117 protein-coding genes and 2 tRNA genes (1 of these 119 only partly in view) are annotated in these 111,206 nt (G+C 61.6%); 42 read left to right on the top strand and 77 right to left on the bottom strand.

The features are described from left to right. Positions 1-81 precede the first annotated feature (81 nt). Positions 82-618, top strand: coding sequence for a hypothetical protein (locus tag RAS12_RS00760; protein ID WP_306944516.1), 537 nt, complete (start codon positions 82-84; stop codon positions 616-618). Next, positions 615-1,379 (top strand): DUF1828 domain-containing protein, encoded by a 765-nt coding sequence (locus RAS12_RS00755; protein WP_306944514.1) that lies wholly within the window; start codon positions 615-617, stop codon positions 1,377-1,379. The genes RAS12_RS00760 and RAS12_RS00755 overlap by 4 nt, the downstream gene beginning before the upstream one ends. Here the strand turns inward: RAS12_RS00755 and RAS12_RS00750 are convergent. The 3 genes from RAS12_RS00750 to RAS12_RS00740 form a co-directional block, all read right to left on the bottom strand. Then, entirely contained in the window at positions 1,376-1,648 is a 273-nt protein-coding gene (locus tag RAS12_RS00750; RefSeq protein ID WP_306944513.1) for a hypothetical protein, read from the bottom strand. The two genes, RAS12_RS00755 and RAS12_RS00750, sit on opposite strands and share 4 nt — an antisense overlap. Before the next feature lie 230 nt (positions 1,649-1,878). Continuing rightward, entirely contained in the window at positions 1,879-2,535 is a 657-nt protein-coding gene (locus RAS12_RS00745; protein WP_306944511.1) for an N-acetyltransferase, read from the bottom strand. Between the two features lie 135 nt (positions 2,536-2,670). Further along, positions 2,671-3,405: an ArsR/SmtB family transcription factor gene (locus RAS12_RS00740; RefSeq protein ID WP_306944509.1), complete on the bottom strand. Its 735-nt coding sequence runs from the start codon at positions 3,403-3,405 to the stop codon at positions 2,671-2,673. An 86-nt stretch (positions 3,406-3,491) separates the two neighbouring features. On the opposite strand from RAS12_RS00740, the gene RAS12_RS00735 reads away from it, so the two are divergent. After that, a complete protein-coding gene (locus RAS12_RS00735; protein WP_306944506.1) occupies positions 3,492-4,814 on the top strand; it encodes an MFS transporter in 1,323 nt (440 codons plus the stop codon). Positions 4,815-4,868: 54 nt separating this feature from the next. Here the strand turns inward: RAS12_RS00735 and RAS12_RS00730 are convergent, their stop codons facing one another. Beyond that, a complete protein-coding gene (locus RAS12_RS00730; RefSeq protein WP_306944504.1) occupies positions 4,869-5,501 on the bottom strand; it encodes an FMN-binding negative transcriptional regulator in 633 nt (210 codons plus the stop codon). A 125-nt stretch (positions 5,502-5,626) separates the two neighbouring features. Further along, the gene (locus RAS12_RS00725) at positions 5,627-5,821 is read right to left on the bottom strand and encodes a hypothetical protein (protein WP_306944503.1); all 195 of its coding nucleotides are present in this window, start codon (positions 5,819-5,821) and stop codon (positions 5,627-5,629) included. A gap of 239 nt (positions 5,822-6,060) precedes the next feature. Between RAS12_RS00725 and RAS12_RS00720 the strand changes: the two genes are divergently transcribed. Next, complete coding sequence (locus tag RAS12_RS00720) at positions 6,061-6,756, top strand: DUF3313 domain-containing protein (RefSeq protein ID WP_306944501.1); 696 nt, start codon at positions 6,061-6,063, stop codon at positions 6,754-6,756. Between the two features lie 51 nt (positions 6,757-6,807). On the opposite strand, the gene RAS12_RS00715 is transcribed toward RAS12_RS00720, so the two are convergent. After that, positions 6,808-7,272, bottom strand: coding sequence for a hypothetical protein (locus RAS12_RS00715; RefSeq protein WP_306944499.1), 465 nt, complete (start codon positions 7,270-7,272; stop codon positions 6,808-6,810). A 22-nt stretch (positions 7,273-7,294) separates the two neighbouring features. On the opposite strand from RAS12_RS00715, the gene RAS12_RS00710 reads away from it, so the two are divergent. From RAS12_RS00710 to RAS12_RS00695, 4 genes are all read left to right on the top strand, one after another. Then, positions 7,295-7,726, top strand: coding sequence for a hypothetical protein (locus tag RAS12_RS00710; RefSeq protein ID WP_306944498.1), 432 nt, complete (start codon positions 7,295-7,297; stop codon positions 7,724-7,726). Continuing rightward, on the top strand, positions 7,723-8,340 hold the full coding sequence (locus tag RAS12_RS00705) for a YiiX family permuted papain-like enzyme (RefSeq protein ID WP_306944497.1): 618 nt from the start codon (positions 7,723-7,725) through the stop codon (positions 8,338-8,340). Before RAS12_RS00710 ends, RAS12_RS00705 begins: the two co-directional genes overlap by 4 nt. Positions 8,341-8,474: 134 nt before the next feature. Beyond that, on the top strand, positions 8,475-9,482 hold the full coding sequence (locus RAS12_RS00700) for an Lnb N-terminal periplasmic domain-containing protein (RefSeq protein WP_306944495.1): 1,008 nt from the start codon (positions 8,475-8,477) through the stop codon (positions 9,480-9,482). Continuing rightward, complete coding sequence (locus tag RAS12_RS00695) at positions 9,479-11,140, top strand: hypothetical protein (RefSeq protein WP_306944493.1); 1,662 nt, start codon at positions 9,479-9,481, stop codon at positions 11,138-11,140. The genes RAS12_RS00700 and RAS12_RS00695 overlap by 4 nt, the downstream gene beginning before the upstream one ends. A gap of 72 nt (positions 11,141-11,212) precedes the next feature. On the opposite strand, the gene RAS12_RS00690 is transcribed toward RAS12_RS00695, so the two are convergent. From RAS12_RS00690 to RAS12_RS00670, 5 genes are all read right to left on the bottom strand, one after another. Then, positions 11,213-11,533: a DMT family transporter gene (locus RAS12_RS00690; RefSeq protein WP_306944491.1), complete on the bottom strand. Its 321-nt coding sequence runs from the start codon at positions 11,531-11,533 to the stop codon at positions 11,213-11,215. A gap of 7 nt (positions 11,534-11,540) precedes the next feature. After that, entirely contained in the window at positions 11,541-12,005 is a 465-nt protein-coding gene (locus tag RAS12_RS00685) for a carboxymuconolactone decarboxylase family protein (protein ID WP_306944489.1), read from the bottom strand. Positions 12,006-12,268: 263 nt separating this feature from the next. Then, a complete protein-coding gene (locus tag RAS12_RS00680; RefSeq protein ID WP_306944487.1) occupies positions 12,269-12,535 on the bottom strand; it encodes a hypothetical protein in 267 nt (88 codons plus the stop codon). Further along, positions 12,519-13,013, bottom strand: a complete 495-nt coding sequence (locus tag RAS12_RS00675) for a hypothetical protein (protein ID WP_306944485.1) — start codon at positions 13,011-13,013, stop codon at positions 12,519-12,521. Before RAS12_RS00675 ends, RAS12_RS00680 begins: the two co-directional genes overlap by 17 nt. Further along, positions 13,003-13,455, bottom strand: a complete 453-nt coding sequence (locus tag RAS12_RS00670; RefSeq protein ID WP_306944483.1) for a hypothetical protein — start codon at positions 13,453-13,455, stop codon at positions 13,003-13,005. The genes RAS12_RS00675 and RAS12_RS00670 overlap by 11 nt, the downstream gene beginning before the upstream one ends. 125 nt (positions 13,456-13,580) lie before the next feature. Between RAS12_RS00670 and RAS12_RS00665 the strand changes: the two genes are divergently transcribed. Then, positions 13,581-14,603 (top strand): tyrosine-type recombinase/integrase, encoded by a 1,023-nt coding sequence (locus tag RAS12_RS00665; protein ID WP_306944481.1) that lies wholly within the window; start codon positions 13,581-13,583, stop codon positions 14,601-14,603. 9 nt (positions 14,604-14,612) lie between these two features. On the opposite strand, the gene RAS12_RS00660 is transcribed toward RAS12_RS00665, so the two are convergent. From RAS12_RS00660 to RAS12_RS00565, 20 genes are all read right to left on the bottom strand, one after another. Further along, complete coding sequence (locus RAS12_RS00660; RefSeq protein WP_306944479.1) at positions 14,613-14,969, bottom strand: phage tail protein; 357 nt, start codon at positions 14,967-14,969, stop codon at positions 14,613-14,615. 1,052 nt (positions 14,970-16,021) lie between these two features. Next, complete coding sequence (locus RAS12_RS00655) at positions 16,022-17,131, bottom strand: hypothetical protein (protein ID WP_306944477.1); 1,110 nt, start codon at positions 17,129-17,131, stop codon at positions 16,022-16,024. 2 nt (positions 17,132-17,133) lie between these two features. Continuing rightward, positions 17,134-17,796 carry a baseplate wedge 1 family protein gene (locus RAS12_RS00650; protein WP_306944476.1) on the bottom strand — a complete coding sequence of 221 codons (663 nt, stop codon included), beginning with the start codon at positions 17,794-17,796 and terminating at the stop codon, positions 17,134-17,136. Beyond that, complete coding sequence (locus RAS12_RS00645) at positions 17,796-19,247, bottom strand: hypothetical protein (protein ID WP_306944473.1); 1,452 nt, start codon at positions 19,245-19,247, stop codon at positions 17,796-17,798. The genes RAS12_RS00650 and RAS12_RS00645 overlap by 1 nt, the downstream gene beginning before the upstream one ends. Before the next feature lie 21 nt (positions 19,248-19,268). Continuing rightward, on the bottom strand, positions 19,269-19,637 hold the full coding sequence (locus RAS12_RS00640; RefSeq protein WP_306944471.1) for a contractile injection system sheath initiator: 369 nt from the start codon (positions 19,635-19,637) through the stop codon (positions 19,269-19,271). Beyond that, entirely contained in the window at positions 19,637-20,332 is a 696-nt protein-coding gene (locus RAS12_RS00635) for a Gp138 family membrane-puncturing spike protein (RefSeq protein ID WP_306944469.1), read from the bottom strand. The genes RAS12_RS00640 and RAS12_RS00635 overlap by 1 nt, the downstream gene beginning before the upstream one ends. A 3-nt stretch (positions 20,333-20,335) precedes the next feature. Then, positions 20,336-21,247: a phage protein gene (locus RAS12_RS00630; protein ID WP_306944468.1), complete on the bottom strand. Its 912-nt coding sequence runs from the start codon at positions 21,245-21,247 to the stop codon at positions 20,336-20,338. Next, positions 21,240-21,566, bottom strand: coding sequence for a phage baseplate plug family protein (locus RAS12_RS00625; RefSeq protein WP_306944466.1), 327 nt, complete (start codon positions 21,564-21,566; stop codon positions 21,240-21,242). Before RAS12_RS00625 ends, RAS12_RS00630 begins: the two co-directional genes overlap by 8 nt. A gap of 27 nt (positions 21,567-21,593) precedes the next feature. Beyond that, the gene (locus RAS12_RS00620; RefSeq protein WP_306944465.1) at positions 21,594-22,151 is read right to left on the bottom strand and encodes a phage baseplate protein; all 558 of its coding nucleotides are present in this window, start codon (positions 22,149-22,151) and stop codon (positions 21,594-21,596) included. An 8-nt stretch (positions 22,152-22,159) separates the two neighbouring features. Beyond that, the gene (locus RAS12_RS00615; RefSeq protein ID WP_306944463.1) at positions 22,160-24,430 is read right to left on the bottom strand and encodes a tape measure protein; all 2,271 of its coding nucleotides are present in this window, start codon (positions 24,428-24,430) and stop codon (positions 22,160-22,162) included. Between the two features lie 148 nt (positions 24,431-24,578). After that, a complete protein-coding gene (locus tag RAS12_RS00610; protein WP_306944461.1) occupies positions 24,579-25,064 on the bottom strand; it encodes a phage tail assembly chaperone in 486 nt (161 codons plus the stop codon). Then, positions 25,064-25,492, bottom strand: a complete 429-nt coding sequence (locus RAS12_RS00605) for a phage structural protein (RefSeq protein ID WP_306944458.1) — start codon at positions 25,490-25,492, stop codon at positions 25,064-25,066. Before RAS12_RS00605 ends, RAS12_RS00610 begins: the two co-directional genes overlap by 1 nt. Positions 25,493-25,505: 13 nt before the next feature. Next, positions 25,506-26,864, bottom strand: a complete 1,359-nt coding sequence (locus RAS12_RS00600; protein ID WP_306944456.1) for a DUF3383 family protein — start codon at positions 26,862-26,864, stop codon at positions 25,506-25,508. 60 nt (positions 26,865-26,924) lie between these two features. Beyond that, a complete protein-coding gene (locus RAS12_RS00595; protein WP_306944454.1) occupies positions 26,925-27,473 on the bottom strand; it encodes a phage neck terminator protein in 549 nt (182 codons plus the stop codon). 89 nt (positions 27,474-27,562) lie between these two features. Beyond that, positions 27,563-27,844: a hypothetical protein gene (locus tag RAS12_RS00590; protein WP_306944453.1), complete on the bottom strand. Its 282-nt coding sequence runs from the start codon at positions 27,842-27,844 to the stop codon at positions 27,563-27,565. Then, a complete protein-coding gene (locus tag RAS12_RS00585) occupies positions 27,841-28,233 on the bottom strand; it encodes a hypothetical protein (RefSeq protein WP_306944451.1) in 393 nt (130 codons plus the stop codon). The genes RAS12_RS00590 and RAS12_RS00585 overlap by 4 nt, the downstream gene beginning before the upstream one ends. Then, positions 28,226-28,438, bottom strand: coding sequence for a hypothetical protein (locus RAS12_RS00580; protein WP_306944449.1), 213 nt, complete (start codon positions 28,436-28,438; stop codon positions 28,226-28,228). The genes RAS12_RS00585 and RAS12_RS00580 overlap by 8 nt, the downstream gene beginning before the upstream one ends. Next, a complete protein-coding gene (locus RAS12_RS00575) occupies positions 28,438-29,154 on the bottom strand; it encodes a hypothetical protein (RefSeq protein WP_306944447.1) in 717 nt (238 codons plus the stop codon). Before RAS12_RS00575 ends, RAS12_RS00580 begins: the two co-directional genes overlap by 1 nt. Beyond that, the gene (locus tag RAS12_RS00570; RefSeq protein WP_306944445.1) at positions 29,141-29,950 is read right to left on the bottom strand and encodes a YdaU family protein; all 810 of its coding nucleotides are present in this window, start codon (positions 29,948-29,950) and stop codon (positions 29,141-29,143) included. The genes RAS12_RS00575 and RAS12_RS00570 overlap by 14 nt, the downstream gene beginning before the upstream one ends. Continuing rightward, positions 29,947-30,186, bottom strand: coding sequence for a transcriptional regulator (locus RAS12_RS00565; RefSeq protein ID WP_306944444.1), 240 nt, complete (start codon positions 30,184-30,186; stop codon positions 29,947-29,949). The genes RAS12_RS00570 and RAS12_RS00565 overlap by 4 nt, the downstream gene beginning before the upstream one ends. A gap of 71 nt (positions 30,187-30,257) precedes the next feature. Between RAS12_RS00565 and RAS12_RS00560 the strand changes: the two genes are divergently transcribed. Together RAS12_RS00560 and RAS12_RS00555 are read left to right on the top strand one after the other, a co-directional pair. Next, positions 30,258-31,322: a S24 family peptidase gene (locus RAS12_RS00560; protein ID WP_306944442.1), complete on the top strand. Its 1,065-nt coding sequence runs from the start codon at positions 30,258-30,260 to the stop codon at positions 31,320-31,322. A gap of 154 nt (positions 31,323-31,476) precedes the next feature. Beyond that, positions 31,477-31,941: a Rap1a/Tai family immunity protein gene (locus RAS12_RS00555; protein ID WP_306944440.1), complete on the top strand. Its 465-nt coding sequence runs from the start codon at positions 31,477-31,479 to the stop codon at positions 31,939-31,941. 352 nt (positions 31,942-32,293) lie between these two features. Here the strand turns inward: RAS12_RS00555 and RAS12_RS00550 are convergent, their stop codons facing one another. Both RAS12_RS00550 and RAS12_RS00545 read right to left on the bottom strand, forming a co-directional pair. Then, on the bottom strand, positions 32,294-32,557 hold the full coding sequence (locus RAS12_RS00550; protein WP_306944438.1) for a hypothetical protein: 264 nt from the start codon (positions 32,555-32,557) through the stop codon (positions 32,294-32,296). A gap of 86 nt (positions 32,558-32,643) precedes the next feature. After that, entirely contained in the window at positions 32,644-35,907 is a 3,264-nt protein-coding gene (locus RAS12_RS00545) for an autotransporter family protein (RefSeq protein ID WP_306944436.1), read from the bottom strand. Between the two features lie 363 nt (positions 35,908-36,270). Here RAS12_RS00545 and RAS12_RS00540 point away from each other — a divergent pair, with 363 nt between their 5' ends. Both RAS12_RS00540 and RAS12_RS00535 read left to right on the top strand, forming a co-directional pair. Beyond that, positions 36,271-37,317: an acyltransferase family protein gene (locus RAS12_RS00540; RefSeq protein ID WP_306944434.1), complete on the top strand. Its 1,047-nt coding sequence runs from the start codon at positions 36,271-36,273 to the stop codon at positions 37,315-37,317. Positions 37,318-37,537: 220 nt separating this feature from the next. After that, positions 37,538-39,529 carry an acid phosphatase gene (locus RAS12_RS00535; protein WP_306944431.1) on the top strand — a complete coding sequence of 664 codons (1,992 nt, stop codon included), beginning with the start codon at positions 37,538-37,540 and terminating at the stop codon, positions 39,527-39,529. A gap of 110 nt (positions 39,530-39,639) precedes the next feature. On the opposite strand, the gene RAS12_RS00530 is transcribed toward RAS12_RS00535, so the two are convergent. From RAS12_RS00530 to RAS12_RS00520, 3 genes are read right to left on the bottom strand one after another with little or no spacing between them, the layout of a single operon-like run. Continuing rightward, positions 39,640-41,070 (bottom strand): cytochrome c, encoded by a 1,431-nt coding sequence (locus RAS12_RS00530; RefSeq protein ID WP_306944430.1) that lies wholly within the window; start codon positions 41,068-41,070, stop codon positions 39,640-39,642. Positions 41,071-41,072: 2 nt separating this feature from the next. Continuing rightward, on the bottom strand, positions 41,073-42,680 hold the full coding sequence (locus RAS12_RS00525) for a GMC family oxidoreductase (RefSeq protein WP_306944428.1): 1,608 nt from the start codon (positions 42,678-42,680) through the stop codon (positions 41,073-41,075). An 8-nt stretch (positions 42,681-42,688) separates the two neighbouring features. Next, a complete protein-coding gene (locus tag RAS12_RS00520) occupies positions 42,689-43,261 on the bottom strand; it encodes a sugar dehydrogenase complex small subunit (RefSeq protein WP_306944426.1) in 573 nt (190 codons plus the stop codon). A gap of 1,035 nt (positions 43,262-44,296) precedes the next feature. Here RAS12_RS00520 and RAS12_RS00515 point away from each other — a divergent pair. Both RAS12_RS00515 and RAS12_RS00510 read left to right on the top strand, forming a co-directional pair. Continuing rightward, positions 44,297-44,530, top strand: coding sequence for a hypothetical protein (locus tag RAS12_RS00515; RefSeq protein WP_306944423.1), 234 nt, complete (start codon positions 44,297-44,299; stop codon positions 44,528-44,530). Further along, positions 44,506-44,751 carry a hypothetical protein gene (locus RAS12_RS00510; protein ID WP_306944421.1) on the top strand — a complete coding sequence of 82 codons (246 nt, stop codon included), beginning with the start codon at positions 44,506-44,508 and terminating at the stop codon, positions 44,749-44,751. Before RAS12_RS00515 ends, RAS12_RS00510 begins: the two co-directional genes overlap by 25 nt. On the opposite strand, the gene RAS12_RS00505 is transcribed toward RAS12_RS00510, so the two are convergent. Continuing rightward, a complete protein-coding gene (locus tag RAS12_RS00505; protein WP_306944418.1) occupies positions 44,748-45,425 on the bottom strand; it encodes a hypothetical protein in 678 nt (225 codons plus the stop codon). The genes RAS12_RS00510 and RAS12_RS00505 overlap by 4 nt on opposite strands. Before the next feature lie 57 nt (positions 45,426-45,482). On the opposite strand from RAS12_RS00505, the gene RAS12_RS00500 reads away from it, so the two are divergent. The 4 genes from RAS12_RS00500 to RAS12_RS00485 are packed head-to-tail and all read left to right on the top strand — an operon-like array spanning position 45,483 to position 46,874. Beyond that, positions 45,483-46,265 (top strand): ParB/RepB/Spo0J family partition protein, encoded by a 783-nt coding sequence (locus RAS12_RS00500; protein ID WP_306944416.1) that lies wholly within the window; start codon positions 45,483-45,485, stop codon positions 46,263-46,265. Then, on the top strand, positions 46,238-46,447 hold the full coding sequence (locus RAS12_RS00495; RefSeq protein ID WP_306944414.1) for a hypothetical protein: 210 nt from the start codon (positions 46,238-46,240) through the stop codon (positions 46,445-46,447). The genes RAS12_RS00500 and RAS12_RS00495 overlap by 28 nt, the downstream gene beginning before the upstream one ends. Then, positions 46,444-46,650 carry a hypothetical protein gene (locus RAS12_RS00490; protein WP_306944411.1) on the top strand — a complete coding sequence of 69 codons (207 nt, stop codon included), beginning with the start codon at positions 46,444-46,446 and terminating at the stop codon, positions 46,648-46,650. The genes RAS12_RS00495 and RAS12_RS00490 overlap by 4 nt, the downstream gene beginning before the upstream one ends. Further along, positions 46,647-46,874 (top strand): hypothetical protein, encoded by a 228-nt coding sequence (locus RAS12_RS00485; protein ID WP_306944409.1) that lies wholly within the window; start codon positions 46,647-46,649, stop codon positions 46,872-46,874. Before RAS12_RS00490 ends, RAS12_RS00485 begins: the two co-directional genes overlap by 4 nt. 12 nt (positions 46,875-46,886) lie before the next feature. On the opposite strand, the gene RAS12_RS00480 is transcribed toward RAS12_RS00485, so the two are convergent. Both RAS12_RS00480 and RAS12_RS00475 read right to left on the bottom strand, forming a co-directional pair. Beyond that, positions 46,887-47,327, bottom strand: a complete 441-nt coding sequence (locus RAS12_RS00480; protein ID WP_306944407.1) for a lysozyme inhibitor LprI family protein — start codon at positions 47,325-47,327, stop codon at positions 46,887-46,889. Beyond that, positions 47,315-48,058: a LysM peptidoglycan-binding domain-containing protein gene (locus tag RAS12_RS00475; RefSeq protein ID WP_306944405.1), complete on the bottom strand. Its 744-nt coding sequence runs from the start codon at positions 48,056-48,058 to the stop codon at positions 47,315-47,317. Before RAS12_RS00475 ends, RAS12_RS00480 begins: the two co-directional genes overlap by 13 nt. A gap of 155 nt (positions 48,059-48,213) precedes the next feature. On the opposite strand from RAS12_RS00475, the gene RAS12_RS00470 reads away from it, so the two are divergent. Together RAS12_RS00470 and RAS12_RS00465 are read left to right on the top strand one after the other, a co-directional pair. Next, on the top strand, positions 48,214-48,792 hold the full coding sequence (locus RAS12_RS00470; RefSeq protein ID WP_371321323.1) for a DNA cytosine methyltransferase: 579 nt from the start codon (positions 48,214-48,216) through the stop codon (positions 48,790-48,792). Then, positions 48,789-49,592 carry a tyrosine-type recombinase/integrase gene (locus tag RAS12_RS00465; protein ID WP_306944400.1) on the top strand — a complete coding sequence of 268 codons (804 nt, stop codon included), beginning with the start codon at positions 48,789-48,791 and terminating at the stop codon, positions 49,590-49,592. Before RAS12_RS00470 ends, RAS12_RS00465 begins: the two co-directional genes overlap by 4 nt. A gap of 88 nt (positions 49,593-49,680) precedes the next feature. On the opposite strand, the gene RAS12_RS00460 is transcribed toward RAS12_RS00465, so the two are convergent. Then, a tRNA-His gene (locus tag RAS12_RS00460) sits at positions 49,681-49,756 on the bottom strand. A 182-nt stretch (positions 49,757-49,938) separates the two neighbouring features. Here RAS12_RS00460 and RAS12_RS00455 point away from each other — a divergent pair. Further along, positions 49,939-51,396 (top strand): phospholipase D-like domain-containing protein, encoded by a 1,458-nt coding sequence (locus RAS12_RS00455; protein ID WP_306944398.1) that lies wholly within the window; start codon positions 49,939-49,941, stop codon positions 51,394-51,396. Positions 51,397-51,408: 12 nt separating this feature from the next. Here RAS12_RS00455 and RAS12_RS00450 read toward each other — a convergent pair whose 3' ends face one another. Then, entirely contained in the window at positions 51,409-51,837 is a 429-nt protein-coding gene (locus RAS12_RS00450) for a PaaI family thioesterase (protein ID WP_306944394.1), read from the bottom strand. A 179-nt stretch (positions 51,838-52,016) separates the two neighbouring features. Between RAS12_RS00450 and RAS12_RS00445 the strand changes: the two genes are divergently transcribed. Continuing rightward, positions 52,017-52,889 (top strand): NAD(P)-dependent oxidoreductase, encoded by an 873-nt coding sequence (locus RAS12_RS00445; protein ID WP_306944392.1) that lies wholly within the window; start codon positions 52,017-52,019, stop codon positions 52,887-52,889. Between the two features lie 79 nt (positions 52,890-52,968). Here the strand turns inward: RAS12_RS00445 and RAS12_RS00440 are convergent, their stop codons facing one another. After that, on the bottom strand, positions 52,969-54,237 hold the full coding sequence (locus tag RAS12_RS00440) for an MFS transporter (RefSeq protein ID WP_306951700.1): 1,269 nt from the start codon (positions 54,235-54,237) through the stop codon (positions 52,969-52,971). Positions 54,238-54,564: 327 nt separating this feature from the next. On the opposite strand from RAS12_RS00440, the gene RAS12_RS00435 reads away from it, so the two are divergent. The 3 genes from RAS12_RS00435 (at position 54,565) to RAS12_RS00425 (ending at position 58,584) form a co-directional block, all read left to right on the top strand. Then, positions 54,565-55,083 (top strand): sigma-70 family RNA polymerase sigma factor, encoded by a 519-nt coding sequence (locus tag RAS12_RS00435; RefSeq protein WP_306944391.1) that lies wholly within the window; start codon positions 54,565-54,567, stop codon positions 55,081-55,083. Next, complete coding sequence (locus RAS12_RS00430; protein ID WP_306944389.1) at positions 55,080-56,096, top strand: FecR family protein; 1,017 nt, start codon at positions 55,080-55,082, stop codon at positions 56,094-56,096. The genes RAS12_RS00435 and RAS12_RS00430 overlap by 4 nt, the downstream gene beginning before the upstream one ends. A 79-nt stretch (positions 56,097-56,175) precedes the next feature. Further along, positions 56,176-58,584, top strand: coding sequence for a TonB-dependent siderophore receptor (locus RAS12_RS00425; protein ID WP_306944387.1), 2,409 nt, complete (start codon positions 56,176-56,178; stop codon positions 58,582-58,584). Between the two features lie 49 nt (positions 58,585-58,633). Here the strand turns inward: RAS12_RS00425 and RAS12_RS00420 are convergent, their stop codons facing one another. The 4 genes from RAS12_RS00420 to RAS12_RS00405 form a co-directional block, all read right to left on the bottom strand. Continuing rightward, complete coding sequence (locus RAS12_RS00420; RefSeq protein ID WP_306944385.1) at positions 58,634-60,973, bottom strand: TonB-dependent siderophore receptor; 2,340 nt, start codon at positions 60,971-60,973, stop codon at positions 58,634-58,636. 205 nt (positions 60,974-61,178) lie between these two features. Next, complete coding sequence (locus tag RAS12_RS00415) at positions 61,179-62,120, bottom strand: FecR domain-containing protein (RefSeq protein ID WP_306944383.1); 942 nt, start codon at positions 62,118-62,120, stop codon at positions 61,179-61,181. Between the two features lie 8 nt (positions 62,121-62,128). After that, on the bottom strand, positions 62,129-62,632 hold the full coding sequence (locus RAS12_RS00410) for a sigma-70 family RNA polymerase sigma factor (RefSeq protein WP_306944381.1): 504 nt from the start codon (positions 62,630-62,632) through the stop codon (positions 62,129-62,131). 131 nt (positions 62,633-62,763) lie between these two features. After that, the gene (locus RAS12_RS00405; protein ID WP_306944379.1) at positions 62,764-63,333 is read right to left on the bottom strand and encodes a helix-turn-helix domain-containing protein; all 570 of its coding nucleotides are present in this window, start codon (positions 63,331-63,333) and stop codon (positions 62,764-62,766) included. 43 nt (positions 63,334-63,376) lie between these two features. On the opposite strand from RAS12_RS00405, the gene RAS12_RS00400 reads away from it, so the two are divergent. Next, positions 63,377-64,264: a DMT family transporter gene (locus tag RAS12_RS00400; protein ID WP_306944377.1), complete on the top strand. Its 888-nt coding sequence runs from the start codon at positions 63,377-63,379 to the stop codon at positions 64,262-64,264. A 22-nt stretch (positions 64,265-64,286) separates the two neighbouring features. Here the strand turns inward: RAS12_RS00400 and RAS12_RS00395 are convergent, their stop codons facing one another. Further along, entirely contained in the window at positions 64,287-64,943 is a 657-nt protein-coding gene (locus RAS12_RS00395) for a GntR family transcriptional regulator (protein WP_306944375.1), read from the bottom strand. Between the two features lie 211 nt (positions 64,944-65,154). Between RAS12_RS00395 and RAS12_RS00390 the strand changes: the two genes are divergently transcribed. Further along, positions 65,155-66,141, top strand: coding sequence for a Bug family tripartite tricarboxylate transporter substrate binding protein (locus tag RAS12_RS00390; RefSeq protein WP_306944373.1), 987 nt, complete (start codon positions 65,155-65,157; stop codon positions 66,139-66,141). A gap of 27 nt (positions 66,142-66,168) precedes the next feature. Next, positions 66,169-67,764, top strand: a complete 1,596-nt coding sequence (gene ggt / locus RAS12_RS00385; RefSeq protein ID WP_306944372.1) for a gamma-glutamyltransferase — start codon at positions 66,169-66,171, stop codon at positions 67,762-67,764. Positions 67,765-67,789: 25 nt separating this feature from the next. Here ggt and RAS12_RS00380 read toward each other — a convergent pair whose 3' ends face one another. Then, complete coding sequence (locus tag RAS12_RS00380; protein WP_306944370.1) at positions 67,790-68,491, bottom strand: response regulator; 702 nt, start codon at positions 68,489-68,491, stop codon at positions 67,790-67,792. Between the two features lie 309 nt (positions 68,492-68,800). Between RAS12_RS00380 and RAS12_RS00375 the strand changes: the two genes are divergently transcribed. The 3 genes from RAS12_RS00375 (at position 68,801) to RAS12_RS00365 (ending at position 72,647) form a co-directional block, all read left to right on the top strand. Next, positions 68,801-70,213, top strand: a complete 1,413-nt coding sequence (locus RAS12_RS00375) for a trypsin-like peptidase domain-containing protein (RefSeq protein ID WP_306944368.1) — start codon at positions 68,801-68,803, stop codon at positions 70,211-70,213. 131 nt (positions 70,214-70,344) lie between these two features. Then, entirely contained in the window at positions 70,345-71,397 is a 1,053-nt protein-coding gene (locus RAS12_RS00370; RefSeq protein ID WP_306944366.1) for an Ldh family oxidoreductase, read from the top strand. Beyond that, a complete protein-coding gene (locus tag RAS12_RS00365; protein ID WP_306944364.1) occupies positions 71,394-72,647 on the top strand; it encodes an NAD(P)/FAD-dependent oxidoreductase in 1,254 nt (417 codons plus the stop codon). Before RAS12_RS00370 ends, RAS12_RS00365 begins: the two co-directional genes overlap by 4 nt. A 127-nt stretch (positions 72,648-72,774) precedes the next feature. Here RAS12_RS00365 and RAS12_RS00360 read toward each other — a convergent pair whose 3' ends face one another. Both RAS12_RS00360 and RAS12_RS00355 read right to left on the bottom strand, forming a co-directional pair. Then, a complete protein-coding gene (locus RAS12_RS00360) occupies positions 72,775-73,710 on the bottom strand; it encodes a dihydrodipicolinate synthase family protein (protein WP_306951698.1) in 936 nt (311 codons plus the stop codon). Positions 73,711-73,749: 39 nt separating this feature from the next. Beyond that, a complete protein-coding gene (locus tag RAS12_RS00355) occupies positions 73,750-74,535 on the bottom strand; it encodes an SDR family oxidoreductase (protein ID WP_306951696.1) in 786 nt (261 codons plus the stop codon). Between the two features lie 160 nt (positions 74,536-74,695). Here RAS12_RS00355 and RAS12_RS00350 point away from each other — a divergent pair, with 160 nt between their 5' ends. Continuing rightward, positions 74,696-75,616 carry a LysR substrate-binding domain-containing protein gene (locus RAS12_RS00350; RefSeq protein ID WP_306944361.1) on the top strand — a complete coding sequence of 307 codons (921 nt, stop codon included), beginning with the start codon at positions 74,696-74,698 and terminating at the stop codon, positions 75,614-75,616. On the opposite strand, the gene RAS12_RS00345 is transcribed toward RAS12_RS00350, so the two are convergent. After that, on the bottom strand, positions 75,613-77,001 hold the full coding sequence (locus RAS12_RS00345; protein WP_306944360.1) for an aminotransferase-like domain-containing protein: 1,389 nt from the start codon (positions 76,999-77,001) through the stop codon (positions 75,613-75,615). The genes RAS12_RS00350 and RAS12_RS00345 overlap by 4 nt on opposite strands. 190 nt (positions 77,002-77,191) lie before the next feature. Between RAS12_RS00345 and cyoA the strand changes: the two genes are divergently transcribed. The 5 genes from cyoA to RAS12_RS00320 are packed head-to-tail and all read left to right on the top strand — an operon-like array spanning position 77,192 to position 82,296. Then, the gene (cyoA, locus tag RAS12_RS00340; RefSeq protein ID WP_306944358.1) at positions 77,192-78,163 is read left to right on the top strand and encodes a ubiquinol oxidase subunit II; all 972 of its coding nucleotides are present in this window, start codon (positions 77,192-77,194) and stop codon (positions 78,161-78,163) included. Further along, positions 78,148-80,124: a cytochrome o ubiquinol oxidase subunit I gene (cyoB, locus tag RAS12_RS00335; protein ID WP_306944356.1), complete on the top strand. Its 1,977-nt coding sequence runs from the start codon at positions 78,148-78,150 to the stop codon at positions 80,122-80,124. Before cyoA ends, cyoB begins: the two co-directional genes overlap by 16 nt. Before the next feature lie 3 nt (positions 80,125-80,127). Next, on the top strand, positions 80,128-80,745 hold the full coding sequence (cyoC, locus tag RAS12_RS00330; RefSeq protein WP_306944354.1) for a cytochrome o ubiquinol oxidase subunit III: 618 nt from the start codon (positions 80,128-80,130) through the stop codon (positions 80,743-80,745). Further along, entirely contained in the window at positions 80,742-81,140 is a 399-nt protein-coding gene (gene cyoD / locus RAS12_RS00325) for a cytochrome o ubiquinol oxidase subunit IV (protein ID WP_306944351.1), read from the top strand. Before cyoC ends, cyoD begins: the two co-directional genes overlap by 4 nt. 10 nt (positions 81,141-81,150) lie before the next feature. Beyond that, positions 81,151-82,296: an aminotransferase class I/II-fold pyridoxal phosphate-dependent enzyme gene (locus tag RAS12_RS00320; RefSeq protein ID WP_306944350.1), complete on the top strand. Its 1,146-nt coding sequence runs from the start codon at positions 81,151-81,153 to the stop codon at positions 82,294-82,296. Positions 82,297-82,336: 40 nt separating this feature from the next. On the opposite strand, the gene RAS12_RS00315 is transcribed toward RAS12_RS00320, so the two are convergent. The 6 genes from RAS12_RS00315 to RAS12_RS00290 form a co-directional block, all read right to left on the bottom strand. Then, positions 82,337-82,540, bottom strand: a complete 204-nt coding sequence (locus RAS12_RS00315) for a hypothetical protein (protein WP_306944347.1) — start codon at positions 82,538-82,540, stop codon at positions 82,337-82,339. Between the two features lie 228 nt (positions 82,541-82,768). Further along, the gene (locus tag RAS12_RS00310) at positions 82,769-84,250 is read right to left on the bottom strand and encodes a metal-dependent hydrolase family protein (RefSeq protein ID WP_306944345.1); all 1,482 of its coding nucleotides are present in this window, start codon (positions 84,248-84,250) and stop codon (positions 82,769-82,771) included. A gap of 103 nt (positions 84,251-84,353) precedes the next feature. After that, entirely contained in the window at positions 84,354-85,964 is a 1,611-nt protein-coding gene (locus tag RAS12_RS00305) for an MFS transporter (RefSeq protein WP_306944343.1), read from the bottom strand. A gap of 2 nt (positions 85,965-85,966) precedes the next feature. Continuing rightward, positions 85,967-87,211 carry an HlyD family secretion protein gene (locus RAS12_RS00300; protein ID WP_306944341.1) on the bottom strand — a complete coding sequence of 415 codons (1,245 nt, stop codon included), beginning with the start codon at positions 87,209-87,211 and terminating at the stop codon, positions 85,967-85,969. Between the two features lie 19 nt (positions 87,212-87,230). Next, entirely contained in the window at positions 87,231-88,688 is a 1,458-nt protein-coding gene (locus tag RAS12_RS00295; RefSeq protein ID WP_306944339.1) for an efflux transporter outer membrane subunit, read from the bottom strand. A gap of 17 nt (positions 88,689-88,705) precedes the next feature. Further along, complete coding sequence (locus RAS12_RS00290) at positions 88,706-89,005, bottom strand: hypothetical protein (protein WP_306944337.1); 300 nt, start codon at positions 89,003-89,005, stop codon at positions 88,706-88,708. A 77-nt stretch (positions 89,006-89,082) separates the two neighbouring features. Here RAS12_RS00290 and RAS12_RS00285 point away from each other — a divergent pair, with 77 nt between their 5' ends. Continuing rightward, positions 89,083-90,033, top strand: a complete 951-nt coding sequence (locus RAS12_RS00285; RefSeq protein ID WP_306944335.1) for a glycosyltransferase family 9 protein — start codon at positions 89,083-89,085, stop codon at positions 90,031-90,033. Positions 90,034-90,075: 42 nt separating this feature from the next. Continuing rightward, entirely contained in the window at positions 90,076-91,206 is a 1,131-nt protein-coding gene (locus RAS12_RS00280) for a glycosyltransferase family 4 protein (RefSeq protein WP_306944333.1), read from the top strand. Positions 91,207-91,662: 456 nt separating this feature from the next. On the opposite strand, the gene RAS12_RS00275 is transcribed toward RAS12_RS00280, so the two are convergent. From RAS12_RS00275 to RAS12_RS00235, 9 genes are all read right to left on the bottom strand, one after another. Then, on the bottom strand, positions 91,663-92,103 hold the full coding sequence (locus RAS12_RS00275; RefSeq protein WP_306944331.1) for a hypothetical protein: 441 nt from the start codon (positions 92,101-92,103) through the stop codon (positions 91,663-91,665). A 237-nt stretch (positions 92,104-92,340) separates the two neighbouring features. Beyond that, positions 92,341-92,544 carry a cold-shock protein gene (locus RAS12_RS00270; RefSeq protein ID WP_172616244.1) on the bottom strand — a complete coding sequence of 68 codons (204 nt, stop codon included), beginning with the start codon at positions 92,542-92,544 and terminating at the stop codon, positions 92,341-92,343. A 200-nt stretch (positions 92,545-92,744) separates the two neighbouring features. Continuing rightward, positions 92,745-92,821: transfer RNA gene (locus RAS12_RS00265), tRNA-Arg, on the bottom strand. Between the two features lie 73 nt (positions 92,822-92,894). Further along, a complete protein-coding gene (locus RAS12_RS00260) occupies positions 92,895-93,479 on the bottom strand; it encodes a helix-turn-helix domain-containing protein (RefSeq protein ID WP_306944329.1) in 585 nt (194 codons plus the stop codon). Positions 93,480-93,491: 12 nt separating this feature from the next. Next, a complete protein-coding gene (locus RAS12_RS00255) occupies positions 93,492-94,784 on the bottom strand; it encodes an NAD(P)/FAD-dependent oxidoreductase (protein ID WP_306944327.1) in 1,293 nt (430 codons plus the stop codon). A 16-nt stretch (positions 94,785-94,800) separates the two neighbouring features. Next, on the bottom strand, positions 94,801-95,490 hold the full coding sequence (locus RAS12_RS00250) for an amino acid ABC transporter permease (RefSeq protein ID WP_306944324.1): 690 nt from the start codon (positions 95,488-95,490) through the stop codon (positions 94,801-94,803). 2 nt (positions 95,491-95,492) lie between these two features. Beyond that, the gene (locus RAS12_RS00245; protein ID WP_306944322.1) at positions 95,493-96,185 is read right to left on the bottom strand and encodes an amino acid ABC transporter permease; all 693 of its coding nucleotides are present in this window, start codon (positions 96,183-96,185) and stop codon (positions 95,493-95,495) included. 15 nt (positions 96,186-96,200) lie between these two features. Beyond that, on the bottom strand, positions 96,201-96,992 hold the full coding sequence (locus RAS12_RS00240; protein ID WP_306944320.1) for an ABC transporter substrate-binding protein: 792 nt from the start codon (positions 96,990-96,992) through the stop codon (positions 96,201-96,203). 171 nt (positions 96,993-97,163) lie between these two features. After that, a complete protein-coding gene (locus RAS12_RS00235) occupies positions 97,164-97,913 on the bottom strand; it encodes an amino acid ABC transporter ATP-binding protein (RefSeq protein ID WP_306944317.1) in 750 nt (249 codons plus the stop codon). Positions 97,914-98,117: 204 nt separating this feature from the next. On the opposite strand from RAS12_RS00235, the gene amaB reads away from it, so the two are divergent. Then, entirely contained in the window at positions 98,118-99,620 is a 1,503-nt protein-coding gene (gene amaB, locus RAS12_RS00230; RefSeq protein WP_306944316.1) for an L-piperidine-6-carboxylate dehydrogenase, read from the top strand. A 192-nt stretch (positions 99,621-99,812) separates the two neighbouring features. After that, on the top strand, positions 99,813-101,105 hold the full coding sequence (locus RAS12_RS00225) for a phospholipase A (protein WP_306944313.1): 1,293 nt from the start codon (positions 99,813-99,815) through the stop codon (positions 101,103-101,105). Positions 101,106-101,130: 25 nt separating this feature from the next. Here RAS12_RS00225 and pdxK read toward each other — a convergent pair whose 3' ends face one another. From pdxK to RAS12_RS00170, 11 genes are all read right to left on the bottom strand, one after another. Then, positions 101,131-101,994 (bottom strand): pyridoxine/pyridoxal/pyridoxamine kinase, encoded by an 864-nt coding sequence (pdxK, locus tag RAS12_RS00220; protein WP_306944311.1) that lies wholly within the window; start codon positions 101,992-101,994, stop codon positions 101,131-101,133. Between the two features lie 79 nt (positions 101,995-102,073). Continuing rightward, positions 102,074-102,565, bottom strand: coding sequence for an RES family NAD+ phosphorylase (locus RAS12_RS00215; protein ID WP_306944310.1), 492 nt, complete (start codon positions 102,563-102,565; stop codon positions 102,074-102,076). After that, positions 102,562-103,071, bottom strand: coding sequence for an MbcA/ParS/Xre antitoxin family protein (locus RAS12_RS00210; RefSeq protein WP_306944308.1), 510 nt, complete (start codon positions 103,069-103,071; stop codon positions 102,562-102,564). Before RAS12_RS00210 ends, RAS12_RS00215 begins: the two co-directional genes overlap by 4 nt. Then, a complete protein-coding gene (locus RAS12_RS00205) occupies positions 103,007-104,059 on the bottom strand; it encodes a peptidylprolyl isomerase (RefSeq protein WP_306944306.1) in 1,053 nt (350 codons plus the stop codon). The genes RAS12_RS00210 and RAS12_RS00205 overlap by 65 nt, the downstream gene beginning before the upstream one ends. A gap of 69 nt (positions 104,060-104,128) precedes the next feature. Next, positions 104,129-104,632, bottom strand: coding sequence for a YbjN domain-containing protein (locus RAS12_RS00200; RefSeq protein WP_306944304.1), 504 nt, complete (start codon positions 104,630-104,632; stop codon positions 104,129-104,131). Positions 104,633-104,674: 42 nt separating this feature from the next. Continuing rightward, a complete protein-coding gene (locus tag RAS12_RS00195; RefSeq protein ID WP_306944303.1) occupies positions 104,675-105,373 on the bottom strand; it encodes a DNA repair protein in 699 nt (232 codons plus the stop codon). Positions 105,374-105,377: 4 nt separating this feature from the next. After that, a complete protein-coding gene (locus tag RAS12_RS00190; RefSeq protein ID WP_306944301.1) occupies positions 105,378-107,072 on the bottom strand; it encodes a putative porin in 1,695 nt (564 codons plus the stop codon). A 36-nt stretch (positions 107,073-107,108) separates the two neighbouring features. Then, positions 107,109-107,822: a TonB C-terminal domain-containing protein gene (locus RAS12_RS00185; protein ID WP_306944299.1), complete on the bottom strand. Its 714-nt coding sequence runs from the start codon at positions 107,820-107,822 to the stop codon at positions 107,109-107,111. A gap of 17 nt (positions 107,823-107,839) precedes the next feature. After that, entirely contained in the window at positions 107,840-108,259 is a 420-nt protein-coding gene (locus RAS12_RS00180; protein ID WP_006222018.1) for an ExbD/TolR family protein, read from the bottom strand. 9 nt (positions 108,260-108,268) lie between these two features. Next, entirely contained in the window at positions 108,269-110,185 is a 1,917-nt protein-coding gene (locus RAS12_RS00175) for a DUF2341 domain-containing protein (RefSeq protein WP_306944293.1), read from the bottom strand. Between the two features lie 37 nt (positions 110,186-110,222). Then, positions 110,223-111,206, bottom strand: partial view of a ShlB/FhaC/HecB family hemolysin secretion/activation protein gene (locus RAS12_RS00170; RefSeq protein ID WP_306944291.1) — the 3' portion only. The gene runs 672 nt beyond the window's last position; only the last 984 of its 1,656 coding nucleotides appear in the window; its start codon lies off the right edge, out of view; the stop codon is at positions 110,223-110,225.

Raw genomic sequence — 111,206 nt, 5'->3', positions numbered from 1 at the left:
TTGCGCGCATGAGTTCCCTGCGCCAAGTCGCGAGCGGCGCAGCGCATTCGTAGCGCAATTCCAAGACCCTAGATCAGTGCCATGGCCAACAAGTTCGAACCGTTAATCACCGTTGATGAGGTGCAAGAAATCCTTGCCGAACCCAAGGAAACCGTAAAGCCGATCTCCTGGATTCCGAAGCCCGCGGCAAACAACATCCAATGGATGGAATTCGCCAGCGCATGCCGGATCAAGGGTGAAGTACGCGAAGACGTGATCTTTCGCGTGATGTACCGCGGTGCGCGCACCGCCGTGCATGGCCAGGCCACGATCTTCCTGACGGAAGCGTTCTGTGCCAGCCTTTTTGTGGGTCCGCACCGCGTGTTCGGCGTGGATACCGATGACTCCTTCCATACCAGTCTGGTAGGCGCGGGCCGGCCGCAGTTCCGCAAACCGCTTGCGGATCGCAGCCACGAACATATCTGGGTGGACGAAGGCGAAGGTTATGCCGAACCCATCGTGCCCGCCCTGCACAACATCAGCGCGCTGATGCAGTATTTCCTGCCGCGAGCCAATCTTGCGCTTGCCGGCGGTTTTGCGCATCCCCTCAAAGGCCGCCAAATCGAATTGATCCTATGAGCAACTTTCTGGAAGCCTCCGGCTGGACCGTTCTGCCGGCCGGTGAACACGCCATCCGCGCCATATCGCCCATGACGCTTGGGCTGGACGGGCAGCACGCCGCCTTCTTCATTGCGCATCCCGATGACGCATCGTTTTACTTGACGGACGCCTGTGAGACCACGATGCACGCGTCCAGCTACGGTATTGACGTGGCGGCCAAGCGCATCGACATGCTGAACGAAACGCCCGGCGTCAGCCTGGCGCACTTTGACCGCGACGGCGCCATCGTTGCGTCCGGCCCGAACGAGCAATTGCAGGAAGCCCTGTGGGATGCAGTCAAGCTGGCAATGGCCCTGTCATTCCAGTGCGCCAAATGGATGCCCAAATTCAGCCAGCTGCGATTCCGCGCTCAGGTGGGCCGCGCGCTGGCCGAAGGCGTGGGCGTTAACCGCATGGTCAAGGGCGCGCGCGCCAAAGGCAGCAGCGGCCACATGGCGGACTTCGCATTCGGAGTCCGAGCCGCAGGCAGCACCGCACTGACCTACATCGAGCCGATTGCGCTGAAAGCCGGCAAGAAGATGGACTGGACGCAGGTTTATCAAACCCACGGCAAGATGTCTGACGTCAAGATGGCAGACGCCCGCAACTCTCGCATGGTTATTTTGGAGGACGGCGCATCCGCCGAGGAATTCAAGAAGGCCGTGACCATTCTTGAGCAGTCGGCAACGGTGCAGACGCTGGCCAAGACCCGCGATTGGCGCGAGGTCTTTGCCGGCTAGGACGGCATGTTGGTCAGGCCATCGACGATCTCGCGGCCATGCACAATGGCTGCGTGCACGGCTTCCCGTGGGCTGTAGACAAAACCGCCATCTGCAAATTGGGGAACGGGGTATTCGTCGCCGCCTTCCAGCACGGAACCCGCCTGAACCACCATTACCGATGCGATGAAAACGGGGCCACTGGCTAGCGCCACAACTTCAGCGCCCGCGCCCCGGGACACCTTGGCTGTCAGCCGGTATCCCTTGTAGATCAAGTTGTTCTGATGCACTTTCGGATGCCCTCTTTCTGCGATCGAGCATACCCCGCCTGTCATGACAGTTCAGATATGTTTTGTAACGCAGGCATGGAATAGAAACATTGTTGCGCCGCAAGAATTGCGTCCCCCTTTGTTCAGGGAAGGCAATGCAATGACGCGGGCCAGCGTGCGATCAAGCCTGACGCGGCTCGCAGGGCGACTCAGGCACGTACGCCTGAACGCCTGCGAGCCAATCCCGGGGATTACCCTAGGCCGTGTTGCGAAATCGCATCTTTGAGCCGAGCCATACCGGTCGCCTGCTTGTATGCGGCCAAGGTCCAACCCTGCCCGAGCAGGATCATGCGCGTGTGCAGGTCTTCCAGCACCTGGGGCTGCACTTCCGGCCCCAGATAGCTCAGTTGCTTACGCCGCACCTCTACGTAACCCAGCTCGTAGTCCCGCGCCAGCCCCATCCAAAGCCGGTGCGCGCCGGTCGACTGGCGTGCACCGCTGATGATGCACAGACCAGCCTCAAGCGCCCATCGGTAGACCGCCGTCGCCAGACCCATGCCCTGGTAAGGCGCCGAGTACTTCGAATGCGGTGCGCGGACATAGGGGTCGGCGCGCTTGCCCACTTCGATCAGCCGGTTGAACACGGTATAGCCCGCCACCCGGTCACGCTGCACGTCCACGACATACACGTAGTACTCGCCGTCGGCTTCGCGATAGCGAAGCACGATGCCAGGGATGTCGGTCTTGACCTCCGGCAATCCATGTAAGCGATCTGAAGGACGATTCATCCGATTGTGTATGGCATCGAGCTCCTTCTCCACCTCGTGGGGAGCATGATTGACGTCGATGCGCAATTCCGTCACGAAACGCGAGATATGACGAACTGCGTGCAGTGCCAACGTAGGCAAGGCCACCTCCTGTACAGAGTTAATAAATAGTCAGTCAAGCTGACGAAAAAAAAGCCGCATTCGCGGCTGGAATGGTTGTGTGCGGATCACCGCCAAGTGGCGGAGCAGATGGCGCGGGGAGCGGACAAGAGACGATTACGCAGCAGCATGCGCCGCTCCTTGCCAGCCATCGGCCGGCTGCGCTTCGGGTTTACCGAAGAAGGCTGGAAACTGCTGCGCGCCCTTGCGCGTGACGGTCAACGCACGCGAATCCAAATCTTTGGTGATCCAGTCCCGCTGCACCAGCGCGGCCAGCAACGCCGCACCCAGGGCGCCCCCCAGATGCGAGCGGCGTTCGCTCCAGTCCAGGCAGGCACAGGCAAAGCGCCGGCGGCGTTGGCGCGCTTGGCCAACATCCACGCCCACTTGCGCCAATGAGGCCTCGCCCAATGGAGTCAGAGCATAATCGCGGCCATCAGCGGTCAGCCACTGGCGTGCCAGCATGGCGTCATGAATGCGCACGGCAAGCGTGCCCGCCATATGGTCATAACAAGTTCGGGCTTCCCGCAACGCGGACGGCGTGTTGGGTTTGAATGGCACACGTTCAGCACCCGCCACCACCAACAGGGCTTCCAGCGCTTGGCCCACTTCGCTATTGGCCAAACGGTAGTAGCGATGTTTACCTTGCACGGCCAGTTCGACCAGCCCCTGTTCGCGCAGGCGCTGAAAATGACTGCTGGCGGTGGATGCCCCGATGTCGGCGGCTGCGGCCAGCTCGGTCGCTGTGCGCGCCCGGCCATCGAGCAGCAGGCACAGCATGCGCGCGCGGGCCGGATCGGCGATCGCGCCCGCCACGGCGGAAAGACTGATGTCGGCGAACTCGGAATCCATGATTCGCTGTAGACCAAAGTGTTGTGTGCAAGTCGTAAGCATACTGCGAGTCATCTCAACAAGACACCCGGCGCTGCCGGCACGCCATGACCCCTGCTCAATCCTTCTTCGGCTGGAAAGTTGTCACCGCCACCTTTGTCCTGGCCATTTTCGGCTGGGGTGTAGGGTTTTATGGCCCGCCCGTGTTTTTGCACGCGGTTGTGCAACGGACCGGCTGGAGCGTTGCGCTGGTCTCTGGCGCCGTCACGCTGCACTTTCTGAGCGGTACGGTAGTGGTGGCGAATCTGCCGCGCCTGTACCGGCGCATTGGCGTTGCTAATGCGACTGTGGGCGGCGCCGTGTTGCTGGCACTGGGCTTGGCGGGCTGGTCATTGGCGCAGTCGCCGTGGCAGCTATATGCCGGCGCGCTACTGAGCGGCATGGGCTGGGTGACCTTGGGCGCTGCGGCCGTCAATGCCTTGATCGCGCCCTGGTTCGTGCGGCGCCGCCCGGCCGCGCTGGGCATGGCTTATAACGGCGCCAGTGTGGGCGGCATCGTGTTCTCGCCGCTGTGGGTGTTGCTGATCGCCCAAGCGGGATTCGCGCAGGCTGCCTTGTGGGTAGGGGTAGTGATGGTCGCGGTGATTGTCGTGCTATCGCGGAAAGTGTTTGCTGTGACGCCGCAGCACCTGGGTCAGCAGCCAGATGGAGATCTGGCGTCCGCGCCGGCCGCGCAAACCAAGGCTACGCAGCGGCGAGTGGACAATCTATGGCGCGACCGCGCGTTCGTGACGCTGGCCGCTGGCATGGCGCTTGGGCTGTTTGCGCAGATTGGTCTGATTGCGCATCTGCTGTCCCTGCTGGCTCCCATACTTGGCGCTCAAACGGCTGGTATAGCAATGGGCTTGGCCACTGCCGCCGCTATTGCGGGCCGCACGCTGGTGGGCTGGCTGATGCCGGCTGGCGCAGACCGCCGCAAGGTGGCGTGCCTGGCCTATGCCATCCAAATCTGCGGTTCACTCGTGCTGATGCTGGCTGCCGAGCACGGCTGGGCGTTGTGGGTGGGTGTGCTCTTGTTTGGTTCGGGTATTGGCAACGCGACGTCGCTGCCGCCGCTGATCGCACAAACGGAATTCGCCCGGGAAGACGCGGCCCGCGTCGTACCGCTCATTGTTGCGCTGTCTCAAGGCGCCTATGCGTTTGCGCCCGCCGCATTCGGTTTATTGCGCACTGCCTTAGATGGCACCGGGCAGTCGATGGTGGGATTTTTAACCGTCGCGGCTGTCGTGCAAGCGGCGGCCATCCTGTGCTTTGCTGCTGGACGCGGCGCGGCCGCGGCACGTTTTCAAGATGTGCCTGACGCCGTTGTTGCGGCAGCATCCCATCCTGCAGCATCTATTCCAGATTCCAACCCGCCACGCGGTTCGTAATGACGGCATTGCGCCGCGCGGGCAGGCAGGCTAGCTGGCCTGGCCGATTTTGCTTCAGTCCAGTCCGCCCCGGCGCGCCACCAAGCCCGCCATGACCGCGTCGCCGCGTTCGTTCGACAGGCCTTCGACCACGCCCTGGCGATCTGCCACGCCGCGGTTCTGGCTCACTTTCCATTTGCCTTCAATGCGCGATATCGGGATCTCCACCCCGACAATCGCGCGCATCTGCGCCGCAATGAAATCCGCCGGCGCCTGGTCCACGCTCCAAGGTTCGGCGCGCGCTTTTTCCTGGCTGTCGGTCAGCGCATCAAGTTGAGCGCGCAGCCAGGCAGGATCATCCTGGATGACCGGCGTTCCCCACACATGAACGGCGACAAAGTTCCAGGTCGGCACGACCTTGTGCGTTTCGGCCTTGGTGGCGTACCAGGATGGCGAAATATAAGCCTGCGCGCCATGGAAAACGATCAAGGTTTCATGCCCAGCTGCTAACTGCGCCAGTTGCGGATTGGCGCGAGCAACATGCAGGCGCAGCACGCCATGAGCGCCTTCGGGATACAGCAGACAGGGGATGTGATTAGCCATCAGTCCGCCCTCTCCGGCGGTCATGATGACGCCCAGCGGATGGGCCCGGATGAAGTCGTGCTGAATGTCGAGAGAGTCTTCGCGAAAAGCGGACGGCAGATACATGATGACGGTGGCGGCTACGAAAAAAATACAACATACCGCCGTCGTGGCTCTGTGAACAGGGCCAACGCAATTATGTTTCATGGAGCCAAGAAAAATGCCCCCCGCTGAGGCAGGCGAGCGGCGACTTATCGTCGGACGCGATCGTAGGCCTGATTCATCAGATCTCTTGCCTGGGTTTCGAGCGCATAGGCGCGGTCGTAACTCTCCATACATCCCTGTGTGGGACTAGGCCATTTGATCGCAGCGACTGCTGCCGTCAGTTCATCACGGGCGCGCTGCCACTCTTTGACAGCGGCATACCATTCCTTGGCGGTGTCCATAGTTTCCTCCCTATGTGCACCGCCCTATCGTAGCGCTTGAGTCAGCCGCGGGAACGGCTAATTTCGCACGCCGAAAGGATGATCTCCAATTCCTGACAGGGTTTACCCAGTGCCGCCAACAAAGGAAATCGGCGTGCCGCCATAGTCCAACATGGCAGATAATTAAATGCGAATCGGCGCAAGCGTTCCTAGGCTGATCGAAGTTGGGAACGAGCGGTCCAACTGTACAAGGAAAGCACATGAGATCCCCTCTGGCCATAGCTGCCTGCTGCGCCGCCATCGCCCTGGCTGGCTGCTCCAACCTGCCGAAGGCGCAGGACTATTCCACTTCGCTGGGTGAAAGCCAGTCACAGCTTCAACAAGATCCCAACTGGAGCGCTGGCCGCATCTGGGTCAAGCCCGGCCCGCCCGTCGGCAGCTTGTACGAGAAAAAGATCATTCTGGAACCCATGCAGTACATCGCTGGCGACCGGCCCGACGAGCTCGACATGAAGGGCGACACGGCGCTGCGCGACCGCGCGCTCGCCTACATGAACGAAGCGCTTCGACGGGAGTTCTCACAAGCAGGCTATCAATTGCTGACCAAACCCGCGCCGCGTTCGCTACGGGTGCGGGCAGCCATCACCGGCACGTTCAAGAACGACCGAGATCCCAGAGTGATGGAGTACGTCCCCATCGGATACGTAATTGGGCAGACGGCCAATGCCGCAGGCTACCGCGACCTGTCGGCGCGCCTGCTGATCGAGGCCTCCGTGCGCGATGCCAATACGAATGAACTGCTGATTGCCTCACTGGGCACGGTCACCGGCAGCAACTTGCCGCAAGGCCAGAAACCCACGGCGGACGACGTCCGTTCTGCCATCGATGATTGGGCTCGGCAGGTGCGCCAGCAATTCGACCGTATTTGGTCAAACGCCGCTGCCAAACCGGGCTGACATGTGGGCAAGCCGGGGGCCGCCGCAATATGGCGGGCCCCCGCGCCACCGTTATGCCGCCAAACTTGCGCGTTTGATTCGCGTCAGCATGCGGCGCCGGATCAGTCCGCTAACCGGACGCACCAGATACCAATAAGGCGTGAAGCGCTTGCGCGCCGCCTCGTCTGGGCAAAAGACGCGCGTCTCGGTAGACAAGATCACCTCGCCGCCCGCTCGCTGTGTGACCAGAAAATTGAAGGCCAGCTTGGCAACTCCCGGCTCGCCATAGGTCTTGAATGCCGTGCCATCCGGCACCGCAACCAGACCATATCCCGGTTTCCAGAACTGCCCGATCAATCCGTAAACAATCTCAGTCTCGCTCTGCGCGGCGCGGGTGAAGTCATCCAGGCCAAACGCGGCGCGCGGGACCGCATTGCGCCCGAGCGCCATCAGCAAGCGCATCGGCGCTTCCCGCAGCGCAATCATGTTGCGAAAAAAGGGATCTTGGTCTGGCCGGTAGGCAATTGCCGCAGCCATAACGCTCTGCGCTGGCGCATTGATGCGCAAAGAATGGCGCTCGGAAAAACCGTGTTTCGGCAGGCATTGGTCAATCAGGGAACCGTCGGAACGCATCAAAAAAACCTCTACTTCGTCCCATAGGGCAAAATTCGGATCGAAAACCGGGAACATAGTAGCTGCCGGCCCTGTCGAAATGGACGATTTTTTCCTCAGATATCACGTTGTGATGAATATTGACGTCAACCCTCACTTACTCCCAGGCACGGCTAATGCTACTGTTCCGCCTGTGCAAGGAGTACATGCAATGGATCAGAAAACTAAGCCCTGGGCTTTTCCCAAACCCCATCCGGAAAACACCCCACGTGGTGAGCGCAACAAACAGGAGTTTGATGCTCCGCCCGAAGTCGAAAAACCTGCCGTGAAAACGCGCAGCAAAAAAGAGCCGCCCGCCGCCAGCCGGGCACGTTCATGAAGCAATCCGCCTGGACACGCGTCGCCCTTGTGGCGGCGCTGTCCACGCTTTCCCTAGCCGCATGCGCGGCGTCCGACTTGCAGACGGGCGACCTGGTTTTCCAGCAATCCCGTTCTGCACAAAGCCTGGCCATCCAGCAAGCCACGCATTCGCCCTATAGCCATATGGGCATGATTGTCACGCGCCAGGGTCGCCCATACGTCCTGGAAGCCGCCGCACGCGTCAGCTACACCCCATTGGATCAATGGGTGGCGCAAGGCGAAGGTGGCCAGTACGTTGCCAAACGGCTGCGTGACGCATCCATGCTGACGCCTGAAGTCCGCGAACAACTGGCCGCGGCCGGCGCGAGCTACGTAGGCAAGCCGTATGACCTGGTCTTTGCCTGGTCGGACGACAAGATCTATTGCTCGGAGCTGGTCTGGAAGATTTACCAGCGTACGCTGGGCATACAGATCGGTGAGCTTGCGCCGTTAAAGCGTTTCGACTTGAGCTCGCCCGCCGTGCAAGCCAAGATGCAGGAGCGCTACGGCAAGAACATCCCCTGGGATGAACCGATCATCTCGCCGGCAGCGATGTATGAGTCCGATCTGCTGGCCACCGTCGACGAACAGTAGGTCATCTTGCGGCAGCGGCTGGCCGCCAGTCATCTCGCAGAATCCGGCAAGCGCCTGCTGACGCCCTGCACAGCCCATTGACGGTTTAAATCGCCCCCGGCCATACTCAGGCGGCCCGACCGACATAAGGCCTCATGACCACTTCCATCCTGCTTGGGATCGCTATCGCTCTGACTGCGGCCTGGGGCGCCCTGGCGCTATGGTTGCGTGCCCCCGCGCCCCGCAGTGTGCGTATCGCGCTGACGCTGCTCTGGCTTTTCGCAGCGTTCGCAGGCATTGCTGCACTGGCTTGGCCCGAGTGGCGCTCAGGCGCCTATGTGTTCGGCGCCTTGCTGCTCGGCCTGCTGTTTTGGTGGCACACCATTCGCGCCTCGAACGAGCGGCCTTGGATCCCCGAGGTTGCGCGCCAAACGCATGGCGACATCAACGGCGACCACATCACATTGCACAACGTGCGCAATTTCGACTGGCGCACTCGCACCGACTTCACCCCGCGTTGGGAGACGCGCCACTACGCCCTGTCCGACCTGCAAAGCGTGGATGTCGCACTGTCCTACTGGGGGCACGCTGCCATCGCGCATGCCTTGGTGTCGTTTGGCTTCGGCGATGATCGCTATGTGGTTTTCTCTGTAGAGATACGGAGGAAACAGGGCGACTCATTTTCAGAAATCGGCGGCTTCTTCAAGCAATATGAACTGAGCGTCATCGCTTCCACCGAAGAAGACAGCCTGCGCGTACGCACCAATGTCCGCGGTGAAGACAGCTACCTGTATCGCGTTCACATGCCGATGGACGATGCGCGTTCGCTATTCCTGGCATATGTGACCGCGGCCAACCGCCTGCGCCACAAGCCGCGCTTCTACCACACCCTGACCGCCAACTGCACCACCATCGTGTTCCAGATGGCGCGCCGTATCGTGCCGGGACTGCCGCTGGATTACCGCCAACTGGTGTCCGGCTACCTGCCTGAATATCTGTACGACCTGGGCGTGTTGCAGGGCGCGGGCAGCGCCGCCCAGTACCGCCAACTGGGCAGATATACGGACCGGGCGCGCGAGACCGATGCGCCCGTATGGTTTTCACGCAATATCCGGCGCGGCGTGCCGGGCATCGACGAATCACAAAGACAAGACCTTCAATGACCACCATCATGAATCCGTCCGTACGCGGCAGCGGAAAAATCACCGGCGTATTTTTCAACGCTGCCGCAGACGTGGCGGCTGTCGCCTCGGAATTCCCGTTGCTGGCCAATCCCAGGGCGCGCGCGTCGTACGGAGGCCGGGCCTTGCGCTACCGGGTCGCGCTATACCGCCGCGATTCGCGCATTCCTTTTGCTGCCTTCGATGACCTGCTTCATCCGGTCCATGACGTGGACTTTCACCCAACCGGGAGCAGCATTGCAATCGGCGCAGGCAGCTACGACGGCGGCTACTGCTTTGAAGGCGATCTGCTTGTATGGAATTGGCTGGAAAAGCATGGCAACCGCCCTTTCAACCACGTGCCCGAAGTGTTGCGCTGCCGCTTCAATGCAGCAGGAGACGAGCTCGAAGCCTGGGTGCGCCCTTGGGACGAAGAATGGGGCTTGCCGGCCGATGCCGAGGATGCTTCTGACGCCGCATTCAACACCTTGTTCGCAGTGCGTGCAAAATCACCAGGAGCCTCAACGGGCTCGGTGGATCTGGTGATAGACCCCGCCAATATCGCTCCCTGCGATGTTGCGCCGAAAACCTCGCACCCGCCGGAATCCCGCCTTGCCGAATGGTTCGGCGAAACGCACTGGATAAGCCGGGGCGCCATCAATGACATCGCCTGGTTGGATTCCTGCCGGATCGCCGTCGCTCACGCCGGATGCCAGCTCGAAATCTACGCCACAACCGGCGAACGGATCGCCGCCTATGCCGGAGCCGGCGGTCATGGGTCCGAAATCCTACGCGCCCAGGGCTTGCATGTGCACGTGGTGGAAAGCTCGCAGCCGAGATCGTGGGAGCAACATTCCCGACTCTGCGCGCTGACCAGCGAAGGCCTGCGGCAGACTCATGCGTGGAACGGGGAATACACGTTTTCTGTGTCGGCCACAGGCGTCGCGCTGGGCCGTCAGAACCGCAGCCATCATGCCCGAAAGCGCGCGCACGACCTGCTGGTTGATCTGAACACGGGCGCGGAACGCCGCGTGGACCTGGGCCACTACGATTGCTTTAACCATTACGTCGGCATCCGCGGCGCACCCTTCCTGTTCCTGCTGCAAGGCACGCCAGCCAGCTCGCATGAAAGAAAAGTGCTGTGCATCGTGCAGCCGGACGGCCAGGTGCAGCGGCTTTGGCCCGTGCTGAAAGCAGACGACACGCCAGCCAGTCATGCCATGGAGCTTTGCGGCAGCTACGTTGAAGATACCGAAGGCGCTGGCGTGGTCATCAGTGGCCAGCATTACTCTCCGACGGTGGACGGAAACTATGCGGGGTTCATCTACCGCAAGCCATTGAATCGCGACAGCGAGCAATGGCGGCATCAGACCCGCGCGTCCGCGAGCGCCATCGTGTATCTGCCCGCATCCGGCCTGATCGCCGCTGCCTTCCTGGACGGCGGATTGCTGCTGATCGAAGCGCGCACGGGCGCGGTGGTGTTGGACGCCCAAGTGCATGTCGATGGCTTGCCGACGGTCATCTACGCTATGGACGCGCATGATGACAAGCTGGCGGTTGGCACGCTGGACGGCAGAATAGCCATCTTGGCGGCCGACGCGCTGCGCACCGCTCCTGCGGCGGGCAATAAAACGGAGCGGCACGTGGTGAATCTGGATTGATGCACCGGCGTGGAACGCGGCCCGGAATGTATGCCACGCAGACCCAGCCTGGGCGGCGTCAATTCAATTGAATCAAGTTGCCGAAACCAGCTTGAGCCCGATGACACCCGCAAGTATCAGAACAATGCAAAGTACGCGCAGGGGCGCGGCGGAGTCACCCAGCACCAAGATCCCCACAACGGCCGTCCCGGCCGCGCCTATGCCTGTCCAGACGGCATAGGCGGTCCCTACGGGCAGCGTGCGCAGCGACATAGAGAGCAGGAAGAGACTGGACAAGCCCGTGGCCGCCGCGAACAGTCCCGGCGTCAATCGCGTAAATCCTTCGGACAATTTCAGCCCGTAGGCAAACGCAATTTCAAGAACGCCGGCAATGCCAAGAAGAGTCCATGCCATAGATGCCCTACGCCTTGGCAGCCGCAACCGCTGCCGCGGGCTGCGCGCGGAAGCTGATACCCAGGCGATTGAACGCGCCCATCAATCCGATCGCATACGTCAGGTCGGCCAGCTCTTTGGCACTGAATTGCGCTGCGGCGGCTTCATAGTCCGCATCGGGCGCGCCGGTTTCGGCAATACGCGTCACGGTTTCGGTCCATGCGAACGCTGCGCGCTCCCGCGGCGTGAATACGGCGCCGGCCTCGCGCCATACTGGCACCAGCACCAGCTTATCCACGGCGACGCCCGCTTTGAGCAGGTCACGGGAATGCATGTCGATGCAGTAGGCGCATCCGTTGATCTGCGACACGCGCAGATACACCAGATCGATCAGTTCTTTGGATAGTCCGCATTTTTGAAGATAGACGTAGACGGCGCCGAAGGCTTTGTAGCCGTCAGGCGATGCGGTGGCGTAGTCGATGCGTTGGCTCATGATTGGTCCGGTGTTGGTGGGTTCAGAAACGCTATCTTGCGCCAACATGGCCCAGCATTCCAGAGCCATAGAATGCATTCCAGACTGGGCCATAACGCTAACTACGCGGCGCCGTCCGGACCTGTCCATGCCGCCCGCCTTATCCGCCGCAGAGCGTCCGCCAGGTCGCGTTGCCATCCCGGATCTGCCGCCGGACGGGCGCCGGGGTGGCATCCACCTGCCCCGCGTCATCGAAGTAAATTGGCCTTGCATGCTCGCAGAATTCAACGCCGACCTTGGCCGGCGCCGCGCACCCAGTCACGCCTGAGCTCATCAGCAATAGCGCCATCATCCATGCGCGCCGTTTGATCCTGTACATCTCTGACCTCCTTGCGGGCCTGTTCAGCCTGCTCATTGATCTGCGCCGCATTCCCCTCGCGCTCGACCGCGCGCCCGGCGCTACGACCCCGCAGGTAGGTGGCAAACAGTACGGCCGCTGCGGCCGCAGCGGCCACGGCAACGCTCTTGAAGCGCTCAAGCCAGGCCCACATAACTGCCCCCAGCCGAAGCTGCTGCCTCGGCATAAAGCGCCGGCCAGGTGTGCAGGTGCGGCTTGCCCGGACGCCACGTACGGGCGTAGAGATTCCAGCCGCCTTGCGCATCGCCCACGGCAGGCAGGCGTGCGAGATCCGTCCAGAGCAGCAACCTTGCGAACGCCGCAGCCAGCACATCGTCCGATTCCAATGCGTCATAGACGGCGGAGGCTATAGGGTCGACCCGCCGCATTCCGCAAATGTGCTTGGCCTGATCGCGGCTCGCCGCATGCGTCAGCACGCCCCGCACGCCTCCACCCCGCTCAAACTGCCAGAACCCGCGGGCGGGTCCGCCAATCTGGCGGCGGTGCACAAAGCGGCTTTCTTGCAAACCAATGGCCAACAGCATGACGCGGGCCGCGGCCGAGTCCATCTTGGCGGGCAGCAAGGCCAGCGCAGGGTCGATGGCGGTTTTGGTGATGTTGTTAAGGTCCATGACGGCCCCCGTCCGAGCGCATGCCCAGCACTTTGTCGCGCAGCTCGGCCACCCACTGCAACACGCCCTTCTGCCTCATGCTGGCCATCCATCGCATGTAGGCGCCCAGCACCCACCATGCGGGCAGGCCTGCAAGCAACATGCTTGGCCCCAACACATAGAACTTCGCCAACAGCGCGTCATCCGTGCCCGCGCCGTGACGGGCCAACCAGGTCATCGCATCCATCAACCCCGGCTTCCAGGCAATCACGGCGCTGGCCAGCGCCGGACCAAACAGAAACGAACAGGCGACCGTAGACACGGTGCGCACGGTGAATTCGCGTACGGTGCGCGGCGGCATGATCAACAAGCCAAGCATGGCCGCCACCGCCGCAGGAATGCCGTACGCCATTGCGACCTTCAAGGCCGCGAGGCCTCCCAGCCCCGTAGATCCTGGTTCCATCGTTGCACTGCTCCTGTAGACGGTTCGCATGATTGCCTGCCGTTTGGACGCAAGATCCCCCCGGGACTGTCCAGTTCAAAAAAAGAAAATGCGGATATGCGTTACAACCTGGGGCTTTTGCTTCCATGAAACCCTGGTCCCGCCGTCAGCCCCGCAGAAAATCCACGCCCACCTTGTCTGAAGCGCTTGCGCGTTATTTGGTGGAGGTGTCATCGACGAAGAAGGGGCATACGTCCGAAGTGTCGATCGCACGAATTTGGCGGGCGACCAGGTTGGCCATTCGCCCAGTTGATCGAATCCGCAGCTCTGATCTCATGGAACTGCGCGACGAATGGCTCAAGGACAAAGCGCCCGCCACCGTAGTGCGGCGCATGGCGTTCCTATCCCACGTCTACACAGTGATCCGAAAAGATTGGGGGTTTGACCAATTGGCAAACCCGGTGCAACTCGTCCGGCGGCCCGCGGTCGACGATGCACGCGATCGGCGGCTGTTCGACCGCATCACCCTGCGCGGCGTGTCCGATGACCAATGCCCGCGCAAGGAGCTGGACTGGATCATTCGCTCCACGCAGTCCATCGAGCTTCCCACCATCCTGACCGTGGCAAAGGAAACTGGTATGCGACGGTCGGAAGTGGTTGGCATTCTTCGAGAAAACCTGGACATGATGCATGGCGTCGTCCACCTGCCGCACACTAAAAACGGCCGCGCGCGCGATGTGCCCTTGACGCCCAGAGCGCGTGAGACGCTTAGACGCTGGCTGACCGGAAAGCCGATGCGCGGCCGCATTTTCTCGATGCAACCCGGATCGGTCACGCGCGCGTTTATCCGCGCCCGCAGGCGCGCCCGCCAGCAGTACGAGGGCATGTGCCGGCAACTAGGCCGCCGGCCAAACACGGCCTACTTCCGCGACCTCCGCTTCCATGACTTGCGCCATGAGGGAACTTCAGAACTGGCCACCGTGTTTGAGATGCACGAGCTGGCCAAGGTCAACGGCAACGTCGACACGCGGATGCTGCTGCGGTATTACCACCCTCACGGGCGGGAGCTTGCGCAAAAGCTTGCTCGCAGCGCGCTTGGCAAGCGCCAGCTTGAAGAAATGCGCAGAGAGCGTCAGGCGGACTTTGACGCTCTGCCTCTTGCCGCCTAGCGCAGTGCTTTACGCTGCTTCGGCGGCACCTTGAGCCGATTGCACCGGCGCGACAGCGGTGAGCCAGGCGGGAATAGGCCCCCAGCCCGGATAACTGACGTCCACCCCGTCGACGTCATGCACGTTGCCTAGCGTGTACTGATCGCCCGTTTCCGCGAACCACAGCGAAGTCTCGCGATGGTCCTCGACCAGCTCCCATTTATCGCCGTCGCGGCGAGGCCTACGGCCGTCTTCGGCCTGAGGCGGCGCGTCCAAATACGCACCAAACGGAATATTGAACGAACCGGGCGAGAGCGAAAGCTCATTCGCGACGGATTCGTAGAGATATAAGCCATTGCTATCGGTTTGATATACGGTTTTTTGCACGTAATTTTCTCCTAAAAATGAAATTTGCACTGCAAATGCGCGGGCGCTTGGAAGCCGACAGGCCGATGGAGTGAAAGAGCACGCCCACGGCATAGTCGGAGCAGCTCAGATTGACGGCGCGGGCGGCGCAGTGTCTCGAAAGGCGGACAACGTTGGAACCACGTCGACCGCTGGAATAGTGGGCGGGGGCCGATCTGAAACTCGTCCGCTAAATTTGGCCTACCACCCGAGAATCCATGCCTGATGTTCCTTTCACTGCAAATGCGAGAGGGTTGGGGTCAGTCCAAAAAGATGCCGTGCAACAGATCACAGGCCTCATCAAGAACCTCGCCTATCAAGACGCATTTACAGCTAGTAGCACCGACACGACCTTCGTGGGTATTGGGGTCTTCAGTCGAAGACTGACGGGAGCATCTGGAGGCGCCTCCGTGTATCCGACAACCATTGGCACCACGCCTGATGGCGACGAGATTTACTTCGACTCTGCCCGAGTTGTTCGATCGTCGGTTGAAACCCGATGCGTGAATGCTGCCTTCCACCCACGCATCCATGCTTGACGTGCCTGTCACTGCAAATGCGAGAGTGATGGCCCACCCTCAGTTGGACGCACTTCAGAATCTGACTGGTAGCTTCTCGATACGCACTCTGTCAGATACCACTGCGGTCACGGCGCAAGGCCCGGCCGGGGCTATTTCTGTAATTGCAGGCGCCGGGCCGGCAGACGCGCGCACGACCGCATCCCTCGCTGACCCAGCGGGAGCGACGCTGGTTTCTTTCTCTGGATCGAACTCTCCCGGTGCTAGAACATCCGTCGAAACGCGCCCGATCAACGTCGCTTATTACCCTCGGCTACATGCTTAATTTCAAGCATGAATTAGTGGATAAAAGGAGGCGTCGATGGCGCGGGTTTCCGTTGCTGTGCGGACAACACGACTCAGGTTCGAAGCGAGGGAATTTCCGTTCGTGATTCCGGGGGGCAATGGGCGCGGAGCTTTTTCCATCCGTCTTCACAACTGCATAAATTTCCCCGTGCACTTGCATTGACATAGGCGCTATGCATGGATTCTCGGCTGATAAGCGGTGTTCAGAGGCCGATTTTCCAGCCCAGCCAGTACGCCATCGGCGCCCGCATTGGCGAGCAACATGCCTCCACCATTGTTCGACCCTGCAGCCCACGCATAGTAATTGTTCAACAGCCGGCCAATGTTGTACGGCGATCGGATGGAGTCGCCCTGACGGCTACCCAACGCCCTCGCATTTGCAGTGTCAGCGTCAGTCCCCGTGAATCGGCGGAACATGTTGCGCAAATCAGGAACCCGGAATTGGTTGGCATCCACGTCCACGAAGTAGTGCGCGCCAACGTTGGCTGTCCACGTCGCTTGGCTGACGACAAGGCTATTTTCCCGGGCGTAGCCCCACAGACGCGCATAAGCCGCCTTCGACAACACACCACCTACCGCGTCAATCTCACTGGGCAGCGGCGTGGCGGTATGGCCATCCAACGGACGGCCGCACAGAGGGGATCGGTATCCGTTGAAAAAGCTGGAAGCCGACCAGATCCAGATCTCGCTGCATTCCGCCACGATGATGGGACCGATGTCCTCCGTAGGAAGCGCAGCAATCGAGAAAACCCTGGGAAAATTCCCCGCCACAAAGGCCGTGGTAGCCAGACGAGTACTGTTGTCTGCGCTAGCCGGCGTCGGCGCAGTCGGCACGCCCGTCAGCGCGGCAGACGCAAGGGGCGCGCCGCCAATGTCCGCCAGCGCTTGCACCGGCGTACGAGCAACAAAAGCGCCCGTGCCATTGCCCGTCAGAAAAGACCCGGCGGGGACGCTCACCAGCCCAGATCCGCCCCGCGCCACCGGCAACGTGCCAGTTTTTACATTCCCTGCATCCAGATTCTGGATCGCATGGCTAAGCGCGTCGGTTCCGCCTTCTTGCAGCGGCCGCCCCGTCACCGTGGCCAGGCCATCGAGCTGCTTGTACAGCCAGCCGAGGCGCTCGTCCGTGCTCTGTTGAACCTTGTTGAACTGTTCCACCGAAGGCGGAACCGACCCGATGTAGGACCAGCCGGTCTTGTATTGCAGGTCAGTGATGCCTTCCGTCAGGCCGTTTTGCGCCCAGGTCGACTTGAAAAGATCGAAGAAAGTGGGATCTGCCATTTTTAGATACCTCGCGCCAGCACGCCGACGCCAAAACCATGGAAACCTTGTTCGCGAAAGCCGAAGGGCTTTTCGGTCGAACCGGTGATGAGTTGCACGCCGATGCCGGCGGCTTGCGGGACCCACTTGTAGGGGTTGGCCATAAGGGGGTCATTCGGACCGGGAATCCGGCTGACCCAGATGCGGATTTTTGCGTTGCCCGCGTTTTGCACGATCACGCGGGACACATCAAAAATCGGTTTAAGAGAGCTTGCAATCTCCGGCGCGGAGCCGTGCCCATTGTTCAGAGCGATCTTCCAGTACAGCAGCTTGCGGTACTCGGCATCGAGCAAGGTGGTGGACCCGGAAACCGGGCGTTCATGGGACCGCCGGAATCGGGCCTCGCCAAACCCACCCACGTTGGGCTGATCCAGGAAACCGAAGAAACGCACATACAGCGTCTCGTCGACTACCCGAGGCAAGCCCACGATCTCGCCAATGCCGTCGAGCTGCTTGCCGACCGCCGTGTCCAACCAACGGTCTTCGTATAGCGCTCGCAATGCTCCTTGCAGCCCTTCGGCGGGCTTGAGAAGAGCCTTGACCAGCGCTTCCAGCCGCCGCTTGGTCTGGAACTGCCCCAGCCAATGGCCCCAGGCCATTTTTGCGTGGTCTTGGTTCAGATCCATCACGTCACCTCAATGCGCGACATATCAAACGCGGCAACCTGAAAGTCCTGGATCGCCACGTTGGCGGCGTGGTAGTCCGAAGGGTCGGGCACAAAGGCCGCGTCCGTGGAATACGCCAGCGCCAGGTCCACCGATGCCAGACCTGAGCTGCGGTAAATCGCGCCATACAAGCGTTGCAGGATGACGTCTTCACCAATGGAAAACGCCCTGCCCACTGCGGCCAGGTTGTCCGCAATCTCCTGAAAACCATCAGGAGGAAACGCTTGTTCGGAAGGCGGCAACAAGGTGGTGACGCACCGCACCCACACGTAGACGAGCTCCGGGCGGTCAAAGCGGATGCGCTGATCCGCGCCATCCGCATCCTTGATCACTACCGATTGCTGGCCATGCATATCGATGCCGGCTGCCACCACCCGGAAAAGCGCGTCGGCCACTTCATCGTCCAGGCCGCCGTCAACCACCGCATGGACGCTGTGCGGCGGCCGCCCCAGCGCATCCGGCTCATCGGTGTTGTTCATGAACACTTTGACGGTGCGCACGCCCGCCACACGGTCGCGCACGTTCGGGGCGATGCTGGGCAGCGTGGCCGCGCCCAGCCGGAACAAACCGGTGGGATAACGCGCACGGAGTTCGGCGGCGTTCTCCGCCAGCCTGCCCGCCACGCCCGGCTGAAGGTTGGAGACGGCGGTCCAGCCGTCTACCTGGGTGACGATTCCGTCCAGATCCCCTTCCCCCGCACCTTCGGCAGATGCCTGCAAGGTCTGGACCAGCGCAGGCGAGCCCAAGCGAGCCAGGTTCAATGCCCCAGACCAGGTGAACGCCACCGCGCTGCGGCCATCGGTATGAATCCGCACGGCAGCGCCGTCGCTGGACACCGCCAGGCCGCTGGCCGACAGCGCGGTAACCAGCCCTGCCAGAATTTGCGGCAGATTCGTTGTAGCGCCGCTTGTGTAAACGTAGGCCTGGCCATCGATCGAAACGCGGTACTCGGTATTCGTCGCAACAATCGGCTGAAGCGTCACGTCGGCCGCAGCACCCGCCAGAATCTGCGCCTGCGCTGCCAGCGCCCACAGGTTCTGGCTGACGCGATGACGGATTTGCGCGCCGGCCCGCACGGTGGTTCCGGCGCTGCCGTACAACACCACATAAGCCCGCGATGGCTCATCCAGGTAGCGCGACACGCCCGTGAACGACACGGACCGGTCCAGCGACACACCCGTAGCCGAACCGGGATACATGGCGTAGTAAACGCCTTCTGCCTGCTCCCACAAAGTGGCTTCGCGCTCGGCGAAGGTATCGATCAGCAAGCCGGTGATGCTGTCTGGGCGGGTCTCCACCGCCCCGTTAAAGCCGGCCGACTGCATGCGGGCACGCAAGTCCGCCACGATCTCCTGTCGAATCTCGGGAAGGCGCGGACGCACGAACCCGTCCGGTGTGACACCGTAGGCCATAGGTACCTCGAAAAAATGGGGTTAGGTCTTACGCAGTTCGACGACTCGATCGAGTCGTCCCGCGGTCGTATCGGCGTCAAAGCTGACGCGCAGAACGCGCAGTTGGCGTTCAATTTCAAGATCAAGACGGCGCACGCGTTCAACACCGGGCACCGCTCGAATCCGGGCACGCAAGATGGCTTCGATGCTGGCCCGGTCTGGCGACTTCACAAGAATGTCGTCGAAGTACGGGACGCCAAAGGTGGTGTCCAGAAACCACTCGCCCATAAAGGCCAGCAACGTCACCTTGATCTGTTGTGCAATCCGGTCGGCGCCGTCCACAAACGTTGTCCGCCCGAGCAGATCCAGATCCAGATCATGGTCAGCGGAAAGTGCTAGGTCCAAAGCCATCAGACAGGGTCCTCCGTAATGCCGCCGGCGTAGGGGTGGCGATGCGAATCGCCAATATTTTTGCCGTTGTGCGTGATCGATCCGCCTTCATAGGCGACGCCGCCTCGTATCCGCATGGATGCGCCGCCCGCGCCGCCCTCGCCCGCCATGCCTTGCGTGTAGACGAGCGGCCCATTGATCGTGACCGGCGTGTTGAAGGTCGTTTGCTCGGCCTGGACAGTCCAGTTCTTGACCTGAAAGGTCAGTTCCCCGGCTGGCGACAACTTCAGCGTGCCAGGGCCGTATTGAATGCTGACGTTGTCGGTATCGGCCGCGACAGTGCCAGGACGCAACAGCGGCGTGGCAAAGGCGTCAGACAGATCGAATTGCCGCGGGTCGTCGGGCGGACCGTTATCGCCCATCAGCCAGTTTTCCAGCGCGCGGGCGGAGAACGACAACTTGATCGCGTCACCCGCTTTGAGCGGCACCGAAATCAGCGCCTGCGCGCCTCGCACATCGCCCACAGGCCAGCACACCGGCACGCGAACAATCTGGGGAGCGGGCAAGTTCTCGCCGTTTGCCAGGCGCTTGGCCAGCGCCGGACGCGCCGTCACGAATATGCCGTCATAACTGACGACTTCGCCCGGCAGCGTTGTGTACACATCGGCCAGCTCCGTCGAGATAATCGAGCGGATCGCGCTCACCACGTTGCTCATGACTTATCCTTTTTTCTTGGGCGGCGCATACCGGTCGACCAGGCTCAATTCGGTCTGCCAATCGCCGGTTTCGCTATCGCCCTTGTGTTGCACTTTCTCAACGCGCTGAAAGGCCTCCACCGTGCGGCTCTCCAGCTTGACCAAATCGCCTGGGTTGATCATCGGCAGCAACAAGGACTTCACGCTCCAGCCGTCCCGCTCCTGATGCGCGCTAGCCGAGTCGGCGGCGCCGTCGGCAGGCTTGCCCTTGGACTTCGCCTTTTCCTGCGCGGCTTCACGCACGCGCTCGGGATGACCCAGCAAGCCTGTATCAACGGCCAGCACCACCGCCTGGCGCCGCGTCGTGCCGCCGCGTTGCAGCACTTGCAACTGTTGATTCTGAATCGACCATTCCAGGCCGGTTCCTTGCGTCACCTTGTGCAGCGCCGTACGCGCCGCGCCATAAAATGAAAAACCATTGACCCAGGTGCGGTCCGGGATGTCGTCAGCCATCACCAGCGACAAACCCATCTGACGGGCAATGTCACGAATGATGGCGCTTGCCAAGGCGCCCTGCCCCAAGCCGATAGACACGGCTGTGTCCCGCACTTCGGTATAACCATCCTTGACGATCAATTCCGTAACCACGTCGGGCGGGTCAAATTTTGTGTAGGCAAACACGACACTGCCCGAAGCCATCAACAGCGGCCCGCCCTCTTCGGCATAACCCGCGTACAGCACACAGCGCAGCCCCGGCTCCTCCAGAGATTTACGCGTTGCGGGCGACAGGTTGTACAGACGGATCTTGTGATCGTTCGGCTCTTCGTTGACGTCTTTGGTGATCTCGAACACCAGCCGGATAGGCGGCACGATCTCCAAGCCTTTGGCGCCGCCCTTGCCCACCAACAGCCGGTAGACCCGATTAAATCTAGCCATCTGCCACCTCATCCGCCTCGATGTACATCAGCGACACCACGCCGCTGGGCAGCGCTGTCCGGCTGATAGCATCCCGGCGGTCCGGCGCGCGCGCCACCAATTCGCCCGCAGGCACCGCCAGATGCCGGTATGCGCCAAGCAGCGGCGTGTCCGGCACTACCGCGATGCCTGCCACGATCAGCTCGTTGTAGGCATTCTCAATCGACAAGACCCACAGTTCAGCCTCGCTGTTCCAGGACAGCCGCAAGAAGTAAGTGACGCCATCCAGCTCCACCTCGGTGAGGCTGTCGTTGGCGTCCAAAATTGGAATCTCAAACATGGGACCTTCCTGGAAATTTGCGGGATGTCATGCCGGTATGACGGCATGCTCAAAAGGCTTGGAAACCTTGCCCGCGTTGGTCTTGGTGGCGCCCGCTTTGCCAGTGGCGGCGCCAGACGTCTGCTCGGGCGGAATGTCGGCCTCGCGCAGCGTCACCTTGCGAATCCGCTTGAAGCTGGCCGATATTTCAAACCGTTCTCCCCCTGAGTTGGAGCGGCCGATTTCGCAGGACTCCATGACGAAGTTCACGTATTGGTCCAAGCCGGTAGAAATCGTGATGGGCAAACGGTTCGCGTGAATTTCACGCAGAGCGGCTTTGGCGCTGATCATTTTGGAGCGGCCTGCGCCGCTTGGACTGGCGCCAGCCGAGCCCAGCAGCGCAACTTCCGCTGCCGTCACCCAACCATCCAGCGAGAGCCTTTCGGACTCTTGCACGACGTGATCAGACACGGGCAGGCCTTCTTCAACAGCGTATGAAGTCGCCTGACTACTCAGCGAGGTTTTCTCACTCAGAAGCGCATCAAGCGGAACGGAGCCAATCTTGCTGCCCCCGTTCCAGCCAAAAATCATGGATACAAAGCTCATGGATTCTCCTAGCTTCCGACCTCAACGCCTCTCGACGAGGCTAGAGATCGAGCAATACTGTCAACGCTTTGAATGCTGACCTCGTCACCGGCTTTCCTGACCTCTAAGCCAATGCCCGCAGCATCTACACCGCGTGCGTTGACCGTAAAACTGTTTTGCACATTGACCGCTTGGTTCACCTTGCCGAAACCGCCTCGCAGCGCCGTGCCTGGCGACACACCTGGCACAGCACTCCCCGCCGCAAATGCCTGCACTTGCGGTTGTGCGGCAAGCGCCTTGGCTGAATCCGTCATAGCGCCCTTCTGCTCATCAGAGAGCATCTGGCCAGGCAGCAGACTCTTGAACCAACTGACCGCCGACTTGAACTTGTCCATGACCCAGGTCTGGATGGCGTCGCCAATCGCGCGGATCACGTTCAGGATTCCACTGCCGATGTTGGCAAAGAACGTCCACAACCCCGTAAACGCGCCAACCAGATGCGCAATCGCCGCATCCCAGTCGCCGGTGAATGCGGCCACCACGGCGTTTACCAGACCGCTCCAGAACGCCCACAGCGCTGAAAACCACGCCATCAAGGGGTCCAGAAAATAGCTCTGCGCCAATCCCATCAGCGTGTTCCACGCCAGCGAGATATAGGCCGTAACCGTGTCCCATGCCGCCAACAGATACGACGTGACGGAATCCCACGCGGCTTTCAGATATCCCGTGACCGAATTCCACACAGCCACTATCGCGGCGCTGATCACATCCCAGTTTTTGTAGATCTGCCATACAGCCAGGGCCAGCATGCCGATAAGCGTAATAATCCGCCCGATCGGGTGCATGGCTACTGCCCGCCACAACATGGGCACGGCCGTCCGAGCCAAGAACATGAACAAGGAGCCAATCGGCGAAAGAATGCGCCACATGCCATAAAGAACCGCCGAGGTCATGGCGAGCTTCTTCGTCCACTCGCCCACGGCCGTACCCGCGCCGCCCAGCAAGTCCTTCACAAACGTCAAGACTGTGGAAACAGTCTCGATTTCGCTCTGCCAGTTTTCGACGCCTCCGACCACGCTGCCCAGCACGGAGTCACTACCGTTCAACCAGTTGGAGATGTCTTCGCCAATCAGATAGATCGTGGTCAGAACCGCAGCCATGCGCAGCATCGGCCCAAGCGATCGACCCAAACCCGAGAAAGCCTGCGCGGTGCCTGTGGACCCGGACCCGGTAGACATCGCGGTATTCAGCCCCAATGCGGCGCGCGCCGAGTCACGTAGCGCTTTGAGCAAACCGCCCGACTGACGCGTCGCAGCTGCCAGCCATTGGTTCAACATCACCAGGCCAAACGAAGCCCCAGCCAACGCCAGCATCCTGATCACAAAACCCAGGTTGTCTGCCAGCAGTTCAACTGCCCCCGTCACGATTTGCAGCACAGTGCGGCCGCCAATCATCGTTCCAAAGAAGCGTTGCCAGGCGTCGTTCAACACCGTCACCGATCCGGCAAGACTTGCCGGCTTGGCGCCGGCCTCTGCCTGCAACGCCGGTAACTGCGACTGCAATGCAGGCAGTGCGGCGCCGGTGCTGATCATGCCGCCTTGGGCCTGCGCGGTCAGGCCTTGCAGCGTGGTGCCCATGCCCTTGGCCATGGCGTCTTGCAGACGCTTGGGCAAGGCGGCGAACTGCTCCGCGCCAAACCCGCCCTGCTCGATCGCCTTGAGCATCGACGCCACAATGGCGCCGCGATCTGCGCCTTTGTCACCCGACAGAGACGCGCCCAACGCCACAAGCTGCGTGACGTCCAGGGCGTCTTGCGCGGACTTGCCCTGGCCCGCCATGCTGCGCTGCATACGCATGAACGTGTCCGCATTGTCGGCATAAGCCGTACGCGTCGTGCGCGACGTCTTGGCCAACTCGCGGTCCGCCTCCGCGTATTCCTCGGTGGAATTCGTTGCCCGGCGCATGGCGTCTTCCACCTGCACCCAGGCATCGATATCGCCCAAGATCTGCCGAACCGAACCGACGCCCACCAACGACGTCAGGGCGCCACGTAAATTGGCAACGGCTTTTGCCAAGAAGCCCGTTGGTCCTGCCGCTTTCCTTTGCAGCTCGATCAGGTCAGTCAGACCCGTCTGGACCCCGGTCATGCTGCTTGCCACTTCACGCATCGCCTGAATGGCGCCCGCCGAGTCGGCCGCCATCTTCGACATGGCGTCCTTGAACCCTTGCCGGTATCGCCGGATTCCGGTGTCATCCACCTGGTAGCTCAGAACGGCCACCACTTCACTTACAACGGTCATCGTTACCTCGCCTTCCGTTCTGACGCGGATTGCGCCGCCTCCTGGGCATCCATCAGAGCGTTCAGCTTCAGGATGTCCAGGAGGTCGACGTCACCGCGTTTGACGGCGTCCAAACTGACATGGCGGGCCAGGATGGGCCGCCAAATGATCAACTCTCGTTCGAAGCCTGCGTCGAACTGCCCGACAGACTCGCCAGCTTCTCGCGGGCCGGACCAAAGCGGCCGACCCAACGCGCCAAAGGGCCGGCGAAGTTGTGCTCAAGAATGTGAAACAGCAGTTCCAGGATCTCGGCGTAGTCAGTGAACGCCAAGCCACGGTGCGCGGCGGTCAGCTTCTGGGGCTCGCGCCCCACCAGCTCAAAGCTGACCAGCTCCGGGTCGATCAGGCGCTCGGCCCAGCCGCCCAGAGCGTCACCGCCCAGCTTGGCCGACAGTTCGCGAAACGCGTTCAGCATGGCGCTTTCATCGCGTTCCTGGCCGGGGGTGTCGTTGCCGAACACGGTGGTCAGCATCGAACCGGCCGCTGGCAGAACTTCCTTTTGCAGGTCGCCCAGCAGCTTGAGCTGACGGAACGGATCAAAGCGGGAAATGCGGAAGATCGTCGTGCCGATCACCACTTCCTTGATCGCGGCCATCAGGCGTTACCCCCAACCACGTTGATGGCCTGGCCGGTTTCGATCGTCCATTCGCGGGAGCCGACCTTGGCGCCGTAGCCAGCGTCCGGCATCTTCACGATCCATGCCGAATCCGACGCATGCAGGGACAAGCCGCGCAAATCGGTAATCGAAATCGGGAAGGCGCCGTTGCCCTCGGTAGCCTTATCGGCCTGATGCAGCGCGGACAACGCCGCATTGCTGGCGCTGGTTTGCATCAACGTGATCTTGATGCTCAGGCGCGAATTGCGCGACATCGCGCGCGACACCTCGCCGTCGATACCGACAACGGACGCAATGCCATCGCCCAATTCGGTAACGGTCACGAAGTTGTCTTCGGCCAAGCCGGAGATGGGCAACGCGCCCACCACAATCTTCACCTGGTTCGGTGCGTAAGTTTTGACGGACATGGAAGTACCCCGATTACAGTTGTTGGTAGGTGAGGTTGCCTTTGATCTCGGCAACATGGATGGCGCCCGCCAGACGGGCGCTGAACTTCAGGTCACGCAGAATGCGGTTGGCCTTGTCGTTCGTGGAGATGCCAGCAGCGCGCGGCACGGTGATGACAAAACCGGGAATCGTGCGGCCCGCATCATCGATTTCGTCAGGCGCGATCAGTCCACGGCTTTGACCCAGCAGCAGGGCTTGGCGAATACCGTTCACCAGGATCTGAATACCGACGTCGGTGTAAGGCACCTTGCCGTTCGCGTTGATCAGCTGCGATGCCACGTTGATCTTCACCTGTTCCGACAGCCAGTCACGGCCGCGGATCACGTCGATCCATTCGCCGGCAGCGACCTTGCCGTTTTGCGTCACGGCAAAGTTGCGCATCTGTTCGAACGTGTTGGCGTTCTTGGCATGCGCGGCCAATGCCTGGCCTTCGCTCAGGCTGTCATACGTCACGCCAGACAGACGCGTGTTAGCCCAGGTTTCACCACCGGGATAGAACGTGAAGCGGTTGGCGCTGACGGCGGCTTCCAAGGCTTCGGTCCGGGCCTCGCCGTGATACCAGACGTGCGTGCGGAAGTACTGCTTTTGCTGGCACTTGGATGCAATGTCGGTGGACACTGCGGCGTCGATGATGCCGGCCTGGTCGGACGACACGCCAAACAGACGCTCATTGGATTCCACCCATTCGGCGGCATCCAGCACGTCGGCTTCAACGCGGCTGGCCAACGCCACGCCGTACCAATCGCCGTTTTCACGCAGGCAGGCATTCAACGCGGCCGAGGGGGTTTCCGTGCTGACGGGCGCCGACAGCTGCAAATTGCCCTTGATGGCGATAGCGACGGCATTGCCGGTTTGCTCTGCGGTGACCGATACGTCGGCGCCCACAGCAGCAGCCGTCACAGGCGCGCTGGTCGCGGTAATGGCGGCGACCAATGCGGTGGCGATCGTTTGCGGCGTGCTTTCGGCAACGCCCGTGGCCTTGGCTTCCGCCTTTTGAACTTGGCCTGCGCCATCACGCCACGACAGCGTCACGGTGTAGTCCGTGGCGGCAGCGCGCGTCACGGTGAACTGCGACACATCCACGTGGCGGCGGCCAACGAAGACTCGCGAAACCGTCGGGATCTGCTTGAACGCATCGCGCACGGCGACGTACAGCGGGTCGGTCTGAGCGATGCCCATGTCCAGCAACTCGCCGGGCTCGGTCACCGCCAGAATACGATTGACGGCCAGCGCGTGCGCGCCAAGGATCAGGATGTCAGAGAAGTTCTGTTCCTTGATCGCCGTGGTGTTCAGCGAGATCGCCACATTGACGATCCGGTCGATTTTTGCCATTTGCGGCTCCAATAAAAAAGCCGCCATAAGGCGGCAGGACAGTTAGGAAGATCCGTGACGCTACGGCGCCGTGGGTGTCTTCACGGTGAAAGAGGTATCTATGGCGGAAGTAATTCCGCCAGTTGTGCTGGCCACGCCGGTCACGGTCTGAATCGTGCCGACGAAAGCCGTATAGGTTTGCGAATAGCGGATGCCGAGTTCCAGCGCGCCGCGCCGGAAATCGAACGTGGCGCCCTCTTCAGGCGGGACGTTTTGCAAGCGCCCGGTATCAAAGACCGCCAGGCCCAACGCTTCGGCCCGTTCTTCAAAATCCGGGTGTTGCAAAGTCAAACCCAGCTTGTCGAGCACGCTGAACGCAGCAACACCAAAACTCTTCAGTTCAACAGTGGCGTCGCGGTGGTCACGCATGGCCTGGTTGCCGTCGGCATCGACCTGACCTTCTTCGGCGGGTCCGGCGTCTATCCACCGAACGGCCAACGTGGCATACGGCGGCTGCGGCGCAGGTTCTATCGTTTCGGCAGACAGCACAGGCATGCCATCTGCCGCGGCCCTGATCAATTCAAAAATTGCGTCTTCTGGCGTCATGGCGTCCCAGTGTATGGGTTGCATCTATAGGCCACTACGGCCCCGGAAAAAACAAAACCCGCGAACCTTTTCGGTTGGCGGGCTGCATTTCGTGTGGGCGCAATGGCCCGCCGTTATTGTCTCAAATCCGGTCCCAAATGTGCACGATTTTCGGCAAGTGCATGTCCCAATTCGGACCACGCATAAGTCACCGACTTGGTGTTGCCGCCGCAACGATGAACGTGCCCCGCGTCCAGCAAATGATCCAACACCCGGCGCGCACCGCGGCGCATTGCTTCGTGCGACGCGGGCGCCAGCGGAATGCCGCGGCTGACGTGCCGCAAGATTTCGCGCATTTTGAATTCGCGCCCCGGGTAGGCTGCCAGCAGATCAATGACCTCGTGCGCATACTTCATTTGAAAACCCTCCAGACCTGTTGCTTGAAACTGCCTAGCGCCACCTTGTAGTAAGGCAATGTGATGCCGATGACGCGACATGCCTTGTCCTGGCGCAGATGCGCTGGCAGGTCGCCGTAATCTGCGCGGCGTGTGTATTCCGCCTGCACCACGCGCCGTTCAAGCAGCGGCAACGCCTGGTACAAGCCATCCACTCTGCTCGCGCGCACGTGATTCACTGGAATCCGGATGGGTTCGTCCTCGTCCTCGTGACCAGGCAGCGGCGGGAACACACATACATCCGGCTCGTCTTGCGCCATTCGGCGCGGGCCCGGCCAATCGCCTTCCCATTGCGACCGCGCCCAATTGCGTATTTCGTCTTCCACCCAACGCGGCAAACCTTCATCCATTCGACACCTCATACTTGTTGCATTTGTTCCCGTAGGGCTTGCCCTTCAAACAACGCTGGACCGTATCTCCAAAAGGCGTCTGCACCGCACGCGCGTTCGCGCAGCCCGCGCATGAGCGATTGATGGCCGCTTGTTGCCGGCTCATCAGCACCTTCATCGGATCGCCCATTTCCCAGCGGCACAGGGTTACTCGTCGTTGTTCCATTACCTGCCCTCCATAGGCCGGATCACGGCCGCTATCTGTGCCGCTGCATCAAATTCACATTGGGCGTGTGTCAGCATCTGTGCGATGGCTTGCGTGGGATGCCCGCCTTGCGCAATGCGCGCCTCCCACTTGGCAATCCATCGCCGGTGAGGCGGCCCATCGCGATCCAATAACTTTGCTGCATTCATCTTTTGCAGCGCGGCTTCGACCTGCGCCGGAGATGCCAAGGTCTGGCCCGGCGCCGGCAGAGACGCACGCGGTTGCGGAATATCTGGCCAAGTGTTTTTGCTGAGTTCTTCGGCCAGCGTTCTTTCCCACCGGTTTTTGATCGACCCGTAGTTGCTGTTCAAGAGGTCTACCGTGCTGACGCCCACTGCCGCCCAATACACCGCGGGGTGCGACCACACACCGATCTCACCGCGCCGCCTGGCGGACATTCCGCGCACAGCTTCGTGATAGGCCACTTCAGGCGTGAGCCACGGGCAGCACAGTTTCAGGAACTCCGGCAGTGTTGGCGGCCATTCACGAGCCAGGCAGGCATGCAGGCCACGACGCACCTGAGATTCATCCAAGCCCGCCAGTTTTTGATTCCACGAATCCTTCAATTCGCGCGGCGTCAGGCCCTCCCATTGCTGGGCGAACTTGGCGCCATAGAGCAAGTGCATCTCGTTGACGACCAGCGCTCCCAGCCCTGCCGCAGCATTAATGGCTGGCATCAATCACCCCCATGTCGATTTCACGCATCGGCCGCCCTTCGGCCAACACGTCACGCAGTTCCGATGACCACTCCGCACGCTGCCGGGTCCGGCTGGACGGCGCCGCCCGCCCTGCTGCCCTTGGCGGGAACAAGCCCTGATAACCGCTGGCAATGCTGTTGGCGATGACGGCGCGCGCAGGGAACCCTTCGGCAAGGTATCCAGCAAGCTGCTGCAACTGGCGCCGTGCAGCCTCTTCAGTGACGGGTTTTTTGCGGGCCTTGCGATCCGCAATCCAGCAGACCCAGTCTTCACGGTCCAGCCAGTCGGGCAGATCGATCAACGCAACATCGACGCAGGCGGCTCGTTTACGAGCGGTGCTTGAAGCCTCTTCCTGGCTCTTGGTTCCTGGTTCTGGTTCCTGGTTAGTTGCACACCCGTTCAACGGCTGTTGCCCGTCCGCTGAGATAGCGCCAGGCCGTAGCGCTTTCTGCGCACGCTTGGCCGCACTGGCTTTGCCAGCCGCAGACTTCGCTTCTTTGTTGCCGTGGTATCTGGCGATTTCGGCGTCGCAACGGGCGTGCGTCCAGCCCTGCGTGGCTTGAACGAAAAACTCGTTCAGCACCTGCGAAACCGCGGCTTGCTCTTCTTCCGAGCGGGCAATCAGCAAGCGGCACAGCTTGTCGATATCAAGGGCCAAGGGCGCCTCGGTGTCGTAATACAGTTCGATCAAATCGCGGTACACGCTGCGTTCGATGCGCGTGAGATGCCGCGTGGCGCTATTGAAATCGCCGATGTGATGCGGGTAATAATTCATTCCGCTTTCGCCCCTTCGGCCAGCTCGGGCCAGATTCGATTGCAATCGGCGGGACGCAGGTCGCGCCGGGTAACCGCGCCGCTGGTGGCGTGCTCGATAGGCACGCAGTGCTGGACCGGAACGGGCCTGCGGCCCGTACGCCATTGGTAGACAAGCGCTGGGGAAACCCCCACGCGCCGGGCTAGCGCCGCAGCGGTTAGCGCTTCATCCCGGTCGAAGTAATCGTGTAGATTCATTAACAAAACTATAGCGATGCTACAGCTTATACGCAAGCCATGCTATAGTTTTATTTGCATAGCATTGCTATATGAAAATGTGGACTATCGAAGAGGAAGCCGCCGCCCTGCGCGCACGCTTTGAAGGCGTGAACCGCGCGGCATTCGCTCGCGATCACCACGTGAAGGGCGGACAGGCAATGATTTATCAGCACATCACCGGCCGCCGCCCTATCGGGATCGAGGCCGCAATGGCGTATGCGGAAGGCTTTGGATGCCCGTTGGCTGCTATCAGTCCGCGTTTGGCGGCCGAGACGCAAAAGGCAGCCTCGCTTTCCGCGGCCACGCCAGTCGCAGCAACAGCCGCCGAATCGGCGTGGCCGTTTCCGTCAGTGTCAGCATCGTTGATCAGAGGGCTTGCCGACGATCAGCTCAAGCGGCTGGAAGGCGCCCTGCTGTTGGCACTGGGCCAAATGGGCGTGAAGGCAAAGGGTTCGGCCAAGGCGCTTCAATCCAAGCGCGGCGCCATCGTAAATATGGACACTGCCGCCGACGAATTTCCCATGGCGCCGCTATCAGCAGGCCCGTGGGAACCGGACGGCACGACAACGCGGCAAGCAGAACAAGCTCAGTCGCTGCGCATCAGCCAGGTCACCAATGTCGGGCATGTTGCCGACGCGGGTTATTCGGCCAACGACCAGGAGTTCATGCCCATTCCAGAATTGGATGTGCGCTTGGCCGCCGGCAAGCTCGGCATCGAGAACTACCACGAGACCGAAATCGGCGAAATCCTTTTGCGCCGTTCATTCCTGGAATCGTTCAAGCTGCCGATCGAACGCATGAAAATTGTGTATGCCGTTGGCGACAGCATGGAACCCGTGATCCGCAATCGCGGCCCGATGCTGTTCTTTGAAGACCCCATCACCGACGCCAGCCAGATTGATCCCAGAACCGTCTACGCCATCAACCATGGCGGCAAGATGATCGTGAAGTGCATCACACGAGAGCGCGACGGCGCCTGGCTGGCAAAGTCGCTGAATCCTGCATACAAGGTGTTCCCGCTGGAAAAGGAAGACGGATGCGAAGTGCGTATCGTCGGGCGGATTCTGTGGTCGCCGTATGACCTGCGCAATGGGGTGGATGCGCGCTTGTTGTAGATCCAGCATGCGCGGATGTGTCTGACCGGTTTACCTCATAACAAAACGCTGTCATCACAGAGCATGGCCGGACTGCGCTTGTTGGATGAGCTGCGGCCGTAAAGAGCGTGCCGCCGCTATGCTCTCCTCTCCTGGTAATGGCCTGGAGCTGGACATGCGGAAACTGTTTATTGGGTTCTTGTGCATCTTTGCCGTGCACAGCGCCAATGCCGACGGCGCGAAAGGTCTGTTACTCAGGGCGACCGTTCTACAGCAAGAGTGCGCCAAGGGCTTGTCCATGACTGCAAAAACAGCGTCGGACCCCAGCCTTGTTCTTGCCTACGCGCGATGTGAGGCATACATCCTGGGCTACATCTACGGCGAATTCTCGGCCGCTAATTACCTGCAATCCCTCGCATCAAGGACCGCCAACACGCTCGACCCGCTTTTTGAGCAGGCCATGGCCAGAGCGGCCTCCATGCGATGCGCCCCGGCAGACACGACCGTAGGCCAGCTAGCAGCCGCGGTTGCCGAGAAGTTCATTGCCAAAACATACGACGCTAAAGATACGTCGACGGTCACTGTGCGCCAGGCAGCACGGGAGGCCTTCCCTTGCAAGGATGATCCGCCGCAACGCTGATGCTGGCGCGCAAGAACGTCGGCATGCCTTGGTTCTCTAGCAATGCCACTGGCCGCGAGAACCCTGGCGCATATTGCGAATCAGCCGAGTTATCCGCAGCGCCGGCCGTTTTAAGTACCAACACCACTTGCCGCTCACTGGAAACGCTGTCTTTGGCTGCTGCCAAAAGCTGCGTATCGACGCTGCGAGACGAGCAGACGGAACCTGTCCGTCATTTCTCATTCAACGGCTTTGCAGGGACGAGCGCAACAGGTCACCTCACGCGCCACCCCGCATAGAGTGGCGACGCTACCCGGCACACCAAGTACGCTCGCGGCTTTGCAGCCAGGTTCGGTCAATGCCAAACATCGACTTAACCAAGCCAATCAGGCTCGCGGCATCCAATAATTCCCGGGACGCATAGCCACGCCATTTGGCCCGTTCGCTCATATCCATGAGCTGCGCTCGGCATCATCAGAAGCGCCAGCGTGCCGATGATGGCGGCAAAAAGAACCGTTGCAAGCCAGCCGTGTCCCCTAAATATGGCGATCAGCACTACTGCCCCGCCAGATATGCACAGCACGAATAGGAGAAACGCGGAACTCGGAAAAGCAGAGAAATGGCGAAGGGTGTCCATGACCCACCTCCAGCTCAGGGCCGAAGATCTTTAGCTTTCCACATCCGTGCGCGGTTTGCAATTTCGGCCGCGGAAAAACCAGATGTTCAGTACCGCCACCGCATATCCAACATACCCGAGTGCTGGCGATTGCCACCACCAAACTCGCCCGCATAACTTACGCCGATGGTGAGGTCTCGAATGGCTACCAGGTCGGCGCCGAATTCCACGCGTGCCGCGTCGCGCGCGATCGGTGTGCCGGCTACCGAGAAGCTATTGCCATTGTCGAAAGCGAGCGAAGTGCCTGGTTGAACGTTGCCGTATGCGTGCCGCCAGCCCAGCAGGCCGCGCAGGGCAATGGCCGAGTCCGGCACCAGCCACCGTGCCCGCAGCCCCGCGAGCGTAGAGGTCAACGTCTGGCTTTGACGCTTGGCCGAGAGTGCTGCAGATCCGCCTGATTCCGAGAAGCCTCGCGTGCGCAAGTTGTTCCACGACAGCCCGGCAAACGGTTCGATTGTGATGTTTGGCGTCACCGGCAAGGCATAACCTACTTCGGCGAACAGCTGGGTCGTCGAGGCGCTGTAATCCGCCGTAAGGTTCTGCGCCAGGCTGCCGTAGCCGATCTGGCGCCGCGTATCGATGTCGTGCCATGAGTACGCGGTGCCGCCCAGCACATTGAGCGCACCAGCGCCCAATTCAAACGCCTTGCCGCCGTACAGCGCCGCGGTATAGCTTTGCGTGTCAGAGGTTGCCGCTCTGCTGTCCGCCTTGAGCTTGCTGTCGGCGTAACCGAAGGCAGTACCCAGCCGCCAGCCCCGGCCGACCTCCATGTCGCCGCCCAGGGCGAGCGTGGTGGTCTGTTGCGTGAGAGCGGGCCCATTGCCATCGCTGTTCAGCCGACGCCAGTCGCCCTCAACCTGTACCCAAATGGGTTGGGCAGCCGTCCGTGGCAAAACGCCGGCAGCAGGAGGTGCATCGCTTGCACCCGCCGACGCGGTGGCCGCGCCTGGCAGCATGGCGGCCGACAGATTGCCGCGCACGCTGTCCAGGCCGCGCCGCATAGCGGCGGGACCAGTGCTCAATAGGGCCGAGTTGACGCTGGCGTGCATGTCGCCCGACAAGGCGTCCAGCGCTTGCCTGTAGTCGCCCGCGTCGGTAGAGAGCGCAAGCGCGCGCCAGACTTCGCTGGACTGGGGCAGACGCTGGGCGGCATTCGCGACGGCACGCTGGTTGGCGGTACCGGCGTAAGCGGCGAAGTTGGGGCGGCCGGGTTCAGGGTTGGCTCCTGGCTCCGGGTTGGTCCCGGGTTCCGCACCTGTTCCTGGATCCATACCCGTGCCGGGATCAACGGTTATTTTAGGTATCAGGCGAATCGTCAGGTCATTGCCATCCCCGCCCGTGGTGCTGACGTCGGCATCGAGAAACAGCAGTGGATTGACGATGCGCCCGACACCGCCCGTGATGGCGCCCGCGCTTTGCTTGTCCACGATCACCACTGGCGTGGCGGACGGCGCCCATGACGCCGCATCGTTTGGGCTGAGCGCCAGCGCAAGTGTCGTGTTGTCGAGCTCGACCGTGCTCATCGCCGTCAGACTGGCGTTGGCGGCAGGGGTGGCAGTGATGCGCAGCGTACCGCTGTTCTTGTAGGCGCCGGAGACAGTTTGTGTGCCCAGGGGATTGCCCGGTGCATGCTCGCCGCCCGATGCGATATTGACCGTGCCAAGCCGCCCCGTGCCGCCAAGAACAGCGCCACTGTCCACCACGAAGTTGGCATTCGGCGCCGAGCCTTCAAAGTTCAGGGTGCCACCGCTGGCCAGAATATTCCCAGTGAACAGGTGCGATCCATTGATGGTGAGCGTGCCCGCCCCGGCTTTTTCAACTTGTCCGCCCCCGTCGAGGGAACCGCCAAAGGCGCTCGCATCGCTACGGCTGAAGACGAGAGCGCCATTCACCACGACGGCGCCCGTCAAGCTGCCCGAAGTGCCGTTCGCGCCGATATTCAGGGTCGAGCCGGCGGCGACAGTGGTGCCGCCCGTGTAAGTGTTCTCGCCCGTCAGATAGGTGGCGCCGCTTGAAGTGATAACGCTGCCGATGCCCGTTACCCCTGCATTCAGCACCGCTGTGCCAAGTTGGTTGAACTCGATGCTGCCGTCGTTTTGCAAAGTGGTCAGACCCGAGATGCTACCGGCCCGGACGTTCGATCCTCGCATGCCGCCGAATCGCAAAACGCCGTTGTCGTTGATGACGAAGGTTGCGCCAGCGCCAAATTGCAACGTGCCCGGGCCAAGCAATAAATTCCCCGACCCTCCTCCCGCCTGACCGCCGCCAAGCCGCAATCGACCGCCATCGCCGATAAGGACCCTGGCATCGGACACCGAAAGCGTACCCGCACCGCCTCGGCCGCCTGTCATCATGGCCTGACCGCCGCCGCCATTGGAGCCGCCAATCAATAAATGCTCAGCCACTGCCAGTTCAGCGCCAAAGGTCAAATTAACAAAGCCATCGCCCCCACGCCCACCGGCGTAGTTGAATGACCCGCCCCCGCCGCCGCCGCCGATCAGCATTGATCGGTTGACGGTTATGCGTGCGGTGCTGAAACCCAAGCTGCCCGCGCCACCATTTCCGCCCGCAGCGCCATCCGACGCACCGCCGCCACCGCCACCCACGCCGGCATAATCGAAGGTGCGAGGGGAGCCTGTCGACGCGCCGGAGGCGACCGGAGCCCCCTGGCTCGGTGCTATCGCGGAAATGGTTCCACCGAAAATGTCCCGAAGCACCCCTCCGTCAGCGCCGGCAATACCACCCGGCGACGCGCCGCCCCCGCCACCCAGTCCAGCGCCGCCGCCGCCTGCGTCAGTGCCCAGTGCGTGCGGGCCGCCGCCGCCACCGCCGCCAACCCCGGCTCCTCCGCCAGCGCTGCTGCCGCCCACGTAACCGCCCAAGCCGCCGTCCGGCCCCGCGTTGCTTGCGCCATAGCCTGCGGCATCCACTGATCCGCCCACTTCCACGCCGCCCCCCGCGCCACCGCCGTGGGGCCAGGTACCACCGGCGCCGCCGCCACCAATGCCGCCGCCACCACCGTCACCACCCACGCCGTTGCCGCCTGGATTGGCGGCCGCGGCGCCAGTGCCGCCTGCGCCGATTAGATAACTATCGGCATGCGCAACGCTCGTTGCCAGCGGTGCCGACAAAGCGGTTGCCAACGCAAAGCAGCTGGGCGCCAGCCGGCGGAGCGATCGGCCGGGCGCGATATTCAACTGCGCCCTTGAATCGCCTGTCTCGTCACAGTTACCCCGTGCCGAGCGGTTTTCTTGCGTTGCGACCGAAGCGCCTAGCGCTGGCCTCCAGATGCTGCGGAAGGCGGTGGCCATGTATTCATCTCCGATTATTGTGGCGCTCGCTTCCCGTTCATGGGCGTTTGAGAAGTTAGTACTAGTGAGCGAGCTTTGACACGCAACCGGCGATTACAGCTTGCTTTGAATGAAAAGAGAATCCCTGAGACTAGGTATTCTTTCGATTCGTGCGGACAACGATCAAGTGGATGGCTAACCACTCAACCAGCGCTTTTCCGCGAGGGTGCCGCGTCTTCGGTATTCAATCGCGTCCCCAATAGCCGAGAAAGCCCTGCGCCTGAGGCGGTTAGAATGGCTGCGTAGTTTTTTGCCCCACCTGCCGCCCTCTTCCACCGCGTTGCAGCATCTGAAGTCACATCAACTGCCCGAGATTACAAAAATATGGAGAAGTTCGAACGGTTAGACGGAGCGGACGGAATTCGTGGGCTGGCATGCCTCACCGTCTTGCTCACGCACGCGGTCAGCATGTTTTTCATTGCAGCGACAGCCAGGCATTTGGCTGGCACGGGAAAAATTGGCGTCTGGCTCTTTTTTGTCCTGAGTGCCCTGCTCCTCACCAAAAAGTTCCAGACCACCGGCTTCGGTGCGCAAAGCATCGCCGCTTACGCCGTCGGTCGGTTTCTTCGAATCATCCCCCTCTTCGTTATTGCCGTTTTGGTCCACAAGGCGTTCGGCGCATTGGGCATAGTTGCCTGGTCTGATGTCATGGCCGCGCTGACGTTTCAAAAGGGCTACGCGCACCTGTGGACAGTACCGGTCGAGTTCACGTTCTACCTGTGGTTGCCGCTCGTCGCATTGGCGTTCATTGCGGCAAGAGCCCGCGGCGTCTCAGTGGCATGTGGCCTGTTGGTGATCCTGGTCTGCGTTCAGCAGTTGATCTGGCCATACTGGAAAACGTCCATCAATGCACTGGGCACCGGCTGGTATGCGTCCAGCTTCACAATCGGCTGCTTCCTGGCGGTCACCCTGAATGACATCCGGCCCAAGATAACGAACACGATTGCAAACGTTCTTGCGATCTCTGTGGTGCTCGGCCTGATTCTCGCCAGCCCTGGCGCCCGGCATGCGATTTTTGGAGTGCCGCTGGATGTGGCTTTGGTTGATAAATTCGTCTACATCAGCGCGGCCTGGTCACTCTTCATCATCGCAACAGTGGACGGTAAAGGCGTGTTCGGCAAGCTCGTAACGCGTCCGTTTATGAGAAAACTGGGCGCTTGGAGCTATTCGCTCTACTTGTTCCATGGATTGGTTCTTGTAGAGATTGCCGACCGCTACCCTAACAACATTTTCGCGATGTTCGTCGGAATCGCCGCAGCGATCGCAGTTGGCGCCGCCTCGTTTTATGCGATTGAATTTCCTATTGAGCGATATCGGCAAAAGCTCCAACGTGGAATTTCGACGCGCTTGGCGAGCACAACCGCAGCCTAGGCGCTGTTCGGTCGGGTGCGCCGATCGCAGATGCCGGGCCGAGAGCCACCAAGATTGAACACATGGGTGCGGCCCCTTCCACACGCCATATCGTCATGCATGGTGGTGCCACGCCGGTCGCCCGGACTCAGGCCCGTCCAGCAAGTTCAAACTGGTGTCATCGCGGCTAAACATTGGACTATTAGGATGCAGCGCTCGTTCATCAATACGACAAGAGCACATGTACCAGCTGCAAAATTTCGGAAAATCGATCCCTGGCTATGCCCTGCGCGCCACGTCGTTGGCAGTCATTCTTGCACTCTCCGCATGCGGCGGTGATGACAGCGATGACAACGACGCCACCAGCGGCAATGAGCAGGCCGCTTATGTCATTCCCGCGCCTCCTGCCGGACTTGGCCGAGTTGATACGGCGCCGGTTCCCGATGTGTCCGCGTTCGTCGATTTCGCAAACACGAACCAACGCGGCGATCCACGATATGCAACGTTGGAGTCCAATGCAGGCGTTCGAGTTCTGAGTGGCTTTCTAGATATCTGGGAGCCCCGCACGCGCCTGGTCGATGCTGGCGTCACCGCTGCTGGCGCAGATGGTTTCCCTGGCATCATCGCATCGGATTGGACTGGCGTTCCCGGCGACCCCACGGACGGCCGAGTAAAGAACAAGGCCGTGCATGACGAGAACATCGCCTTTGTTGTTCGCACCACCGCAAACCGCACGGCTGAACAGGCGACAGCAGCCTACTTGGACGACCGCCGCGGCAAGAACTACAGCGTCACTGACGGCCTGGGCCCTCTGACTGCGGCATGGCGCAGCGCCGCTCAACAAACAACCAGCATTAACGACGTTGCACCCGATGCCGCGACGGTGAAGTATGACGACATCGGCAATAACACGGGCGTCAGCGGCGCTGCCAACCCCGCCTTTGGCGATGCGATTGCGTTTGTTCAGAGCATGGGGGTCAACGCCTCCACAGAACCCGCAAAGCGCTTCTACAAGTATGCACGCCCGTGGCGCTGGAGCAATAGCGTTCAAGTCCTGCCGACGTTGGAGCCAGCAAAAAGCCTCACCGCAGCCACAGACGGCGGCTACCCCAGTGGCCACACTGCCGAGTCAGTGCGCAATGCGATCGGTATGGCCTACTTGGTACCGGAGCGCTTCCAAGAGCTGCTGGGCCGCGGCGTGGAGCTGGGCGAAAGCCGCATCATCGCTGGCATGCACTCGCCGCTCGACGTCATCAGCGGCCGCATCTTGGGCCAAGCAAACGCCGCAGGCAACATCTACGCCGCGAGTGAAGGCGTTCGATCAGTCGCTTACGCGCAAGCCCGCCAAACGTTGATGGCCGCCGTAGGCGCCAGCACGCCCGAGCAGTTCCTTGCATTCGCGCATTCGCAGGATGTCAGCCAGGACAGATTTTCTGATCACAAAACCAACAAATCCGAATACCGCCGCCGCCTGACTTTCAGCTTCACGCAGATTGGAGACACTGCCAAGCCAGCCGTGGTGCCCAAGGGCGCTGAGGTCATCCTTGAAACTCGCCTGCCCTACTTGAGCAACGAACAACGCCGCGTCGTGTTGAAGACCACGGCCTTGCCTTCGGGTTATCCGATTCTGGACGACACGGAAGGCTTTGGCCGGCTCAACCTTTTTGACGCTGCCGATGGCTATGGCGCCTTCAACGGCGACGTGGACGTCACGATGAACGCGAGCCGCGGCGGGTTCAATGCGCTGGACGTATGGCGTAACGACATTGGCGGCGCAGGCAAGCTCACCAAGAGCGGTACGGGCACGCTCGGCCTGGCGGGCGCAAACGCCTACACGGGCGGCACGCTGATCGCAGCCGGAACGCTGCGAGCAGATTCCGCAAAAGCACTGGGCACTGGCGCGGTATACGTCAGCGGCGGCGCATTGGCATTGAACTCCGAAGAGGCCGTTCAAGTGCTGGGCAGCTTCACGCAGACGGCGACGGGCACGCTGCTCGCACGCATTGGCGACGACGATGCTGGCCAGATCTCGGTGAACGCCGACGCAGCGCTGGCTGGGCAGTTGAACGTTGAGTTCCGCTCGGGCTACACGCCCAAGGCCGGATCGACGATCACGGTGCTGCGCGCCAAAAAGGTTCACGGTCAGTTCGCAAGCCTTGTTGTCAATGGCTTCAAAGCCACTGTGATTTACAACGGCGACAGCGTGCAGGTGCGCCTGGACAACCCTGCATGAGTTGGCGTTCTACCTTTCTTGAGCCGATGGACTCAGCAATAGGCAGGATTTTCCCGCCTATATCTCTTGCCCTTCTCCGTTCGAAGACCTGACCGCTCGCAAACAAACTGCTAACGCCTCGCCAACCTGCGTTTCCGACGCCGCCAACGAAAAACGAGCAGCAAAAGCAGCAGGAAGATCACGAACGTGCCAACCACAAGCGCCGGCGCCAGCTTCACAAGCGGTGACGGCGCTCCGCCTGCACGCAACGTAGCTACACGTTCGGGTGTCATCCCGACGTCTGGGCGTCCGTAGTTCTGCTGCAGGAAGTTCACCAGGGTAGCAACTTGCCCGTCGTTCAGTTCGTGACCGAAGGCGGGCATGCTGTCGACGACGGTAGAGTCTGCGCTGTGATGCACCCCTTCCAGGATGGCCATCACCGCGTTGTCTGCATTGGGCTGTCCCAGCGCAGTGTTGCCAGCCAGCGACGGCAGACCGTTGCTGCCCGCGCCATTGGCCTGGTGACAACTGGCGCAGTACCCGTTGTAGAGCTGCGCACCACTCAATAGATTGCGGTCTTCAGGCCAAGGTTCGTTGATGATGGCGGCCGTCAGGTCTTGTGCCTTACCCCAACCATAGGCGGGCCTGGTAGTTCCAGGGTTTTGCTGGGCAGGAACCGTTTTGACGTAAGCCGCAATGGCTTGCAAATCAGAGTCAGTCAGCTTGCTAAAGCTGTGGTCAACCGCCTCTAGCATTGGACCGGCCGCCTGCGCTTTTCCTTGTGCGTGTCCCGTCTTTAGATACGCGAACAGTTCTTCGATGCTCCAGCCGCCAATGCCGCTGATAGGATCGGACGTGATATTGGGCGCATACCACGCGCCAAGACTGGCCCCGGCAAAATTGCGATTCTTGTCCTCGGCCATCAGCGCATTGCGTGGTGTATGGCAGGTGCTGCAGTGCGCCAGCGTTTCGGTCAAGTAACGTCCGCGCAGCCATTGCGGCGACTGATTCGGCGGCGCTGGCGCCAGCGTGTCTAGAAAGAGCAGGTTCCAACCCACCATTGATAGGCGCACGTTAAAGGGAAACGGCAGTTCAGTGGCGCGCGCCTTAACGTCAATCGGGGCGATCCCATGCATGAAGTAGGCGTAAAGCGCCTTTACGTCTTCGTCATTGATGCCGGCATACGCTGTATAGGGCATTGCCGGGTAAAGATGTCGACCACCCGGCGCCACACCTTCGCGCAATGCGCGGCTGAAATCTTCCAGCGAATAGTTGCCGATGCCGGCGGTCTTGGAAGGCGTGATATTGGTGGAGTAGATCGTGCCCATCGGGCTGCTCAGAGGAACTCCCCCGGCAAACGGTTGATCTGGACGCGCGGTGTGACAGGCAACACAGTCGCCCGCTGTGGCCAGGTACCGACCTTTGACGATCAGCATCTGCTCGTCGGAAGGCGCTGTGGCGGCTATCGACTGCGCTTGGACCACGAAGCTTGTGCTCAGTCCGACCAAGGCGACGACGAGGGGGCAGGCAGCGCGTGCAATGTAATGGCGGATGCGCATCATGGTCAGCCCCGGGCCGCGGTGGCAATAAGGTGGTCAGCGGTATGCAGAGCCAGTGCGACGGCTGTCAACGTCGAGTTGACCGTTGCCGCGGTGGGCATGACGCCGGTACTGGCTATGAACAGATTTTCATGATCGTGGGTACGCCCAAACTTGTCGACCACCGAATCTGAAGCGGTGTCACCCATGCGGACGGTGCCGGTGATGTGCTGATTGTTGCCGTACTTCCCGTCAGGACTGTGACGCAGATTGGTGCCACCCATCAGACGAGCAATTTCGATATATGCCTGCTTCGCATGCGCCATGCCGCGATGGACGTAGTCATTGAAAGAGTAATAGATCTTGGGAGTAGGAATACCCAAGGCGTCGCGGTGGTCGCTGAGCATCACGCGGTTGGCCGGGTCGGGAAGTTGTTCCAGCACATTCTTGATGCTGACTTCATGGGCCGAACGGCGACGCAGTTGTTCCTTGAAAGCGGGGCCGTAAACACCTTTTTTCGTCAAGTCTTCACTGATGCCCCAAACGCGTGACGAATTCGAGATGTCGATACGGAAAGCGGCCGACTCAGAGCGGAAGGCGCCGTCGCGCATCCCTTGGATGGACGACGGACTCATCGGCCCACGTCCTGGCCACAACTCATCTTCAGCATCGAACGTCAGCGAATTGCTGGGGTGGTCCATCAGGTGACGGCCGACCATATCCGAACTGTTCGCCAGACCGTTGGGATACTTGTCACTCTTAGACAACAACAAAAGCTTAGGCGTTTCGATGCCATTGGCTGCCACCATGAAATACTTGCCAGTAACGCGATGCGAGCCGCGCTCAGGGTCGTAGTAGTGCACGGCGGCAATCCTGCCCTTTTCGTCGTGCTCTATCCGATAGACGATGGCGTTAGTAATAATGCGTGCGCCCGCAACTTCTGCGGATGCCGCTGCAAGGCCGCCGTGATACTGGGCATCGATCGGACAGATCGGCATGCAGTTGTTGTTGCCACAACAGGCGGGGCGGCCATCGTAAGGACGGCTATTGCGGGCGGTGGTGTTGGTGATGGCCTCATAGGGCGTGCCAGCAAGCCTGGCGGTGAAGCGTTGCTCCAGCCACGACGGCGTGACGGGCTCCATTGGAAAAGGCCGAGTGCGCGGCGAGCCGTTGTTGATCGGACCAGATACGCCACAGATCTCTTCTGCCTGAAAGTAATAGGGCTCCAGTTCATCGTAGGTCATAGGCCAGTCAAAGCCCACGCCATACAGCGTCTTGATCTTCATATCGTTGGGCAACACGCGCCAGGCTTGGGCCGCCCAATGCCAAGTCGTCCCGCCAAGGATGCGGATGTATTCCGCCGCGTATAGCGCTGGGCCGACTTGCTCCAGATAGTTATTCGGCACCGGTTGATAGATAGGATGCGGCGCAGCGGCTGTCGGCGGATAGGGCGACATAAAGTCCCCTTTACGTGGCGACGCACGATACCGCGCTACCAATTCCGCTCGGGTGATGGGCGGTCCTGCCTCCAGGACAATGACCGATAGGCCGGCGTTGCGCAGTCGAGCAGCGGCGAGTGCGCCACAAATACCAGAACCAACGACGATGACATCGGCGGAAAGTATGTCTGTCATGGTGTAACTCAGTGTTTGACTTCGGTGGGTTGGGACGACCATGAGCCGTATTGCCCATACGCGTAGCTAGGCGGGCGGGTCTTGTCTCTGACGAACCGATAGCTCAGAGCGTCTTCAAATGCCAAGCAGCGTGCCTGCAATCCGTTGCCGGTCACGCCCAGCGTCCAAGCTGTGAGGATCTGTTTGGCCACAGAGGGCAACTCGGGATCTACGATGGCTAATGTCACGTCCAACGTTTCTGCTGGCCCCGTATGCCGGCGAATGGAAGCAGCCAGCGCGTTCAGTGCGTCGGTAAATTGCGGATTGACGGCCAACAAGCCGGCATACAGGCGTGAGCTCAGGCCCGGTTCCAACTGGGCCTCCCCGGTGAGATAGCGAGAAACTTCCTGGAAATTCGAAGGCGGGGATGCCAGTACACCGCGTGACGTATCCGCAGCCCGCGCGGCGGGTATGCCGCCAGCAGCAATCAAGGCGATTCCGGCCGCCGAAGCAAGCAGCGCATTGCGCCGGGCGAGGCCAAAGCTAGTTAAGTTTTCTCGCGGCCAATAGGATTGGGTCGAGGTCGAAGCAGACGTCATCATGAGTATTCCTCAATTGCACAACAGGTCGTTGTGAAAATTCACTAGACCTCAACCGACATGATCCTACCGGTCGTACCTCACGATTTTTTTGCTCAAGTCGTCCTGCCTGACAGCAACATGGCCGTTAGCACTTCCACCCACAAAGGGGCTCGACAGTAACGCGCATGAAGGGAAAGCCGATTTAGGACTGGACTGGTTTTTGTACTAGGGTATTCCCTAAGTCGGTATCTTGAGAGGGCGCACCCTATACGGATGAAAACGGGGAGCGACGCTTATCTAGACAATGGAGGGAAATTACACGCGACCGCAATTTCACGATAGTCAGCTTCGGCGAAGCTGACGGCGCCGGTCTCGGCGACTACGTTGCGTCGTCGAACATGCTACGCCAGCGAGAAGCAGCCTTCGCCGCACTCAGTCGCTTATAGGCGCCGCCCTGCGGACGACCGCGCTCCTGGCGCTCATCCGTTCAGCGGCCTAACCCTCTGGTAGTTGTGCCTTTTCAAGGCGGTACAGCATGAGCGCGCCCATCTCAGATTCCCGCAGCGCTACCGACTCGCGCAGCTCTTTTTCGTATGGGAATTCAAGGTGCTCCACCCCATGCAAGATGCTCCACAAGACACCAGCTCCATCCTCATTCGGAAAGCGCTCAAACACCGTAAAAAGCATTGGCAAGCAGTAAGGCGAAGGGCCCACTGCCCATAGCTCGTCCAACAATGCATCCAGCGCTAGCCAGTTTCCGTCGGTAGGTGAGAACTGGCTTATATCCGCGGCAATCTCGCATTCACTTCGCATTGGGTTCGTGCTTTTCCGTTTTGTGAGAACACGATGTTAGCCCCACATGCTCCCCACGGGCCACGGTGCCAACCCACCGGCTCTCCATAACCATGTCGCGCGCAAGTCTTCGCAAATTCCCATGACCTTGACTGAGACCCTCGAATGGGGACTGAGCCTGCTCGCGTTCGCGCGGCTGGTGCTGGCTACCCTTGGTGACTCCTTCACCCGCCGCCACGCTGCGGCAGATCCTTGGAAAGCGACATGAACGCAATCACTGCAAACGCGCTTGCAACGCGCCGCCGCAAGCTGCCGTCCATCGCCAGCCTGGCACGCAAGCTTGGCGGCCTCATCGCGCCCAGGGACCATGCAGGCAGAGGCAACTGGAGCAAGGATTCCGATATCCCCTGGACAGCGTGGCCGGGTGGCATCGCCCTTGCCGCCTTCTTTATTTGGGGCTGGGACTGCCTGGCATGGCTGCTTCACTTCGTCCTATGAACGGAACCGATTTCATCTTGCGCGACCGTGCCGCGTGGGTTCCAACCGTGCCGCTCCCCCACAGCAGGCTGCACTGGGAAGCCCCAAAGGCCGAAACCGTGACGCCCGAAGAAATCGAATTTATCCGGGGAGCGCGCGGCCTGTTCACCACCAAAGATCTGGGCGAGTGCTACGGCGTATCGCCCCAGACCATCAGCAATATTTGGAAGCGCCTCGCTTAAACGGACGATGCCGGGTTTTTTTTCAAATAGGTGTCTATTAGGTCAACGGCAATGCCGATCATGGCTTCAGCCTCATTTTGATGCTTTCGCAGTTGCTGGCTGTACCGAGTTAGATCCCTCTGAAGCACTACCCAAGTTCCATTTGGTCGAGTCCCATCCATTTCCTCGACTAGTTCGGCCTCAGCATCTCTCGCCGCCCGCATGGTGTTGTGCATTTTCCAGGTGAGCATCAGGCCACCGGCCACAACATAGGTCGCAACGATCTGCTTACGAATCAGATCGTCAGGAACACGGCCAATAAGTCCCACTGTGGAGGCATACACCTTGAATGGATTCTCCGGCACGGGCCAAGTTACGTCGACAGCGGCGTTGTCTTTAACCGCTTGGACAGCGTCGCCGACGGTTTGCATATATACAACCCAATTAATGTGCAGCTCTTCACGGATGCCAAACAGGAAATTCCTCACCTCATCGTGTCTAGCGCTTGCCTGCTGTTCCCTGACTTTGGCGTGCTGATCATAGGCAATCCAGATCGCGGCACAGATCGCCGCTATAGAACCCCACGCCTGCACCCAGGAGGCCCAATCACCGCTGGTCTTAGGTGGATTGAAAGCGAAAGCGGCGAACAACGCGCCGAACGCGAGTAGTAAGGCGACCTGATACCCCTTCTTCATGGCTCCCCCTGCTTCGATGGTCGCCGCATCGTAGCCCAATCTCTGAACAGGTATCACATGACCCATCCCCCCGCATCGTTTAAGACGATGATCAATGACAAGACGATCAAGCGCGCTGATGCGATGAAAATCGAGTACTCGCGCATCCGTGTGAAAGTCGGTTTCAACCGGCGCGACCTCGACAGCGAGTACGAAGCCGGAATCGAGAATCTGACCAACTACATCATGGCTGGCGGCATCCTGCCCCCCCTGGAGGTGGTCGCCCTGTCCGATGGGTCTGGCGTTGAACTGGTGGACGGCCACCGTCGCTTTGACCCCCTCGGCCGCGCCATCGCACGCGGGATGCCAATCGAATGGGTGTCCATCGTCCCGTTTCAAGGGAACGAAATCGACCGGCAGGCCCGGATCTATACCAGCAATCGAAACGCCCCGCTGCGCCCCCTGGAGGCCGCACGCGGCTTCAAGCGCTTCCGTGGTGCGGGGCTGGACAGCGCTGAAATTGCCGCCATCGTGCATTGCAGCCGGACCCATATCGAAAACTATTTGATTCTTGCCGATGCCGAGCGCGACGTACAAGAACTGGTGCGCTCCAGCCAGGTCGCCGCCGACGTAGCAATTGAAGCCGTCCGCAAGCTAAGCGCGAAAGCCGGCGAATTTCTGACCGGCAAGGTCGGCCAAGCCAAAGCCGCAGGCAAGGCCAAAGTCATCGCCAGCACCATTCACGGCCGCGCCCTGCCCCGCAAAGTCGTATCTCCACTCATCAGCGGCGTCGATACCTTTATCAATGCGCTGGACGCAAATCAGAAAGCGGCTTGCTCGATATCCAAGAAGGCCGCGTAGCCGAAACCACTATCACCCTCGACGCCTGCGCCCTACTGGATCTGTTCGCCGCTCATGGCGCCGTCGAAACAGTCCGCGCGAAACAGGCCGAAAAGCAACGCCAGCAAGCCGATGCAGCCGCAGTTGCCACCCAGGCCGAAATCCCAACCGAACAGCAAGCCCCGCAGGAGCAAGCGGCATGATCAAGCTCTCCAACCGTGAAGGCCAGACGGTCTACCTCGCCCCAGGCGCCATTGCATCAATACAAGAAGCGGGAGCCTCCAGCGCCTGGCATGGCATCCACTCCTATGTCCGCACCTTCGACGGCAAAACCTTCGAATTGCAGCAGACGCCGGACCAGATCAATGACGCAATCGGCGCCCAGCAAAAAGGGAATACACAATGAAAAACTCTATCCGCCATGTCGGACTGCACATCGCAGTTTTCATCATGCAGGGCGCACTGGTAGCGATCTACTGGGCTCGCGAAGAGTATGCCCTTTCAATGATGTTCGGCATTGCAGCAGTCGCCACCGTAGGGCTTGGGCGAATCGCATGGAAAAGCTACCGCGCCTCCATCGCCAGAGGGATCATTCAGCCCGCCCCTGTCAAACGGGATGCGGACGGGTAGCGGTCTAGAAAACTACTTTAATGGCCGGTCTGACACCAAATCGCGTAGCTGAAGTGCGCGTCTGCCGTTGAGTTCTGCAACACACGCGAAACGGCGCATGGCCAGAGCGTTTCCAATTGCCCCTCCACCCAAGGATGAAGCAAATGCGCACTGGGCATCGCGGTACGTAATAAAGTCTCTGTTTGATGCTTTGAGTTTGGCCTTGGCTTGGTTCACGTACTTGGCGTCTTCATCCCATTTGCTCAGAACGTCAACTGCCTTCTCTTCTGCGTCTTTCAACTCGACTTCACTTCCCGCAGCCTTTTTTTCCAGGCATTCCCTTACACCAGGTGGTTCAAACGCGCACTCTAATCGCAGCTCACGTTCGCTCCGTCCAAGGGTGTCGGCGGAGGCTATCGACACCCACGGAAAGATTGCACCCAAAGCAAAAGCTAATCGCGCTAATTTGTGCATATCCGGGGCGTTCCCTTGCGCAGTGCGTTTAAGGTGTAGTTGAGCTTCACTTCGTAGGCAAGATCACCGCCTCCGTTATACCGGTCCGCGATAGTGGCCGTGGAGATGCTCCGCCAGCCTGTGATGACACGTTGTACCGACGCCTTTTGGTACTTCAACACCTGTCCGGGCCTCAAGGTGGCCGCTGTCGGATTTAACTTCTGCATCATCTCGACCGTACTTCCCTTCGCCTCCGATATCTTCGAGAGGCTGTCGCCTGCCTTGACGACTATTTCGTAGACTTTTGGATCAGCGTCAGGGATGGTGCGGTATTCGTAGCGGCCCAACTTCATCAACAGATAGCCAATCCCCGCGCGAATGTTGTGGGTGGGAATTGCGCGAACCGAACTGACAGTCATTTTTCCTTTCCATGCTGGAGGCAGGATTAGATTTCCCCCTTCGTTACCAGAAAGCAATGATGACAGTCCTGGGTCGCCTGGAACCCCAATGCGTAGGGGCCTGCTTCCCCACTCCGCGTTATATGCCCCAGTCTCGACCCACAGAATTGCTTTGATAAATCGCCAGTCGAGTTGGACGTAGCCGGTCGTGCCAGAAAGGTGACGGTTGTATTCATTGACGGCCATCTGAATGTCGCAGTCCCACTCATTCCATTTCGGATCGCCAACTGCCTTGTCGATGCCGTCTTGCCATTTTTCGAAATCGGTTTTTTTTGCTGGTGCCTGAACCGCCATATCAGTCCTTTAGGGTTGAGTTCGAGTGGCAACACTCCCAACTGCATCAGCGGCGTATTGGGCGCAGGTGCCTAATCAAGGTTAATGGCAACAATCTTGGTTGGCTTTAGGGGTTGTCTTATTTGACATCCCCCCCGTCCTTTAGAGCGGGGAGGATGCCCGCCTTCGCGCAATGGCAGCTCTACCCGGCGTGGTGCGCAGCGATGAATGCCCTGGGATATGCCCTATCTCCCGTCATCTGGGACGCGGCGGACTGCGGCGTGCCGCAGCACCGTCAGCGCATTCTGATCGCGGCCACCAGGAGCAAGCACCCTATCGAACTGGTGGCACCCAATGCCGCCCACCGCCCTATCCGGGATGTGATCGACTTCGACGCTGGCAACTGGTCCCTGATTGAACGCCCTGGCCGCTCACCCAAGACCCTAGCCCGCGTCCGCGCTGGCCGTCGCCAGTTCGGCGACCGCTTCGTAATGCCCTACTACGGCTCGGGCTCCAGCCTTACTGGCCGGTCCTTGGACCGCCCGCTGGGCACGATCACCACCCGCGCGCGCTGGGCGCTCGTAGACGGCGACCATATGCGGATGCTCACAACGGCAGAGAACTGCGCAGGAATGGGCTTCCCCAACGATTACCGCCTTCCCGACAACCAAGCCTTGGCCCTGCATATGCTCGGCAACGCCAATCCGCCCCCCATGGCCGCATACGCCATCGACGCCATAAGGAAAGCAGCATGAGCCTACATGTGGAATGGCGCTTCGACGGCCGCGTTGCCGTATCACCCAGGGACGAGGTTGCGGATACCTTCGGCCACATGCCAGCCAAGCAGTTCAAGCCATCAGACAAGGAAAAATTCTTAGATCGGATGCGGGCCAAAGGGCGCGGCACTAGGGCAAACCGCGATATGGCTGCACTCGGGTCTGCTTTCAACTACGGCATTCGGCATGGCATCGTGGAATCGAATCCATGTCATGGCGTCGCCAGGAATCCAGAACGACCACGCTCCAGGAAGCCCGAGCATATCGAGGTTAACGCGTTCCTTGACGTCGCGAAGAATCGCGGCGAAGGCAGCTATATGACTGCGCTAATCGGGCTGATGGTGGGGATTACGGGACGGCGACGCGTGGAGATACTTCGCCTAGAAGAGTCTGCGCTCTCAGCAGAAGGCGTGTCGGTCCAGGCTGCCAAGCTCAAAGCAACCGATTCGGCCCGCGAATACCTGATTTCGTGGTCGCCACTTCTAAGCAAGCTACTTACGGAAGCGGTCAGGTTGTCGAAAAAGCATGAGACGCCCTATGTCTTCGCCGCTAGGTCAGGTGCTCCCTATACCGATGCCGGGTTCAAAGCCAACTGGTCAAAGATCATGGCGGACTTTGTCGCAGCAGGCGGAGACCGATTTACCGCTCACGATCTACGGGCGATGTATGTCACGGAAATGGTCAGCCGAGATGAGAATCCTGAGACGCACAAAAATGCGGCCACAACTAGGCGGGTATACGACCGGCGACGCAAGGTAAAGGTCACGCCGACGTTCTAGGAAATTAGAACCGGTGCGATTTATTAGAATTATTCTGCCGCAGAAAAGAAAAAAGCCGCTCTAAGCGGCTGATTTCTAACGAATTCTTTGGGGTGGCTGATGGGGCTCGAACCCACGACAACTGGAATCACAATCCAGGACTCTACCAACTGAGCTACAGCCACCTCTGGTACTGCTTCGCCTTCACCGCTGTGCTTGAAAAGAAGCTCAACAACGAAGAGGCCGAACTATAGCACATATTTTTCGCGCGTCAAAAGCCCTGCCCCCAATTTTTCTTGCCTGTGCGCCACAGCTTGCTATCCTTCCGCTTGGATCACCCTTGGAGGCCGGCTGTTACGTCATCGCTATGGATCGCATACACGCAATTTTGATCGACTACTGGCCCCATCTGGTGTTTGGCATCAGCATCGTGGCGGGCACGGGGGCGGCTGTTCATGCCGCGATGACTAAACAGGATGTGCGGGCGGCCATTGGCTGGGTGGGGGTGGCGATGTTCTCTCCACTCTTTGGCGCGCTGTTCTATTTCGTGGCGGGTATCAACCGGATTCGCAAGACGCGTCTGTCGCAGTTGAGGGACGAGGCGATGGTGGTGGATGCCGAGCAGGTCGAGACTTTGCCGGTGGATGTAGCGCCGATCTCGGGTCCGCAGTTTGCGTCGTTGAAGGTACTGGGTGACCGGGTCAGCCGGTTTCGTCTGCTGGGCGGCAATGCGGTGCAGCCTTTGGCGGGTGGGGACGATACGTATCCGGCGATGCTGCTGGCGATCCGCAATGCGCAGCATGCGATTGCAATGCAGAGCTATATCTTCGACAACGATGCGATCGGGCGCGAGTTGGCGCAGGCGCTGATTGAGGCGCAGGCGCGCGGGGTGCAGGTGCGTGTGCTGATTGATGCGATCGGGTCTAAGTATTCCCGGCCGCCTATCGTGCGCATGCTGGCGCGTGGCGGGGTGCCGGTGGCGCGCTTCATGACCAATCCCCTGGGTGTGCTGCGCATGCCTTATGCCAATCTGCGCAGCCATCGCAAAGTACTGGTGATCGACGGGCGCGTGGGGTTTACGGGCGGCATGAATGTGCGGGCAGCCTTTGTTAGCGCGCTGGCGGGTGACGACACCAATCGCGATACGCACTTCCGAGTGGAAGGGCCGATTGTGACGCAGCTGATGTCGGTGTTTGCGCATGATTGGAACTTCACCACGCACGAGTCGCTTCCTGCCCAGCCCTGGTTTGATCCATTGGCCTTGCCGCCTACGGGGAATGTGCCGATGCGCTGCGTGCCGTCTGGCCCTGACCGCGCGCTGGGCAGCTCACACAATATGCTGTTGGGCGCTTTGGCAGTGGCGCAACGGCATGTGCGTATTCAGTCGCCCTACTTCCTGCCCGATCAGACGCTGATCGGCGCGTTGGCGACGGCGGCGCGGCGCGGCATCGTGGTGGACATCGTCATTCCCGACAAGAACAATCTGCGGCTGGTGGACTACGCCATGTCGGCGCAACTGGACCAGGTGGTTCGCACCGGCTGCCGCGTCTGGCGCGCGGTTGGGGCGTTTGACCATTCGAAGCTGATGACGGTGGACGATGCTTGGGCGTATGTCGGGTCGTCCAATCTCGATCCGCGCAGCTTGCGGCTGAACTTTGAGCTGGACACCGAGATCTATGATCCGACCGTCGCTCGCTGGATCGGCAGCCGGATCGATGGGCTGATCGGGCACGCCAAGCGCGAGACGCTGGAAGATCTGTTGCAGGCGCCATTTGCCAAGCGTCTGCGCAACAAGGTGATCTGGCTGGCCACGCCTTATCTGTAGCGCAATCGTCAGTCAGCCATCGGACGCGGCCACGGCCGCGTGGCGGACGGCGAAGACGGCGTTGGCTTTGAGCATCAGGCGGCCACTGGCCTTGAGCAGGCAGGTCGCGTAGATCAGGCGTTTGCCCTGCTTGTCGATTTGCACGTGGGCTTCGAGCCAGTCGCCGGGCTGGACGGCGTTCAGATATTCCACCGACATCTGCACGGTCACAACAGACACCTGCCCTTGCTGCGCGATGGTGTGGCCCAGCGCGCTGTCGGCCAGTGTCGCAAGCAGTCCGCCGTGGGCCATGCCATGCGTGTTCGTGTGCGCGTGCCCTACCCGCAGTGCCAGCACGCTGTCCGCGTCGCGCCGGTACAGCGTGCCCAAGTCAGCCAGATGCGTCATGAAGGGGCTGCTGGGGCGCCAAGGAGCAAAACCTGCGGGGATTGAATCTGTCATGGCGTGCAATCGTGTGAATCCGAAGTGAATGGCTGAAAGTACCGCAAACCGGGGCGTGCCGGGCAGGTCCGCCCCCAAGAGGTGTACGCAGAGCGAACGAATGGACCCAAGCGCGATGACGCGCGGGAAGAGTAAGATTTGCGGCATAACAATCACCCTAGTGGCAGGAGCAAAGGAAGATGGCAAGAATCGGCATGGTGGGAATTGGCCTGATGGGCCACGGTATTGCAAGCAATCTGGTCAAGCACGGTCATACCCTGACGGTGCTGGATCACCCGGGCAATCAGCCTCTGGACACGCTGAAAGCCGCAGGCGCGACTAGCGTCGCCGACGGCGCTACGCTGGCCGCTCAGTCCGACGTGATCATCTTGTGTGTCACCGGCAGCCCGCAGGTCGAAGCCGTGCTGCTGTCAGCTGGCGGCGTGCTGGAAGGCTTGCGTCCCGGCACGGTGATCATCGATTGCTCGACCGCTATCCCCTCGTCCACGGTCAAGGTGGCGGCGGCCGTAACGGAAACGGGCGGCCGCTTCCTGGACGCGCCGATGACGCGCACGCCGAAGGAAGCCGCCGAAGGCCGCTTGAATCTGCTGGTGGGCGGCGACGCAGCCTTGTTCGAAGAGTGCAAACCCATCCTGGCCTGCTTTGCAGAGAACATCACGCATGCTGGCCCCATCGGCGCCGGGCACCGCATGAAGCTGCTGCACAACTATGTGTCTCTGGGTGTGGTGGCGTTGCTGTCGGAAGCAGCGGCGTGCGCGCTGCGTTCGGATATTGATCCGGCGGTGTTTACCGACGTGCTGGCCAAGGGCGGCGGCGGCGGCGTGGCACTGGAGCGCATCAAGCCGTATCTGCTGGAACAGGACGCGTCTTCGCTGCGCTTTTTTATGTCGAACGCGCAAAAGGATCTGTCGTACTACAACACGATGGCCGCCGAAGCGGGCGCCGTGCGGGAAATTGGCGCTGCCGTTCAGCACACGTTTGATCAGGCCGTCACGCAAGGCGGTGGCGACCGTTATGTGCCTGAGCTGGTGTCGCTGCTGAAAGACCGTTAAGCGATCAATCTGGCTGCTTGAAATGATTGCGCCCGGCTAGCCGGGCGCAATCATTTGCAGAGCGAATGCGCGTAAAGGTTTAACGCCCGCCCGCCGCCGCCATGGGTGCTCGCAGCACGCCGCGCGATGGCAAACGCAGCGAAATCAGCGCGGCCAGCAGCAGCAACGCGCCCGCCGATCCAAAGGCAACCCAATGCGTGCCGAATGCCTCGAATGCCCAGCCGCCCAGCCATGAGCTGATCATGCCGCCAATCTGATGGCCTAGATACGTCAGACCGTACAGCACGCCCACCAGACGGATACCGTAAACGTCGGCCAGAATCGCGGAGGACAAGGCGATGCTGCCCGCCCACACGATGCCGCCGATGGTGGCGGCGGCATACAGCTCCCAGTGCGCCCCCACCATGACCAGCGCAAAAAATCCCAGTCCGCGCACCAGATAGATCGCGGCAAGAATGTTGCGGCGCTCGACCTGATCAGACATCCGGCCCAGCACCAGGGTGCTGAAAATGGCGACCAGCCCGATCAGGCCTATGCCCAACGAACTGGTGGTCGCATCAAAGCCATGATCCATCAGCATCGGCATGCCATGTGTGCCCAGCAGGTTCATGCTGAAACCGCAGGCGAAGAGGCCCAACGCCACTTGCCAGAAGGGCAAGGTCCGCAGGGCATCCCGCACGTTGGGCGCCGGGCCTTTGACGGGAGGGCTGGCGGAGGATTTTTTCTCGACGACCTGATGCGGCAGCAGGTCGGTGTGTTCGGGCGCGTTGTCGCGCATGATGAATAGCGCCATCGGCACCGTCATCAGCGCGAACAGCACGGCGAATGCCAGCAGCGTTTCCTGCCAGCCCACAGCCGTGATCGCAAATGTCAGTGTGGGGGTCATCAGCGCAATGCCTGCCATCGAGCCAGTGGACAGAAAGAACAGCGCCATGCCGCGCTGGCGCGTGAACCAGCGGCTGATGATCGGGGTCAAGGCTACGGGGCTGGTGAAGGCCAGGCCGACAGACAGCGCCACGCCGAACGACAGCAGGAACTCAACGGGGCCGCGCGCAAAGACAGTCCAAATCGAGGATGCCACGACGATACCGGTGCCCGTCAGCAGCACGAAGCGGGTACCGCGCGTGCTGACCAGATATCCCGCCAGCGGCATGGCCAGGCCATAGCACAGCATGCCGATCGCGACGATGCCCGACAGCAGGCTGCGAGAGAAACCCAGCCCATCTGCCATGGGCAGGAAAAACGGCCCGATGCCCATCCGCAGTCCGACCGTCAACAGGGTGAGTACTGCGGCCGCGCCAACGATGTTCCAGCCGAAATACCAGCCGGCCGACTCTTGCTTGTCCAACATGCTTCTCCTCGGTGTCTTTTTATGGCCGCATGCGCGCCAGAACTTACGGACGCCGCAGGGGATGCGGAACAGAAGGTCCGCTTTCGACACGGGTGAGAAGGACGAGGCGTGAATCGGCTTGTTTGCGCCGGCGGCAACACCGCCGGACGCGTCATATTACTCCTGGCTATAAGCTTGGTAGATGCCCGCAGGGAATTCGTGTTCGGTCAGCGGCCGGCGGGCGTGACTCGCAAATTCTGGCGAAGCAAATATAATTGATATCGATTTTCATTCATAAACCGCCAGGCGGCGGCCTTTTGTCCTTCAGGTCTTTGCGCGTTCTTCATGCCTTCGGCAACCTCCCGCCCCGATTCCGAGCTGCACGCCTGGTATGTCGACCACGGCGGCTGGCTGCTTGCGTGGCTGAAAAAGAAGCTGGGCTGCCCGCACAACGCGGCGGACATGGCGCACGACACGTTCGCGCGCATCCTGGCGTCGCGCGATGCCTTGGCCTCGGTCCGAGAGCCCCGTGCTTTCCTGTCGGTGACGGCAGGCCGGCTCATCATTGATCAGGCCCGGCGTCGGCAGGTAGAAGATGCCTATCTGGCCGAATTGAGCCTGGCCATGGCCGACCATCCTGGCGCGCCGACGCCCGAACAGATTCTGATGACCTCACAGGCGCTGGCGCAGATCAGCGCCATTCTGGATGGTTTGGCAGAGCGTCCGCGTCAGGCTTTTTTGCTTCACTACCTGGATGGCGACACCCATGGCGAAATCGCCCGCAAGCTGGGCGTAACCGATCGCATGGTGCGCAAGTACCTGGTGACGGCGCTGGTCCACTGCCACGAGACGGTGGACGCATGAACGACACGGGTTCCCAGGCCATTGCGCGTCAAGCCGCCGACTGGTTGTTACGCTTGACGGACGATCACGCAAGCGCCGCGCAACGTGCAAATCTGCGCGATGATTTCAATGCCTGGAAACGCGAGGACCCGCGCCACGAGGCCGCCGCTCGCCGCATGGAAAGCGTGCTGACGCAATTGGGCGCGCTGCGTACCGAGGCCCAGGGCCAGACGCAGCCCTTGCACGCCGGCCTGCAAGCCGGGTGGGCAGCGGGCAGACGGCGCCGCGTGCGGCGCGTAGCGGCAGGCTTGGCCCTGGTTGCAGCGTTGCTGACGCCGGTGGCGGTGTTTCTGCACTTCTACCCTTCTTCCTACCTGCTGGCCGACATGCGCAGTGGCGCTGGCCAATGGCAGACCCATGTGCTGGCCGACCAAAGCCGAGTCACCCTGGAGCCCGGCACGGCGGTCAACCTGCACTTTGATCCGGAACGCCGCGAGGTGGAACTGGTGCAAGGCGACATTCTGGTGGAAGTCGCACACGACGCCGCACGGCCCTTCATCGTGCGCACGCAGCAAGGCAGCGTGCGTGCGCTTGGCACGCGCTTTGTCGTCAGCGCCGAATCCGGTGTGACGGTGCTGAGCATGCTGGAATCCAAGGTGCTGGCCAGCGCACGCAATGATGCCGACCCGGCCCACGCGCGCCAGGTGCAGGCCGGCGAGCAGGTGCGCATCACCGCGCTAAGCGTGGGCGCCCCCGTGCCGCTGGATGCAAGCGCCGTGGAAGATGCCTGGAAATATCGCCGTCTGGTGGTGCAGGACCAGCCCCTGGCCGATGTGCTGGAGCTGCTGGGCCGCTACCGCAGCGGTATTCTGCGCGTGGATCGCGACGCGCTGACAGGCATGCAGGTCAACGCCGTGCTGCCACTGGACGACCCGGACCGCGCCCTGCAATTGCTGGCCAGCAGTTTCCCGATCCGGGTGCGCACGTTGACCCCATGGGTCGTCATGATCGACCGGGCCACACCGCAGCGCTAAAGAATGTTGGGATGGCAGTTCCGCTTTTCCGATCTGGTGCGTCATAGCAATCAGGACACTCACGCACACGGAACACTCCATGCCCTTGCCGACCTTGAATCTTCGATACACCCCGCTGGCGTTCAGCCTGCTTCTGGCTACGCTGGGCGCAACCGCCCTGCCGGCCTACGCGCAGCAGCAACAGACCGACGCCGCCATCGCCTACGACATCCCGGCCGGTCCGCTGGCTGCCGCCTTGAACCGCTACGCCCAGCAGGCGGGCGTAGCGATCTCGGTGGATGCCACCCGTATCCAGGGGCTGACCACCAAGGGGTTGCGCGGGCGATACCGTATCGAAGAAGGCTTCCGTGAGTTGCTGGCCGGCAGCGGTTATGCCGCCAGCCGGAGCGCGGGCGGTTATGTGCTGGTAGCGGCGCCGCAGCCGGGCACCACCACCCTGCCCGCGGTGCGTGTCAGCGGATCGGGCGTGCCCGGCGCGCTGGACCCCACATCTGGCCTGCTGGCGTCGACCAGCTCCAGCGCCACCAAGACCGACACGCCATTGATCGAAACGCCGCAATCGGTGTCGGTGATCACGCGTGAGCAGATCGACGAACAAAAGCCCCGCAGCGTGACGGAAGCGCTGCGCTACACGCCCGGCGCCTTCACAGGCCTGGTGGGCGCAGCAGACCGCTACGACTACGTGGCCCTGCGCGGCTTTATTGAAAACAGCACAGACAACACCATCTATGACGGGCTGAAGCTGCTTAGCGATTCCGGCACTTTCAGTTCAATCCAGATCGACCCCTACTTTGTGGAACGTATTGACGTGTTCCGCGGCCCATCGTCGGTGCTGTTTGGACGCAGCGCGCCCGGCGGCCTGGTGCAGCTGACCAGCAAGCGCCCGCTCTTTGACCCCTACCGTTCGGTCGAGGTTTCTTACGGCACCCAGGGTCAGAAAAGCGCGGGTTTCGACGTTGCAGGCCCCGTAGACGACAACGGCAAAGTCGCTTACCGCGTAACGGGCCTGGGCCGCTCAACCGACACGCAATTCAACAACACGCGCGAAGAACGCTACGCCATTGCGCCGCAAGTGATGTTTAACTTCACGCCGGACACCAGCCTGCTGCTGCAAGCCTATCTGCAACGCGATCCCAGCGGCGGTTTCCACAGCGGCGTGCCGGCAGACGCCAGCATTACCAATGACCACGCAGGCCAGCGCATTTCACGGCACTTCGTGGACTCTGATCCCGATAACAACGAGTTCAAGCGCAACGAACGTATCTTCGGCTATCAGTTTGATCATCGCTTCAATGATCGCTGGACGTTCCGCCAGAACGCGCGCTATGTCTCGTCGGACGTCGCGCTTAAACAGGTCTACGGCTACGGTTGGGCGACTGGCAACGACCTGACGCGCTACTACTCCGGGGCCGACGAATCGTTGAATGCCTTTGCCATCGACAACCAGCTGCAAGGCAAGTTTGAGACCGGCGCCGTCAAGCATACGGTGCTGCTGGGGCTGGACTACCAGAACCGTCATGCCGATGGCCGCTGGGATTCGGGATCGGCGTCGAACCTGAACGCCTTCAACCCTGATTACGCCAATGGCAACGTGCAGATCACGAGCCGCACCTTCTTTGACCGCCGTCTGGAACAGACCGGTTTCTACCTGCAAGACCAGTTGGCCTACGACCGCTGGCGCTTCACGCTAAGCGGCCGTCAGGACGAAGTGCGCACCACCGAAACCAGCCGTACGGGCGACTACGCGTCCAAACAAAGCTGGTCGGGTTCCAAGTTCACCAAGCGCGCCGGCCTGGTCTATTTGTTTGACTCTGGCGTATCGCCCTACCTGAGCTACAGCGAATCCTTCAACCCCAATGCGTACACGGACCAGCAAGGCAATTTGCTGCCGCCCACGCAAAGCAAGCAGTACGAAGTGGGCGTGAAATACCAGCAGCCGGGCACCGAAAACATGGTGACGATGGCGGCGTTTGACCTGACGCAGGACAACGTGGCCAACCGCGTGCTGGCGCAAACCTACTACACCCCCGCAGGCAAGGTCCGGTCGCGCGGGATCGAGCTGGAAGGCAAGGCCCGCCTGACGGACAACTTCACGATGCTGGCCGCCTACACGTTCACGGCGATGAGCTATCGCGAATCCACCGAAGGCCTGACGGGCAACACGCCATACCAGGCGCCGCGTCACATGGCATCCCTGTGGGGCGACTATCAGTTTGACTCCGGATTGGGCGTGGGCGCAGGCGTGCGTTATGTGGGCACCAGTTGGGCCGATAGCGGCAACACGCTGAAGGTGCCGGCCTATACGCTGGTGGACCTGTCGGTGCGTTATGACCTGGGACGGTTGTCGTCGTCGCTCAAGGGCATGAGCGTGCGCGTGGCCGCCAACAACCTGCTGGACAAAACGTACGTGGCTTCTTGCGCCAGCCTGAACTACTGCTATTACGGCGAAGAACGCAACGTCGTTGCGACGCTGAAGTACGAGTTCTGATGCCCCGCCGGGCGCCAGCCAATCGTGGCAAGCGCCCGCCGCAGCCGCGCTACCAGCGGTAGCGCGCTGTCATCACCACCGTGCGTTCTGCGCCGCGATAGCACTCGCCCGAGTAGCAAATCGAGTAGTACTCCTTGTTGAACAGATTGGACACGTTCAACGCCAGACGCCACGGGCCGGTTTCGTAATGCACGGTAGCGTCGGCCAGCGTCACGCCAGGGCGGGCGGTGCTGTTGTGTTCGTCGTCCCAACGCTTGCCGATGTAGCGCACGCCGCCGCCCACACCCAGCCCTTGGGCCAAGGTGTAATCCAGCCACAATGCCGCCGTTTGCTTGGGCACGCCAACCGGCACTTTATTGATCTCGTCGACATCGCCGCTGTTCTTCACGCGCAAATCCAGCCACGTATACGATGCGGCGATATTCAGGCCGCGCATCAGCTCGCCCTTGGCTTCCAGTTCCAGCCCGCGCGCCCGTTGCTTGCCAATCTGGCGCTGCTCGCCCTCGACCGGGTTGTAGCTGACGATGTTGGTCTTGTTCAGATCAAAGAGGGCCATCGTATACAGGCTGCGTGAACCCGTCGGCTGGTATTTGACGCCTACCTCTACCTGCTTGCCCCGGCTGGGTTTGAACGGGTTGTTGTTGCTGTCCACACCGCTATTGGGCAAAAACGATTCCGAATAGCTCACGTAGGGCGCCACGCCATTGCCCGCCAGATAGGTCACGCCGGCGCGGCCGCTGAAGGCGTCGTCCGTGTTGCGCCGGTACGAATCGTTCAAATGGTCATCCAGAATCGACGTGACGCGGTCCTGACGGCCGCCCAAGGTCACGATCCAGCGGTCACCCAGTTTGATCTGATCTTGCAGATATATACCCGCCTGACGGATTTTCTGACCATAGTTGGCCAGCGGCTCGGTGGGCGTTTCGATCGGCACGTTATAGATCGGATTCAGCAGATCCAGGTCAGGCGCAGGGCCGATATAGCGGTTTGCCTTGGCGCGCTGGTCGCTCCAGTCCACGCCCAGCAACACCGTGTGTTCCGTGCCGGCAAACCGCAGCTTGCCCTGCATCTGCGTATCCAGCACTGACTGGCTCATCGGGTCATTCCACGTCCGGGCAACGCGTGAAATCGCGGTGACGTCTTCGTTGATGGAATCCGTCCACACCACGCGCCGGTCCACCGACAGATGGGTATAGCGGAAATTCTGGCGGAAGGTCCAATCGTCGTTGAAGCGGTGCTCAAACTGATAGCCGATAGACGACTGTTCACGCTTGATCCGCGAAAAGCCCGGGTCCCCCATCTTGACGTCGGTCAGCTTGTAATCGGTGCTGAAAAAATACGGGTCTTCCCCCGACTTGATGTTGATGTATTCCCCCAGCAGAGTGAACGAGGTCGCCGCATTGGGCTGCCAGCGCAGCGACGGCGCCACGTAAACGCGCTTGTGGTTGAGCTTTTGGCCGTTGGGGTATTCGTCCTGATCGTTGCTGTCCAGGCCCAGGCCCACCAGGCGGTAGCTCAGGGTGTCGTTCACGCCGAATGCGTCGCCCAGATCGAAGGCGGCCTGCTTGCGATCAAAACTGCCGTACTGCAATTCGACCTCGCGAATCCGCTCGCCGGTGGGCTTCTTGCTGACGTTGTTGATAATCCCGCCCGCATCGCCTTGTCCGAAGGTCATCGACGACGGACCGCGCAGCACTTCGACGCGATCCAGGCCATACGGTTCGGTGAAGTAATAGGTGATGCCGGCGGGCGTCTGCGCCAAGCCGTCGCGATAGCCGCTGTTGAATGTGTTGAACCCGCGTAGCGAGATGTCGTCCCAGCCCCGATTATCCGGCCCGTAGGTGTTGACCGTGACGCCGGGCGTGTACTGAACGATGTCCATGATGTTCAGCGCGCCTCGCGCTTCCATCTCTTCACGCCCCACCACAGATACCGATTGCGGCGTCTCTAGAATCGGCGTGTCGGTCTTGGTGGCCGTGGCGCTGCGCGTGGCTACATAACCTTCCATGGGGCTGAAGGCAGTCTCGCGGTTGCCGGTCACCGTAACAACGGGCAAGGTGGTGACGCCTGCGGCAGGCGCCGTTCGCAGCACGTAGTTGCCGCTGCCACGGTGTACAGCCTGAAGGCCGCTGCCGGTCAGCAATTGGGCGAGCCCCCCTTCCACCGTGAACGCGCCGCGCAAACCGGTGGATTCCCGGCCGCGCGTTTGCTCGGCGTCAAACGACAGCGTGATGTCCGCTGCTGCGGCAAAGCGGCTTAACACTGCGCCCAGTGATCCGGCCGGAATGTCGTAGCTGCGGGTAGCAGGGGCGCTCTGGGCCCGCGCGTTGCTTGAGTACGTTCCTGCACCGGCGCCCGCCAGCAAGGCAGTGGCAAACAGTATGGGCACAATACGCGGCGCCCCAAGCGCACGCGATGAATGACGAGAACGGCGGCGGAATCTGGGGCGGCGTGAAGGATCGGCGTGCGGCATGCGGAAGACTCTGACTCTCAGGGGGAGGACTCGGAACTGCCGCAGGCATCAACCATACGGCGCTATCTCGTAGGCCGGATGAGATTCAAAAAGAGCAACCCCCACCCAAAAATATTTGCTGCTAGCGCGGTTCGACCCGAACCCAGTAGCGGGTGCGGCTGCGAATCTTGACCGGCAACGACGCGGCCACGTTGTCCAGCACCGCGTCGGTATCGGACAGCCGGAAGGCGCCAGACAAGCGCAAATGCGCGACGGCCGGATCACAGCTGAGACTACCGCTGCGATAGCGCGACAGTTCCGCAATGAATTCGCCCAGGGGCTGATCGATGGCGACGAGCTTGCCGTTGATCCATTCAGATTGGCCGGCAGCCACAGGCTGCGGAGTGTCGACCGCCTGCGCCGAGAAGCGGACCTGCTGGCCTGCGCCCAGACGCAGCGCGGGCGCGGTGGGGTCCGCCGGCTGCACCATTACGGCATCCTGGAATACCGCAACCTGTGCCGCCCCCGGTTCCACGCGCACCGAAAACCGGGTGCCCAACGCACGGATACGGCCTTGGGCGGTATGAATCTCGAACGGCCGATGGCCGGCAGTGTCCGCAGCGGTCTGCACCAGCACCTCTCCCTGGTGCAGGCGCAGCACCCGGACGGCAGGCCCGTAATCGATGTCGACAGCAGAAGCCGTGTTCACATAGAGCGTGCCGCCATCTGGCAGCATCAGCGTACGGCGTTCGCCCGTCTGGGTGCGCAAGTCTGCGGCAAGCACGCGCCACGGCGGCGCGCTGGCCGCCCCGATAGCCACGCCCCCGCCCAACAATACGGCCAGGCCCAAGAAGCGGCGGCGTTGCTGGCGCGCGGCCTGCAAGGTCGGCAGCAACAGGTCGCCCGGCACACTGCCCAAGCGCTGCTGCAACGCCAACATTTGAGCCCAGGCATCGCGATGACGGGCGTCAGCGTCCAGCCAGCGCTGCCAGCCGGTACGGGCCTGGCGGGCAGAATCCGGATCTTGCAAGGCCACGTACCAGCGCGCGGCGGCGGAAAGAATATCGGGAGAAAATTCAGACACAGCGGCAGTTACTCGGCGGCCAGCAGCAGGCATTGCGTCAGCGCCCGCACCATATGCTTCTTCACGGTGGTGACAGACACATCCAGCTTGGCGCCGATCTGGGCGTAGGTCAGTTCTTCAAACTGCGCCAGTAGAAAAATCTCTCGAGTGCGAGATCCCAAGGCATCGAGCATGCGGTCAATCGCCATCACGGTTTCAAGCACGATGGCGCGCGTTTCGGGCGAAACGGCTACGGGCTCGGGCTGGGCAGCCAGCGTTTCCAGATAGGCGCGTTCGATAGTTTGACGGCGGTAGCGGTCCGTCACCAAACCACGTGCAATGGTGGCCAGGTATTCACGCGGACGCTGGATCGCGTCGGCATTGCGGTGCATCAGCACACGCAGAAAAGTGTCTTGAGCCAGATCGGCGGCGTTGTCGCCGTTGCCGAGCTTGCGCCGCAACATGCCCACCAGCCAGGGGTGGTGATCGCAATACAGCGCTTCAAGGGTCAGAGCGGGTGCCTGGTCGGACATGGGACATTCGCGGCGCCCCAACTGACAAGGCGACTTATAAATGAATATGATTCTCGATTCTATCCGAGACGCCCGCCGACTCCGCAAAAGAAAAAACAGGGCCGCAGCGCCAACTCAACACCTCTGCCCTCTTATCGCAGCACATTGCGCACAAAACGCAGGGAAGCCACCCCGTCGTTGAAGTAGGCGTATGGCTGCGCGCTGCTATAGATGGCGAAGTCATCGGCGCCGACCAGCTGCGATACGCCTGACAACTCCAGCCGCAAGGCGCCTTCGATGACATAGACCATCTCGTGCCAGCCCTCGGGGTCTGGTTCAGCCAGGTATTGTTCGCCCGGCGCCAACGACCAGATCCACAATTGCGCCTCGCAGCTCGCGGGCGCCGCGCCCAGCAATACTGCCTGGCTACCGGGATGTTTGCCCCGCCACGCACGGGCCTCAATTCGACGCCGCTCGCGGGCGGGGTCGCTGACCAGATCCACGAAACCCACGCCCAGCGCACCCGCCAATTTATCCAGGCTGGCCAGGCTGATGTTGGCCTTGCCAGCCTCCAGTCCCGCGATCATGCGGCGGCTGATCCCGGATGCCTCCGCCAGATTCGACTGGCTTAGACCGCCCTGCTTGCGGATGCGGCGCAGGTTTTCCCCCACATGCGTGAGAACGTCGCTTCCGGTTGGCGTAATGTGCAGTATATTGCTCATAATTTCATCGCTATTGAAGTCTATCGTGCAGCCCAAGTCATCGATGTTTTCCCTAACCCGCCAGGAAATCGCCCTGGTCCTGGTCACCATGCTGTGGGGAAGCACGTTCCTCATCATCCACATCGCCATGCAGCATAGCGGACCGCTGTTTTTCGTAGGCGTGCGATTCACGATTGCGGGCCTGGTGACGATGCTGTTGTTCCGCAAACACATGATGGGGCTTACCCGCTTTGAAACGGGCGCGGGAATCGCGATTGGCTGCGCTTTGTTCCTGGGCTACTACTTGCAAACCCATGGTCTGCGCACCATCACCAGCAGCCAGTCTGCCTTCATTACCGCGCTCTATGTGCCCATCGTGCCCTTGCTGCAATGGGCAATCTTGAAACGGCCGCCCGGCTTGATGAGCTGGGTTGGCGTAACGCTGGCGTTCGCGGGTTTGATCCTACTGGCCGGGCCGGAAGCCGGATCACTGAGTTTCAGCCCCGGCGAGGTCGCTACCCTGGCGGGCGCGGTGGCGATTGCCGCCGAGATCATTCTGATCGGCATGTTTGCCAAGCGCGTGGACAGCCGCCGCGTGACTGCGGTGCAGTTGTTGACCGCCGGACTGGTGTCCTTTGCGCTGATGCCCGTGATCGGCGAATCGGTTCCTGCGTTTTCGTGGCTGTGGGCGGGCGCGGCGATAGGCTTGGGATTGGCCAGCGCTGTTATCCAGCTGACCATGAATTGGGCGCAGAAATCGGTATCGCCTACCCGCGCCACCGTCATCTATGCGGGCGAACCCGTCTGGGGCGGGATCGTCGGCCGCCTGGCGGGCGACCGGCTGCCAGCGCTGGCGCTGGTTGGCGCGGCGCTGATCGTCACCGGCGTCATTGCCAGCGAGGCGAAGTTTCGGCGCAAAAAATCCGTTCAGACCCGGCCCAGCGAAGGCTGATACCTGCGTGCCGGGCTGCCGGTCAGCCGGCCTGTTGCAGAAACGCCTGCAAGGCCGGCACCGTGTTCAATACGTGCTGACGCATGGCCGCTTCGCACTTGGCCGGATCGCGGGTTTGCAGCGCGTCGATCAGTTCCTGATGCGACTCGCGCACCCGCAGTACGCGGCCGGGCTGGGCAGCCCACAAACGCATATAGGGTTCCACAACCGAATGCAGCTCAGAGATCTGGCTCAACAAGCGAGGCTGCTGACAAAAGCTGCACAGGTATTCGTGAAATTCGCGGTGGGCGGTCGTCCAGTCCAGATAGTCGCCCGAGCCTTGCTCCAGCTGCTCCAGCATGTTCGACAGACGCCGGATGTGCTCGGCATTCATATGCAGCACCGCGTTGCGCATGGCCAGACCTTCCAGCACTGAGCGCATCTCGAACACTTCCAGCATTTCCTGCTGATTCAGGCCGCGCACCACCGCGCCGCGATTCGCGCGAATCTCGACCAGCCCCTCAGACGCCAACCGGCGCAGGGCGCCGCGAATCGGCATTCGGCTTGTTCCGATCTCGCTGGCGACGACGTCCGGCACCAGGCGCTGGCCGGGCGCATAACGCCCCAACCGGATCTCGCGCTGCAAATGCAGGTAGGCCTCGTCTTCGGCGCTGATCGCTGTCTTCTGAAATTGCAGCATCGTCGTCCCCGGGCTTGGTAAGCCGCCATGATAGATAAACGCAAAAATAACACAAATTGGATCCAATGATCCATGGATGCAAACACCAATAGTTCTGAGCGCCCGTCTTGCGTTTAATCCAGTCGGGGGACGTCACGTGCGTTCGCCTCGCCGGAACGGGCAATAGACCCGCCTGGCACCTGTTTTCCATTTCGCGCATCAAGGGGAATCCATGCAATTTCGTCTCATCCGCGCGCTGGCTGGCGCCGCCGCCATGGCCTTCGCGGCCCAGGCTGGCGCGCAAACCGCCGCTCAAGCCACCGACTGGCCTCAACATCCTGTGCGCATCGTCGTGCCGTTTCAGGCAGGCTCCGCCACCGACCTCATTTCCCGCCAGTTGGGCGCCGCGCTGGCAACCGAACTGGGCCAGCCCTTTGTCGTGGAAGCCCGTCCGGGCGCGGCGGCTGCAATCGGCAGCGCTTCCGTCGCCCGCTCGGCTCCCGACGGCTACACGCTGCTGATGGGCGGCCCCGCCGCCGTCGTCACCAACCGCTTCCTGCAAAAGCGCCTGGCCTATGACCCGGATGCGTTCGCACTGGTGTCCATGGTCGCCTACACGCCGAACATTCTGCTGGCCAATACGCAACAGCCGTTCAAGACGCTGCCGGAAATGATCGCCTATGCGCGCGCCAATCCGGGCAAGCTGACGTATGCCTCGTTCGGCACGGGCACTACCTCGCACATGGCGGGTGAAATGCTCAAATCCATTGCTGGCATCGACATCTTGCACGTCCCCTACAAGGGCGCAGGCGAAGCGATCCCCGCGCTGCTTTCCGGCCAGGTGTCCATGTACTTCGACACCATCATGACGGGCCTGCCGCAGGTCAAGAGCGGTTCGCTGTTGGCATTGGGCATGTCCAATTCGCAGCGGTCCGCGCTGGCGCCGAACATTCCGACCATCGCCGAACAAGGTTATGCCGGTTATGACATCGCCCCGTGGTACGGCCTGGTGGCGCCGGAAGGCACGCCCGCCCCAATCCTTGATAAGCTCAATCGCGCCGTCAACAAGGTGCTGGCCGATCCGGCATTGCGCAGCAAGCTCGCCGAAGCAGGCGCCGAACCGCGTGGCGGCAGCCGCGAGGAATTCGCCGCCTTCATCAAGGCCGAGATTCCGCGCACCAAGCAGTTGATCGATCAAGCCGGCATCACCCCGCAGTAATTTTTCTACCTACGAGTTCCAGCAACCATGTCCTCCCCCTTCGATTGGTCTTTTCCGTACGCTTCCCGAAAAATGCCGGTCCTGGCCGCCAACGCGGTCGCGACCAGCCAACCTCTGGCTGCGCAGGCGGGACTACGCATGCTGCTGGCCGGTGGCAATGCCGTTGACAGCGCCATTGCCACCGCGATTGCTTTGACTGTCGTCGAACCCGTCATGAACGGGATCGGCGGCGATATGTTTGCCCTGGTCTGGCACGATGGCCAGTTGCATGGCCTGAACTCCAGCGGCTGCGCGCCAGCCGCGTGGACGCCCGAATACTTCAACGGCCGCGATGCCATGCCCGGCACCGGCTGGGGCACGGTTACGGTTCCCGGACAGGTTGCCGGCTGGAAGGCATTGTCAGAGCGCTTCGGCAAGCTGCCATTCGCCAAGCTGTTCGAGCCCGCCATCGCCTACGCCGAAGACGGTTTTGCCGTGTCACCCACGATCGCGCGTCAATGGGCGACGCAAGCGCCCAAGCTGGCTCACGAGCCTGGGTTTGCAGAAGCGTTCTTGCCCGAAGGCCGCGCGCCGCAAGTTGGCGAGTGGTGGCGTTTCCCCGCGCAGGCCAAGACCCTGCGCGAGATTGCCGAGAGCGGCGGAGAGAGCTTCTATCGCGGCGAGCTGGCAAAGAAAATTACCGACTTCGCCAGTCAGACGGGTGGCGCACTAAGCGCCGCAGATCTGGCCGAACACCGCGCCGAATGGGTCACTCCCATCTCGCAGTCGTTCCGCGACGTTGAACTGCATGAAATCCCGCCTAACGGCCAAGGCATCTCGGCGCTGATGGCGCTGGGCATGCTGGAGCAATTCGATCTGGAAGGCATGGGCCGCGACAGCGCCGATTATTACCACGTCAGCATTGAAGCCATGAAGCTGGCTTTTGCCGACCTGCACCATCATGTCGCCGATCCGCGCCACATGCGCACCGACGCAGCCGCTTTGCTCGACCGCGCCTACCTGGCCGAGCGAGCCCGCCTGATCTCCATGGATCGCGCCGCCGTACCTACGGCGGGAACGCCCGCCACTGGCGGCACCGTTTACCTGACCGCCGCAGATGCAAGCGGCACCATGGTGTCGTTCATTCAGTCCAACTACCACGGCTTTGGCTCCGGCGTGGTGGTGCCGGGCACGGGAATCAGCCTGCACAACCGCGGTTTGAATTTTGTGCTGACGCCCGGACACGCGAATCAAGTGGCGCCTCGCAAGAAACCCATGCACACCATCATTCCCGCCTTCGTCACGCGCGGCGGCAAGCCGCTGATGTCGTTTGGCGTGATGGGCGGATCGATGCAGGCGCAGGGCCATCTGCAAATGGTGACGCGTCTGGCGGCATTTGGACAAAACCCGCAGGCCATGAGCGACGCGCCGCGCTTTCGTGTGGAAAAAGGTCCTGTGGTCAATGTGGAATCCCACTTGCCAGCAGACGTGGTGGATGCGCTGCGCGCACGCGGCCACAATGTGGCCGTTGCACCCGCCGACAGTCTGGAGTTCGGTTCCGCGCAGCTGATTTGCCGTTTGCCGCAAGGCGGCTACATGGCAGCATCGGATTCGCGGCGCGACGGGCAGGCCGTCGGCTTCTAATTGGGCGCCTGGGGTCCAGCGTGCGTCAAGCAGGGCTGAAGGCGCTTTCTTCCGGATGATGCAATACCGGAAAAGCGCCGCCAGCCACGTGATTTTGCGCTGCGTCGGCGCCGTACTTGATCAAGTCGGCGTCGCGCTCAAGACCCAGCTTTCTCATCGCGCTTCTTTTCTGTGAACTCACGGTTTGCACGCTGCGATGCGACATCTGCGAGATTTCCGTTACCGTGGCTCCCGCACAAAACAAGCGCACGATTTCGGCTTCTCGTTTGGTCAAGCGCAAACGCCGGTGGGACAAAGGGTGGTTCACGATCATGTCCTTGATCTTGGGCGAATAATAGGTTTTGCCCTGATAGGTGGCGTGAACCGCATTGATAATGTGCTGCGTTGAATCCGCTTTGCTGAGTACGCACAGATTTTGATAACCCAGCAGTGTGCGTATCAACGTCGGGTTATCCACCATCGTGAGTATCGCCACCCGCAGCGCCGGAAAGCGCCGCTGCAGCAATGCGATCAAACCCAGCCCGTCGCCATACTTGCCGCCTGGCATGGAATAGTCGGATACCAGAACATCGCAATGCTGTGTTTCAAGCCGGGCGATAAGATCAGTGGAGTTCTCGACGCAGCCGATGACATCAATGGCCGGGTCAAGCTCCAGTTCGCAACTAACGCCTAAGTTCACTGCCGGGTGATCGTCGGCGACAATCACGCGTATGTATCGTGTTGACATCGTTGCATTCTCCTTACTGAAGTCGGAGCGTCGGGGTCAACATGCCCTATGCGTGCGCTTCGCAATGTGCTGTGTCGTTTTTCATTGCCCGATATAGTGCTGTGGGCCATGTCATAAAAAAATAGGACGACTACGAAAATGGTGTGGCGGCCCCTGTTCTTGCAACCGGGGCGGCATGGCAAGAGTTCGGACGGCACATCGCGCCAGACGACCGGCAACCCCTACAATCCGCGGTGCTGCGGCTGACACCGTCATACGCTTGCAGCGATTCCTGCGGATACTCGCCGCTCAGATGCACGAAGGAACCCCATGCCAGAGTTGCCGGCAGCGCCCGTTGAGACGGTCCGCCAGACCAATGCCCATAGGTTATTGAATAAGGCGCCGCTAGCCCTCGTGCAGGGTGCTCGCCGGGGCCTGTTGGCCTTATTGATCGCTGCCGCGCCTGGCGTGAACCAAGCCGCCCTGCCCCTGGCAGTCGATGGGCAGCCCCTGCCCTCGCTGGCGCCGATGCTGGAACACGTAACGCCCGCCGTCGTCAATATCTCGGCGCAGTCCGACCCGCGGCAAACGGCCGCTGGCGGCGACGTGCGCGCGCAAGGCATGCGTCAGAACGTAGGGTCGGGCGTGATTGTCGACGCCGCGCAAGGCAACATCCTGACGAACCACCACGTGGTGCGCGGCGCGTCGGCTATCCGCGTGTCTTTACAGGACGGCCGCAGTTTCACGGCCACCGTCGTGGGCAGCGACCCGGACACGGATCTGGCGGTGCTGCGCATTCCGGCGCAGAACCTGCAAGCACTGTCGCTTTCGGATTCCAGCGATTTGCGGGTCGGCGATTTTGTCGTGGCCATTGGCGACCCCTTTGGGCTGGGTCAGTCGGCGTCGTCGGGCATCGTGTCCGCGTTGGACCGCTCGAATCTGCGCGCCGCCGGTTATCAGAACTTCATCCAGACCGACGCGTCCATCAACCCGGGCAACTCGGGCGGCGCGCTGGTCAATTTGAACGGCGAACTGGTCGGCATCAACACCATGATCTACACGCCTTCGGGCGGCAATGTCGGCATCGGCTTTGCCATCCCGTCCAATCTGGCGGGCGAAGTCATGCGGCAGTTGCTGCAACACGGGCAAGTGCAGCGCGGCGGTCTGGGCCTGGACACCTTGGACATCACGCCGCGCAACGCGCGCCAGCTGGGGCTGGCGCCGGGATCAACAGGCGTGGCGGTGGCCCGTGTCACCGACGGATCACCCGCCCAGAAGGCCGGTGTCCAAGCTCGCGATCAGATCTTGTCGGTAGACGGCAAAGCCGTTTCCACCAGTGCGCAACTGCGCAACGCGGAAGGCCTTTTGCCCGTGGGACGCGAGGTGCGGCTGGCCTTGCAGCGGGCGGGCGCCCGCATCGAGATTTCGCTGCGCATCGAGCCTGAACAAAGCGAGCGGCTGCATGGAGGCTCGCTGGATGCGCGGCTGACGGGGGTGGAATTTTCAGAAATTGCCCGCGCGCAGCGGGTGCAAGGCAATGACGGCGTGGCGATCAGTGCCACCTATCCCGAACGAGGTCCGGTGGCCGCGCGCGTCCAGCGCGGTGACATTATCATCGGCCTGAACCAGCGCCCGGTCAGCAAGCTGGCGGATCTGCGCGATCTGTTGGCCGGGGTTGGCAGGCAGCCGTTGATATTGACCTTGGTGCGCGGCAGGTCGGTGTATTCCTTGCAGGTGAACTGAATCACTCGGTCCGATCGCATTTAAGACCATTCCTAATATATTAAGAACCGCTACACGGCTACACTAGGTCCGCGCAGCACGCCCCGCGCCCCGCATTCATTCGACCGGCGTCCTGTCCACGGGACCCGGCCATGCAACGCTGTACCGGAGGCCCCGTGAACACGGACATGATCAACCTCTCGATCGACCAGGTCTATGACTTGTCGGTCGATGTCCTGAGCCGCAACGGCTTTTCTGCCCCTCACACGGCGGCGATCGCCCAGACGATCACCGCCGGCCAACGCGATGACTGCCAGTCCCACGGGCTTTACCGCCTGATCGTCTGCGTGCGCACCTTGCAGACAGGGCTGGTGGACCCCGCCGCCCTGCCCGTCGTCACGCATCCCACGCCCGCCGTCGTCCAGGTGGACGCCCAGCGCGCCTATTCATTGCTGGCATTTCAGGAAGGCCTCCCGCACCTGGCTGAAAAGGCCAAGAAAAATGGCATCGCGGTGCTGGCCATCAATAACTGCTTTCACTTTTCGGCTTTGTGGCCCGAGGTCGAAGCCATCGCCGCACTGGGCTTGGCCGGTATCGCGATGACACCCAGTCATAGCTGGGTAGCGCCCGCCGGCGGCACGCGGCCAGTCTTCGGCACCAACCCGCTGGCCTTTGCATGGCCACGCCCGGGCGCTTTCCCCTACGTCTTCGACTTCGCGACCAGCATGGTGGCGCGCGGCGAAATCGAACTGCACCGGCGCACCGGCAAGCCCATCCCCGAAGGCTGGGCCATCGACAAATACGGTCAACCCACCACCGACGCCGCGGCTGGCATGGACGGCGCCATGACGACCTTTGGCTCGTACAAGGGGTCGGCGCTGTCCACCATGATCGAACTGCTGGCTGGCCCGCTGATCGGCGATTGGACCAGTATGCAATCCCAGGCCTACGACGCGGGCGCGGGAGCCACGCCCTTGCACGGCGAACTGCTGATCGCGCTGGACCCCCAACTGCTGGGCCGCGGAATGCTAACCGCAAATACCGCTGCCGCCGAAGCGATGCTCGATGCCATCAGCGGCCAGGGCGCCCGCCTGCCATCCGAACGCCGCTTCAAGGCCCGTGCAAAAAGCGAGCAAGAAGGCGTCTGGGTCAGCCGCGCGCTCTACGACGAAGTCCGCAAGCTGGGCAAATCTGACAACCTATGAACCCGGGTCAGGACGTCATCATCATCGGGGCCGGCATAGTCGGTTTGAATTGCGCGTTGGCGGCACAGCAAACGGGCTTCTCGGTCACCGTCATTGACCCGGCGTTTGAAGGCGACCGCGCCTCTCATGGCAACGCGGGTTCCATTGCCGTTGCCGAACACACCCCGTTTTCGGTCCCAGGGGTTCAATGGAAGGCCATCAAATGGCTGATGGACCCGTTGGGACCGCTTGCGCTCAGATGGCAACACCTGCCCCGGGCGCTGCCGTGGTTCATGGCTTTTAACGCGGTCAGCAAGCCCGGCGCCTATCGCCGCATTTCCGAGGCGCTGGCCCGCTTGAACAACCGGGCGCTGGAAGATTTCATTCCGATGCTGGACACGATTGGCCTGCGTGACCAGATCCATTGCCACGGCGCCATCACGGTGTACGAACAGGAAAGCAACTTCCGAGCCGACACCGCCAACTGGGCGCTAAAGCGCGAGCTTGGCGTGAACTGGACAGCCTTATCCGCCGACGAGATCCGCAGCCTGGAGCCCCGTCTGGCCCCTGTGTTTTCCTGTGGTGTCAGGTTGCACGATTGCGCCCACGTGTCTGACCCCAAAGCCATTGTTGACGCGCTACGCCGTCACGTTGCGGCGAACGGCGCCACCTTGGTGGCAGGTCAGGTCCGGGGGCTGAACATTCGCAATCGCAACCGCCCGGCCGCTTTGCTTGAAGATGGCCGCTCGATAGACGCCGCACACATTGTGGTCGCGGCCGGCGCTTGGTCCGCGCCGCTTGCGCGCACTGCCGGCGACCGCGTGCTGCTGGAAAGTGAAAGAGGCTACAACACCACGCTGCCCGCAGCAGGCGCCATGCTGCAACGCGAGGTGATCTTTGCAGAACGCAAATTCGTCGCGACGCCGTTGTCTGTCGGCCTGCGCATCGGCGGCGCAGCCGAATTCGCAGGACTCAATGCCCCGCCCAATTACGCGCGCAGTCAGGCGCTGTTGACCATGGGCCGGCGCCTACTGCCCGGCATGGACGAAACGGGCGCCGTGCAATGGGCGGGGCACCGCCCCGCCACACCAGACTCACTGCCGGTCATCGGCCGCTCCCCCAACAACGAGTCGGTGCTGTATGCGTTCGGGCACGGTCATCTGGGGCTGACGCAATCCGCCACAACCGGATTGCTGATTGCGGATTTGCTGGCAAAGCAGGCGCCGCGAGTGGATCTCGCTCCCTACTCCATTCAACGCTTTTCGCGGTAGGAAGACATGCGGAAGGAAGACATGCGGTAGAAAGACGCGCGGTAAGAAAACGGCAATCGGGCCAGCCTTGCCGGCCCGGATATTCGTCATTGTCACTTGCCGCACTTCGGCGTCAATCCTTCTCGCTTTACACCAGGTTGCGCGCTCGCGGATCATGCTTGCCCAGGCGGGCAAGCAGATGATCGACCTCGGTCTTCGCCTGCGCCGTCAACACGCTACCCGGACGGCGTTGCGCCGCGCTCGTCAAGATGCCCCGGCGCATCATCACGTATTTGCGCACCGCCAGCCCCACACCCGGTTGCTGTTCATAGCGCAACAACGGCAGATGCGCGTCAAACAGATCGTGGGCGGCTTCAATCTTGCCCTCACCCACCCATTTGACGAAGTCGCACAGCATGTCCGGGAAGCAGTAGCCCGTGTTGGCGCCGTCGGCGCCGCGCGCCATCTCGTAGTCCAGGAACAGGCCGTTATTGCCGCACAGGATGGAAATGTGGCGCATGGTGCCTTCGGCTTCAAAGCGGCGCAGCGCCGAGATCTTTTCCAGGCCGGGCCAGTCTTCGTGCTTGAGCATCACGCACGAGGCCAGATCCGTCACGATGCGCCGGATGACAGTGGGCGCCATCTGCACGGAAAACGTCAGCGGATAGTCCTGAAGCACAAAGGGCACATCGTCGCCAATGGCTTCAACCGCCTGGTGGTAGTAATTGACGATCTGATCGTCGGTGCGCAAGGTGTTGGGCGGCGCAATCATCACGCCAGCCGCGCCGCGGTCCATGACCTCTCGCGACAGCGCGCGCATGGATGCGAAACCGGGGGCGGACACGCCCACTACGACAGGCATGCCGCCCGCCTTGCCGATGACCTGCGATGCAATGTCCAGCGATTCCGCGAAATCCAATTTGGGCGCTTCGCCCAACTGGCCCAGCACCGTCAGGCCGGTCGAGCCGCAAGCCTGATAAAAATCCATCATCCGGTCGATCGACGCGTGGTCCACGGCGCCGTCGTCAAAGAACGGGGTGGGCGCAATCGGAAACACGCCCTTGGCATCAGCAGTCAGTTTCATCATCTAGGTCCTTGAAAGTTTTATGTCCGCCGAAGCGCTTTAGATACTGGCGATCAGGCCGCCATCGACCCGGATCGTGGAACCGGTGATGTAGCTGGCCCGCGCGCTGGCCAGGAACGCAACCGTGTCGCCGTACTCCTTGGGGTCGCCGTAGCGGCCTGCCGGGATGGCGGCGGTGCTCTCGGTGCTGACCTCTTCAACGCTGCGGCCTTCGCGTTTGGCGCGCGCTTCGTCCAGGAACGTGATGCGGGCGGTGGCGATACGGCCGGGCAGCACGATGTTCGACGTAATACCGTCCTTGCCCACTTCACGCGCCAGCGTCTTGGACCAGCCCACGAGCGACATGCGCAACGCGTTCGAGATACCCAGGTTGGGAATCGGAGCAATCACGCCCGACGAGGTGCTGGTGATGATTCTTCCCCAGCCGCGTTGGCGCATGCCCGGCAATACGCGGTCGGTCAGCTTGATGACGGACAGCACCATGCCTTCGAAGTGTTCGCGCCACAGATCCGCCTGCTGGCCGGAAGACGGCGTGGGCGGCGGACCGCCCGTGTTGTTAATCAGGATATCGACCGGGCCGACATTCGCTTCAATCCAAGCTACCTGGCTGTCGAAGGCATCCAGCGCCCGCAAATCCCATTGCATCGCAACAGCGCTCAGGCCATCTATGGTGATCTTGTCCGCCGTGGCAGTGGCAGCATCCAGGTTCAGGTCGGCCACGACGACCTTGACGCCTTCCTGTGCCAGCGCCCCCGCAATCGCGCTGCCCAATCCGCCGCCGCCGCCCAGCACCAATGCGGTCTTGTTCTTGATACCCAGATCCATCATTACCTCCGTGAATGTGACGCTTGCATTGCTTCACGTCTATTTTCCTTATGCAGGCCTCTCAAGAAAAATGGAAAATACTCAGGCAGATCATTCACTTTATGAATGATCTTTCCCGCAACACGGTACAGTTAATGCCTATCTTTCATGTGTTTCCAGAATGAACCCGCGCCGCCTGACCCCGTCCATGTCTTTGTTGCTGGCTTTCGAAGCCAGCGCCCGCCATCTGAGCTTTACGCGAGCCGCCGCGGAATTGGCGTTAACGCAAAGCGCCGTCAGCCGGCAGGTGCAGGCGCTGGAAGCGCTTTTGGACGTGCCGCTGTTCCGGCGTGAAAAGCGCCGGATTCTTCTGACCGACGCCGGGCGGGGATACCAAAAGGAACTGGAGGCGGTACTGCAACGCATCCGCAGCGCGTCGCTGCAAGCGATCTCGCACCGCACCGGACGCGGCGCCATCCATCTGGCCGCGCTGCCCACGTTCACGGCAAAGTGGCTCATGCCGCGGCTGAACCGCTTTTACGCGCAGCACCCCGGTATTCTGGTTCACCTGCATTCGCGGGTGTTGCGCTTTGATCTGGACCTGGCGGGCATTGATGCCGTCATTGCCGTGGGTGACGGAGACTGGCCGGGTCTGGTGCCCTACCGCTTGATGGACGAACACGTCATTCCTGTCATCAGCCCCGAGCTGGCCGCCAGACATCCGGCCCGCACGCCTGCCGATCTGTCCCAGCACATGCTGCTGCAAGTGGCCGCCCGCCCCGCCGTGTGGCGCCATTGGTTTGAGGCGCACGGGCTGCCCGTGCGCACGATGCGCATGGGCGCGCAGTTTGAATTGACGACCCACTTGATCCAGGCCGCGGCCTCGGGCATCGGCATCGGGCTATTGCCCACGTTCCTGGTAGAGGATGAAATCCGCCAAGGCGTGTTGGTGCCCGCGCTGGACGAAACCTTCAGCACGGGCGCGGGTTACTTCTTTCTGGCGCCGCCCGACAAGCTGGTCACGCCAGCGCTGGCGGCGTTTCGGGATTGGCTGCTGGAAGAAAGCGGACAGCCGGCGGCAGCCCCCCTTCATCCCGCTTAAACGATAGGGTCCCGGTGCGCATACGGACGGCGGCGCATCAGCTCGGCCAATTTATCCAGCGCATGCGCCAGCGCCTGGCGATCCTTCACGCCCCCTAAAGAGATTCGAATCGCATTAGGTCCGGCGCCAGCGCCAACCTGAAAGGCATCCGACGACGTGACGCTTAACCCTTCGTCACGAGCCACTCGCGCCAGATCCATGGCGGTCCATGGCGCGGGCAAGGTCTGCCAAACGTGTATGCCCACTGGGTCTGCGTGGAACGGACCCGGCAGCAACTGGCGAGCCAGCCGTTGCCGCGCCTGAGCCTCGGCGCGCACGCCATTCAAGATGACTTGCGCGGTTCCGCTGACGATCCATTGGGTAGTCAGCGCGCCCATCAGGGGCGTGGCCATCAGCGCGAAAGAGCGCATCGCCGCCAACACTTGTTCGCGGCTTTCCTGGTCTGGACTCAGTACAAAGGCCGTGCGCAGGCCAGGCGTCAAACACTTGGCCAGCGTCGCGATATGAAACACGGATGCTGGCGCATAACTCGCCAAAGGCGGCGGCGCATCGTCCAGAAACAGCCGATAAGGATCGTCTTCGATAATCATGGCGCCGCAGGCCGAGGCCGAGCGCACCAGATCGCGACGGCGCTGGGCGCTCATCGTATGGGCCGTGGGATTTTGCAGCGTGGGATTCAGATAGACCAGCCGGCTGCCGCTTTCGCGGCAGGCGCGCTCAAGGCCGGCGGGCGTCATGCCGTCCGCATCGGCCTCGGCCGCCAACACCTGACGGCCCAGATGCTGGGCCGCACTAAGCAGCCCCGGATACACCAGCGGTTCCGCAACGATGCTGTCTCCGGGTTGGCTGCAGGCCAGGATCAACGCAGCCAGCGCGGCTTGCGCCCCGGGACATACCAGCACCAGCGCGGGATCAATCGGCCCGACGGCTTGCGCCAGCCACTGCGCGCCAGCCTCGCGCCCTTCGGGACCGCCGCCTGCCAAGTGGTAAGCCATCATCACATTGACGTCATGCCGGTCCATCACCTTGCCCAAACCGTGCTGCACTAAATCTTGCAGATCACAGCCCAGCGGCGCGGGCGGCATGTTCATGCCCAAGTCAATCAGTTGCGCGGACTGAGCGGCTGGCCGGGCGATAAACGTGCCCAACGCGCCGCGCGGATCCAATAACCCCCGCTGCCCGGCTTCGGCATAAGCGCGAGTCACCGTGGTCAGGTCTACGCCCAGCCGCTGGGCCAAGCCGCGCTGCGGCGGCAAGCGGTCGCCCGGTAGCAGGCGGTTTTCCAACACTGCCTGTGCAATGAAATCCGCAATCTGACGGTAGCGAGGCCCCCCGCCACGCGTGAGTTTCTCCGGCCAAACTGCATACATATCGTCGTCTTGCATGGATTTACCTGCGCCAGAATGTCGCAATGTATGGATGATATTAATCAATTAGTATGGCAACAAACTTGAATTAAGTCCATACATTATAAATCTTGTACGGCTTTACAGCCATACAGATGCCGCCGCGCTACCGCCTGACCCAATCCCTGGCTGATGTATGGACTTAGTGTCCGTAACCAAGGGATATCACATGTCCAACTCTCGAACCTGGGCCCGGCGTGCTGGCGCCCGGGCATCCCGCTTGCGCGCGCTACCCAAGGCAGCGTGTATAGCTTTGCTGCCCCTGCTGTTGAGCGGCTGCGAAATGGCGCTGTTTTCACCCAAGGGCGATATCGGCGTTCAGACCAAAAACCTGATTCTGATCGCCTCGGGCCTCATGTTGCTGGTGGTGATCCCCGTGATCCTGCTGACCTTGTACTTCGGCTGGCGCTACCGCGAGACCAATACTCGCGCACGCTACGAACCGAAGTGGTCGCATTCCACCAGCATTGAAGTGATCGTGTGGACCATTCCCTGCATCATCGTCGCCATTCTGGCCGTGCTGATCTGGAAGACCACGCACGAACTGGACCCCTACAAGCCCCTGCAATCCGAAGTGGCGCCGCTGCGCATTGAAGTCGTGGCGCTGGACTGGAAGTGGCTCTTCATCTATCCGGATTACGGCATCGCCACCATTAACCAGTTGCCGGTCCCCGTGGGCACGCCGCTGGAATTCAAGCTGACGGCGCAGTCGATGATGAATTCGTTCTTCATCCCGCAACTGGGCACCCAGATCTATGCGATGGCCGGCATGCAAACCCGCCTGCACCTGATCGCCGACGAACCGGGCGATTTTCCCGGCCTGTCGGCGGCCTACAGCGGTCCCGGCTTTTCCGACATGCACTTCCTGACGCACGCGACCTCGCGCGCTGAATTCGACACCTGGGTCAAGCAAGCGCAAAACGCGCCACAAAAGCTGGATGCCGCCGCCTATGAACGTCTGGCCCAGCCCAGCGGCCGCATGGAACCGGCGGTGTATTCGCAAGTGCAGCCTGCGCTGTTCGACTCCATCGTCAACCTGTACATGCACAGCCATGGCGCGCCGCGCTCGACCGCCAAACAACTGGCGCTGACGCAATCCCTTGAACAAGCAATAGCGAGCGAACTATGTTCGGCAAACTGACCCTAGAGGCGGTCCCCTACCACGAGCCCATCATCATGGGCACGCTGGGGGTCGTCACCCTGCTCGGCCTGGCCCTCGTGGCCGCCATGACGTACTACCGAAAGTGGGGGTACCTGTGGACCGAGTGGATCACCACCGTCGATCACAAGCGCATCGGCGCGATGTACATCATCCTGGCGCTGATCATGCTGCTGCGCGGCTTTGCCGACGCCATCATGATGCGCGCCCAGCAGGCCATGGCCGTAGGCGACGCCGCAGGTTATCTGCCGCCGCACCACTACGATCAGATCTTTACGGCGCACGGCGTCATCATGATCTTCTTCGTAGCCACGCCCCTGATCCTGGGATTGATGAACGTGGTCGTGCCGTTGCAGATCGGCGCGCGCGACGTGGCTTACCCGCTGGTGAACTCGCTGGGTTTCTGGCTGTCTGCCGTGGGCGCGATTCTGGTCATGATCTCGATGTTCGTAGGCGACTTCGCCGCCACGGGCTGGGTCGCATATCCGCCATTATCAGGGTTGCAATACAGTCCAACCGTGGGGGTGGACTACTACATCTGGTCCTTGCAGATATCGGGATTGGGCACCACGCTGTCGGGCATCAACTTCATCGTGACCATTCTGCGCATGCGCGCGCCAGGCATGAACCTGATGAAGATGCCGGTGTTCACGTGGACCGCGCTGATCACCAACATCCTTATCGTGGCGGTGTTCCCCGTGCTGACGGCGACCTTGGCGCTGCTGACGATGGACCGGTACTTCGACATGCATTTCTTCACCAACGAGCTTGGTGGAAACGCGATGATGTACATCAACCTGATCTGGATCTGGGGCCACCCCGAGGTCTACATCCTGATCCTGCCGGCGTTTGGCGCGTTCTCGGAAATCATTGCCACGTTCTCGCGTAAGCCGCTGTTCGGCTACAAGTCGATGGTGTATGCCACGTCGTCGATCGGCATTCTGTCGTTCTTCGTGTGGCTGCACCACTTCTTCACCATGGGCTCGGGCGCCAACGTGAACGCCTTCTTTGGCATCATGACATCGATCATTTCGATTCCCACGGGCGTGAAGCTGTTCAACTGGCTTTTCACGATGTTCCGCGGCCGCATCCGCTATCACTCCGCCACGCTGTGGACGATAGGCTTCATGGTCACGTTTGCCATCGGCGGCATGACGGGCGTGCTGCTTGCCGTGCCGGGCGCAGACTTCGTGCTGCACAACAGCTTGTTCCTGGTGGCGCACTTTCATAACGTCATTATTGGCGGCGTGGTGTTCGGCTGCCTGGCGGGCCTGACCTTCTGGTTCCCCAAGGTCTACGGTTTCACGCTGAATGAATTCTGGGGCAAGACCTCGTTCTGGTGCTGGCTGATCGGCTTCTTCCTGGCCTTCATGCCGCTGTACATCCTGGGCTTCAAGGGCATGACGCGCCGCATGAACCACTATCCGCATGCGGACTGGCAGCCCTACCTGATCGTGGCGCTGGTTGGCGCGGTCATCATCGGCCTGGGCATCTTGGCGCTCTTGATCCAGATTGTTGTCAGCGTCAAAGACCGCAAGCAAAACCGCGACCTGACGGGCGATCCCTGGGATGCGCGCAGCCTGGAATGGGCTACCGCTTCGCCCGTGCCGTCCTACAACTTTGCCGTAACGCCAGAGATCACCTCGCTGGAACAGCATTGGGATAACAAGCAGGCGGGCCGAGCCTATGTGCGTCCTGCCAAGTACGAACCCATCCATATGCCGCGCAACACCGCGGTGGGGTTTGTGATTTCCATGCTGGGCCTGGTGCTGTGCTTTGCGCTGGTCTGGCACATGTGGGCCGTGGCCGTGGGCAGCCTCGTCGGCATCATCATCACTTTTGTGGCGCGCAGCTATGACCGCGACGTGGACTTCTACATACCCGCGGCCGAGGTCGAACGCATCGAAAACGCCCGCTACGCGAAACTCCAGGAGGCTGCGTAAATCATGAGCCATCTGACTCTGAGCGGCGCCCCCGGCGCCCATGACGCGCACGACGAGCATCACGACGACGGAGCCAAGACCACGATGGGGTTCTGGATCTATCTGATGAGCGACTGCCTGATCTTTGCCGTGCTGTTCGCCACCTTTGCGGTGCTGGGCAATAGCACGGCGGGCGGGCATACCGGCGCAGAACTGTTCCACCTGCCCTTTGTGCTGGGCGAAACGATGTTGCTGCTGATCAGCAGCTTCACTTTCGGCGTGGCCATGCTGGGCATGCAGGCCGGCCGCAAGCAGCAGGTCATTACCTGGCTGGGCATCACGTTCCTGATCGGCGCGGGCTTCATCGCCATGGAGCTGTACGAGTTTTCGGTACTGCTTGCCGAAGGCGCAAGCCCGAGCACCAGCGCCTATCTGTCGGCCTACTTCACGCTGGTCGGCACGCACGGCCTGCACGTGTCGTTCGGTCTGATCTGGATTCTGGTTCTGATGCACCAAGTGCACCACTACGGCCTGGATGGCATCGTTCGGCGCCGTCTGTCCTGCCTGTCGATGTTCTGGCACTTTCTGGACCTGGTCTGGATCTGCGTCTTTACCTTTGTCTACCTGCGCGAGTTCGTATGAGCACGATCACCCATCCCACGCCCGGCGCGCACGATCATGGCGACAACGCCGGTCACGACAACTCGCACGGCAGCCTGAAAAGTTACTTTGTCGGTTTCCTGCTGTCGCTCGTTCTGACTCTGGCGTCGTTCGGCGCCGTTATGACGGACCTGGTGCCGCGCGAGGCCAGGCTGGCCACGCTGGCCGTTCTGTGCGTCGTGCAACTGCTGGTGCAACTGGTGTATTTCCTGCATTTGGGCGCATCCAGCAAGCAACGCGAAAACACGGGCGTCTTTATTTGCACGGCGCTGCTGATTGCGATTCTGGTGGCGGGTTCGCTATGGGTCATGCACAACGCCAATGAAAACATGATGCCCATGCAGATGTCCGTGGATCAGGCCAAGATTCGCCCGTAAGGACCGCCACATGGAACGCACGCTTTTGGACGCCGAACTTCCGGCCCTGTATCTGGACGCGCAGGGCAACATCCCCCAGTTCGAGAGCGTGCGCCAGGCTCGCGCCGCGCTACGCGTGGGCGGGTCGGCTCAAGCCGCTGCCGATGCCGGTATGTTTGCGCACGCCGTGGGCGGCCTGGTGTTCGGCGACAGCCGGGACGGCCAGGACCCGCGGCGGTTTCTGACTCATCCAGCCGCCAGCGGCACGCATGCCCTGACGCTGGGCGCTCAACTGCTGGCGGGCGTGTCACCCGCGCGCCGCGTCTACCTGCCGACTCCAAGCTGGGGGAATTACCAGCGGATTTTCGAGCAGGCGGGTTTTGCCGTTGGGCACTATCCCTATTTCAATGCGCAAGACCGCAAGCTGGATGTCGGTAGCCTGGTGGGCTTTCTATGCCGCCTGCCTGCGCCCGCCATCATCGTGCTGCAAGCCAGTTGCCACAACCCCACCGGCAGCGACCTGAATCGCCAACAGTGGGATGTTATTGCCGATGTGATCAAAGCGCTGGGGCATACCCCCTTCATCGACATGGCCTACCAAGGGCTAGGTGAAACGGTGCAGGACGACAACTACGGCGTGGCAGCGATGGCCAGCCGCAATGTGTTCACGCTGGTAGCGCAGTCGTGCTCAAAAATATTCCAGCTGTCGGACGCGCGCTGCGGCAGCCTGAACGCCTACTGCCCGTCGCTGGACTTGGCGCAAACACTGCAATCCACCATGCAAGCCTGGACACGGGCGAACGCCGTGCCGGGTTCCGTTGGAGTCGTCGCGCGCATTTTGAACCAGCCGGGCCTGCGCAAGCTGTGGCAGGACGAACTGTTGGGCATGCGGGATCGTGTCAGCCAGATTCGGGCGGCGCTGCACAAGACCTTGTGCCGCTTGTCGCCCGCCTGGGACTGGTCGTACCTGACGCAGCAGCGCGGGTTCTTCAGCTACGACCCGGCCTTGCATCCCTCTATTGAAACGGCCTTGAATGCGGCCCCGCTGACATCGGAATCATCGCCTGTGCAGGCTCGCCGCATCGTGTCGCCATCCGGCCGGCTGGGTATTTCCTTGATCACAGAACACAATCTTCCCCAGATTGCGCATGCCATCGCGGGAACCAGCGCTCCGTGACACGCATACCGGCGGCCGGCCCTGCGCGCCTGCCCGGTTATCAGCCGCGAATTCCTGTCACGGCGCGCACACGGCTCATGCCTATGCCGTCGTCGTTCTCGCACCCTGACTTGGGTGGCGCATTCCATTGCAAAAACACGTCTTTTCTCATCAGCACAATAATTTTTGTGGGAGATGGCACCGTCACGCAGATTAATTCTTCCATTATTTTTTGTGACGGCCAGACCGCGAGCAATGTGGCCACTACTACTACAACCGCCCTATTCAGCATTGCGGATTCGCGTTTCTACAAGGAGGCCGCAGTGTAGTAATGCCTATGCAGGGCGAAGGATAATAAAAGAAAACAAACCAGACAGAAAGTATCTAACACATTAACAGTGTCAATATATTCCGCAATATTAAACGACCGTTTAATAGACCCGCGTTTATGCGCACCAGTCATCTGCATGCAGACCGGCGGCACAAAAACCCGTCAAGCTGTCAGCGTGTTTTTATATACCTTGCCGTCCTTCATGATCAGGCGCAGGTTTTTACCGGGGTCGCCTAGAAAATCCAGATTCCGGGCGGGATCACCATCTGCCACCAGCAAGTCGGCATAGGCGCCCGGCACGATGCGGCCCAGGGCGCGAGGATAAGGATTCCGCTCACCCGACAAAGCCAGCAATTCGCCGTTCACGCCTGTGGCTTGAGCCAGCGCCGTCAGCGCGTCATAGAAGCGCACCATCTTGGCCAACTGCCTGCCTTGCGTAGGCGTGTTTTTTGCATTGAACAGAATGTCTGTGCCCCAGCCGGTCTTGATCCCATATTTCTGTGCCATTTCATAGGCCTTCACCGTGCCTTCCGCGACTTGCCGCTGGCTCGCTTGCCGTGCCGCGTCCGGATAGGCATTGCTGTCCTCGTCCTGCAAAAATGGCTGAAGGCTCCACCACACGCCTTCGTCGCGCATCATGCGTACGCTGGCCTCGTCCGCCAACTGGCCGTGCTCAATACATTGCACCCCCGCCTTGATCGTGCGCTGGATGCCCTTAGGCGTATAGACGTGCGCCATCACATAGGTATTCCAGTCGTCCGCCGCCTCGACCGCCGTTCGCAGCTCTACCTCCGAGAATTGTGTGCTATCCAGGGGGTCGTAAAGCGACGCGACGCCGCCGCCTGCTATCACCTTGACTTGAGTAGCGCCCAACATCAGTTGCTCGCGCACCCGGCGCAACACTTCCGCGCTGCCGTCAGCGATCATCGCCACGCCTGCGCTCTCCACCAGGCTCAACGGCCCATTGGCGGCGCGCGGCACCTCGCTGCGCAAGCGAAAATCCCCGTGGCCCGCTGTCTGGGAAATCATGGCCCCGCTGGGATAAATGCGTGGCCCCGGCACCATGCCTTCATCAATGGCGCGTTTAAGCGCAAACGCCGGGCCGCCCGCATCGCGTATGGAAGTAAAACCCCGCAATAGCGTGCGCTCGGCCTCTTGCGCGGCGGCGATGTACAGATAGCCGATATCGGCCGTCATGGCGGTGACCTGCGAAATGGCCGCCAACATGGAATGCCAGTGCACGTCTATCAGCCCGGGCATCACCACTTTTCCCTGACAATCAATGACTTGCGCGCCTTCGACGCTTTCCCCTGCCGCGGGCAAAGCGGAGATCACGTTGCCTTGAATCAATACCTGCACGCCCTCGCGCACAGGTTTTCCGGTACCGTCGAACAGGCGCAAATTCGTCAACAGACGCGGCTGGGCGGGCGTTGCTGGCTGGCGCGTCACATCGTCAGCGGCACGCAGCGAAACAAACGGAATCAGCGTTGCCGCGACTCCGCCAAGAAACATGCGGCGCGACATATCTGCCATGACGCGCTGGTAGACGAGCTTGCACGCTACGCTGCCGCAATGGCAGGACCGAGGTCGATGAAACAGATAGCTTTGTGAAAGCTCGTGTTGGCGCGCGTCAGAGGGAGCCATCGAAATATCCTGAGAGTGAACCAGCGGCAATACCTGCACCGATGCTACTCAATAAACAGGAGGGCCGCCATGGCTTGCGGCCGGCGGGTATGCGTTGGCATCCTTATTTCTTTAACGGCGGCGATACCGGATTCCACGGTGCGGCGCGTACCAGCAAGCTCACGAAAAGCGCGACAAGACAGACGGCAAGCACCAGGTGGAAGCCATCCATGAACGCCAGCACATTTGCCTCGCGTGCAATCAGCTTGCCGACCCCTGCCTTGGCCTGAAAGACGGGGTCCCCGGCACCCATGCCGGCATAGCGCTCTTGAAGCGCGGTAATCTGACCGGCAACTCGCGTATCCCCTGCCGGCAAGCTCTCGCCCAACACGGCGCGATAGTGTGCCCCCTGGTTCCGCAGCCACGCTGACAGCGCGGCGGCGCTGATAGTGGGCAGAATGATGCGAATGACAGGGATGAACGACAGCATCGATAAGATGTTTTGCGGCACAACATTACTGACAATGACCGCCATCAGCCCTACAAAAACGAAACTGTGCGCCACGCCCATTACCACTAGCAGCAGCGTAAATTCATGGGCGCGCCATTCATTGGTCAGCGTGGTTCCCATCACCGCAGCAATGGCAAAAAGCGTCAAGCCCAATGCCAGATTGACGCGCGCATCAACCCTGCGCCCAAGCCAGATGACAATCGGAATGGCCGCGATATTGCCTGCAACCGCAAACAGCAGCACCCAGCCCATCTGAATGGCTTTGAGCCCTCCCATCACGGACAGGAACGTGGACACGAGTGCGGCATTGGCGGAAATCAGCATCCCATAGAGACCCGCAAGTACGAAGCCCAACAAGATATTGCGATTCGAAATCCCTGCGCGGCTTGGGAAAGCCGCAGGCGTGAATTCCGCGCGGACAAGCGCGATGAGGGCAAGCGCCGCCCCGCCGACCAGACAGGACACGACGACGCCGGAGCCTAGCCAATCCAGCCTTTCGCCCTGATCGATGCCCGCGTATAGCAACGTCAAGCCCCCGCAGAACATGATGATGCCGGGCCAATCCGTCCGCTTCAGCATCGCCTTGTCCGTGATCTGGCCAGGCAATGCCTTCCAGATCATCCACACCATGCACATCGATAAGAGCCCTGTCGTCCAATAGATCCACTGCCAGCCCAGCCCATCAGCGAACACGCCTGCCATCGGAACGCCAACGTTCACTCCGACCACAATCCTGAGACCGTAGAAGGCCATCACCGCAATCCAGAGCGCGGGCCGCAGACTTTTGAACACGATCAACAGGGTGACTGACAGGAAAATGCCCAACAGTATTCCCTGGGCGATATGCAGTGCGAAGATCACTTCGATTGATGTCGCATATGGCGTAGCAATACACGCAAGCAAAAGCAGGACACCGGCAATACCAACGACACGAACCATCCCGAAGACCGTCGCAAACCAAGGCACGGCAGGAGCGATCAGCAATTGCGATGCGTTCAGCACGGTGATCAGCCACGCCATCTCATCAATGGATAGGCCAAACACGCCGCCAAGGTCCCTCTGCCCCACCGAGATCATCCGCGTATGCAAGCTCGTCATGAACGCGCCGATGAAAATCCCGATCACGGCCAAAAGCGGGCGTGGCGCCGACGCGCCCGCGAACAGCCGCGAGAACCAGAAGAATGCGCGGGATCTCGGCGAGGTCTGGCTGCTGATGCTGATCACCGTCAGTGCCCGGCGTCTACGGCGCTGGCTACCGCCTTATCCGATGCAGCGGCGTAGGGCGCTACTGGCTCACCCTTTACCAGAATGCGCGCCTGCACCGACATGCCGGGTCGCAGTGCGACGATTTGCTCTTGCGTAGGGTCCAAGGCAATACGCACCGCAATGCGCTGCACCACCTTCGTGAAATTTCCAGAAGCGTTTTCGTTGGGTAACAGCGCTGTCTCGGCGCCGCTGGCTGGGGCAATCCGCTCCACGCGCCCTTTCAAGGTCACGCCCGGAAAGGCATCTACCCTGATTTCGGCAGGTTGGTCCGCTTCGACATGCGCCAATTGCGTTTCCTTGTAATTGGCAATGATGTAAGGCGTTTCCGACGGCACGATCGCGATGATCTGCGTCCCTACGCCGACGAGACTACCCGCTTGGACGCGGCGTGCGTTCACGGTCCCATCAAAGGGCGCAATGATGCGCGTGTGACCCAGTTGCAGTTGCGCGGTCCGCAATCTGGCTTCGGCCGTGTTCACATCGGCAACACGTTCAGGTTCGCTCGCCGCCAGCACATCCAGTTGCCGGCGTGCATGATCCAGCGACGCGATGCTGCCCGCCAACGTCGATTGGGCAGCTGCACGATCCGCTCTGACGCCCTCAAGCTTCTGTTGCGACGCAAACCCCTGCCCTGCCAGATGCGTCTGCCTCTTGGCGTCCTGGCTGTGTTGATCGTGCCGGGCGCGAGCCGAGCCGACGGCAGCCTGCGCTTGCGCGATCTGAGCGCGGTTCAACGCCTTTTCATCCGAGAGTTTGGCAAGCGTGGCACGGGTCCGGGCCAGTGCGGCGTCAGCCTGCGCAACGGCAACCAAATACTCTTCGTCGTCGATCAAGGCGATCACATCGCCGGCGCTGACACGTTGAAAGTCCTGCACGAGCACGCTGCGCACATAACCTGGCACACGCGCGCTCAGAGTGGTTCCATCCTGCTTCACGTAGGCGTTTTCAGTGGACTGTACCGGCCGTCCGGCCACCCAGACATTCCAGTTGGTAATGCTGAAGGCGACAAGCCCCAGAACCGCCGCGATGGTGAACCACGGCGCGTACCGGACAATCCAAGGCTTAGGGGGCGCGGCAGGCGGGGGCACAGAGCCGGGCGGAGGGCCGGCTGCGGCCGAAGTGCCGGTCTGGGGGGTAGCCGGCGCAGGGGTCGGCGTCTGGTCGGGAGCGGGCGGCGTGTTCCCCGCATTGCTTGCGTTGCTCATGATCTGCGTTCTCTTCTCGTTATTGCGAATGGGCGGCGTCCGCCCCGGGACCGCCCTGCGCGTCAGCCAATGGTGCTTTCCGGTTCCACCACCCGCCGCCCAGAGCCTGATACAACGCGACGGTATTGTTCAGGCGCAAGGCCTGGGCATTGATACGGCCAAGGCGAGCGTTAAGCAGCTTGGCCTGGGCGATCAGGATCAGCGCCTGATCGCCCGCACCCGCGTCGAAATGGCCTTGAGCGATACGCAAGCTTTGCTCGGTAGCGACTTCGGCGGCGTATTCCGCTTGGAGCAGCGCCGCGTCCGATTCAAGCGCCGTCAGCGTGTCGACGACCTGGCCAAAGGCATTCATCGCCACGCTGCGATAAACCGCCGCAGCCTGTTGAAAATCGGCTTCAGCGGCGTGGCGCCGGTGGGTTAGCCGCCCACCATCGAAGACGTTCTGGGCCGCACTGCCAAGCAGATTCCAAAGTATTGAACCCGTCGAAAAAAGATCGCCGATTTGACTGGCGCGGCTGCCATACCCCGCCGACAGCGACAGCCGCGGCAGCAAATCCGCGATGGCAACGCCAATATCTGCATTGGCGCGCTTAAGGTTGGCTTCCGCCGCGCGGATATCGGGGCGTTGATTCAGTAGTGCCGACGGTACTGCCAAAGGCAGTTCATTGGGCAGCGCCAATTTGATCAGGCTGGATTCGGATTCTTGGAATTCGGTGGGGAAGCGCCCCAGATAGATCGCCAACCGATGGCGTTGCTGGGCAAGCCGCTTTTGTCGTGGCGGCAGAGTTGCTTGCGTTTGCGCAACGATGGCTCGCTGCGAGGCGACCTCAACCAAGGAGACATCACCCGCCGCATGGCGGGTTTCCAGCACATGCAAATAGGCGCGCTGGGTGTCGATCAACGCGTGAATAGCCTGCAATTGCTCGCGCAACGACGCTTCCGTGATGACAGCCGTAACGACATTGGCGCTAAGCGACAAATAGGCCGCTTCGAGTTCGTAGCCGCGGCCTTCAGCCCGCGCATCCATGGCCTCGACGGATCGCCGTATCCCGCCGAAAACGTCCATGTCATAGGCGACGGCTACCGATGCCCCTGCCAAGCTGTACACGCCCGGCCTGCCGGTTGCGGCAATAACGTTCTGCTGACGGCTATGCGATACCAGCACGTCCATCCGAGGAAATAAAGCGCCGCCTGCCGACGCGGCCTCTTCCTGTGCTTTGCGCAGCGCCGCTTGTGCGGCGTCCAGGTCTGGATTGTTGCGCAGCGATTCTTCGACCAATTCATTCAGTTCGGCGGACCCGAACTCCGTCCACCAATCCGCACCCACATCGCGCTCCGGATTCAAGCGCTGCTGCTGCCCCACGTTTGGGTCGATTTGCGCCCCAACGTCCAGACTTGCACTGCTCAGGAATTCAGCATGGCTGTTCACGCCTGGCCGGACATAGTCAGGCCCCACCGCCACACACCCGGAAAGCATCAAAACCGCCAGCGGGATCATCCCGCTGGTTCGGCGGCGCTCAGGCAAAAACTGCGATCGCTTGAATTCGCACATGGGGTTGGTTCCGCCAACGTATTAGGTGAATCCGCAGCATGCCAATTTCTGAAAGGCATGGTCGGACTTTGGATTCCAAACCCGATACTTTCGCCTTTCAAAATCGCATCTCCCATAGAAGAAATTCGAATCAGGTAGATCAATGCGCGACGTGACAGAAGCAGGCAAAGCGGGCTGATTGTGTAGTTATATTCATCGGCTTTTACTAGTTCTTCACACTCGTTAAAAGAACCGCGGAACATAGGTTTTCCTTGCTCAATACACTGCTACGCAAGGTCACGCACCCAAAAAGATAAATCACTTCAGCGCGAGGTTCGCAGTGTCGGAAGTCGTCGTCTACATCAGAAGCCAACCCCAGTTTGGCGATCAAATCGTTGCCTTTCCCGCGCTGTACCAGCTTAAGTCGTGGTGGTCTTCAAACCGGATCACAGTGGTAGCCCGCGACGACGTGGGCGATATTTACCGCGCGCTTCCGTGGGTCAACGAGTTCGTGCGAGCCACAACATTCAGCGACTATGTGCGCAGCCTGAAAAAAGAGACTCGCGTGTCCGTCTGTCTGCATCACAGCAGCGAACGCTACGGCCTGGCAAATCTGCTGCGCCGGCCGGCCGTGCGCCTTGGGTTTCTTAATGCGCGCATCAGCGACAGGGTCTGGACGCACTGCCATCGCAAGGACACAGCCGAATACATCGGCTTGGCCAATCTGCGTCTGCTGGCGTCCTACCAACCGGTCGACGCCGAGCCCACGATGCGGCAGTGCTTTCAAGCTCTGGCCGCTCGCGACCTGCAAACCACTCCTTCGTCTGACGTCGTCATGATTCCGGGCGGCGGCTCGGGCGCGTTCAAGCGATGGAGCCTGGCCCACTACCTTGGACTGGTGGACAGGCTGAAAGGGTTGCTGGGCCGGGACGCCCGCTATCTCTTCGTATTAGGCCCTCAGGAAGAACAAGAGCGCGCCACGCTAGAAGCCATGCGGCGACCGGATATTTCCATTGCCTATCGCCGTTCGATCCCTGAGTTAAGCGCGATCATGTTGCAGGCGCGGCTGGTGGTCGCCAATGACTGCGGCCCGTCGCACATTGCACAAAGCGCATGCGTTCCTTATGTGGGCGTGTTCAACGCGCCAAATCCAGAGTGGTTCTGGAGCCGTCCTTATTCGGCCGCCGTCGTGCCCCAGCATCATCGGGACGGTATTAACTCCATCACGCCAGATGACGTTTTTGGCGCTTGCCGAGGCGTCATGCCGCATGCGCCGTCGTATCTATCTTGAAACTGCCTTCAGGCATGCCACCTGAATCCCCTATGGAAAAACATGCGCATACTGCATACGCTGGGTGAACGAAGCCTGGGCGGCCTGGAATTCCGAACGCTGGAACAGGCCAGCTGGCTGCAACGCCAGGGACATAAAGCCGCCATCGCCGCGCCCGCCGACAGCGCCATCATCTGCGAGGCCTCGCAGCGGGGGCTGACTACCGTCCCCATCGACTACAGCCGCGCCTATTCCCCCGCCACCGTTCTCAAGTTGCGCCGGGCGGTTAAGGCGCTGCGCATTGACGTCATTGACACACACAGCCGCGCCGACGGAAAGACGGCCGCCTTATGCCGTGATTTGTGCGCCGTGGTCAGAACACGCCACTTTGCCAAGCCCATGCCCACGTCTGCACGTCGGCGGCTGGAATGGAAATGGGGCTGTGATCACGTGATCGCCACCAGCGACGTAGGCAGACAGGAAGTCCTGGCTGCCCGTTTGGTGCGGCCGGAGCACATCAGTGTGGTGGGCGAATGGGCGCATGACAGCTTCTTCCTGTCTATGGACAAGCAAGATGCACGCCGGCGCGTCCGACTAGAGCTGGAGATAAGCCCCCAGGCGTATGTCATCGCGACCATCGGCATGCTGCGCCCGGAAAAGGGGCAAGCCGACCTATTGCGTGTTGTTGCGCGCCTGCGCGGGCAGGCAGTCCCCGCAGTAGCGTTGGTGGTGGGCATGCCTACACAAAACACCAAGCCCTATGCTTACGAACTCTACCAACTGGCTATCGAATTGGGGATCTCCGATCACGTGGTGTTTACCGGCCACAGGACGGATATCGCGGACATGATTCACGCCTCGGATGTCGTGCTGGTGCCATCGGCCACAGAAGCGTGGTCCCGGATCGTGCCAGAGGCTTATGCGGCGCGCTGCCCGGTCGTGGCCAGCAACGTCGGCGGCTTGCCGGAAATCATCGCGCACGGCAGAACGGGTTGGTTGGCGCCCCCGGGAGATATTGCGCGCTTTGCAGATTGCGTCACGGAAATCCGCCATGCGCCCGCCGCCGCATCTGCAATCGTTGCGGCCGCGCGTGACTACGCAGAGGTGAATTTCCGATTGGCCCGAAAGATGGCGAGCACGTTGGACGCGTACTGCTTGGCGATGGGCCGGATGAAAGCCGCGGCAGCGGCGTAGGCCGTCGCGCAGGCCGTCGCGTAGACGTTGGCCGCCCCGTCATTCATTGTCCGAAGCTGCGGCGCAAGCGTTCCAATTCGGCCATGTTCAGGCGCTTCGCTTCTTGCTCCGCGTAGCTCCGTTCCCCTGATTCGTACGCCCCTTTGTAGAGGCAGCCGCGGCGATTCGGCTTGCACTCGTCGTTAGCCCGGGAAGGGCTGGCGGTGGAGGCTGGGTTTGACGTTGCGCTCGAGGTGGCGCCCGGCTGCGTGGATGAGCAGCCGGCGGCCAGGACGGCAAGCAAGATCCCGGCGGCACGGCAGCACAGCATTTGAATAGACATGTTCCCTGGCCCTACAGAAGCTTTAACAATGCTTATAACAAGCCGTAGCCGGGAAAACCGTTCCAAGACGTAGCAAAGAAGGGTTTGCATGGCCTGGGATGCCTGCCCTGCAACAAAGAATCCGACAGTAAGCGCTAGGCGTCTTCGGCGGACGACAGATCGGTGAAGTCCGCGACCTTGCCGTCCTGAAAATTCACCATGATTCCATACGGCTCGCAGACGGGGAACACTCCCTCGGCAAAGAGAATGGACCATTCGTCTTCGCTGTGAAAGATGATTTCCGGCCCATCCACAAGCGGCACGCCCGAAGGCAGTTGAAAGCTACCGTCACAGCCCAACGTCGCAGGCGACGTCCGGTAGACGCCTTCCAGATAAGCCGCAGCTTGGGCAATCCACGCCCCCAGGCTGGCCATGATGCGGCGGAAAGCGTCAAGCCCCGCTTCATTGTCCCGGGAGTCGGCCAACACTTGCACGGAAACAAATACCGAGCCGCCGTTGATATCCGGGGAGGTGTCGTAGTTGCCCTGCAAATACCGCAAACCATCTTCGCTGGTATTGAGGGTCAAGGAGGACAAGGGAGAGGTATCGGATGTGGGCACGGGCGTGTCTCGGTGGTCGCAATTAAGCGCTATTGTCCGCAGAATTTCCTTCTGAAGCCATTGGCACCCATTTTCAGAGACGTTCAAGACCGCTCATCCCTGCGCCCGCCATCGGTTCCGCCCCCCAAAACGAAAGGGCCGAATCCAATGTCCAGGACCCGGCCCTACAACTTGCTACCAAACTGCCTGCTTTTGCAGCAAGCAGTCCAGCAATTAAATCGCTTTGATCATTGTCGCCTGCGGACCTTTCTGTCCTTGGCCGGCGACGAACGAAACACGCTGGTTCTCTTCAAGAGATTTGTGCCCGTCACCCTGAATTTCAGAGTAATGCGCGAAGAGGTCTTTGCCACCCAGCTCCGGCGAGATAAAGCCGTAGCCCTTGTCGTTGTTGAACCACTTCACGATACCAGTTTCAATCTTCAATGTATGTCCTAGATGTACAGGGAAAAATATTCCCGCCGTCACTATCAGTGATTAGCTTGAACAAAGATATCGCTGTTTCTAAATAGTACATATGCCGGGCCAGTCAGCCGGCGGCGTTTTCGTTCTGACGAGGGTTTGTTTCACTGGCCAGAAAGCCAGCCACCATCGCAACGCATTGTTATTAATGATATTTATGGCGCGGCAGGAGGGGCTCGAACCCCCGACCCCGGGCTTAGAAGGCCCGTGCTCTATCCAGCTGAGCTACTGCCGCGCTGCGTGACGATGCCCCGGAACATGGTCCGGGCGGCGCATTTTACCTTGTTGGGAGAAAAGAGGGGCAGCGCCTACTCTTCGCCAATATCCGTGTGCGTGGACACCCATAAAACGATGGCGTCTTCAGGGCTCAGGCTGATGACGCGGTGCCCCATCCGGCTGTCGATATAGAAGCTTTCGCCCGCTTTCAGGCGCGCGGGTTCATAGAACTCGGTGTAGAGCTGGACCTCGCCTTCCAGCACATAGACGAATTCTTCGCCGCCGTGTCGGCTCCAATCCTGGAACTCGTCGAACGATCGGGCCTTGACCCGGGTGTGGAACGGCATCATGCGCTTATGAGACAGCGCGGTGCACAGCAAGCGGTGGTCGTAGTACGGGGTTTCGTACTGGCGCCCTTCCCCTTGGCGGCTCAGGCTGCGCCGGCCGGTGCCCATGTGGGCGTCGGATGCCGTGAACAGTTCGGCCACGTCCAGATCCAGGCCCGCGGCAATCTTGATCAGGTTGTCATAGGTGGGCGACAGCAGGCTGTTTTCTATTTTGGACAGAGTGGACGCGGACACGCCGGTGGCTGCGGCCGCCTGCTTCAGTGTCCAATCCCGCGCCTGGCGCAGGGCTCGAAGCCGTTGTGCCAATACGCTCTGTTTGTTGCCTTGCATCTGTGCACCCTGTCATGCCCGCGATTGACGCTCACGCCACCAATCGCGCGCCTGGTAAGACCAATAGGTCAGTTGAACCGCCGCCGTGCCGAACCCGCCACCGTTCCAGACCAAGCCGAACGGTTCGAAGAGCTTGTAGCGCTGGCTGTCGCCCGTGATCCCTTCGGCCACGACGCGTCCGCCTATCGAGGTGGTGTTCATGCCGTGCCCGCCGAATGCCGTGCAATACCAGACATCCGGCGCCAGCTGGCCTATTTGCGGCATCAGGTGACGCGCGTAGGCCATGCGCCCCGACCATGCTGCTTCAACGCGCAGCCCCTGTAATTGGGGATAAACGGACAGCAATTCGCGGCGCAACGACTCGGCCAGATCGGGCGGGTCATCGACACGGGTGGTGATTCTACTGCCCCAGCCGATGCGCCCGCCATCAAGCACCCGGTAATAGTTGCCGGCGCGCCGGTCGTCGCCAATGGCGGCCGTGCTGCGGATGGCGTCAAGCACCCGGTCGCCTAGCGGTTCGGTCAGCATGATGTAGGTGGCGATTGGCAGCATGGCCCGGCGCAGCGCGGGCACCACGTCATCGGTGTAGCCGCCTGTGGCCAGCACGACGGCGCGGGCGTCGATCTGGCCTTGGGCGGTCTTCAGATGTTTGACGGCGCCGTTAAGTGTTGCCCCAGTCACGGGCGAGTCTTCATGAATGCGCACGCCCAGCCGGACGCATTCCCGCGCAAGCGCGCGTGCGTAGTTAAGCGGATGAAAATGAAACGATGCGGGGTCTTCGACGCCTTGATGGTAGACGTCCGACACCAGCCGCTCGCGCACCTGGGCTCGGGTCAGAAAACGCACGTCGCGCCCGAAGTCACGGCGCTGGGCGTCGCACCACTGGTTCAACGCATCTGTCGCTTCGTATCGCACCACGCGCAGCCGCCCGTCGACCTTGTGAGCGTCGGCAATGTCCAGGTCGCGGATGTTGTCGCGGATGATCTCTACGCCTTCCATCGACAAGCGGTACAACTGGCGGTAGTGATCTTCGCCGACGTACTTTCGGATGACATCGGCGCCTGCCGAAAACGCCGGCGACACCGAACCGCCATTACGGCCCGAAGCGCCCCAGGCGATGCGCCGCCCTTCCAGCAAGGTGACATTGCGGCCGCGCCGGGCCAGTTCCAATGCGGTGGACAGGCCGGCCAGCCCGCCTCCCACCACGCAGACGTCGGCGCTGGACACGCCCGCCAACGGCGCGTAATAGGTGTCGGCGTCGGCCAGCGTGCGCTTGTAATAGGTATCGATGTACTCGGAAGCCATATCGGTCGGGTCCGCGTCAGTTCAGGCTGGCGCCCTGCAAGCCGCCCGTCAGCCGCTTTTCCAGCCAGTTGGCCAGGCGCAGCAAGGGGTAGCAGTAGATGAAGTAGATGGCGGCGATCATGCCGTAGATGAACAGCGACTTGGCCGGGAAGGTAATGATGAAGACCTCGCCCTGCCGCGTGAGTTCGGTGATGCCGACGACGGACAGGATGGCGGTGCTTTTGATCAGCATGACGTACACGCCGCTCATGGGCTGCACGATCAGGCGCATGGCTTGCGGCAGCACCACCAGCCGCAGAATCTGCAAGGGCCGCAGGCCCAGCGTCATTGCGCCTTCGGTCTGGCCGCGAGGCACCGACTGAATCGCGCCCATGACGATTTCGGCCACATAGCAAGACGTGTAGACCGACAGCGAGACAAAGGCGGCGGTGGCCGAGTCCCAGTGCAGCAACGCGATACCGGTGCTGGGCAGCACAAAATAGAAGATGTAGAGCTGAACCAGAAACGGCGTACCGCGCAGCACGTGGATATACAGGCCCAGCAATTGGTGCACGCCGCGGATGCGATAGCTGCGGATCACGCCAATCACAAAACCCAAAAGCGATCCGGCGATGATCGCCACAAACGAGATCTTCAGCGTTTCCCAGAAGCCCTTGAGCAAGAAGGGCAACACGACGCCGGCGGTGGAAAGATAGGAATCCAACATGCTTACCTCGCGTTCCAAGCCGGACCGGCCAGCCAAAGGCTGACGCCACGGGACAACAGCAGCATGACGCCGTAGATCAGCAGGTAGCCAGCGGCGATGGTCAGGAAACTCTCGCTAGGCACAATGCGGTCGCTGTTCATTTGCACGCCCGCCGCGACCAGTTCAAACACCGTGATCAGCGACAGCAAGGACGTGTCTTTGATCAGCACGGCAGTCTGTCCCAGCAAAGGCGGCAAGGTGTTGACGAAGGCCTGCGGCAATACGACATAGCGCAGACGCTGGTGGTAATTCATGCCGCAAGCCTTGGCGCCTTCGACCTGGCCGCGCGGCACGGACTCAATGCCGACACGGATGATTTCACTCATGTAGGCGGCGTGATGCAGGGTCATGGCGATGATGCCCAAGAGCATCTCGCTCCACCCCTTCGCGCCCGGAATCAGCATGGGCACGGCGTAATAGACCAGATAGATCTGCACCAGCAAAGGCGTAGACCGGATGAACTGCACATACGCCGCCACCGGCCGCCAGATGGCCGCGCGGGACGACATATGCAATAGCGCCAGCGGGACGCCGGCCAACACAGACAACACCAGGCTTGCGCCTGCCGCGATCAGCGTGTTGGCCAGGCCCGTGGCGAATTGGCCCGTGTACTGGCTGACGATGCGCCAGTTATAGAAGTCGATCAACCAGTCCATGGGCTCCGCCGCTTATCAGTGTTCTTTTTTCCAATCGGTGGAGTACCAGTACTTCACCTGCGCCGGGAGCGTGCCGTCGGCCGTTTTCAGCGTTTGCCAGTTGTCCAGCCAGAACTTCAGGCGGAACGCATTGGGGCCCACGGCGAACGCCAGGGGCTCGCGCACCATGATGCCGTCCAGTACGCGCAGGTTGCCGAAGTCCACCAGGAACTGGTTGGCGGTGGACAAGGACATGATGCCGGCGTCCAGACGGCCGCTGGAAAGTGCCTGGCCGACCGGAGCGCTGCCGCCCGAGAACTCTTTCATCGTGGCTTTGGGCAGCATCTTCTTGCCCACTTCGGCGTAGGTGCTGGCCCCCAGCACGCCGACGTTGACGCCCGCCTTGTCCAGTTCTTCGTACGACTTGTACGGAGAGTCCTTGGGCACGACCGCCACGGTGTCGGCGTAGAACATCGGCGCCGAGAACAGCACTTGAGCGGCGCGCTGCGGGGTGGGCGTCATGTCGGCGGCGACCATGTCGGCCTTGCCGGATAAGAGCGCTGGCAACAGCCCCTTCCACTCATAGTCTTGCAGCACCAGCTTCACGCCCAAATCGTCGGCCATGCGCTGCGCCACTTCCACCGCCAAGCCCGTGCGCTTGCCCGATTTGTCCATAAAGCTCATCAGCGGCCCGGATGTCTGCACTGCCACCCGGAATTCGCCGCGTTTGATGATGTCTCCCAACTCGTCCGCCTGTGCCGGCAGGGCCACGGTGGTGGCCGCCAGGGCGACACTGGCCACGCCCAGCCATTGTTTGATTTTCAACATTTCGATAACCCCTAGAGGTGGATGGAACCTTGTCATTCCGGGCAGAGCACGTCTTGTCACATCAGGGCCGGCAGCGCCCGGATTTGCCGGACCGGCCTTCGTACCACCTGGCGCCGCGCATGCGCGAAACGCCCTTTCTGCTGCCGCTTTTGCTGCTTTTTGCTGCTTGGACTACAGAATCTTTTCCAGGAAGGCGCGGGTACGCGCCTCTTTCGGATGGCCGAATACCTCGTCCGGCGTGCCTCTTTCGACCACGCGGCCCGCGTCCATGAACAGCGCGCGGTCGCCGACGTCGCGGGCGAAACCCATCTCGTGCGTGACCACCGCCATCGTCATGCCGTCGCGCGCCAGGGCGCGCATCAATTCCAGAATGCCGCCGACGGTTTCCGGATCGAGCGCAGAGGTCGCCTCGTCGAACAGCATCAGTTTGGGGTCCATGGCCAGGGCGCGGGCAATCGCCACGCGTTGCTGCTGGCCGCCAGACAACTGGCTGGGATAGCGGTCGCCGTAGTCGCCCATGCCGACGCGGCCCAGCAGATCAAGGGCATAGCGTTCGGCGTCGCCACGGCTGCGGCCGCGCACCACGCGCTGGGGTAGCGCGACGTTGTCCAGCGCAGTACGGTGTTGGAACAGATTGAAGTGCTGAAACACCATGCCGACTTCGGTGCGCCAGCGATTGACGTCGGTTTCGGGGTCGGTCAGCGACACGCCGTCCACGCGGATCGTGCCGCTATCGATGCTTTCCAGCCCGTTCAACGTTCGCAGCAAGGTGCTTTTGCCGGAACCGGACGGCCCGACCACCACCATGACCTCGCCCCGGTTCAGTTGGCAATCGACGGCGTCCAGCGCCAGATGCGGGGGCTGCCCATCACGTTGATAGGACTTGGAGACTGCCTGGACATCAAGTAAAGCGTCGGCCACTGATGCACCCCAAGGAGGTTTTTCACGGCACGCCCTTGAAACCGATGCGCCCCCTGGAGGGAACAATTTTCTTGGGCCTGCCCAGAAAAAAAAGTTTCGCAATTCACGCTAGAGTTTCGTATAGTAAATTTTTTTCCAGAATCGCCACTTAGGCATAACCCTTAAAAGCGAAGCATTTCTTCGCTGGCAATCCAAGGAACCGGCATGGACACCCCCCAAGACATCCTGCGCGCGCTCGGCCTGAACCCAGACGCGCTTACCGGCGGCACGTTGACCGCACGCAGCCCGATCGATGGCGCTGAACTGGCCCAGGTGCATGAACACACGGTGGCTCAGGCCCACTCGGCGATCACCCGCGCCCGCCAAGCCAGCCTGGCCTGGCGCGATGTGCCCGCCCCGCGCCGGGGCGAATTGATCCGTCTGCTGGGTGAAACGCTGCGTGAAAACAAGACTGCGCTGGGCCGCCTTGTCAGTCTGGAAGCCGGCAAGATCCTGGCCGAAGGCGAAGGCGAAGTGCAGGAAATGATCGACATCTGCGACTTTGCCGTGGGCCTGTCGCGCCAGCTGTACGGCCTGACCATCGCCTCTGAGCGCCCCGGCCACCGCATGATGGAAACCTGGCATCCGCTGGGTGTGGTCGGCGTCATCAGCGCCTTTAACTTCCCCGTGGCGGTGTGGTCCTGGAACGCCGCGCTGGCGATCGTCTGCGGCAACGCGGTCGTCTGGAAACCGTCAGAGAAAACCCCGCTGACCGCCCTTGCCTGCCAAGCTTTGTTCGCGCAGGCCATGCACCGCTTTGGCGACGCGCCGGCCGGCTTGTCCGAAGTGCTGATCGGCGGCCGCGAAGTTGGCGAAGCGCTGGTGGATTCGCATACCGTGGCGCTGGTATCGGCCACGGGCTCGACCCGCATGGGCCGCCAGGTTGGCCCGCGCGTGGCGCAACGCTTTGGCCGCGTGCTGCTGGAATTGGGCGGCAACAACGCCATCATCGTCGGCCCCACCGCTGACCTGGACATGGCCGCCCGCGGCATCGTCTTCGGCGCCATCGGCACTGCCGGCCAGCGCTGCACCACCACGCGCCGCCTGATCGTGCACGAAAGCGTGGCCGATGCCCTGGTCGAGCGCCTGCACAAGGCTTATGCCAGCGCCCCCATCGGCAACCCGCTGGACGGCGGCAATCTGGTCGGCCCGCTGATTGACCGTGTGTCGTTTGACGCCATGCAGGAATCGCTGAAAGCGGCGCGCGAACAAGGCGGCAAAGTTGCAGGCGGCGAACGCGTGCTGGCAGATCAGTACCCGAACGCCTGGTATGTGCGCCCGGCTATCGCCGAAATGCCCGGCCAGACCGATGTCGTTTGCCACGAGACCTTTGCGCCCATTCTGTACGTGATGCGCTACAAGGAATTCGGCGACGCGCTGGCCTTGCAAAACGGCGTGCCGCAAGGCCTGTCGTCCGCCATTTTCACCAATGACCTGCGCGAAGCCGAAACCTTCCTGTCGGCATCCGGTTCTGACTGCGGCATTGCCAACGTCAACATCGGCACATCCGGCGCGGAAATCGGCGGCGCCTTCGGTGGCGAAAAGGAAACAGGCGGCGGCCGCGAATCGGGTTCGGACTCGTGGCGCAATTACATGCGCCGCGCGACCAACACCATCAATTACTCGCGCAATCTGCCGCTGGCACAAGGCATCAAATTCGGCGAATAAGCCCGCTAAACGCTTGAAATAGCAGGCCCCTGGCATTGTCGACAATGCCAGGGGCCTGTTGCTTTGGATCGTCAGCCTCACCACCTTTAACGCTGCTTTATTACAAGCACTACATAAGATTAGGCTGCCTTACAAACGGTTTCCGGGCTGGATGCTACATTGCCCCGTCACCAGAAAAACACCGCACGCTCCATGCCCACACGCCGCCAATCACGATCTTTTTTCACCCTGCGCGCCCTGACCGCCATGCTTGCCTTGAGCGCGGCTGGCTCCGCCGCAGCCGGTGTGTCGTACCGCTTGGACCGCCCGTCCGCGGCCCCAGGCGAGACCGTCACCATCGAGGCCGTGTACTTCAACGAAGGCAGTGCCCGCGCTAATTGGGAAGCGCCGCCGGAACTCGTCTTGCAATGGCGCAGCCAGGACGGCCAGATCGTGCGCAGCCTGGCCAAGCTCGCGGGTGGCCGCGCCAGCTATAGCGTGCCGGTCAATAACTTTGCCCGCATGGCGTGGACTGCCGTCGTGCCCAGTACCGCGCGCGGTCTGCAGGCGGTTTCGATCGAAGGCCAGCCTTCCATGATGGCGCTGGACGCCACCGGCCGCGAAAGCGGCACGCTGGCCAGCACGCCCGCGCAAGGCCCGGTCGTAGATGCGCGCAGCGGCCAGCCCGTGCCGGTTGCCGCGGTGACAGCCGTTGGCGCTTCGCCCGAAGGCGGCCCGGCTCCGGATGCGGCCGTCGTGCCTTCGGTGCAACAGCAAACGGCGTTCGACCGTTTCCGCAGTTCGATCTCGGAATACAAGCCGGTGTACTTTGACATCGGCACCCGCGGGCAAACCACCGCCCGCTTCCAGATCAGCGCCAAATACCGCTTGTTCAGTCCCAGCGGTGATCGTCCGGCAACCTGGGGCGAGAACTTCTACCTGGCCTATACCCAGACTTCGTTGTGGGACTTGCAGGGCGATTCCATGCCCTTCATCGACACCACGTTCAACCCCAGCGCGTTTTGGCTGTCGGACAACATCTGGCAGTCCGCCAACCAGAACTGGCGCTTCGGCATGAATACCGGCGTCGAGCACAACTCCAACGGCAAGGACGGCGTAGACTCCCGGTCGGTCAACGACGGGTACATCGAACCGCGCTTCCACTACCGCTTTGACGGCGGCAGCACGCTGACCTTTGCCCCGAAGGTCAAAGCGTATTTTGGCGTTGCCGACGAAAACCGCGACTACGCCGACTACGCCGGCCGCGTCGACTGGCAACTGCGCTGGGCGCAAGACAATGGCGCGGTGGTGTCCGCCATGTATCGTCAAGGAGATCAAAAGCGCCGCACCACCCAACTGGATTTCGCATGGCCGTTGCAACGCACATGGCTGAACATGAACGGCTATCTGCATTTGCAGTACTTCAATGGGTACGGCGAAACGCTGCTGGGATACAACCAGCGCAACGAATCCCAGTTCCGGATCGGGTTGTCGCTGGTGCCTTGATGGAGGGTTGGGCGGCGCGGGCGGCCTAGTCTTCGACCGCCAGCTCTTCCCAGGCTAGTTCACGCGTACGTTCCAGCGTTGCCGTAACCACGGCCGCAGCTTCGCGTACCGCTTCGGGCAGGTCCTGACCGGTCAGCAGCTTGGCTGTGACACTGGCCATGAATACGTCGCCCGTGCCATGCACGGATGGCGGAATGGCGATCTCGGGGTGGGTCACGATGCTGGCCGCATCTTGCGTTACGACCGCCAATTGCAAAGTGCCCGGCTCCGCCGCCATCGGCGCAGCGCTGGTCACAACGATCCATTGCGGCCCCTCGGCGATGAGCTCACGCGCCGCCGCAACCACTTCATCCATGGACGACAACGGCCGTCCGACCAGTTGTTCCAGTTCAAAGTGATTCGGCGTCATGCCGTCTGCCAAAGGCACCAGCAGGCGCCGGTACTGCGCGACCAGACCTGCGTCTACGTACAGGCCGTCGTTGCGGTCACCCATGACCGGGTCGATATGCACCCGCAGGTCCGGCCGCGCCGCGCGCAGGCCCGGCAGCCAGCGCGCCAGCGATTCGGCCTGACCGGGCTGGCCCAGATATCCGCAAACGACCGCACGCGCCACCTTGGTGACGCCACGTTCGTCCAGGCCCCGCAACAAGCCGTCAAACCACTCCAACGGCACCGCGCCGCCATGCAGCGTGGGATAGTGCGGCGTATTGCTCAGAATGACGGTTGGCACGGCGATGGCGCGCAAGCCCGCGCGGCGAAATACCGGCATGGCGGCGTTATTGCCGACATAGCCATACACAACCTGGGACTGGATTGAAATGATATCCACCTGCGCGGTGTAGGCGGGTAACGCCGCGCCCGTCGAGGGGGCTGCGGGAATTGCGGTCATACGGCGGGCTCCTGACAGGAACGTGGGTGGCACTCCGGCGTGGCGCCGGGTGTGCATCATTCTAGTCCCGCACCGCGCCTTATGCTTCGCCCGACCGGGCCGGCACCAGCCATCCCGCGCCATCGAGCACCGCGTCGGCAATTCCCGACAGATGCGGGGCGTAAGGGTAAGCCACCGACGACACGATCTGGCATTGCGCCAGATGCGGATGCGCGGCGTTCAACAGATACTGGAAGCCGCCGGCCGGAGATGGCACGCGCAACAGCAAGGTGTCGCCGCTGGCCAACCACGCGTTGCCCAGGGCGCGGGTGGCGGGGGTGTCGGTCTGCCAATGCACAGGCGGGCTGGCCTCGCTGATCGCGTGATCCGGCACCATGACTTCCAGCAGAAAATAATGGCGTGGCAAGGCGCTGGGATGCGCGACTTCGGACTGCGCCAGGCGCGCAAACACGGCAGCGGCGGGATGCGAGTCCAGCACCACCACGGGCGCGCCTGCGCCGTGCCATCGCCCTGCCGGCCGCGATCTGGGCTGCAAGTCCTGACTATTGCTCAAGCGCCACAGCGCAATCATGGGCCGTTCCCTTCATCTATGTTGACTAGCCATTGTTCAATCATGGCCGCGTAGCGCCCGTGCTGGCATAACAAGAGAGGCACACGTCCCTGCAAGCAGCGCTTGGGCTGGCTTAACCACCGGTGCGCAAGCTCTCGTTCGCCGAACACCAATTCAGCCAGCCATACCACCCGCAGCGCCCGATACAGGACGCGCAGGTCCGACAGGTCCAGGCCCAGTTCCCGCGCCGGATCTCGCACCCGCCCCATCGTGAGATCGGGCGCCAGATCCGGCACCAGGGGACACCAGCGGCGCAATTCACCGTCAAACGTCTGCCGCAAAGCCTGCAACAGCGCCCCCGCGCGTTGCAGGCTGGCTGGCGGTTCCGCACCGCCCAGCGCCTGCGTTAAACGAGCATCCAGCGTCAGGAAAACAGACGTGCCCGACGGCGGCGATATCGCGTCATGGGGCGCGGGCGACCGACGGTTTGGCCGCAGCCGCGGCTGAGGTTTGTTCAAATGCGGCATTGAGCGCCGCGCCATCGATGCTGACGGTTCCGGCATTCAACAACCCCTCCAGATAGGCTCGTGCGGCCATTTCCTGACGCTGCGTACGCAATGCAGCGCGCAGTTCTTCTTTGACCTGATCAAAGGGCGTAACGCTGGCCGGGCGCAGGTCCGTCAGCTTCAGGATATGAAAGCCCGCCACGGACTGCACCGGCGCAGCCACTTCACCCGCCTTCATTTGCTCGACCACCGGACGCATCTCTGGCGTCAGTTGCGCCAGCGGCACAAAACCGATATCTCCGCCTTCGGCGCGCGTGGTGTCGTCGCGCGAGTAATTCTGAGCCAGGGCCGCGAAGTCCGCCTTGGGCGCTTGCGCGCGCTTGACCAGGTCCAGCGCTTGCTTGCGTGCCGCGGATACAGCGTCGGCATCGCCTAACGCTGCCGGCAGGAAGATCTGGCTGACCCGATACTGCGCCGGCTGCGCCAACTGCGGCTTGGCCCGCTCGTAGGCGGCTTGCAGGTCTGCCTGCGCGGGATAGTCGTCGGGCGCGCGGCTGACGGAAGCCAGATAGCTTTGCACCAGGATACGCTCCTGCGCGGCTTGAAAAGCGCGCTTGAGTTCTGGCTTGTCTTGCCATCCTTGCGCGCGGGCTTGCTCGACCAGCGCCTTTTCGGCAAGCCGGGCGCGCAGCCATTGGTCCAGCCCGGTCCTGTTGCCGCGCAACTGGTCGCGCGCCTCGGGCGGCAGGGCCTGCAACTGAAGCATCAGCTCGTCACGGTCCACCTGCACCGCGCCCAGCGTGGCAATGGCCGGCGCCTTGATGGCTGGGGCCGCAGCAGTGACGGCAGTACTGGTGGGCGCTGCGGCCGCCACCTTGGCCGGCGGGGCCGTTTCGCTGCTTTGCGCATCGTTGCCGCGCATCAGCGCAACCGCACCGGCGAGCACCGCGATCAACAGCACCGCCGCCGTCAGACGTAGCCGGTTAGAGGATTTCAAAGTTGTGGTCATCGTGGGAACCTTGGCATGGCAAGCTGCGGTGAACGAGCAATCTGCGCCCGCCGCAGCTTGCGTGGCGCATTACGCAGCGGCGGTTTCTTCCTGCGGGGTTTCAGCCAGCGAGGCATCATCGGTTTCTGCATCGGCCGCGGCCGATTCATTCGGCGCCGTCGCGTTGGCGCGCAAGAACAGCAGGAATTCCTGCAGCAGGCGATCCCACAGTTCGGTAGTGGCACGCAAATACGTTTCCGACACGCCGCCGGCCACGATCACATCCAGTTCCAGCACCAAGAAAACACCCTGCACCGACAGGCGGGCAAAGCGCTTTTCCACGTTCCAGCGGTCGGCCAGACCCGCAGGCAACTCGCCCTGCACGCGCAGTGCGCAGCTCAACGTGTAGTCCAGATAATCGCCATCCTGCTGCGCCGGATTTCCCATGCGTGCGGCAAAGCCCACGCCCTGGCTGGCGCTCAACAATTGCACCATGCCGTTCTGTTCGGACAGGGTCACGCGGTAGCCCACGGATTGCAGCAGCGCTTGCAGGCGCTCGGCGTTCACTTCTTGAATCAGGCTGGATTCAGTCATATCGGTATTCCTGGAATAGAGAATTAAACAGTCTGGTACAGACTACGGGTTGGACGTTGCAGCAGCTTGACTGCGCGGCGTCTGGGCGTCGTACAGGCGGTCGCCGTACGCTTGCGCCTGCTCTTCAAACTGGACGCGCGCCTTGCCCGCGAAGGGCTGCTTGATCGCCAGAATGTCGCCGGTGCTGATGCGTTCGTAGGCGTTCAGGATCTCTTTGCCGGCCTCGTACATGTCGCGATTTTTCGCCACGCATACTTTGACCTCTTCGTCGCGCTGCGCCAGGTGTTTGGCCAACGCAAGGCGTTCCGCTTCCTTACCGCGCGACAACGTCAACAGCTCGTCATACGCGCCCTTGAACTTGCCCAATTGCGCGTGGCTGGCAGCGACCTGCGCCTGCGCGCTCTCCATCACGGCGCCCTGCTGTTCGGCCAGTTTTTCAGCCTGCCCGCGGCTCTTGGCCAGTTGGGCGCGCAGCGACTCCAGCTCTTTCTGCGCGGTATCGCGCTGCGCCTCGGCGGCCGCCTTAGCCGCGTTGACCTGCGCCTGCTCGCTTTGCAGCTGCTGCAATTGCTGGGTGGTGCTGCGCAGTTGGGCCCGCAGACGTTCCTCCATGCTTTCAGCCTGCGCGCCGCAGGACAGCGACAGGCCCGCGGCGCACAAGGCTACGGCGGCGGCAAACCGCCTGCCGCGCCCTGCCGCGGGCGAGTGCCGGGATTCATCCCATACGATGTGCATGTTCATGGCCTCAGAACCTGGCGTTGATCTCAAACTGCATCGTGTCGATGGCCAAGGGCGGACCGTAGATCTCCTTGGTGCTCATCCAGCGGAAGACGCCGTAAACATTCTTGTCAAATGCGTACCCTGCGCCAATGTAGTAACCGCGAGCATTCGTGCCGCCTTGATGGAACGAAGAATCGTTGAAGGCGTCAGGCAGCGCATCCGGCTGGATGTACTTGTACCCAACAAAGGCCAGCCAATCGCCCTTCTCTTTCAGGTCGTAAGAACGGCCCAGCGTGGCTTGCAGCATCCAGGCGTTGGGGCCGCTTTCGATGCTGCCGTTTTCGCCAAAGTTGTTGACGAAGAACCCTTGCGAACGGCTGGCCATCTTGCTCTTGCTGTAAGCCAGGTTGCGGATGTAGTTGCCGTTGACGCGCAAGCCCAGGCCGTCGAATACGCGGGTGTCCCAGCGCAGGTTCAGGTCCAGCAGGTCAAACTTGGACGCCAGACCCACGTATTGCGGTTGGGGGGTGTCTGCCGGGTTAAGCGGGTTGGGCGCAATATTGCGCAACTGGAACAGCGTGTTGCCCTTCTGCATGAAGGCCGGACGCGACCAGTCGGTATCGCAGTTCTCGTCGCCCGCCCACGGTGAGCAGGAGCTGGAACGCTTACCGGCGATATTGTCGAAGTGGTAGTAGGCCAGCGCGCCGCGCAGGCTGTTCTGCTGGTTGATCTTCCAGTCCGCGCCCACTTGCGCGCCCAGCAGCCACTTGTTCTCGGTGCTGCCTTCGGTCATGGAAGACGAGTTCCAGCCGTTGTTCGCGTATTCCGTGGCAAACGCGCCCAGGGTGCCGAACAAGGTCACGTCGCGGCCTTGCAGCGGGTGCTTGAAAATAGCGGCGACGCCGTCGAAGTTCAGGTCGTTGGAGAACAGGGTATCGGTGGACTCGAACGGATTGCCGATCCGGCCGCCCGTGACGGTGGCCCATTTGGCCGCGCGATACGTCAGGTAGGCTTGATCCAGCCAGATGTCTTTCTTGCCCATGCCGCCGCCCAGCGTCTGGGACGTCGACACCGGGCTGTCGTCGCTGCCCGTGGCCAGACGGATACCCGCTGCCCAATCTTCCGATATCTCGGCGCGCACGCCCAAGCGGGCGCGGATGCGCAACTGGTTGCGGCGGTCTTCGCGCGTGTTCAACATCGGCGGATAGCCGCCGTTGGTGTTGGTATTGACGTCGTACGGGCCTTTGGCATTGAGCTTGGCGAAATCCACGATTTCGTTGCTGTTGCTGCCCGAGTAAAAGCGCGATTCGTCGCGCACGCGCACATCGCCTTCAACCGTGATGCGCGATACCCAGTCAGGGAAGGTGTTGGGCTGCGCCCAGTTTTCTTCCTTGGCCTGCACCATGACTTCGGCTTTGACTTCGTCGCGGATCTGATCGCGCACGGTTTGCGGAATGTAGGGCACGCGCACATCGCCCGCCTGGGCGACGGCCGCGCCCCGGTCCGGGGTCGCCTGGCGCGCGGACTTGGCTTCGGCTTCGGCCTGCGCAACCAGCGCGTCGGCCTGTTCGGGTTTCAGCACGCCTTGCTGCACCAGCAAGCGGATCAAGTTGATGGTGGCGTTTTCGGAAGGCGCTGGTGCGCTGTGCGCCGGCAGCGCGGCGGCGCTCGCCGCGGCCAGCGCCAGCAATGCAGCCAGCCGGTTCAGTTGGAACTTCATTCTCTAGTCACTCCAGGAGCGGTTCTATTCGGAATATCAGGAAGGACGACGGCCGGTCAGCGATGCGCGTATGGGCATGCTGGCCGAGGCCGGCGGACGTTCATCCAGGCCCGGCACGGCGCGCAACGCGGCAACCACGCGCGCGTCCACATCGGCGTCGCCGCTGCCGCGGGTGAGTTCGACCCGCGTGATCTGGCCCGACGCCGTGAGCCAGATGTTGGCTTGCAGACGGAAGGTCAGATTGCGGGTGCGTTCGTCGTCGCGCAGGATCTTTTGCAGCGCATAGGCCAGGTATTGGCTATAGGTGGCGTTCCCAGCACGGCCGCCGCCACCGCCCGACATACCCTTGCCTTGCCCAGCGCCAATGTTGAAAGCGTCGCTGCCAGCCTGCGCATCGCCGTCGATCTGCATCGGGTTGGCCAGATCGTCAGACGGGCGCGGCGGCGCCTCGTCCTGCGGCTTGGGCGGCTCAGGCGTAGGCAGCGGCTCGGGTTCGGGCGTTGCCACGGCTTCTTCTTTGGGCTGCTCGGGCTCCGGCGGTTTCTCGGGCTCGGGCGGCGGCGGAGGTGGCGGCGGCAGCGGGATAATGGCCGTCACCTTGGGCGCATCGCGCCGGACGCCGGACATATCGTTGGCCCAGCGCCAAAGCGCATAGGCCGCCACCATTACCGCCACCGCGACGGCCGCCAGCTTCAGCCAGCGGCGCGCCGGGTGCGGGACGCGCGGGGAATCGGATGCGTGTTGCGGCATGACGTTGGCCTCGGCCCCTATTGCGGCTTGCCGGTAACCAGCCCGACCTGAGCGAGTTCCAGGCGGCGCAGCAGATCCAGCACTTCCACGACCTTCTGGTATTGCACGGCGGCGTCACCGCGCACAATGACCGGGAAGTCGGGGTTCAGCGCTTTCTCCGTGCGCAGCCGGTCTTCCAGCTCGGGCAGAGTGACCGGATAGGCGTCCAGGAAAACCTGGCCGGCGTCGTTGACGGAAATTGCCTTGGTCTTGGGCTGCGACAGGGCCATCGTGGAACTGGCCTTGGGCAGGTTGACCTTGATGCCGGCGATCTGCGCGGTGGCGGTCAGGATGAACATGACCAGCACAACCATCAGCACGTCGACCAGCGGCGTAATGTTGATGCCGTCGACGGGTGCGTCATCATCATCGTCCTGGGAAGCGGATACGGAAGCCATGGATGCTCCTTATGCCTCGGCGGGCGCAGGTTGCGCATCGCGCACGGGCTGGCCGCTGGCCGCCGGCGCGCGCATTGCGGGGTGGTGAGCGGCTTCCTGCGCCTGCGTCTCGCCATGCACTTCGGCCAGACGCGTGACGAATTCATCGACAAACACCCGCATATCAGCGCTGACTTCTTTGTTGCGCGACACCAGGCGGTTGTAGCCAAACAGCGCAGGAATCGCGACGAACAGACCCATGGCCGTAGCCAGCAAGGCGGCCGCCATACCCGGGGCGATGGCGTTGATGTTCACGTCACCAGCCATGGCCGTACCCAGAAACACCACCATGATGCCCAGCACCGTCCCCAGCAGGCCGATATACGGTCCGCCGGCAATCGCGTTGGACAACACGCCCAGCTTGGCGCCCAACGCCTGGTTTTCCTTGGTGCGCACGGCGTCCAGAGATGCGCGGATTGCTTCGATCGTGGCGGCGGAAATCGACGTGGTGTCGGCCCCTTGCGCACGGCGCGTGCGGATTTCATTGATGGCCACGCGGTACAAACGCCACAGCGAGGCGTGTTCCACGCGCTTGGCAAGACCCGCATCATCAGCCAGCAGTTCCAAACGTTGACCAACTTTGGCGAACGATTCGCGGAAGACCTCATTGGCGCGGGCAACACGAGCCACGTTGCGGCTCTTCTTGATCATGATGATCCAGGACTGCACCATCATCAGCACCAGCACGCCGATGATGATCCAGGCGTCGATCGGCACAGCCTTGAGCAGAAAGCCCATGCCGCCAAAACCGAAGCCAGACTGCTCTTCGTCCGCGCCATAAGCCACCAGACGCGACTCGGCGCCTTGCGAACTGGCGTCGGCGTAGATCAGGGCAGCGGGACGCGCGACCTTGGACAAACGCACTTCATCAATCGCGCCAACAAAAGGCGCGTAGACCGGGTGCGGAGCCACGGCGGCTTCAGCCGGAACCGTGCCATCAGCAGCGGGCGCAGCGGCGGGCGCAGGCGCGGCTACCGGTGCAGGCACATCGCCGCCGAGCGCTGCGGTGGTGGCAAGCGGCGGCAGGCTGGCGGCCAACGAGGCCGAAGCGCGGCCATTCACATACAGATTGACCTGGCTGCCATCGGCCGTCACGGCCAGATGCTGCCATGCCGCCGGCGTCAGCGGCTGGCCGGGCTGGCTGCGCTGTCCATTGACCTCAACAAACGGCACGCCTTGGTTGATACCGATCAGCAGCGCGTTGCCGGCATCGCGGCGGGCATAGATCAGCTGTTCGCCAGCGGGTTGGTCGGCACGCACCCAGGCGCTGAACGTGAAAGCGCCCGCAGCCGGAATGGCAAGCGAGGGGCTGGCAGGCAGCATCAGCGGCGTGGCGCCGGCAAATTGCGCGGCACGGCCGATTACGCCATCCACGGCAGCGCCCGTCGGCGTCTGGCCATGATTGCTGTAGGCAGTGGTGTCGCGCGGGGGGGCGCCAGCGGCGCCATCAAAGTGATAGACCAGCGTGTAGTTCGGGTCAAAGGTCAGCTGGCCATTGGCCGACGCGGGCGCCTTCTGGTTGCCGTAGTACATCCAGATATCCTGGCGCTGGCCGTCGGCCACTTCCGGCATATCCACCCACACCAGGGCCATGCCCAGCAAGGGGTCAAAGGCTTCCAGCTGGTGATTCAGCACGGTCTGGTCGTCGGCCGCCACAAAGCGAATGTCGGCGCCTTTTTCGTTGATACCGTCAAAGGTGAAGTTGCCCGTATGCAGGCGCACCAGCAGCGGCGTGCGGCCGGCGGGGCCGCCCAGGGGCATGCCTTGCGGCGTGCTGTCCACGGTGATTTGCTTGCGGTACTGCCAGTCTGGCTGCCACCAGGCATTGGCGGCGGACGGCAATACGCCGGCCAGCACGGTCAGTAGGAGCATCAATAGGCGTTGCATGGTTAGGACTCCGGGATGAATATGTTTTCGCGTGCGCTCAGAAGCTGGCGCGTACGCTGAAGTTCAGGCGAGGATCGTGTTTGCGGGTGTTGGGGCCGTCTTTAAGCGGATACCCCCAGTCCAGGGAACCGGACAGCCAGTCCAGCACTTGCATGCGCGTGCCCAGACCGACGCTGGCCAGCGAGTGGCGGGATTCCTGTTCAGGCAGCGGATCACGCAGGCGCAGCGTTGCGGCGTCCGCAAACGCGTAGAAGCGCCATTCGTTGACATTGCTGCCCAGCCAACGCGCCAGCGACGGCGTGCGCCATTCCACCGAGCCCAGGAAACCATCGTCACCCGTGCGTTCGGCGGCCAGATAACCGCGCACGCTGGTCGCGCCGCCGGCCGAGAACTGCTCGTTGGACACCAGGGCGCCCGACGACAGCTGGAATGAACCACGCAGGCCCAGTTGCCAATCGCCGAACAGGTTGTGCGTGTGCGTACCGTCACCACGCAGCAGCGCAAAGCTGGGGCTGGCGCGATAACGCTTGTCGTCGAATTCCTTCCAGCCGCTGCCTTGATTGAAGAAGGAGCCGCTGGCGCCAACAATGGACAGGCCCAGGCTGCTTTGCGACGACTCGGAATAGCGGTAGCCGTTGTAGCCCAGCGTGAACGGCAGGTACTTGATCGGAATCTCGTCTACGTTCGTGCCGAAACGGGTGGCTTCGTCGAACTTCTTGTAGTCCAGCCCGACCGACAGCGAGTTGTTCCATTCGCCCTGCGGCTCCATCGTGTAGATGGCCGACAAGCCAAAGGAATACCCCTTGCCCAGCACATTGGTGCCGCCGATGGTGGCGACATTGCTGTCGCTCTTGTAGCCCGAGAATTGCAGGCCCCAGCGGCTGGACAGCGGCATGGAGTAGGAGCCGGACCAGACCTTGGCGTTGTCCGTTTCCTGCGGCGCGGTAAAGAACGTCAGGCTGACCGAATGCCCCAACTGCCACAGGTTGTCGTAACCCAGCGACGCCGTGCTGCGCAGACG

It is taken from the genome of Achromobacter seleniivolatilans (assembly GCF_030864005.1).
GTDB lineage: Bacteria > Pseudomonadota > Gammaproteobacteria > Burkholderiales > Burkholderiaceae_B > Achromobacter > Achromobacter seleniivolatilans.
This window is presented reverse-complemented; position numbering and strand designations above follow the sequence as displayed.

Coding starts and splice junctions, on each gene's coding strand:
- RAS12_RS00760 (WP_306944516.1), top strand. CDS start 82: ATGGCCAACAAGTTCGAACCGTTAATCACCGTTGATGAGGTGCAAGAA.
- RAS12_RS00755 (WP_306944514.1), top strand. CDS start 615: ATGAGCAACTTTCTGGAAGCCTCCGGCTGGACCGTTCTGCCGGCCGGT.
- RAS12_RS00740 (WP_306944509.1), bottom strand. CDS start 3,405: ATGGATTCCGAGTTCGCCGACATCAGTCTTTCCGCCGTGGCGGGCGCG.
- RAS12_RS00735 (WP_306944506.1), top strand. CDS start 3,492: ATGACCCCTGCTCAATCCTTCTTCGGCTGGAAAGTTGTCACCGCCACC.
- RAS12_RS00730 (WP_306944504.1), bottom strand. CDS start 5,501: ATGTATCTGCCGTCCGCTTTTCGCGAAGACTCTCTCGACATTCAGCAC.
- RAS12_RS00725 (WP_306944503.1), bottom strand. CDS start 5,821: ATGGACACCGCCAAGGAATGGTATGCCGCTGTCAAAGAGTGGCAGCGC.
- RAS12_RS00720 (WP_306944501.1), top strand. CDS start 6,061: ATGAGATCCCCTCTGGCCATAGCTGCCTGCTGCGCCGCCATCGCCCTG.
- RAS12_RS00715 (WP_306944499.1), bottom strand. CDS start 7,272: ATGGCTGCGGCAATTGCCTACCGGCCAGACCAAGATCCCTTTTTTCGC.
- RAS12_RS00710 (WP_306944498.1), top strand. CDS start 7,295: ATGCGCAAAGAATGGCGCTCGGAAAAACCGTGTTTCGGCAGGCATTGG.
- RAS12_RS00705 (WP_306944497.1), top strand. CDS start 7,723: ATGAAGCAATCCGCCTGGACACGCGTCGCCCTTGTGGCGGCGCTGTCC.
- RAS12_RS00700 (WP_306944495.1), top strand. CDS start 8,475: ATGACCACTTCCATCCTGCTTGGGATCGCTATCGCTCTGACTGCGGCC.
- RAS12_RS00695 (WP_306944493.1), top strand. CDS start 9,479: ATGACCACCATCATGAATCCGTCCGTACGCGGCAGCGGAAAAATCACC.
- RAS12_RS00690 (WP_306944491.1), bottom strand. CDS start 11,533: ATGGCATGGACTCTTCTTGGCATTGCCGGCGTTCTTGAAATTGCGTTT.
- RAS12_RS00685 (WP_306944489.1), bottom strand. CDS start 12,005: ATGAGCCAACGCATCGACTACGCCACCGCATCGCCTGACGGCTACAAA.
- RAS12_RS00680 (WP_306944487.1), bottom strand. CDS start 12,535: ATGTGGGCCTGGCTTGAGCGCTTCAAGAGCGTTGCCGTGGCCGCTGCG.
- RAS12_RS00675 (WP_306944485.1), bottom strand. CDS start 13,013: ATGGACCTTAACAACATCACCAAAACCGCCATCGACCCTGCGCTGGCC.
- RAS12_RS00670 (WP_306944483.1), bottom strand. CDS start 13,455: ATGGAACCAGGATCTACGGGGCTGGGAGGCCTCGCGGCCTTGAAGGTC.
- RAS12_RS00665 (WP_306944481.1), top strand. CDS start 13,581: ATGAAACCCTGGTCCCGCCGTCAGCCCCGCAGAAAATCCACGCCCACC.
- RAS12_RS00655 (WP_306944477.1), bottom strand. CDS start 17,131: ATGGCAGATCCCACTTTCTTCGATCTTTTCAAGTCGACCTGGGCGCAA.
- RAS12_RS00650 (WP_306944476.1), bottom strand. CDS start 17,796: ATGGATCTGAACCAAGACCACGCAAAAATGGCCTGGGGCCATTGGCTG.
- RAS12_RS00645 (WP_306944473.1), bottom strand. CDS start 19,247: ATGGCCTACGGTGTCACACCGGACGGGTTCGTGCGTCCGCGCCTTCCC.
- RAS12_RS00640 (WP_306944471.1), bottom strand. CDS start 19,637: ATGGCTTTGGACCTAGCACTTTCCGCTGACCATGATCTGGATCTGGAT.
- RAS12_RS00635 (WP_306944469.1), bottom strand. CDS start 20,332: ATGAGCAACGTGGTGAGCGCGATCCGCTCGATTATCTCGACGGAGCTG.
- RAS12_RS00630 (WP_306944468.1), bottom strand. CDS start 21,247: ATGGCTAGATTTAATCGGGTCTACCGGCTGTTGGTGGGCAAGGGCGGC.
- RAS12_RS00625 (WP_306944466.1), bottom strand. CDS start 21,566: ATGTTTGAGATTCCAATTTTGGACGCCAACGACAGCCTCACCGAGGTG.
- RAS12_RS00620 (WP_306944465.1), bottom strand. CDS start 22,151: ATGAGCTTTGTATCCATGATTTTTGGCTGGAACGGGGGCAGCAAGATT.
- RAS12_RS00615 (WP_306944463.1), bottom strand. CDS start 24,430: ATGACCGTTGTAAGTGAAGTGGTGGCCGTTCTGAGCTACCAGGTGGAT.
- RAS12_RS00610 (WP_306944461.1), bottom strand. CDS start 25,064: ATGGCCGCGATCAAGGAAGTGGTGATCGGCACGACGATCTTCCGCATT.
- RAS12_RS00605 (WP_306944458.1), bottom strand. CDS start 25,492: ATGTCCGTCAAAACTTACGCACCGAACCAGGTGAAGATTGTGGTGGGC.
- RAS12_RS00600 (WP_306944456.1), bottom strand. CDS start 26,864: ATGGCAAAAATCGACCGGATCGTCAATGTGGCGATCTCGCTGAACACC.
- RAS12_RS00595 (WP_306944454.1), bottom strand. CDS start 27,473: ATGCAACCCATACACTGGGACGCCATGACGCCAGAAGACGCAATTTTT.
- RAS12_RS00590 (WP_306944453.1), bottom strand. CDS start 27,844: ATGAAGTATGCGCACGAGGTCATTGATCTGCTGGCAGCCTACCCGGGG.
- RAS12_RS00585 (WP_306944451.1), bottom strand. CDS start 28,233: ATGGATGAAGGTTTGCCGCGTTGGGTGGAAGACGAAATACGCAATTGG.
- RAS12_RS00580 (WP_306944449.1), bottom strand. CDS start 28,438: ATGGAACAACGACGAGTAACCCTGTGCCGCTGGGAAATGGGCGATCCG.
- RAS12_RS00575 (WP_306944447.1), bottom strand. CDS start 29,154: ATGCCAGCCATTAATGCTGCGGCAGGGCTGGGAGCGCTGGTCGTCAAC.
- RAS12_RS00570 (WP_306944445.1), bottom strand. CDS start 29,950: ATGAATTATTACCCGCATCACATCGGCGATTTCAATAGCGCCACGCGG.
- RAS12_RS00565 (WP_306944444.1), bottom strand. CDS start 30,186: ATGAATCTACACGATTACTTCGACCGGGATGAAGCGCTAACCGCTGCG.
- RAS12_RS00560 (WP_306944442.1), top strand. CDS start 30,258: ATGAAAATGTGGACTATCGAAGAGGAAGCCGCCGCCCTGCGCGCACGC.
- RAS12_RS00555 (WP_306944440.1), top strand. CDS start 31,477: ATGCGGAAACTGTTTATTGGGTTCTTGTGCATCTTTGCCGTGCACAGC.
- RAS12_RS00550 (WP_306944438.1), bottom strand. CDS start 32,557: ATGGACACCCTTCGCCATTTCTCTGCTTTTCCGAGTTCCGCGTTTCTC.
- RAS12_RS00545 (WP_306944436.1), bottom strand. CDS start 35,907: ATGGCCACCGCCTTCCGCAGCATCTGGAGGCCAGCGCTAGGCGCTTCG.
- RAS12_RS00540 (WP_306944434.1), top strand. CDS start 36,271: ATGGAGAAGTTCGAACGGTTAGACGGAGCGGACGGAATTCGTGGGCTG.
- RAS12_RS00535 (WP_306944431.1), top strand. CDS start 37,538: ATGTACCAGCTGCAAAATTTCGGAAAATCGATCCCTGGCTATGCCCTG.
- RAS12_RS00530 (WP_306944430.1), bottom strand. CDS start 41,070: ATGATGCGCATCCGCCATTACATTGCACGCGCTGCCTGCCCCCTCGTC.
- RAS12_RS00525 (WP_306944428.1), bottom strand. CDS start 42,680: ATGACAGACATACTTTCCGCCGATGTCATCGTCGTTGGTTCTGGTATT.
- RAS12_RS00520 (WP_306944426.1), bottom strand. CDS start 43,261: ATGATGACGTCTGCTTCGACCTCGACCCAATCCTATTGGCCGCGAGAA.
- RAS12_RS00515 (WP_306944423.1), top strand. CDS start 44,297: ATGAACGCAATCACTGCAAACGCGCTTGCAACGCGCCGCCGCAAGCTG.
- RAS12_RS00510 (WP_306944421.1), top strand. CDS start 44,506: ATGGCTGCTTCACTTCGTCCTATGAACGGAACCGATTTCATCTTGCGC.
- RAS12_RS00505 (WP_306944418.1), bottom strand. CDS start 45,425: ATGAAGAAGGGGTATCAGGTCGCCTTACTACTCGCGTTCGGCGCGTTG.
- RAS12_RS00500 (WP_306944416.1), top strand. CDS start 45,483: ATGACCCATCCCCCCGCATCGTTTAAGACGATGATCAATGACAAGACG.
- RAS12_RS00490 (WP_306944411.1), top strand. CDS start 46,444: ATGATCAAGCTCTCCAACCGTGAAGGCCAGACGGTCTACCTCGCCCCA.
- RAS12_RS00485 (WP_306944409.1), top strand. CDS start 46,647: ATGAAAAACTCTATCCGCCATGTCGGACTGCACATCGCAGTTTTCATC.
- RAS12_RS00480 (WP_306944407.1), bottom strand. CDS start 47,327: ATGCACAAATTAGCGCGATTAGCTTTTGCTTTGGGTGCAATCTTTCCG.
- RAS12_RS00475 (WP_306944405.1), bottom strand. CDS start 48,058: ATGGCGGTTCAGGCACCAGCAAAAAAAACCGATTTCGAAAAATGGCAA.
- RAS12_RS00470 (WP_371321323.1), top strand. CDS start 48,214: ATGCCCGCCTTCGCGCAATGGCAGCTCTACCCGGCGTGGTGCGCAGCG.
- RAS12_RS00465 (WP_306944400.1), top strand. CDS start 48,789: ATGAGCCTACATGTGGAATGGCGCTTCGACGGCCGCGTTGCCGTATCA.
- RAS12_RS00455 (WP_306944398.1), top strand. CDS start 49,939: ATGGATCGCATACACGCAATTTTGATCGACTACTGGCCCCATCTGGTG.
- RAS12_RS00450 (WP_306944394.1), bottom strand. CDS start 51,837: ATGACAGATTCAATCCCCGCAGGTTTTGCTCCTTGGCGCCCCAGCAGC.
- RAS12_RS00445 (WP_306944392.1), top strand. CDS start 52,017: ATGGCAAGAATCGGCATGGTGGGAATTGGCCTGATGGGCCACGGTATT.
- RAS12_RS00435 (WP_306944391.1), top strand. CDS start 54,565: ATGCCTTCGGCAACCTCCCGCCCCGATTCCGAGCTGCACGCCTGGTAT.
- RAS12_RS00430 (WP_306944389.1), top strand. CDS start 55,080: ATGAACGACACGGGTTCCCAGGCCATTGCGCGTCAAGCCGCCGACTGG.
- RAS12_RS00425 (WP_306944387.1), top strand. CDS start 56,176: ATGCCCTTGCCGACCTTGAATCTTCGATACACCCCGCTGGCGTTCAGC.
- RAS12_RS00410 (WP_306944381.1), bottom strand. CDS start 62,632: ATGTCCGACCAGGCACCCGCTCTGACCCTTGAAGCGCTGTATTGCGAT.
- RAS12_RS00405 (WP_306944379.1), bottom strand. CDS start 63,333: ATGAGCAATATACTGCACATTACGCCAACCGGAAGCGACGTTCTCACG.
- RAS12_RS00400 (WP_306944377.1), top strand. CDS start 63,377: ATGTTTTCCCTAACCCGCCAGGAAATCGCCCTGGTCCTGGTCACCATG.
- RAS12_RS00395 (WP_306944375.1), bottom strand. CDS start 64,943: ATGCTGCAATTTCAGAAGACAGCGATCAGCGCCGAAGACGAGGCCTAC.
- RAS12_RS00390 (WP_306944373.1), top strand. CDS start 65,155: ATGCAATTTCGTCTCATCCGCGCGCTGGCTGGCGCCGCCGCCATGGCC.
- ggt (WP_306944372.1), top strand. CDS start 66,169: ATGTCCTCCCCCTTCGATTGGTCTTTTCCGTACGCTTCCCGAAAAATG.
- RAS12_RS00380 (WP_306944370.1), bottom strand. CDS start 68,491: ATGTCAACACGATACATACGCGTGATTGTCGCCGACGATCACCCGGCA.
- RAS12_RS00375 (WP_306944368.1), top strand. CDS start 68,801: ATGCCAGAGTTGCCGGCAGCGCCCGTTGAGACGGTCCGCCAGACCAAT.
- RAS12_RS00370 (WP_306944366.1), top strand. CDS start 70,345: ATGCAACGCTGTACCGGAGGCCCCGTGAACACGGACATGATCAACCTC.
- RAS12_RS00365 (WP_306944364.1), top strand. CDS start 71,394: ATGAACCCGGGTCAGGACGTCATCATCATCGGGGCCGGCATAGTCGGT.
- RAS12_RS00360 (WP_306951698.1), bottom strand. CDS start 73,710: ATGAAACTGACTGCTGATGCCAAGGGCGTGTTTCCGATTGCGCCCACC.
- RAS12_RS00355 (WP_306951696.1), bottom strand. CDS start 74,535: ATGGATCTGGGTATCAAGAACAAGACCGCATTGGTGCTGGGCGGCGGC.
- RAS12_RS00350 (WP_306944361.1), top strand. CDS start 74,696: ATGAACCCGCGCCGCCTGACCCCGTCCATGTCTTTGTTGCTGGCTTTC.
- RAS12_RS00345 (WP_306944360.1), bottom strand. CDS start 77,001: ATGCAAGACGACGATATGTATGCAGTTTGGCCGGAGAAACTCACGCGT.
- cyoA (WP_306944358.1), top strand. CDS start 77,192: ATGTCCAACTCTCGAACCTGGGCCCGGCGTGCTGGCGCCCGGGCATCC.
- cyoB (WP_306944356.1), top strand. CDS start 78,148: ATGTTCGGCAAACTGACCCTAGAGGCGGTCCCCTACCACGAGCCCATC.
- cyoC (WP_306944354.1), top strand. CDS start 80,128: ATGAGCCATCTGACTCTGAGCGGCGCCCCCGGCGCCCATGACGCGCAC.
- cyoD (WP_306944351.1), top strand. CDS start 80,742: ATGAGCACGATCACCCATCCCACGCCCGGCGCGCACGATCATGGCGAC.
- RAS12_RS00320 (WP_306944350.1), top strand. CDS start 81,151: ATGGAACGCACGCTTTTGGACGCCGAACTTCCGGCCCTGTATCTGGAC.
- RAS12_RS00310 (WP_306944345.1), bottom strand. CDS start 84,250: ATGGCTCCCTCTGACGCGCGCCAACACGAGCTTTCACAAAGCTATCTG.
- RAS12_RS00300 (WP_306944341.1), bottom strand. CDS start 87,211: ATGAGCAACGCAAGCAATGCGGGGAACACGCCGCCCGCTCCCGACCAG.
- RAS12_RS00295 (WP_306944339.1), bottom strand. CDS start 88,688: ATGCTTTCCGGGTGTGTGGCGGTGGGGCCTGACTATGTCCGGCCAGGC.
- RAS12_RS00290 (WP_306944337.1), bottom strand. CDS start 89,005: ATGTTCCGCGGTTCTTTTAACGAGTGTGAAGAACTAGTAAAAGCCGAT.
- RAS12_RS00280 (WP_306944333.1), top strand. CDS start 90,076: ATGCGCATACTGCATACGCTGGGTGAACGAAGCCTGGGCGGCCTGGAA.
- RAS12_RS00260 (WP_306944329.1), bottom strand. CDS start 93,479: ATGCAAGGCAACAAACAGAGCGTATTGGCACAACGGCTTCGAGCCCTG.
- RAS12_RS00255 (WP_306944327.1), bottom strand. CDS start 94,784: ATGGCTTCCGAGTACATCGATACCTATTACAAGCGCACGCTGGCCGAC.
- RAS12_RS00250 (WP_306944324.1), bottom strand. CDS start 95,490: ATGTTGGATTCCTATCTTTCCACCGCCGGCGTCGTGTTGCCCTTCTTG.
- RAS12_RS00245 (WP_306944322.1), bottom strand. CDS start 96,185: ATGGACTGGTTGATCGACTTCTATAACTGGCGCATCGTCAGCCAGTAC.
- RAS12_RS00240 (WP_306944320.1), bottom strand. CDS start 96,992: ATGTTGAAAATCAAACAATGGCTGGGCGTGGCCAGTGTCGCCCTGGCG.
- amaB (WP_306944316.1), top strand. CDS start 98,118: ATGGACACCCCCCAAGACATCCTGCGCGCGCTCGGCCTGAACCCAGAC.
- RAS12_RS00225 (WP_306944313.1), top strand. CDS start 99,813: ATGCCCACACGCCGCCAATCACGATCTTTTTTCACCCTGCGCGCCCTG.
- pdxK (WP_306944311.1), bottom strand. CDS start 101,994: ATGACCGCAATTCCCGCAGCCCCCTCGACGGGCGCGGCGTTACCCGCC.
- RAS12_RS00215 (WP_306944310.1), bottom strand. CDS start 102,565: ATGATTGCGCTGTGGCGCTTGAGCAATAGTCAGGACTTGCAGCCCAGA.
- RAS12_RS00210 (WP_306944308.1), bottom strand. CDS start 103,071: ATGCCGCATTTGAACAAACCTCAGCCGCGGCTGCGGCCAAACCGTCGG.
- RAS12_RS00205 (WP_306944306.1), bottom strand. CDS start 104,059: ATGACCACAACTTTGAAATCCTCTAACCGGCTACGTCTGACGGCGGCG.
- RAS12_RS00200 (WP_306944304.1), bottom strand. CDS start 104,632: ATGACTGAATCCAGCCTGATTCAAGAAGTGAACGCCGAGCGCCTGCAA.
- RAS12_RS00195 (WP_306944303.1), bottom strand. CDS start 105,373: ATGAACATGCACATCGTATGGGATGAATCCCGGCACTCGCCCGCGGCA.
- RAS12_RS00190 (WP_306944301.1), bottom strand. CDS start 107,072: ATGAAGTTCCAACTGAACCGGCTGGCTGCATTGCTGGCGCTGGCCGCG.
- RAS12_RS00185 (WP_306944299.1), bottom strand. CDS start 107,822: ATGCCGCAACACGCATCCGATTCCCCGCGCGTCCCGCACCCGGCGCGC.
- RAS12_RS00180 (WP_006222018.1), bottom strand. CDS start 108,259: ATGGCTTCCGTATCCGCTTCCCAGGACGATGATGATGACGCACCCGTC.
- RAS12_RS00175 (WP_306944293.1), bottom strand. CDS start 110,185: ATGCAACGCCTATTGATGCTCCTACTGACCGTGCTGGCCGGCGTATTG.